107 protein-coding genes, 1 pseudogene and 1 riboswitch (2 of these 109 running past the window's edge) are annotated in these 112,386 nt (G+C 66.5%); of the genes and pseudogenes, 52 read left to right on the top strand and 56 right to left on the bottom strand.

Annotated elements, in window-relative coordinates:
• From A7V84_RS10245 to A7V84_RS10220, 6 genes are all read left to right on the top strand, one after another.
• Nucleotides 1–538, top strand: the end of a protein-coding gene (locus A7V84_RS10245) for a muconate/chloromuconate family cycloisomerase (RefSeq protein WP_025512959.1). 608 nt of this gene lie to the left of the window's left edge; the window shows 538 of its 1,146 coding nt (coding positions 609–1,146); its start codon lies beyond the left edge, outside the window; it ends in the stop codon at nt 536–538.
• A gap of 41 nt (nt 539–579) precedes the next feature.
• Entirely contained in the window at nt 580–1,515 is a 936-nt protein-coding gene (gene catA, locus A7V84_RS10240) for a catechol 1,2-dioxygenase (RefSeq protein ID WP_025512960.1), read from the top strand.
• Nucleotides 1,516–1,663: 148 nt separating this feature from the next.
• Nucleotides 1,664–2,989 (top strand): MFS transporter, encoded by a 1,326-nt coding sequence (locus A7V84_RS10235; RefSeq protein ID WP_025512961.1) that lies wholly within the window; start codon nt 1,664–1,666, stop codon nt 2,987–2,989.
• A 17-nt stretch (nt 2,990–3,006) separates the two neighbouring features.
• Nucleotides 3,007–3,786, top strand: coding sequence for a 1,6-dihydroxycyclohexa-2,4-diene-1-carboxylate dehydrogenase (locus A7V84_RS10230; protein ID WP_025512962.1), 780 nt, complete (start codon nt 3,007–3,009; stop codon nt 3,784–3,786).
• A 77-nt stretch (nt 3,787–3,863) separates the two neighbouring features.
• Complete coding sequence (locus A7V84_RS10225) at nt 3,864–5,132, top strand: GTPase (RefSeq protein WP_063491860.1); 1,269 nt, start codon at nt 3,864–3,866, stop codon at nt 5,130–5,132.
• The gene (locus A7V84_RS10220; RefSeq protein ID WP_063491859.1) at nt 5,117–6,649 is read left to right on the top strand and encodes a dynamin family protein; all 1,533 of its coding nucleotides are present in this window, start codon (nt 5,117–5,119) and stop codon (nt 6,647–6,649) included. The genes A7V84_RS10225 and A7V84_RS10220 overlap by 16 nt, the downstream gene beginning before the upstream one ends.
• 80 nt (nt 6,650–6,729) lie before the next feature.
• Here A7V84_RS10220 and A7V84_RS10215 read toward each other — a convergent pair whose 3' ends face one another.
• The 6 genes from A7V84_RS10215 to A7V84_RS10190 all read right to left on the bottom strand — a co-directional run bounded on the left by A7V84_RS10215 (nt 6,730) and on the right by A7V84_RS10190 (nt 13,424).
• On the bottom strand, nt 6,730–7,074 hold the full coding sequence (locus A7V84_RS10215; RefSeq protein WP_033535596.1) for a cupin domain-containing protein: 345 nt from the start codon (nt 7,072–7,074) through the stop codon (nt 6,730–6,732).
• Nucleotides 7,075–7,121: 47 nt separating this feature from the next.
• Complete coding sequence (locus tag A7V84_RS10210) at nt 7,122–8,387, bottom strand: NAD(P)/FAD-dependent oxidoreductase (RefSeq protein ID WP_231886716.1); 1,266 nt, start codon at nt 8,385–8,387, stop codon at nt 7,122–7,124.
• Between the two features lie 34 nt (nt 8,388–8,421).
• On the bottom strand, nt 8,422–9,720 hold the full coding sequence (locus A7V84_RS10205) for an MFS transporter (RefSeq protein ID WP_231886718.1): 1,299 nt from the start codon (nt 9,718–9,720) through the stop codon (nt 8,422–8,424).
• 87 nt (nt 9,721–9,807) lie between these two features.
• A complete protein-coding gene (locus A7V84_RS10200) occupies nt 9,808–10,422 on the bottom strand; it encodes a helix-turn-helix domain-containing protein (protein WP_025512968.1) in 615 nt (204 codons plus the stop codon).
• A 267-nt stretch (nt 10,423–10,689) separates the two neighbouring features.
• The gene (locus A7V84_RS10195) at nt 10,690–12,366 is read right to left on the bottom strand and encodes a mechanosensitive ion channel family protein (RefSeq protein WP_033535454.1); all 1,677 of its coding nucleotides are present in this window, start codon (nt 12,364–12,366) and stop codon (nt 10,690–10,692) included.
• 8 nt (nt 12,367–12,374) lie between these two features.
• A complete protein-coding gene (locus tag A7V84_RS10190; RefSeq protein ID WP_063492571.1) occupies nt 12,375–13,424 on the bottom strand; it encodes a mechanosensitive ion channel family protein in 1,050 nt (349 codons plus the stop codon).
• 324 nt (nt 13,425–13,748) lie between these two features.
• Here A7V84_RS10190 and poxB point away from each other — a divergent pair, with 324 nt between their 5' ends.
• From poxB to A7V84_RS10170, 4 genes are all read left to right on the top strand, one after another.
• The gene (poxB, locus tag A7V84_RS10185; protein ID WP_063939110.1) at nt 13,749–15,482 is read left to right on the top strand and encodes a ubiquinone-dependent pyruvate dehydrogenase; all 1,734 of its coding nucleotides are present in this window, start codon (nt 13,749–13,751) and stop codon (nt 15,480–15,482) included.
• A gap of 58 nt (nt 15,483–15,540) precedes the next feature.
• Complete coding sequence (locus A7V84_RS10180) at nt 15,541–15,879, top strand: hypothetical protein (RefSeq protein ID WP_025512972.1); 339 nt, start codon at nt 15,541–15,543, stop codon at nt 15,877–15,879.
• Between the two features lie 115 nt (nt 15,880–15,994).
• Entirely contained in the window at nt 15,995–16,687 is a 693-nt protein-coding gene (locus tag A7V84_RS10175) for a PadR family transcriptional regulator (RefSeq protein ID WP_081977011.1), read from the top strand.
• Nucleotides 16,688–16,705: 18 nt separating this feature from the next.
• Nucleotides 16,706–17,512, top strand: a complete 807-nt coding sequence (locus tag A7V84_RS10170; protein ID WP_063491858.1) for a siderophore-interacting protein — start codon at nt 16,706–16,708, stop codon at nt 17,510–17,512.
• A gap of 15 nt (nt 17,513–17,527) precedes the next feature.
• Here the strand turns inward: A7V84_RS10170 and A7V84_RS10165 are convergent, their stop codons facing one another.
• Nucleotides 17,528–18,502, bottom strand: a complete 975-nt coding sequence (locus A7V84_RS10165) for an alpha/beta hydrolase family protein (RefSeq protein WP_063491857.1) — start codon at nt 18,500–18,502, stop codon at nt 17,528–17,530.
• Between the two features lie 19 nt (nt 18,503–18,521).
• Nucleotides 18,522–19,895 (bottom strand): MFS transporter, encoded by a 1,374-nt coding sequence (locus A7V84_RS10160; protein WP_025512976.1) that lies wholly within the window; start codon nt 19,893–19,895, stop codon nt 18,522–18,524.
• Nucleotides 19,896–20,031: 136 nt separating this feature from the next.
• On the opposite strand from A7V84_RS10160, the gene A7V84_RS10155 reads away from it, so the two are divergent.
• Nucleotides 20,032–20,691, top strand: a complete 660-nt coding sequence (locus tag A7V84_RS10155; RefSeq protein ID WP_025512977.1) for a GntR family transcriptional regulator — start codon at nt 20,032–20,034, stop codon at nt 20,689–20,691.
• A gap of 24 nt (nt 20,692–20,715) precedes the next feature.
• On the opposite strand, the gene A7V84_RS10150 is transcribed toward A7V84_RS10155, so the two are convergent.
• A complete protein-coding gene (locus A7V84_RS10150; RefSeq protein WP_063939992.1) occupies nt 20,716–22,764 on the bottom strand; it encodes a PIG-L family deacetylase in 2,049 nt (682 codons plus the stop codon).
• A gap of 91 nt (nt 22,765–22,855) precedes the next feature.
• Nucleotides 22,856–23,827, bottom strand: a complete 972-nt coding sequence (locus A7V84_RS10145; RefSeq protein ID WP_063491855.1) for a hypothetical protein — start codon at nt 23,825–23,827, stop codon at nt 22,856–22,858.
• Nucleotides 23,828–23,953: 126 nt separating this feature from the next.
• On the opposite strand from A7V84_RS10145, the gene A7V84_RS10140 reads away from it, so the two are divergent.
• The 3 genes from A7V84_RS10140 to A7V84_RS10130 all read left to right on the top strand — a co-directional run bounded on the left by A7V84_RS10140 (nt 23,954) and on the right by A7V84_RS10130 (nt 26,512).
• Entirely contained in the window at nt 23,954–24,610 is a 657-nt protein-coding gene (locus A7V84_RS10140; RefSeq protein ID WP_025512980.1) for a response regulator transcription factor, read from the top strand.
• 1 nt (nt 24,611) lies between these two features.
• Entirely contained in the window at nt 24,612–26,003 is a 1,392-nt protein-coding gene (locus A7V84_RS10135; RefSeq protein WP_063491854.1) for an ATP-binding protein, read from the top strand.
• An 80-nt stretch (nt 26,004–26,083) separates the two neighbouring features.
• The gene (locus tag A7V84_RS10130; protein ID WP_063491853.1) at nt 26,084–26,512 is read left to right on the top strand and encodes a YgiW/YdeI family stress tolerance OB fold protein; all 429 of its coding nucleotides are present in this window, start codon (nt 26,084–26,086) and stop codon (nt 26,510–26,512) included.
• 37 nt (nt 26,513–26,549) lie between these two features.
• Here the strand turns inward: A7V84_RS10130 and A7V84_RS10125 are convergent, their stop codons facing one another.
• From A7V84_RS10125 to A7V84_RS10115, 3 genes are all read right to left on the bottom strand, one after another.
• Complete coding sequence (locus tag A7V84_RS10125) at nt 26,550–27,797, bottom strand: cation:proton antiporter (protein ID WP_025512983.1); 1,248 nt, start codon at nt 27,795–27,797, stop codon at nt 26,550–26,552.
• A 154-nt stretch (nt 27,798–27,951) separates the two neighbouring features.
• Complete coding sequence (locus A7V84_RS10120; RefSeq protein WP_063491852.1) at nt 27,952–28,767, bottom strand: alpha/beta fold hydrolase; 816 nt, start codon at nt 28,765–28,767, stop codon at nt 27,952–27,954.
• Between the two features lie 63 nt (nt 28,768–28,830).
• Nucleotides 28,831–29,388 (bottom strand): LuxR family transcriptional regulator, encoded by a 558-nt coding sequence (locus A7V84_RS10115; RefSeq protein ID WP_033535460.1) that lies wholly within the window; start codon nt 29,386–29,388, stop codon nt 28,831–28,833.
• A 102-nt stretch (nt 29,389–29,490) separates the two neighbouring features.
• On the opposite strand from A7V84_RS10115, the gene A7V84_RS10110 reads away from it, so the two are divergent.
• From A7V84_RS10110 to A7V84_RS10080, 7 genes are all read left to right on the top strand, one after another.
• Nucleotides 29,491–30,672, top strand: a complete 1,182-nt coding sequence (locus tag A7V84_RS10110; protein WP_033535461.1) for an acetyl-CoA acetyltransferase — start codon at nt 29,491–29,493, stop codon at nt 30,670–30,672.
• Between the two features lies 1 nt (nt 30,673).
• Nucleotides 30,674–32,200 carry a class I adenylate-forming enzyme family protein gene (locus tag A7V84_RS10105; RefSeq protein ID WP_063491851.1) on the top strand — a complete coding sequence of 509 codons (1,527 nt, stop codon included), beginning with the start codon at nt 30,674–30,676 and terminating at the stop codon, nt 32,198–32,200.
• A gap of 93 nt (nt 32,201–32,293) precedes the next feature.
• Nucleotides 32,294–33,385: a C4-dicarboxylate TRAP transporter substrate-binding protein gene (locus A7V84_RS10100; RefSeq protein WP_025512988.1), complete on the top strand. Its 1,092-nt coding sequence runs from the start codon at nt 32,294–32,296 to the stop codon at nt 33,383–33,385.
• A 91-nt stretch (nt 33,386–33,476) separates the two neighbouring features.
• Nucleotides 33,477–34,001 (top strand): TRAP transporter small permease, encoded by a 525-nt coding sequence (locus A7V84_RS10095; RefSeq protein ID WP_033535464.1) that lies wholly within the window; start codon nt 33,477–33,479, stop codon nt 33,999–34,001.
• A 10-nt stretch (nt 34,002–34,011) separates the two neighbouring features.
• On the top strand, nt 34,012–35,331 hold the full coding sequence (locus A7V84_RS10090) for a TRAP transporter large permease (protein WP_033535465.1): 1,320 nt from the start codon (nt 34,012–34,014) through the stop codon (nt 35,329–35,331).
• 22 nt (nt 35,332–35,353) lie between these two features.
• Entirely contained in the window at nt 35,354–36,157 is an 804-nt protein-coding gene (locus tag A7V84_RS10085) for an SDR family NAD(P)-dependent oxidoreductase (RefSeq protein ID WP_025512991.1), read from the top strand.
• Nucleotides 36,158–36,233: 76 nt separating this feature from the next.
• A complete protein-coding gene (locus tag A7V84_RS10080) occupies nt 36,234–37,247 on the top strand; it encodes a GGDEF domain-containing protein (protein WP_063491850.1) in 1,014 nt (337 codons plus the stop codon).
• 15 nt (nt 37,248–37,262) lie between these two features.
• Here the strand turns inward: A7V84_RS10080 and A7V84_RS10075 are convergent, their stop codons facing one another.
• The 3 genes from A7V84_RS10075 to dbpA form a co-directional block, all read right to left on the bottom strand.
• Entirely contained in the window at nt 37,263–37,688 is a 426-nt protein-coding gene (locus A7V84_RS10075; RefSeq protein WP_025512993.1) for a bleomycin resistance protein, read from the bottom strand.
• Nucleotides 37,689–37,830: 142 nt separating this feature from the next.
• Entirely contained in the window at nt 37,831–38,403 is a 573-nt protein-coding gene (locus A7V84_RS10070; protein ID WP_063492570.1) for a YagU family protein, read from the bottom strand.
• A gap of 291 nt (nt 38,404–38,694) precedes the next feature.
• Nucleotides 38,695–40,083: an ATP-dependent RNA helicase DbpA gene (gene dbpA / locus A7V84_RS10065; RefSeq protein WP_025512995.1), complete on the bottom strand. Its 1,389-nt coding sequence runs from the start codon at nt 40,081–40,083 to the stop codon at nt 38,695–38,697.
• Between the two features lie 181 nt (nt 40,084–40,264).
• Here dbpA and A7V84_RS10060 point away from each other — a divergent pair, with 181 nt between their 5' ends.
• Complete coding sequence (locus A7V84_RS10060) at nt 40,265–41,779, top strand: amino acid permease (RefSeq protein WP_063491849.1); 1,515 nt, start codon at nt 40,265–40,267, stop codon at nt 41,777–41,779.
• Nucleotides 41,780–41,883: 104 nt separating this feature from the next.
• Nucleotides 41,884–43,350, top strand: coding sequence for an amino acid permease (locus A7V84_RS10055; RefSeq protein WP_063492569.1), 1,467 nt, complete (start codon nt 41,884–41,886; stop codon nt 43,348–43,350).
• Here the strand turns inward: A7V84_RS10055 and A7V84_RS10050 are convergent.
• On the bottom strand, nt 43,347–43,961 hold the full coding sequence (locus A7V84_RS10050) for an ABC transporter ATP-binding protein (protein WP_025512998.1): 615 nt from the start codon (nt 43,959–43,961) through the stop codon (nt 43,347–43,349). The genes A7V84_RS10055 and A7V84_RS10050 overlap by 4 nt on opposite strands.
• Nucleotides 43,962–44,042: 81 nt before the next feature.
• A riboswitch (TPP riboswitch) is annotated at nt 44,043–44,134 on the top strand.
• Between the two features lie 54 nt (nt 44,135–44,188).
• Here A7V84_RS10050 and A7V84_RS10045 point away from each other — a divergent pair.
• From A7V84_RS10045 to A7V84_RS10020, 6 genes and pseudogenes are all read left to right on the top strand, one after another.
• Nucleotides 44,189–45,268, top strand: a pseudogene (locus tag A7V84_RS10045) (LuxE/PaaK family acyltransferase); the annotation flags it as partial.
• Nucleotides 45,269–45,273: 5 nt separating this feature from the next.
• Nucleotides 45,274–46,731 carry an acyl-CoA reductase gene (locus A7V84_RS10040; RefSeq protein ID WP_063491848.1) on the top strand — a complete coding sequence of 486 codons (1,458 nt, stop codon included), beginning with the start codon at nt 45,274–45,276 and terminating at the stop codon, nt 46,729–46,731.
• Nucleotides 46,728–47,486 carry an ABC transporter ATP-binding protein gene (locus A7V84_RS10035; protein ID WP_025513001.1) on the top strand — a complete coding sequence of 253 codons (759 nt, stop codon included), beginning with the start codon at nt 46,728–46,730 and terminating at the stop codon, nt 47,484–47,486. The genes A7V84_RS10040 and A7V84_RS10035 overlap by 4 nt, the downstream gene beginning before the upstream one ends.
• On the top strand, nt 47,483–48,241 hold the full coding sequence (locus A7V84_RS10030; protein WP_025513002.1) for an ABC transporter permease: 759 nt from the start codon (nt 47,483–47,485) through the stop codon (nt 48,239–48,241). Before A7V84_RS10035 ends, A7V84_RS10030 begins: the two co-directional genes overlap by 4 nt.
• Entirely contained in the window at nt 48,238–49,278 is a 1,041-nt protein-coding gene (locus tag A7V84_RS10025) for an ABC transporter substrate-binding protein (RefSeq protein ID WP_063491847.1), read from the top strand. The genes A7V84_RS10030 and A7V84_RS10025 overlap by 4 nt, the downstream gene beginning before the upstream one ends.
• A complete protein-coding gene (locus A7V84_RS10020; RefSeq protein ID WP_025513004.1) occupies nt 49,275–50,042 on the top strand; it encodes a glucose 1-dehydrogenase in 768 nt (255 codons plus the stop codon). The genes A7V84_RS10025 and A7V84_RS10020 overlap by 4 nt, the downstream gene beginning before the upstream one ends.
• A gap of 48 nt (nt 50,043–50,090) precedes the next feature.
• Here A7V84_RS10020 and A7V84_RS10015 read toward each other — a convergent pair whose 3' ends face one another.
• From A7V84_RS10015 to A7V84_RS10000, 4 genes are read right to left on the bottom strand one after another with little or no spacing between them, the layout of a single operon-like run.
• Nucleotides 50,091–50,993 (bottom strand): GntR family transcriptional regulator, encoded by a 903-nt coding sequence (locus A7V84_RS10015; RefSeq protein ID WP_025513005.1) that lies wholly within the window; start codon nt 50,991–50,993, stop codon nt 50,091–50,093.
• A gap of 5 nt (nt 50,994–50,998) precedes the next feature.
• Nucleotides 50,999–52,051, bottom strand: a complete 1,053-nt coding sequence (pdxA, locus tag A7V84_RS10010; protein ID WP_063491846.1) for a 4-hydroxythreonine-4-phosphate dehydrogenase PdxA — start codon at nt 52,049–52,051, stop codon at nt 50,999–51,001.
• A complete protein-coding gene (locus A7V84_RS10005) occupies nt 52,048–53,268 on the bottom strand; it encodes a four-carbon acid sugar kinase family protein (RefSeq protein ID WP_025513007.1) in 1,221 nt (406 codons plus the stop codon). The genes pdxA and A7V84_RS10005 overlap by 4 nt, the downstream gene beginning before the upstream one ends.
• A complete protein-coding gene (locus A7V84_RS10000; protein ID WP_025513008.1) occupies nt 53,265–54,293 on the bottom strand; it encodes a 2-keto-3-deoxygluconate permease in 1,029 nt (342 codons plus the stop codon). The genes A7V84_RS10005 and A7V84_RS10000 overlap by 4 nt, the downstream gene beginning before the upstream one ends.
• Nucleotides 54,294–54,648: 355 nt before the next feature.
• Here A7V84_RS10000 and rpiB point away from each other — a divergent pair, with 355 nt between their 5' ends.
• Nucleotides 54,649–55,080, top strand: a complete 432-nt coding sequence (rpiB, locus tag A7V84_RS09995) for a ribose 5-phosphate isomerase B (protein ID WP_063491845.1) — start codon at nt 54,649–54,651, stop codon at nt 55,078–55,080.
• 22 nt (nt 55,081–55,102) lie between these two features.
• A complete protein-coding gene (locus A7V84_RS09990) occupies nt 55,103–55,402 on the top strand; it encodes a YdcA family protein (RefSeq protein ID WP_025513010.1) in 300 nt (99 codons plus the stop codon).
• On the opposite strand, the gene A7V84_RS09985 is transcribed toward A7V84_RS09990, so the two are convergent.
• The 5 genes from A7V84_RS09985 to A7V84_RS09965 all read right to left on the bottom strand — a co-directional run bounded on the left by A7V84_RS09985 (nt 55,365) and on the right by A7V84_RS09965 (nt 59,695).
• The gene (locus A7V84_RS09985) at nt 55,365–56,267 is read right to left on the bottom strand and encodes an arylamine N-acetyltransferase family protein (RefSeq protein ID WP_063491844.1); all 903 of its coding nucleotides are present in this window, start codon (nt 56,265–56,267) and stop codon (nt 55,365–55,367) included. The two genes, A7V84_RS09990 and A7V84_RS09985, sit on opposite strands and share 38 nt — an antisense overlap.
• A gap of 132 nt (nt 56,268–56,399) precedes the next feature.
• Nucleotides 56,400–56,750 carry a hypothetical protein gene (locus A7V84_RS09980; RefSeq protein ID WP_025513012.1) on the bottom strand — a complete coding sequence of 117 codons (351 nt, stop codon included), beginning with the start codon at nt 56,748–56,750 and terminating at the stop codon, nt 56,400–56,402.
• Nucleotides 56,751–56,799: 49 nt separating this feature from the next.
• A complete protein-coding gene (locus tag A7V84_RS09975; RefSeq protein WP_063491843.1) occupies nt 56,800–58,170 on the bottom strand; it encodes an HdeD family acid-resistance protein in 1,371 nt (456 codons plus the stop codon).
• Between the two features lie 108 nt (nt 58,171–58,278).
• Nucleotides 58,279–58,524 (bottom strand): hypothetical protein, encoded by a 246-nt coding sequence (locus tag A7V84_RS09970; RefSeq protein WP_063491842.1) that lies wholly within the window; start codon nt 58,522–58,524, stop codon nt 58,279–58,281.
• Nucleotides 58,525–58,708: 184 nt separating this feature from the next.
• Nucleotides 58,709–59,695, bottom strand: coding sequence for a Bug family tripartite tricarboxylate transporter substrate binding protein (locus tag A7V84_RS09965; protein ID WP_231886721.1), 987 nt, complete (start codon nt 59,693–59,695; stop codon nt 58,709–58,711).
• A 195-nt stretch (nt 59,696–59,890) separates the two neighbouring features.
• On the opposite strand from A7V84_RS09965, the gene A7V84_RS09960 reads away from it, so the two are divergent.
• Complete coding sequence (locus A7V84_RS09960) at nt 59,891–60,952, top strand: RNA methyltransferase (protein WP_033535480.1); 1,062 nt, start codon at nt 59,891–59,893, stop codon at nt 60,950–60,952.
• 59 nt (nt 60,953–61,011) lie between these two features.
• Here A7V84_RS09960 and A7V84_RS09955 read toward each other — a convergent pair whose 3' ends face one another.
• The 5 genes from A7V84_RS09955 to A7V84_RS09935 are packed head-to-tail and all read right to left on the bottom strand — an operon-like array spanning nt 61,012 to nt 65,054.
• Nucleotides 61,012–62,055: an Ldh family oxidoreductase gene (locus A7V84_RS09955; RefSeq protein ID WP_063491841.1), complete on the bottom strand. Its 1,044-nt coding sequence runs from the start codon at nt 62,053–62,055 to the stop codon at nt 61,012–61,014.
• Nucleotides 62,052–63,242, bottom strand: coding sequence for a UxaA family hydrolase (locus tag A7V84_RS09950; protein WP_063491840.1), 1,191 nt, complete (start codon nt 63,240–63,242; stop codon nt 62,052–62,054). Before A7V84_RS09950 ends, A7V84_RS09955 begins: the two co-directional genes overlap by 4 nt.
• The gene (locus A7V84_RS09945; RefSeq protein ID WP_197479181.1) at nt 63,239–63,535 is read right to left on the bottom strand and encodes a UxaA family hydrolase; all 297 of its coding nucleotides are present in this window, start codon (nt 63,533–63,535) and stop codon (nt 63,239–63,241) included. The genes A7V84_RS09950 and A7V84_RS09945 overlap by 4 nt, the downstream gene beginning before the upstream one ends.
• Nucleotides 63,532–64,527 carry a Bug family tripartite tricarboxylate transporter substrate binding protein gene (locus tag A7V84_RS09940; RefSeq protein ID WP_157988184.1) on the bottom strand — a complete coding sequence of 332 codons (996 nt, stop codon included), beginning with the start codon at nt 64,525–64,527 and terminating at the stop codon, nt 63,532–63,534. Before A7V84_RS09940 ends, A7V84_RS09945 begins: the two co-directional genes overlap by 4 nt.
• A 56-nt stretch (nt 64,528–64,583) precedes the next feature.
• A complete protein-coding gene (locus tag A7V84_RS09935) occupies nt 64,584–65,054 on the bottom strand; it encodes a nuclear transport factor 2 family protein (RefSeq protein WP_157988183.1) in 471 nt (156 codons plus the stop codon).
• 69 nt (nt 65,055–65,123) lie between these two features.
• On the opposite strand from A7V84_RS09935, the gene A7V84_RS09930 reads away from it, so the two are divergent.
• From A7V84_RS09930 to pyrF, 7 genes are all read left to right on the top strand, one after another.
• Nucleotides 65,124–66,041, top strand: coding sequence for a LysR substrate-binding domain-containing protein (locus tag A7V84_RS09930; RefSeq protein ID WP_127070767.1), 918 nt, complete (start codon nt 65,124–65,126; stop codon nt 66,039–66,041).
• 475 nt (nt 66,042–66,516) lie between these two features.
• On the top strand, nt 66,517–66,804 hold the full coding sequence (locus tag A7V84_RS09925) for a co-chaperone GroES (RefSeq protein ID WP_025513023.1): 288 nt from the start codon (nt 66,517–66,519) through the stop codon (nt 66,802–66,804).
• Nucleotides 66,805–66,837: 33 nt separating this feature from the next.
• The gene (gene groL / locus A7V84_RS09920; protein WP_025513024.1) at nt 66,838–68,478 is read left to right on the top strand and encodes a chaperonin GroEL; all 1,641 of its coding nucleotides are present in this window, start codon (nt 66,838–66,840) and stop codon (nt 68,476–68,478) included.
• Between the two features lie 169 nt (nt 68,479–68,647).
• Nucleotides 68,648–69,583, top strand: coding sequence for a YihY/virulence factor BrkB family protein (locus A7V84_RS09915; RefSeq protein WP_063491837.1), 936 nt, complete (start codon nt 68,648–68,650; stop codon nt 69,581–69,583).
• A 72-nt stretch (nt 69,584–69,655) separates the two neighbouring features.
• Complete coding sequence (locus A7V84_RS09910; protein ID WP_025513026.1) at nt 69,656–70,048, top strand: diacylglycerol kinase; 393 nt, start codon at nt 69,656–69,658, stop codon at nt 70,046–70,048.
• 65 nt (nt 70,049–70,113) lie between these two features.
• Nucleotides 70,114–71,427, top strand: coding sequence for an NAD(P)/FAD-dependent oxidoreductase (locus tag A7V84_RS09905; RefSeq protein WP_025513027.1), 1,314 nt, complete (start codon nt 70,114–70,116; stop codon nt 71,425–71,427).
• 5 nt (nt 71,428–71,432) lie between these two features.
• Nucleotides 71,433–72,251, top strand: coding sequence for an orotidine-5'-phosphate decarboxylase (gene pyrF / locus A7V84_RS09900; protein WP_033535481.1), 819 nt, complete (start codon nt 71,433–71,435; stop codon nt 72,249–72,251).
• An 18-nt stretch (nt 72,252–72,269) separates the two neighbouring features.
• On the opposite strand, the gene A7V84_RS09895 is transcribed toward pyrF, so the two are convergent.
• From A7V84_RS09895 to ribBA, 6 genes are all read right to left on the bottom strand, one after another.
• Nucleotides 72,270–72,827: a CinA family protein gene (locus A7V84_RS09895; RefSeq protein ID WP_025513029.1), complete on the bottom strand. Its 558-nt coding sequence runs from the start codon at nt 72,825–72,827 to the stop codon at nt 72,270–72,272.
• Entirely contained in the window at nt 72,824–73,327 is a 504-nt protein-coding gene (locus tag A7V84_RS09890; RefSeq protein ID WP_033535483.1) for a phosphatidylglycerophosphatase A family protein, read from the bottom strand. Before A7V84_RS09890 ends, A7V84_RS09895 begins: the two co-directional genes overlap by 4 nt.
• 106 nt (nt 73,328–73,433) lie before the next feature.
• Nucleotides 73,434–74,393: a thiamine-phosphate kinase gene (gene thiL / locus A7V84_RS09885; protein ID WP_025513031.1), complete on the bottom strand. Its 960-nt coding sequence runs from the start codon at nt 74,391–74,393 to the stop codon at nt 73,434–73,436.
• Between the two features lie 18 nt (nt 74,394–74,411).
• Nucleotides 74,412–74,882 carry a transcription antitermination factor NusB gene (gene nusB, locus A7V84_RS09880; protein ID WP_025513032.1) on the bottom strand — a complete coding sequence of 157 codons (471 nt, stop codon included), beginning with the start codon at nt 74,880–74,882 and terminating at the stop codon, nt 74,412–74,414.
• Between the two features lie 7 nt (nt 74,883–74,889).
• Entirely contained in the window at nt 74,890–75,408 is a 519-nt protein-coding gene (ribH, locus tag A7V84_RS09875; RefSeq protein WP_025513033.1) for a 6,7-dimethyl-8-ribityllumazine synthase, read from the bottom strand.
• Nucleotides 75,405–76,592 carry a bifunctional 3,4-dihydroxy-2-butanone-4-phosphate synthase/GTP cyclohydrolase II gene (ribBA, locus tag A7V84_RS09870; protein ID WP_033535485.1) on the bottom strand — a complete coding sequence of 396 codons (1,188 nt, stop codon included), beginning with the start codon at nt 76,590–76,592 and terminating at the stop codon, nt 75,405–75,407. The genes ribH and ribBA overlap by 4 nt, the downstream gene beginning before the upstream one ends.
• 153 nt (nt 76,593–76,745) lie before the next feature.
• Between ribBA and A7V84_RS09865 the strand changes: the two genes are divergently transcribed.
• Complete coding sequence (locus tag A7V84_RS09865; RefSeq protein ID WP_025513035.1) at nt 76,746–77,555, top strand: HAD-IIB family hydrolase; 810 nt, start codon at nt 76,746–76,748, stop codon at nt 77,553–77,555.
• Between the two features lie 4 nt (nt 77,556–77,559).
• Nucleotides 77,560–78,366 carry an IclR family transcriptional regulator gene (locus A7V84_RS09860; protein ID WP_025513036.1) on the top strand — a complete coding sequence of 269 codons (807 nt, stop codon included), beginning with the start codon at nt 77,560–77,562 and terminating at the stop codon, nt 78,364–78,366.
• Here the strand turns inward: A7V84_RS09860 and A7V84_RS09855 are convergent, their stop codons facing one another.
• On the bottom strand, nt 78,367–79,392 hold the full coding sequence (locus A7V84_RS09855; RefSeq protein ID WP_063492568.1) for a MerR family transcriptional regulator: 1,026 nt from the start codon (nt 79,390–79,392) through the stop codon (nt 78,367–78,369).
• Nucleotides 79,393–79,660: 268 nt separating this feature from the next.
• Here A7V84_RS09855 and phnD point away from each other — a divergent pair, with 268 nt between their 5' ends.
• The 5 genes from phnD to A7V84_RS09830 all read left to right on the top strand — a co-directional run bounded on the left by phnD (nt 79,661) and on the right by A7V84_RS09830 (nt 84,850).
• On the top strand, nt 79,661–80,659 hold the full coding sequence (phnD, locus tag A7V84_RS09850) for a phosphate/phosphite/phosphonate ABC transporter substrate-binding protein (RefSeq protein ID WP_025513038.1): 999 nt from the start codon (nt 79,661–79,663) through the stop codon (nt 80,657–80,659).
• A 15-nt stretch (nt 80,660–80,674) separates the two neighbouring features.
• Nucleotides 80,675–81,445, top strand: coding sequence for a phosphonate ABC transporter ATP-binding protein (phnC, locus tag A7V84_RS09845; protein ID WP_025513039.1), 771 nt, complete (start codon nt 80,675–80,677; stop codon nt 81,443–81,445).
• Nucleotides 81,433–82,296 (top strand): phosphonate ABC transporter, permease protein PhnE, encoded by an 864-nt coding sequence (gene phnE, locus A7V84_RS09840; protein WP_025513040.1) that lies wholly within the window; start codon nt 81,433–81,435, stop codon nt 82,294–82,296. The genes phnC and phnE (A7V84_RS09840) overlap by 13 nt, the downstream gene beginning before the upstream one ends.
• Nucleotides 82,297–82,301: 5 nt before the next feature.
• Nucleotides 82,302–83,108, top strand: a complete 807-nt coding sequence (phnE, locus tag A7V84_RS09835; protein ID WP_376765119.1) for a phosphonate ABC transporter, permease protein PhnE — start codon at nt 82,302–82,304, stop codon at nt 83,106–83,108.
• Nucleotides 83,109–83,272: 164 nt separating this feature from the next.
• Nucleotides 83,273–84,850: a CYTH and CHAD domain-containing protein gene (locus A7V84_RS09830; protein ID WP_063491836.1), complete on the top strand. Its 1,578-nt coding sequence runs from the start codon at nt 83,273–83,275 to the stop codon at nt 84,848–84,850.
• Here the strand turns inward: A7V84_RS09830 and A7V84_RS09825 are convergent.
• Entirely contained in the window at nt 84,847–85,614 is a 768-nt protein-coding gene (locus A7V84_RS09825) for an aldolase (protein ID WP_025513043.1), read from the bottom strand. The two genes, A7V84_RS09830 and A7V84_RS09825, sit on opposite strands and share 4 nt — an antisense overlap.
• Before the next feature lie 172 nt (nt 85,615–85,786).
• On the opposite strand from A7V84_RS09825, the gene A7V84_RS09820 reads away from it, so the two are divergent.
• On the top strand, nt 85,787–86,788 hold the full coding sequence (locus A7V84_RS09820; RefSeq protein WP_025513044.1) for an AraC family transcriptional regulator: 1,002 nt from the start codon (nt 85,787–85,789) through the stop codon (nt 86,786–86,788).
• Between the two features lie 17 nt (nt 86,789–86,805).
• Here A7V84_RS09820 and A7V84_RS09815 read toward each other — a convergent pair whose 3' ends face one another.
• The 3 genes from A7V84_RS09815 to ftsY form a co-directional block, all read right to left on the bottom strand.
• Nucleotides 86,806–88,119 (bottom strand): MFS transporter, encoded by a 1,314-nt coding sequence (locus A7V84_RS09815; RefSeq protein WP_025513045.1) that lies wholly within the window; start codon nt 88,117–88,119, stop codon nt 86,806–86,808.
• Between the two features lie 45 nt (nt 88,120–88,164).
• Nucleotides 88,165–88,791, bottom strand: a complete 627-nt coding sequence (locus A7V84_RS09810; protein WP_033535487.1) for a glutathione S-transferase family protein — start codon at nt 88,789–88,791, stop codon at nt 88,165–88,167.
• Between the two features lie 261 nt (nt 88,792–89,052).
• Entirely contained in the window at nt 89,053–90,297 is a 1,245-nt protein-coding gene (gene ftsY, locus A7V84_RS09805) for a signal recognition particle-docking protein FtsY (protein ID WP_063492567.1), read from the bottom strand.
• A gap of 72 nt (nt 90,298–90,369) precedes the next feature.
• Here ftsY and rsmD point away from each other — a divergent pair, with 72 nt between their 5' ends.
• The 4 genes from rsmD (at nt 90,370) to A7V84_RS09785 (ending at nt 93,031) form a co-directional block, all read left to right on the top strand.
• The gene (gene rsmD, locus A7V84_RS09800; protein WP_082832965.1) at nt 90,370–90,990 is read left to right on the top strand and encodes a 16S rRNA (guanine(966)-N(2))-methyltransferase RsmD; all 621 of its coding nucleotides are present in this window, start codon (nt 90,370–90,372) and stop codon (nt 90,988–90,990) included.
• 21 nt (nt 90,991–91,011) lie between these two features.
• Entirely contained in the window at nt 91,012–91,518 is a 507-nt protein-coding gene (coaD, locus tag A7V84_RS09795) for a pantetheine-phosphate adenylyltransferase (RefSeq protein WP_025513049.1), read from the top strand.
• A gap of 74 nt (nt 91,519–91,592) precedes the next feature.
• On the top strand, nt 91,593–91,844 hold the full coding sequence (locus A7V84_RS09790; RefSeq protein WP_033535489.1) for a YfhL family 4Fe-4S dicluster ferredoxin: 252 nt from the start codon (nt 91,593–91,595) through the stop codon (nt 91,842–91,844).
• The gene (locus A7V84_RS09785) at nt 91,841–93,031 is read left to right on the top strand and encodes a benzoate/H(+) symporter BenE family transporter (RefSeq protein ID WP_038854468.1); all 1,191 of its coding nucleotides are present in this window, start codon (nt 91,841–91,843) and stop codon (nt 93,029–93,031) included. Before A7V84_RS09790 ends, A7V84_RS09785 begins: the two co-directional genes overlap by 4 nt.
• 6 nt (nt 93,032–93,037) lie before the next feature.
• On the opposite strand, the gene A7V84_RS09780 is transcribed toward A7V84_RS09785, so the two are convergent.
• Both A7V84_RS09780 and A7V84_RS09775 read right to left on the bottom strand, forming a co-directional pair.
• Nucleotides 93,038–93,424, bottom strand: a complete 387-nt coding sequence (locus A7V84_RS09780; protein ID WP_025513051.1) for an MOSC N-terminal beta barrel domain-containing protein — start codon at nt 93,422–93,424, stop codon at nt 93,038–93,040.
• Nucleotides 93,421–95,883, bottom strand: coding sequence for an AsmA family protein (locus tag A7V84_RS09775; RefSeq protein WP_025513052.1), 2,463 nt, complete (start codon nt 95,881–95,883; stop codon nt 93,421–93,423). Before A7V84_RS09775 ends, A7V84_RS09780 begins: the two co-directional genes overlap by 4 nt.
• A gap of 456 nt (nt 95,884–96,339) precedes the next feature.
• Here A7V84_RS09775 and A7V84_RS09770 point away from each other — a divergent pair, with 456 nt between their 5' ends.
• Nucleotides 96,340–97,023: a response regulator gene (locus A7V84_RS09770; RefSeq protein ID WP_025513053.1), complete on the top strand. Its 684-nt coding sequence runs from the start codon at nt 96,340–96,342 to the stop codon at nt 97,021–97,023.
• Nucleotides 97,024–97,027: 4 nt separating this feature from the next.
• On the opposite strand, the gene A7V84_RS09765 is transcribed toward A7V84_RS09770, so the two are convergent.
• From A7V84_RS09765 to A7V84_RS09710, 12 genes are all read right to left on the bottom strand, one after another.
• Entirely contained in the window at nt 97,028–98,245 is a 1,218-nt protein-coding gene (locus A7V84_RS09765; RefSeq protein ID WP_025513054.1) for a beta-ketoacyl-[acyl-carrier-protein] synthase family protein, read from the bottom strand.
• Nucleotides 98,242–98,694: an acyl carrier protein gene (locus tag A7V84_RS09760; protein ID WP_025513055.1), complete on the bottom strand. Its 453-nt coding sequence runs from the start codon at nt 98,692–98,694 to the stop codon at nt 98,242–98,244. Before A7V84_RS09760 ends, A7V84_RS09765 begins: the two co-directional genes overlap by 4 nt.
• A 133-nt stretch (nt 98,695–98,827) precedes the next feature.
• Complete coding sequence (locus A7V84_RS09755; protein ID WP_033535491.1) at nt 98,828–100,012, bottom strand: fimbrial protein; 1,185 nt, start codon at nt 100,010–100,012, stop codon at nt 98,828–98,830.
• Nucleotides 100,000–102,558 carry a fimbria/pilus outer membrane usher protein gene (locus A7V84_RS09750; RefSeq protein ID WP_025513057.1) on the bottom strand — a complete coding sequence of 853 codons (2,559 nt, stop codon included), beginning with the start codon at nt 102,556–102,558 and terminating at the stop codon, nt 100,000–100,002. Before A7V84_RS09750 ends, A7V84_RS09755 begins: the two co-directional genes overlap by 13 nt.
• Nucleotides 102,558–103,298, bottom strand: a complete 741-nt coding sequence (locus tag A7V84_RS09745) for a fimbrial biogenesis chaperone (RefSeq protein WP_063491834.1) — start codon at nt 103,296–103,298, stop codon at nt 102,558–102,560. The genes A7V84_RS09750 and A7V84_RS09745 overlap by 1 nt, the downstream gene beginning before the upstream one ends.
• 67 nt (nt 103,299–103,365) lie before the next feature.
• Complete coding sequence (locus A7V84_RS09740; RefSeq protein WP_081694981.1) at nt 103,366–103,920, bottom strand: fimbrial protein; 555 nt, start codon at nt 103,918–103,920, stop codon at nt 103,366–103,368.
• A gap of 152 nt (nt 103,921–104,072) precedes the next feature.
• Nucleotides 104,073–104,603: a fimbrial protein gene (locus A7V84_RS09735; RefSeq protein ID WP_025513060.1), complete on the bottom strand. Its 531-nt coding sequence runs from the start codon at nt 104,601–104,603 to the stop codon at nt 104,073–104,075.
• Nucleotides 104,604–105,286: 683 nt separating this feature from the next.
• Nucleotides 105,287–106,624: an amino acid permease gene (locus A7V84_RS09730; RefSeq protein WP_063491833.1), complete on the bottom strand. Its 1,338-nt coding sequence runs from the start codon at nt 106,622–106,624 to the stop codon at nt 105,287–105,289.
• Between the two features lie 33 nt (nt 106,625–106,657).
• Nucleotides 106,658–107,338 carry a response regulator gene (locus A7V84_RS09725; RefSeq protein WP_063491832.1) on the bottom strand — a complete coding sequence of 227 codons (681 nt, stop codon included), beginning with the start codon at nt 107,336–107,338 and terminating at the stop codon, nt 106,658–106,660.
• Nucleotides 107,339–107,499: 161 nt separating this feature from the next.
• The gene (locus tag A7V84_RS09720; RefSeq protein WP_063491831.1) at nt 107,500–108,552 is read right to left on the bottom strand and encodes a response regulator; all 1,053 of its coding nucleotides are present in this window, start codon (nt 108,550–108,552) and stop codon (nt 107,500–107,502) included.
• Nucleotides 108,443–110,713 (bottom strand): sensor histidine kinase, encoded by a 2,271-nt coding sequence (locus A7V84_RS09715; RefSeq protein ID WP_063491830.1) that lies wholly within the window; start codon nt 110,711–110,713, stop codon nt 108,443–108,445. The genes A7V84_RS09720 and A7V84_RS09715 overlap by 110 nt, the downstream gene beginning before the upstream one ends.
• 1,621 nt (nt 110,714–112,334) lie before the next feature.
• On the bottom strand, nt 112,335–112,386 hold the 3' end of the coding sequence (locus A7V84_RS09710) for a DUF421 domain-containing protein (protein WP_063491828.1). It continues 473 nt past the right edge of the window; the window shows 52 of its 525 coding nt (coding positions 474–525); its start codon lies beyond the right edge, outside the window; it ends in the stop codon at nt 112,335–112,337.

The following is a 112,386-nucleotide window of genomic DNA, read 5'->3' as shown; positions in this document are numbered from 1 at the left end:
GAGCGAAACCCAGGCCGCCTGGGCCATCCCGGCGCTGGCCGAGGCCGGCTGCGAACTGGTCGAACAGCCGGTCGCCAGCGCCGCCGCGCTGGCGCGCCTGATGGGGCGCTTCCCGGTGGCCCTGATGGCCGACGAGGTGCTCCAGGGCCCCGACACCGCTTTCGAGATCGCGCGCGGCCATGGCGCCGACGTCTTCGCGATCAAGATTGAACAAAGCGGCGGCCTGTTCGCCGCCCAGCGCGTGGCGGCCATCGCCGACGCTGCCGGCATCGAACTGTACGGTGGCACCATGCTCGAAGGCGCGGTCAGCACCCTGGCTTCGGCCCACCTGTTCGCCAGCTTCGCCAACCTGCAATGGGGCACCGAGTTGTTCGGCCCCTTGCTGATCACCGAAGAGATCCTGACCAAGCCCCTGGACTACAGCGACTTCGAGCTGACCGTCCCCAACGGCCCCGGCCTGGGCATCGAACTGGATGAAGACAAGATCAAGCGCTTCACCCGGGCGGGCCTGACCAAGGTCACCCACACCTCGCACTGAAGACAAGTGCCCGTATTCCATTTCCCCCGGAGACAACGACCATGACCATCAAGGTTTTCGACACCCAGGAAGTCCAGGACCTGCTCAAGGCAGCCACCAATATCGAAGGCGCAGAAGGCAACCCGCGCGTCAAGCAGATCATCAACCGTCTGCTGGCCGACCTGTTCAAGGCCATCGACGACCTGGACATCACGCCCGATGAAATCTGGGCCGGCGTGAACTATCTGAACCAGCTGGGCCGCGACGGCGAAGCCGCGCTGCTGGCTGCCGGCCTGGGCCTGGAAAAGCTGCTCGACATCCGCATGGACGCCGAGGACAAGCAGGCCGGCATCGAGGGCGGCACCCCGCGCACCATCGAAGGCCCGCTCTACGTGGCCGGCGCGCCGGTCAAGGACGGCCTGTGCAAGATGGACCTGGATCCCGACGAAGATGCGGGCCCGCTGGTCATCCGCGGCACCGTGGCCGACCTGGACGGCAAGCCGGTGGCCAATGCCATCGTCGAATGCTGGCACGCCAACTCCAAGGGCTTTTACTCGCACTTCGACCCCACCGGCGCGCAGACCGACTTCAACCTGCGCGGCGCAGTCCGCACCGATGCCCAGGGCAAGTACGAATTCCGCACCCTGATGCCGGTCGGCTACGGCTGTCCGCCGCATGGCGCCACGCAGCAACTGCTCAACGGCCTGGGCCGCCACGGCAACCGCCCGGCCCACGTGCACTTCTTCGTGACCTCCGAGCAGCACCGCAAGCTGACGACCCAGTTCAATATCGAGGGCGATCCGCTGATCTGGGACGACTTCGCCTATGCCACGCGTGAAGACCTGATCCCGCCCGTCACCGAGAAGACCGGTGGCGCCGGACTGGGCCTGAAGGAAGACGCGTACAAGGAAATCGTGTTCGATTTCGTGCTGACCGGCCTGGTCCAGGGCCAGGACAACCAGCTGGTCAACCGTCTGCGCGCTTCGGCCAAGGCCTGATCACGCCCCAATCCCCTTCCCCGGCCTGCCGCGCGGAAACGCCCGGCAGGCCAGCCCCCCTGATTGCGAATTGCACCAATCGTCGCGCCACACGGCACGGCGGCCCCCTTATAAAGATCCGACTCCGCATCCGCGCGAGGAGACACTCATGGCAGCAGCACTCTCCATTCCGACCCTGATCGACAAAGAACGCATGGGCGCCTTTCAATGGCGCGTCCTCATCCTGTGCTTTCTGATCGCCCTGTTCGACGGTTTCGACACCCAGGCCATGGCCTTTACCGGCCCGGCCATTCTTGCCGCATTCCAGCTTGAGGCCAATGAGCTGGCCCCCATTCTTACCGCCGGCATCGTCGGCATGACCGTCGGCGCCATGCTGCTCGGCCTGATCGGCGACCGCCTGGGCCGCCGGCCCACGGCCATGATCGGCGTGGCCATCTTCGGCGTCGCCACCCTGGTGACCGCCGGCGCCACCGAAACCTGGCAGATCCTGGTGCTGCGCTTCATCGCCGGCCTGGGCATGGGCGGCTGCACGCCCATCGTGCTGGCGCTGGCAGCGGAATACTCGCCCTCGCGCCTGCGCGGCACGGTCATCACCGGCGTGCTGCTGGGTCTGCCGGCCGGCGCCATGCTCGGTGGCCTGCTGGCCGCGCGCATGCTTCCCGTGATCGGCTGGGAAGGCATCTTCGTGGTCGGCGGCGTCGCGCCCCTGGCCCTGCTGGTGGTACTGGCCTTCATCCTGCCCGAGTCGCTGCAATTCAAGGCCGTGCGCGGCGACGCCGGCGGCCAGCAGTACGTGGCCCGCATCCTGGCCAAGATCACCGGCCAGGCCCAGCCGGCCGGCACCGTCTTCACCGTGCCCGAAGAGGCCAAGGTGCGCGGCAGCGTCAAGGCGCTGTTCACCGGCGGCTACGCCCGCCAGACGCTGGCCATCTGGGCCGTGTACCTGCTGAACTGGGTCGCCTGGTTCATGCTGCTGTCGTGGCTGCCCACCGTACTCAAGGCCGCCGGACTGCCGGCCGAACAGGCGCCCATGGGCACCTTCACGGTCAACCTGGTGTTCATCATCTGCGCCTTCCCGCTGTCGTACCTGATGCCGCGCGTGCCCACCCGCACGCTGCTGATCGCCATGTTCGCGCTGGGCATCGTGGTCGCGCTGGGCCTGGGTTACGCCGGCACCGACTGGACCCTGGTCTTCATCCTGGTGGGTGCGGCCGGCCTGGGTATCGGCGGGCAGCAACTGGCCTTGAACTATCTCATCATCGACGCCTATCCGACGGCGCTGCGCGCCACGGCGACCGGCTGGTCGATCGGCATCGGCCGCGCCGGCGCTATCATCGGCTCGGCCATCGGCGGCAGCTTCCTGGCCTGGTTCGGTCCGTCGGGCTTCTTCATGGTGCTGGCCGTGCCGCTGATCGGCGCGCTGCTGGCCGTGCTGGCCGTCAATACCCGCTCCGCGACCTCGCGCAGCGCCTGAAAGAAGGAAGAGCAAGCATGAACCGATTCGACAAGCAGATCGCCCTGGTCACCGGCGCGGCGCAAGGCGTGGGGCGTGCAACCGCGCTGCGCCTGGCCCGGGAAGGCGCCACGCTGGTGCTGGTCGACCGCGCCGTGGAGCAAGGCCAGGCCGTGGCCCAGGAAATCCTGGCGCAGGGCGGCCGGGCCTCCTTCATCGACGCCGACCTGGAAACCCACGCCGGGGCGCAGCGCATGGTCGAGTACGCGCTCGATCAGCATGGCCGCATCGACGTGTCGGTCCACAACGTGGGCGGCACCATCTGGACCAGACCCTTCTGGGAGTACACCCCGGAGCAGATGGAACGCGAAGTGCGCCGCTCGCTGTGGCCCACCCTGTGGTCCTGCCGCGAAGTGGTGCCGGTCATGCGCCGCCAGGGCAGCGGCGCCATCGTCAACGTGGGCTCCAACGCCACCCGCGGCATCTACCGGGTGCCTTACTCGGCCTCCAAGGGCGGCGTGCACGCGGCCACCGTGTGCATGGCGCTCGAACTGGCCGACAGCGGCGTGCGGGTCAACTGCGTCTCGCCCGGAGCGCTGGACAATGGCGTGCGCGCCATTCCACGCAATACCGAAGCGCCGTCAGAGCAGGATCAGGCCTGGAACCGCGAGATGTATGCCGACTGCCTGGACACCACGCCCATGCATCGCATGGGCAGCACCGACGAAGTCGCCGCGGCCATCTGTTTCCTGGCCGCGCCCGAAGCCTCGTACATCACCGGCCAGGTGATGTTCGTGGCTGGCGGCCACAAGGGCTGACCCCCGCCGCCGCGTCAGCCGGCGCGGCCCGGCCCGCCCGCCCTGCCGGGGCCGGCGGGCCATTCAGGAGAAGACGCGTGACTCAGCAATCCCTCGCGCAGCCATCCTGCGCCATCACCGCCATCCTGCCCGATCGTCACGACGATCTGGCCCGCCTGCGCCAGCTGGCGCGGCACACCCCGCCCATCATTGCCGTGACCGGCAAGTACAACCACGGCAAGAGCCGCCTGCTCAACGAGTTGCTGGGCAAAGATGTCTTCGCCGTGGCCGACCGGCGCGAAACCGTCGCGCTGGCGCAGGCCGAGCATGCTCAGGCGCGCTGGCTCGACGCGCCGGGCCTGGACGCCGACGTGGCCCGCGCCGATGACGACCACGCCCATCAGGCAAGCTGGCTGCTGGCCGACATCCGGCTTTTCGTGCATGCCGCCAAGGCCGGGGAACTCGACGGCCAGGAGCGCGACCTGCTGCAGGCGCTGCTGGCCGACGCCCGGCTGACGCACCGTCAGACCGTATTCGCCCTCACCCAGATCGACCAGCTCGGCGATGAGGCCGAACGGCAGGCCATCGAGAGCGCCCTGCTGGCGCAAGTGCCGCAGCTCGTCATCCATGCCGTGTCGGCCACGCGCCATCGCCAGGGCATCGAAGGCGACAAACCCCTGCTGCAGGCCCGCAGCGGGCTGCCCGAACTGCGCCAGGCGCTTGAACAGGCGCTGGCTGGCGTGCCCCAGGCCCGCCGCCATGAGGTCGCGACGCGCTGCCATACGCTGCGCAGCGCGCTGCAGGACGCGCTGGCGCAGCATACGGCGCTGCAGTCGCATCTGCTGCACACCCAGGCGCAGCAACGGCAGGCCTTCTCCGCCGGCCTGCAGGCGGTCATCGAAAAAGCCGCCACCGGCATCGCCGAGCTGCTCGACAGCCTGGGCGCCGACCACGCCAGCGTGCCGGACCAGGCGCGCGACGCCTATGTGCTCACGGCGGGCAAGGCCGAACGCAATCGCATCCAGATCGCCTACTCGCGCGCCTGCATCGAGATCGACAGCTTCCTGGCCGGCCATGGAGTGCACGAACTGCCCGCGGCCCGGAAAACGTTTGCGCCCAGCCTGAACACCGTCATGATTGCGGTGCTGGGCGTGTCGGTCAAAGGCCGCCATCAGTTGCGCCGTATGTTCTGCGAGGCGGCCGGGCGCGAACGCCTGCACCGCGACTTCAGCGCCTACTTCCCCTTGAGCGACGATCAGCAGGCGCTGGCCGCGCGCATCGCGGCCGCCGGCGCAGCCATCGACACCGCCCGCCGCGCCCTGACCGAACTGGACCAGCTGGAGGCCGCGGCATGCCCGGCGATGTGAACCTGGAAACCGCGCTGCTGAGCGCGGTACAAAGCCGCGCCGGCGCCGGCCCCGAAGTCAATGCCGCCATCGACGCCCTGCAGACCTGGCGCCGGGACCGCCTGGCCCTCGCGGCCGCCCATCCCCTGCACGAGGCCGGCCTGGATGCCCAGGCCGGGCCCGCCCGGCTGGCGGCAGCCGTGGTGCGCTGCCTGCATGAACTGAGCACCCGGGAAGCCGGGCAGCTGGCCGCGCTCGATCCGGCCCGCCAGGTCGCCGCCCACTTCGACGAGCAGGTCATCCTGCTTCTCTTCGGCAAATTCAATGCCGGCAAGAGTTCGCTGTGCAACCTGCTGGCCGCCCGCCTGCAGGCCCACGGCCTGCCGGTGCGCTACTTCCGTTGCGACGCCCAGGGTGTGCACACCCTGTCCGCCCCCTTGCAGGAAGGCGCCACCGAAACCACCCAGCAACTGCAGGGCGTGCAACTGGGCGAACGCCTGGTGTTGCTGGACACGCCCGGCCTGCACTCGATGGACGCGGACAACGCCGCACTCACCCGCCGCTATCTGGACAGCGCCGACGGAGTGTTGTGGCTGACCAGCTCGGCCTCGCCCGGCCAGGTGCAGGAGCTCGACGAGCTCGGTCGCGAACTGCTGCGTGGCAAGCCCCTGCTGCCCATCATCACCCGCAGCGACCGCTACGAGGAAGACGAGCTCGACGGCGAGATCGTCAAGGTGCTGTGCAACAAGACACCCGCCAACCGCCAGGAGCAGGAACAGGATGTACGGCAACGCGCCGCCGACAAGCTGGCCACGCTCGGCGTGGATGCGACGCGCCTGCACCCCCCGCTGTCCGTCTCGGCCCGCATGGCCAATGAACACGAGCAGACGCCGGCAGCGCTGGCCGAAGCCGGCTTCGGTCGCCTGTACGCGGCGCTGCTCGCGCTGATGCAGCCGGTGCTGGCCTACAAGGCGCGCAAGCCCGCCGAAGTGCTGCTGCACCACGCCGAGGAAAACCTCAGCCACGCCCAGCGACAGGCTCTGCAACCGCAACTGCAGGCGCTGCTTGCGGCCTGCGACACGGCAAGCGCCGACCTTGAGACACTTGCGCCGGCTTTCGTCAAGGCAGGTCTGCGCGACCTGTTGCCCGGGCTGGCGGCACAGTTGCAGGCCCAGGCCGACCACCCGGATCCGCAGGCCCTGGCCAACGGCCTCAACGCCGCCCTGGAGCAGGCCTGCCGCCATGCCCGCGAGATCTTGCTGGGCGACTACCGGCTCACGCTGGCGGCCCCGGCACTGGCACTCGAAGATCTCGACGCCGCCGACGCCGCGGCGGACCCCCTGGCACATTACCGCCAGCTCGAACACGGCTTGCACAGGCAACTGACACAGTATGTCGAAGACGCCCTGGCGCAGGCCCGCGACGCCCTGGCACGACTGCGGCGTCAGGCCGAAGCGCTGCAGGCCGCGCTGGCGGACAGCGACGCCCGCCTGAGCGCGATCGGCCGGGCCCTGCGTCATCCCGGCCAGGCGCACTGAGCCCGGCTGCTTGCGGCACGCACCAGACGCAACGGCCTGCCGCGAGGCAGGCCGTTGCGCTTTCCACGCGGCGCGCGGACTTACTGCGTCATGCTGATGAAGAAGATCTTCTTTACGAACGCGTCGATCTCCCAGCGGCCGTTGTAACCCTCCGGCATGACGAAGGCATCGCCCACGGCCAGGGCGTGCACCGTGCCATCCGGGTCGACCAGGCGGCAGGCGCCTTCGACGATGTAGCCGAACTCGATGTAGCCGGCATTGTTGGCCTGAAACGTACCGGCCGTGCTTTCCCAGACGCCGGCGCGCCCGGCCGCACTCTCGAATGCCTTCTCGCTGAGAAAGGCGGCGTCGCCCGTCAGGGGATGCTTGGGCTTGCCGGCCGTGGGCTGGCGCATCGGACCGCCATTGAAACGGATCAATCGCATGTTGGTATCAGGCACTAAGGTCTCTCCAAAAAAACAGTGACAAAAAATCAGGCGAAACGCGAGAGCCGGAAGGGCGTCGCATCCACACTGGGCGGCTTGCCCTGGACCAGCTCGCTCATCAGTTCGCCGGCAGCCGGGCCGATGCCGAAGCCATGGCCCGAGAAGCCCGATGCCAGAAAGAAACCCGGCACGGCATCCACGGCCGACATCACGGGCAGGGCATCGGGCGTGACGTCGATCATGCCGGCCCAGGCGCCGGCGACCTGCGCCGCGCCGAAGGCGGGAAAGGCCGCCTTGAGTTTTTCCAGGGCAGTAGAAATCGCCGCCATGCCCGGCTGCGGGTCCAGGATGCGGTGCTGCTCGAAGGGCGTGGGCGCATCCAGCGCGAAGCGGCGCGGCATGCGCCACTCTTCGAGAAAACGCCGCCCCACACGCAACTTGAGATACTTGCGTTCGGCCATCCAGGCCGGCAGAAACTGGCGCATGAGGCGGATGCTGTCCGGCGTGAGGTCGGCCGTCGAGGCCCCCAGCTGCGAAACGCTGTAGCCGCCATCGGCACGTTTGCGGCAGGTAAAGTCGCCACCATTGATGGCCAGGTCCATGCCGCTTTCCAGCGGTGTGGTGCGCAGCACCGAGGCATGCACCTTGAGCTGCGGAAAGGACACCCCGCTATTGCCGCAGAACAGGCGCGACCATGCGCCGCCGGCCAGCACCACGGCCGCGGCGGCGACCACCCCGCTCTCGGTCACCACCCCGCGCACGCGCCCGGCGGCCACATCCAGGCCGCGCGCCGCGCAGTGCTCGAAGATCTGACAGCCCGCCTCGCGCGCCAGCCCGGCGATTGCGGCCGTGGCCAATTGCGGCTCGGCCACGCCATCCTCGGCGCTATAGAGCGCCCCCTGCCAATCGCGCGCGCTGGGTGCGCCGAGCAAGGCGGGCAGCGCCTGCGCCTCGACCAGACGCGCGCTGATGCCATAGGGACGCGCGGCTTGCAGCCATTTGGCATAACCCTCCATCTCGGCGGCGCTGGCGGCCAGGTAGGCCAGCCCCCGCTGGCGATAGCCCACGTCGACCTGCTGCTGCAGCGCCTGCCACAAGGCATTGGCGCGCAGGGCCAGCGGCAGCTCGCAGTGATCGCGCTTGACCGATCGGATCCAGCCCCAGTTGCGCGAGGACTGCTCCGCCCCGATCGCGCCCTTCTCGAATACGGCAACCCGCAGGCCTGCGCGGGCCAGCGCCCAGGCCGTGCTGATGCCGATGATGCCGGCGCCGATGATGGCGACATCGACGCTGTTGGGAAGTTGCTTTTGCATGCCTCGCATACCTTCTAGAACGATGGGCGGAAACTCAGCGCACCTTGGCGCGCACGCTGGCCAGCGCGCACAGCGCCACCAGGCCGATGATGATCAGGTAGTAGGCCGGCGACATGATGGTGCCGGTGCGCGTCACCAGGAAACCCACCACCACCGGCGTGACGCCGCCGAAGAAGGTTTGCGAGGCCACATAGGCGATGGACACCCCCGTGGTGCGGCAGGAGGTGGGAAACAGCTGGGCCAGCAGCGAACCGACCGGCGCGAAATAGAAGCTGAAGAACACCAGCGACATCAGGCACTGGAACACCACCAGCGAGGCGAACGAGGGCGCGCCGGTCAGCATCCGGAACGCCGGCACGATGATGATCAGGCCCACCACCAGGGCGGCGGCCATCGTCTTGACCGCTCCGAAGCGGTCGGCAGCCAGCCCGCCCAGCATGGGCAGAAAGGTGCACACCAGGCCGCTGCAGATCGAGGCCACGAAGGCGTCGTCGCGGGAGATGCCCAGATTGTTGATGGCAAACGTGGGCATGTAGATGTTCAGGTAGCTGGCCACATTGCCCGCCGCCACGATCAGCGCCCCCAGCAGCAGATAGCGTTTGTGCAGCCGGAAAGTCTCGCGCAGGGGCGCGGCGCGTTGCGCCTTTGCTTCGTCGAACTCGGGCGTTTCATCGATCTTGAAACGGATGTACAGCGCCACCGGCCCGATCAGGCAGCCGAACAGGAAAGGCAGGCGCCAGCCCCAGCTGTCGATCTGCGCATCGCTCAGATAATGGTTGATCAGATAGGCGAACAGGGCCGATACCACCAGCGCCAGGCCCGTGGTCGAGAACTGCAGGCTGGCCAGGAAGGACTTCAGGCGTGGATTCTGCTCCGTCAGATAGGAGTTGGCCGTGCCGAACTCCCCGCCGGCCGAAAAGCCCTGCAGCAGGCGGCCCGCCACCAGGGCCACGGGCGCCAGCGCGCCGATGCTGGCGTAAGTGGGAATCAGCGCCATCAAGGCCGTGCCGATCAGCATCAGCGTGGCCGTCAGCGACAGGGCCGCCTTGCGCCCCTTCTTGTCGGCATAGATGCCCAGCAGCACCGCGCCCACCGGGCGGATCAGATAGGAACTGGCAAAGGTCAGAAAGCTGAACAGCAGGGCCGTCTGGGGATCGTCGGAGGGAAAGAACAGACGCGCAATCGGCAGAGCGAACAACGCGTAGACCAACAGGTCATACCACTCGAAGAATGCGCCGATGTTGGCGGCCACGATATCGCGCAGCTTGCCTGTGCGCTGGGGGGCTGCGGCGCGCTCCCCGCGCATGCCTATCGAAGTGGAAGACGAGTTCATTGCGAGATGTCCCTTGCCGGGCCGTTGTGCGGCCCTTATCTGTTGGTGCTGGTTGGAATGAAGTGGTGAAACATGAAAACCCGGCCGTCAGACATAGAAGTGGTTGCTGTTGACGACCAGAAAAACGGTTTTTTCATCCCAGCCGTTCTGCCACCGGTAGGGATGGCTGCCGGAAAAACCATAGCTGTCGCCGGCCTCCAGCAGAAAGGACTTGTCATCCACGAAAACCTGCAGCTTGCCGCTGAGCACATAGCCGATCTTGTCGCTTGCCTGCACCAGAAACCCGGGGTCCGATGCCGCGCCGGGTTCAAGCTCCATCAGAAAGCCTTCCAGGGTGGCGCAGCTGGCGGGCGTGATCCGGTACTTGGTCACGCCGTTGTTGCCCAGTTTCAGCGGCGTGCGCGCCGCAACCCGAACGGTGAACTCGCTCTGCTCATCGCCGGGCGCAGCGCCCGGGGCCGGAGCCAGCAGACTGGCGCCGTCGATGCCCAACGCGCGGCAGATCGCACGCAGCGTGCGCATCGACGGCGAGCTGATGCCGCGCTCGACCTGGCTGATCAGGGCGATCGACATCTCCGTGCGCTCGGCGACGTCCTTGAGCTTGAGCCCCTGCTGCAGACGCGCTGCCCGCAGGCGCTCGCCCAGGGCCTTGTCGTGCTCATCAGCAGAGATCTGGCTGTCTTCGGGTTTAGCGTTTTTCATGAAATAGCCCTCCTGATTTCACTCAGGTTTAAAAAATAATAAGTAAATTTCACTTTCACCACAATATAGGGGCGGGAATACCCTAGTAAACGTGAAATCCAGCCGTTTGGTGAAAAAATGATTCCAGGCAGCCAGTCTACCGGGCAGGCGCACAGGGGCCTGGATCCCGGCGGGCGGGACAAGCAAGGCGGGATCGGTGGAGTGCGGGACGCGCCGGCCCGGCCGGGAGACACCCGGCCGGCGATAGCCGGCGCGGCCGCGCAGCGCTCAGCCCTGAGCGGCGGTCGGCAGCGGCACGGCCAGGCGCAGGCCCAGCTCATCCATGCGCTGCCTGGCCAGCAGGATCAGCCGGCTCTGGAAGGCCAGGAATTGCGCATTATCGGGCGTGAGCACCGTGGCGCTCAGGCGCAGGTCGATGCGCCCGGGCTGCATGGCCACCACATGGATGCGCGGCCAGCCTCTGTCCTGCTCGACCAGCGGCTCCTGCAGCAGGAACTCGCGCAGCGACGCCATCAGCAGCTCGACCGCGTCGGCCGGGCTGTCGCCATGCAAGGGCAGCACCTGATCGAGATAGCAATTGCTGCGCTCGCTCAGGTTGGTGATGTGCATCTTGAGCAGATCGGTATTGGGCACCGTGCACAAGGTGCCGGCGCGCATGCGCAGACGCGTGGAGCGCGGCCCGACCCGCTCCACGCGTGCGGCGCTGTCATCGAACTCGATCCAGTCGCCGACCCGGAATGGACGGTCGGCAAACAGGGAGACACCCGAGATCAGGTTCTCGATCGTGGCCTGCGACGCCAGCGCCAGTGCCACCCCCCCGACGCCCAGGCCGGCCAGCACGCCAACGGCGGGGATGCCGATATCGTTGGCGCCCAGCACCAACGTCGTGGCCACGGCGAAGATCGACAGCACCCTGGCCGACAACCTCAGCAAGTGCGCGTCGTAGCTGTTGGCCGGGATGCGTGGCGAACGAATCACCAGCTCGAACAGGAAATACACGCCGTACCAGGCCGTGCCCGCCACGCCCAGGTGATAGATGGCCGAGGCGAGCAGGTTCTCGCTGGCCGCGAAGATCCCGGAGGGATTGACCTGGGCCCGCACCAGCCACTCGCACACGGTCGAGATGAGCAGCAGGGCCAGCGGAATGCTGAGCCGCCACCCCAGCAGGGACAGCTCGGTGTGGCCGCGCGAACGCGCCCACGCAAAGCGGGCCCACAGCAGAAACACCAGCGTGCCAAGCAGGGCGACCGCCGCGACAGCCAGGATCTTCCAGAGCGGTGTGCTCAGATAGGGCTTGCGCAGGGATTGCGGCAAGGTGCTGACCCACTTTGCGGGGATCCACGGGCCGGCCACGTTGATCTGCTCGATGTGGAAGTCCGGATAGCGTCTGTCGGCCAGCACCGGCAACTTGCGCACGCTTTCGTAGTACTCCGGCAGATTCTTCACGCTCTCGGCCGAGATCAGATAGTCGCCCGCCTGCGGCCCTTCGGTCATGCGCTGCAACTGGATATCGGTGCCCGGGATCGACCAGCGCGCCGGCATGTCTGCCAACGAAGCGGCATCGTGGCCGGGCAGGCTGTCGGGCGCCACCGGCGGCAGGCGCGCCAGCACATCGTAGAGATAGCCGATGGCCGCGTTGCCCACCTTGGCGCGGCTGGCCGGCGGCACCTCGCTCAGGTCGAACAGCAGGCGCATGCGCGCCAGTTCGCGGCGCAGCGTGACGATGCGTTGCGGATCGAGATCGTGCAGATACTGGGTGTAGTCTTCTTCGAGCCGATGCGCGGCAGCCAGGAAAGACTGGTAGGTCTCGCTCGGGCTGGCCCGGTTGATCGGCTCGAGCAGGCCGGGAGCGCCGAGCGCCAGCCCTTGCCAGCCCAGCAGACAGGCCAGGCACAACAGCCGCCAGCCTTGCAGCAGGACGGACAGGGAACGGAGTGCAGCCATGGCGGACCTCATTGGGACAAGGGCGCGGCAGGGCGCGTTGCCGGCTCGCCCTCGACATAGAGCGTCTGCGAGGGAAAGGCGAAATCCGCGCCATGGCCATGCACGATCTCGATCAGCTTCAGATAGACCTCCTGTTGGGCTTGCAGCCAGGCCGCCCAGCCGGTGGTCTTGGTGAAGCAATAGACCATGATGTTCAGCGACGACTCGCCAAAGGCATTGAAATACACCAGCAGGTCCTGGGTCTGGTCGATCTTGTCGTTGCCTTGCAGCATCTTGCGCACGTCTTCGATGATAGGGCCGATCTTGTCGGCATCCTCGTAGCGCAAACCCAGCGTGGTGCTGATGCGGCGATTGGTCATGCGGCTGGGGTTCTCCACGCTGATCGAGGTGAACAGCGAGTTCGGCACGTACAGCGGCCGGTTGTCGAAGGTGATGATCTTGGTGATCCGCCAGCCGATCTCGGAAACCACGCCCTCGATCTTGCGATCCGGCGAGCGCACCCAGTCGCCGATATTGAAGGGCCGGTCGAAGTACAGCATCATGCCCGAGAAGAAATTGCTCAGGATGTTCTGCCCGGCCAGGCCGATGGCGATGCCGCCCAGCCCGCCGAAGGCCAGCAGGCCCGAGATCCCGATGCCGAAGTGCTCGCCGAACAGGAACAGAAAGGTCAGCGCGATGGCGACCTTCAGCACGCGCGACAATACCCGCGAAGACGTCGGGTCGCTCCCCTTCTGGATCTGTCGCCGCACCAGCCGGTTGATCAGTTCGAACAGCTGGTTGAGCACCAGGCAGATGATGGCAAAGGATGCCGTCAGGTTCAGCGCCCGCTCCGAGATGAAGCCCAGGTCGGCGGCTTCGTCATGCACCAGCAACAGTGCCAGATGCCGCAACGTCAGCACCAGCGTGCACAGCAGGGCAAGCTGGATGAGGTGCAGCGTGATGCTCATGTGCCATTTGCGGCCCCGCCGCTTGAACAGGGCCACCAGAATGGCGGCGCCCACCAGCAACGCGGCCACGCCGCCCAGGGAAAGATAGGTCGTGAAACGATCTTCGGTCATGGTCATGTCAATGGCCCGCCCGAGAGCGGCGCCCGTCGATACAGGAGCCCCGGTTGACGGCAACCCGCCCGGCGTTTCACTTGCAGTCGCCCGACAGCCCGTCCCGACGGCTTGCGCCCCGTCATAGTAAATCAGTCTGATGCGCTTCATAATAGGGCAAGCAAGCGCCAGCACCAGGCCGCCGGACGTTGCGGGTCAACCGCCACAACGTCTGAGCGCGCCGCCCACAGCATGACCCGTCCGAGGGCAATGGCCCAGGGCAGCGCCGGTTTTTCCGGCAATGTCTTTCCTGCACCGCCCATCTCCCGCACCCAAGAGGAATCTATGTCGCAAAACATCGCTGACCTGATGATCCAGACGCTTGACCAAGCCGGCGTTCAACGCATTTATGGCGTCGTCGGCGACAGCCTGAACGGTTTGACCGAAGCCCTGCGCACCAGTAAGACCATGCGCTGGGTGCATGTGCGCCACGAAGAGGCAGCCGCCTTCGCCGCCAGCGGCGAATCCCAGGTGACCGGCGAGCTGGCGGTCTGCGCCGGCTCCTGCGGCCCCGGCAACCTGCACCTGATCAATGGCCTGTTCGACGCGCAGCGCAGCCGTACGCCGGTGCTGGCCATCGCCGCGCAGATCCCGTCTTCCGAGATCGGCGGCGGCTATTTCCAGGAAACCCACCCCGAGAACCTGTTCCGCGAATGCAGCGTGTACTGCGAGATGGTCTCCGATCCGGCCCAGATGCCCTATGTGCTGGAGAATGCCATCCGCGCCGCCGTCGGCCGGCGCGGCGTGGCCGTCATCGTCATCCCGGGCGACATCCTGCTGGCCAAGGCGCCGGCGCGCGCGCCCTCGCCGCCGGCCGGGCTGCTGCCCAAGGCCCCGCGCGTGGTGCCGGCCGAGCCCGAACTGCAGGCGCTGGCCGACCTGCTCAATGCCGGCAAGCGCGTCACGCTGTTCTGCGGCCGGGGTTGCGCTGGCGCACACGACGCGCTGATGCAGGTGGCCCAGGCGCTGCAAAGCCCCATCGTGCATGCGCTGGGCGGCAAGGAATTCGTCGAGTACGACAACCCCTTTGACGTCGGCATGACCGGGCTGATCGGCTTTTCCTCCGGCTACGCCGCCATGCACGCCTGCGACGTGCTGCTGATGTTGGGCACCGACTTCCCCTACAAGCAGTTCCTGCCCACCGGGATCAAGATCGCGCAGGTCGACCTGCGCGCCGAGCAGCTCGGCCGCCGCGCCAAGCTGGATCTCGGCGTGGTGGGCGATGTCAACGCCACGTTGCAGGCCCTGTTGCCCAAGCTCGACGGCAAGAAGGACGGCAAGCATCTGGAAGACAGCCGCGCGCACTACCAACGCGCCCGCAAAACGCTCGATGACCTCGCCGTCGCCTCGCCCGGCAAGAAGCTCATTCATCCGCAGTATCTGGCGCGCACCATTTCCGAGGCCGCCGATGACGACGCCGTGTTCACCTTCGACGTGGGCACGCCCACCATCTGGGCGGCGCGCTACCTGAAGATGAACGGCAAGCGCCGCCTGGTGGGATCGCTGGTGCACGGCTCGATGGCCAACGCCATGCCGCAGGCGCTGGGCATCAAGACCGCCCAGCCGCAACGGCAGGTGATTTCGCTGTCGGGCGACGGCGGCTTCTCCATGCTGATGGGCGATCTCATCACCCTCAAGCAGGAGAACATCCCGGCCAAGATCGCCATCTTCAACAATGGCGTGCTGGGCTTCGTGGCGCTGGAAATGAAGGCCAGCGGCTTTGTCGAGGTCGGCACCGATCTGGACAACCCCGACTTCGCCGCCATGGCGCGTGCCATGGGCATCCACGGCATCCGTGTCGAGGATGCCGCCGACCTGCCGGCGGCCGTGGCCGAATGGCTGGCCCACCCGGGCCCGGCCGTGCTGGACGTGCTGACCGCCAAGCAGGAGCTGTCCATGCCGCCGACCGTCACGGCGGCCCAGGTCAAGGGCTTCGGCCTGTGGGCCTTGCGCGCCGTCATGAGCGGGCGCGGCGACGAGGTGCTGGACCTCGCCAAGGAAAACCTGCTGGGCCGCTAAGGCCCGGCGCCCGGCCGGCCGCCTGGCCGGCCGGGCGCGCCAGGATGTCGGCGCGCCCATGGCGGCCCGCGCCGAGGCGGTTTTGCCTGTTTCACAGGCAAACACCCTGCCTGTCGCCCCTGCCCAGGGTGCCGACCGGCTGAAAATGATGGCCGCCGCCCGCCCGGACGACGTGCGCGAGCCGTCGCGCTCTGGCGCGGGCGCCTTCGAGATCGCCGTCCACCCCATTTCCAATCGGCAAATCCCCGACATCGCACCGGTGTGGCAAGCCAGCTTTGCCGCGCTGCGCGCCGGCTTGCTGCTCGGGCATGTCCTGGCGGCATGGCCTCCCCGCCCGCGCTTCGGCCTTGAGCGTTTGCTGCCCACTTTCCTGGCAATCCACGTCCTCGGGCCTTGACGGACGGCAGACCAGCCTATATCGTACGATATATATCTTAAGATATATCCATCCGCCTCCTGCGGCGTCTGCCGCCGGGATGCGGCAGCCCGACCCGCTTGCCAGGAGGATCGCCATGCGCCCCCCTCAGTATCTCTCCGACCTTCCCCGCCGCCGTCTCGGCCGCCCCGCACAGGGCGGCCGCCATGCAGCGCGCCCGCTGTCCGGTCACCGCGGCCAGAGTGCCGGGGCCGAGTCCGGACATGGCCACGGCCACGACGGCGGGCGCGGCGGCGCCGAATGGACACGTGGCCGCAAAGTCGGCGCCGATGACCTGCAGCTCCTGCTGCTGAGCCTGCTTGAACAGCATCCCAGCCACGGCTACGAACTCATCAAGGCCCTGAGCACCTTGAGCAACGGTTACTACACCCCGAGCCCCGGCATGGTGTATCCGGCGCTGACCTATCTGGAAGAGCTCGGTCAGGCCACCGTCGAACGCGAAGGCAGCAAGAAGCGCTACCACCTTGCCCCCGACGGCCTAGCGCGCCTGCAGGCCCACCGTGAACACGTCGATCTGCTGCTTGAAAAGCTGCGCCACATCGGACGCAAGATGGAGTGGATGCGCCAGGCCTGGAGCGGAGAACCCCGCCAGACCGGATCACAGGGCGAAGATCTCGCCACCGGCTGGGTCCAGGAATACGTGGATGCGCACAAGGCCCTGCGTCAGGCCCTGCTCAAGACCAGCAGCGCTGCTCCGGCCGAGCAACGCCGCGTGGCCGACATTCTGCGCCAGGCGGTTCAGGCCATCACCGATCCGGCCTGTCCCTGAACCCCAATCGGAGTGCCTATGAATACCCCTGATCTGCGCGTCGAACGCGTGCGCCACCCCCTGAAGCTGCGTCAGCTCACCGTCACCCGGGTCGAGCCCCTGGCCGGCGGCCTGCTGGCCCGCATCACCGTCCAGGGCGATGACCTGCAGGACTTCGTGACCGCCTCGTTCGACGATCACGTCAAGATTTTCTTCGCCCCCGAACCCGGACAGCCCGTGGCGCTGCCCGAGATCGGCCCCGACGGCGCCCGCTTTCGCGAAGACGCCCCACGCCCGGCTGCGCGCGACTACACCCCGCGCCTCTACGACGCCGGCAGGCGTGAACTGGTGCTGGATTTCGTGCTGCACGGCGACGGGCCGGCCGGCGCCTGGGCCGCCCAGGCGCAACCAGGCCAGCCGCTCGCCATCGCCGGCCCGCGCGGCTCTTTCGTGGTGCCGGCGGCGTTCGACTGGCATGTGCTGATCGGCGATGAAACGGCCCTGCCCGCCATTGCACGCCGGCTGGAAGAACTGCCGGCCGGCGCCCGGGCGCTGGTAGTGATCGAAGTTCCGTCGGCCATCAACCAGATGCCGCTGACCACCCGCGCCAACGCCAGCATCCGCTGGCTGGCGCGCGATGCCGGCGACCCCAGCCTGGCCGAAGCCGCCGCCGCGCTGCAACTGCCGCAAGGCGAGGGCTATGTGTGGGTGGCTGCCGAATCGGCTGACGCCAAAGCTGTGCGCGCAGTCATGGTGGAGCAGCACAAGATCGACAAAAGCCGCATCCGCGCCTCCAGTTACTGGAAGCGCGGCGCCGACGGCGTGCACGAAGCGCTCGAAGACTGAAGCGGCACGCCCCGTTCAACCGCGCGCCAGCCCCGGCAGGCCCAGCAGCCAGTCGCGCGCCAGCGCAGCGATGCAATCGCTGTTGGCGTCCATGTGCAGCATATGGCTGTTGCCCCGGATGCCCCGTTCGGGCAATTCGATAAAGCTCACCGGCACGTCGCGTGCGGCCAGCTCCTCGCAATACGCCATGGCGTTGTGCAGGAAAGGCTCCCAGGTGGCGTGACGCTGGCGGATATGGTCGCCGAAGATCAGGCAGTGCGGCGGCAACGGGCCCGGCGGCGCGCTCTTCAGCCGCTGCAGGCAGGCCTGGCTGACCGGCGGCTCCAGCGCCACCACCGCCGCCACGCGGCGCGGTTCTGCCAGGGCCGCATCCAGCGCATACGCTGCGCCCTGGCTGTGGCCGATCACGGCACACGCCTCCAGGCGCTGCAGCAAGGCGCCATAGGCGGCCCGCGCACAATCATCGGAGTTGGTGAAACGCGGCACGAACTGGCGGGCGAAGTGGGCCAGCTGTTCCACCGGAAACTGCTGGCCCGCGTAGGCGGCTGCGCGGGGAGCCGCCAGCGGCAGCCCCGCCCCAGCCGGCGGCCCGAAACGGAAGTGATGCCAGACGGCGTCCAGCGCCCGATACTCCGGCACGCCATCAAAGGCCTGCGGCCACGCCGGCAACGAAGCCCGGCCGCGCTCGAAACCGTCACACAGCACCACGCTGAAGGACTCACGCAGGAAGAAAGACAGCCAGCCTGGCCGGCCATCGGGGGTGGTTTCCCAGGTGGCGCCACTCATGCCGCCGCCATGCCACAGCGCCAGCGGCACCGACAGCCGCGGCTGCGCCACGTGAAAACACTGGGCGTACATCTGCCCCACCATATGCCAGCCATTGCCCTCGAAAGACAGGCCGGTGCTGGCATGCGCCTGGCTTGAAAACCCCTCCAGGCGGCGCAATTCGCCGCCCACATGCCAGCCTTCGATACGATCCAGACAGATCATGGTTTGCGCGCCTCCCGCCTCATCGCGACACCAGGCGGTTGGTCTTGGGACCGAAGCGCCACAAGGTCAACACGATCAACAACATGCTGCCGGTGATGAACGCGAATACGCCCGCGTTGCCGTATCGCGCCAGTAGATAGGAAATGACATAGGCGCAGAACACCGCCGAAAAACGGCTCCACGAATAAACAAAACCCACCGCCTGGGCGCGGATGGCGACCGGGAACAGTTCGGCCTGATAGGTGTGATAGCTGGAGGACATCCAGCCGTTGTTCAGCGTCAGCAGAAAGCCCAGCACGATCACCACGGCCGGCACGCTCTGGGCAGCAAAGGCCAGCCCCAGCACGGCGCAGAAGGTGCAGCTGAGCATGACCTGCAACTTGCGCTCGATGCGATCGGCCACCAGCATGGACAGCAGGGGCGCCAACGGCGCGGCCACGGCCATCAACAGGCTGTACTCCAGCGATTTCACGGTGGTGATGCCCTTGGAGACGAGCAGGGTCGGCACCCAGGAGGCGAAGCCGTAATAGCCCACCGTGATGCAGACATTGACCACCACCATCATCAACACCAGCCGGCGCACCCCCGGGCCGAACAGGGCCGCCCAGCGCCTGCCCTCCAATGGCGCCGGCGGTGCGCCCGCTGCATCCCGCGGCACGGCCGCGGGCGGCGGCGAACGGTCGCCATACACCTGACTTTCTAGCCGGTCCAGCACCTCGCTGGCCTCGGCATGGCGGCCCTTGCTCTCCAGCCACAGGGCGGACTCGGGCAACGCACGACGCAGCACCCAGATGAACACCGCCCCCAGGGCGCCCAGGATCACCACCCAGCGCCAGCCCTCCAGGCCCAGAAAGGCATGCGGGATCAACAGCCACGACACGGTGGCAACCACCGGCATGGCCACGAAGGAAATGGTCTGCGTCAGGGCGATGGCGCGGCCGCGATAACGGCTGGCCACCAGCTCCGAGGTATAGGTCACGATGGTGACCTGCTCCAGCCCGATCCCGACAGCCGCCAGAAAGCGCCAGACGTTGATCCACAGAGCCTCGGTCTGGAAGGCCATCACCAGGGTGCAGACGCTGTAGCCGATCAGGGCGTAGGTAAAGACCGCCTTGCGCCCGAAGCGGTCGGGCAGCCGCCCCAGCAGGCCCGCCCCGACGAACATCCCCAGAAAGAGCGCCGCCACGAAACTGGCCACCGCATGCATGTCGAAAACATTGGCGGTCTTCAGGCTATAGATGCCGTCCTTAAGCAGGGTCGGCACGATATAGGTCGTCAGGAACAGATCGTAGAGCTCGAAAAAACCGCCGAGCGCAATGATCAGCACCAGCCTCAGAACCGGGCCGCGAAACGGCAGCCGCTCCAGGCGGGCTGAGGCGTCCAGGGTAGCCATGATCTCCTCTCCTTTTCTAATAGTGTGTGCACTTTAATATAAATACACCCATAAATCCGCGTAATACCGGAATTACCCTGACAATATGTCGACACTTTAACGAGTGGGTACTATGCTCGGAAAAAGGAGGCCAGCCGTGAAAGCGCTTGAGAACAAGGAAGACATTGCCGTGCAGACCATTGTCGATGCCGTGCGCAGCGACATCATCGCCGGGCGCATCCCGGCCGACAGCGTGATCAACTCGGTTGAACTGGCCGCACGCTTCGGCACCAGCCGCACCCCCGTGCGCGAAGCGCTGCTGGTGCTGGCACATCATGGTCTGGTGATTCTGGAGACGCACAAGCGTCCGCGCGTGGCGCCCGTCTCCGTGCAGGCCATCCGTGATCTGTATGGTTTGCGCATGGCCTTGCACGCGCACCTGTCCGACATCATCGTGCACCAGGCAAGCGACGCCGACCTGGCGGATCTGCACGCCCAGGCGCAATGGCTCGCCCAACACGGCGCACAGCTCGCGCTCGAGGATCACTTGCGCGGCATCGAGCGCTACCTGGATACCGAATACCGCCTGGGCGGCAACGCGCTCATCCTGCAGGTGCTGGCATCGCTGCAATGGCGCATCGCGTGGTTCCGGCGCCTGGGCTGGCTGAGCCCGGCGCAACTGGCCGAGATGGGTCGCGACCGCCTGCGCGTCGTGGAGGCCTATCAGGAACGCGATGCCGTTCTGGCCGGCGCGCTCAATCAGGCCATGCTGCGCAAAAGCGCCCGCTATACCGAGCGCAATTTCCTGGCGCGCTAGGGCCGGCCAGGGGCAAGCCGGAGCTCAGGGCGCCGCCGGGCGCGTGGTCTGCGCCGGCAGGCGCTCCAACGTCAAGGAGCCAGGCTGGCTGGCCGACGGTCGCACGACCCGCGCCGGCTCGCCCGCGCCGCTGCCCAGTCTGGGCACGTCCTGCGGCCGGGCGGCCAGCGCTGCAAACGGCCCGCCCCCGCCCGCAGGCAGGTCATCGAGCGTCAGCGGCGCGTTCCATTGCCCCCGGGTGCGCGAGAGCACCTGATAGCGCTGCACACGCCCGGGGCTGCGCGCCACCAGATACAGGCTGTCGTCGACCCGGAGCATGGCGGGCGGCGACGCCGCCTCGGCCGGCAGCCTGGCCGCCTTCCCCTGTTCCACCAGCCACAGCGCCCCGCCCGGACGCTCCAGCACCGCCAGCATCGGCCAGCCCTGCGCGTCCGCATCGATCGCGGCCTGGCCGACATAAGGCAGGCCCAGATCCTCAGGCTCGCCCCAGCTCATGTCCAGGTCAGCGGTGTCGCCGCTTTCGAGCAACCGAGTCAGGTGGTTGTTGCCGCGCTGGCGGAAGTACAGCTCGACCTGCTGCCTGGGGTTGCGGATGGCGGGCAGGCCTCCTGCCGCTGACGGCGCCGGGATGCGCCGCCACGCCTGCCAGCCCGCCTGACCAGGCAGCTGGCGGGTGTAGAAAATCTCGCCGGCGCGGGTGCTCGCAAACACCACGTAGCGGCTATCGGCGCCCCGCGCCACGGCGGGCGTGCCAGCCGCCCGGGCCAGGACGGGCAAGGCCTGCCAAGGGCCCCAGCTGCCGTCGATCCCGGTAGGCGCCACCCAATGCAGCCGGCCGTCATATCCCAGCGCCACGGCCGCCGCCTCGCCCAGCGGCGCCACTACCGGCGTTTGCAGCACCCGCGTGCCGGCCAGGGCCTGCCAGCCTTGCCAACTGCCGTCATGGCGCTGTTTGTTGGCCCACACCCCGCCCAGCGGATCGCGCGCCATCAGCCCGGCAGTGCCGTCCGCATAGGCAAAGGACACCAGCGGCTCGCCCGTCCTGCCGCCCAGACTTTGCCAGCGATGCTGGTTGAGATCCCAGTGGTTGGCTGCGCCATTGGTTTCTCCGGTCGCAAAGACCACCAGCCCGCCACGTCCGTCGGCATACAGCTGCGGCGCAATGTCCTGCCGCGACACGTAATAGGCACGCTGCACCCAGGCAGCCGCCGGCCCGGCCGGCTCGCGACAGCCGCTGGGGCCGGCGCAATAGTGGTAGTCGTTCCAGGCGTAATGCTGAAAGACCAGCGACTTGCCGGCCATCTCTGCCTCGCCCAGGTTGCTGGCGCGCTCCTGGCTGGGGTAATCGATATAGCCCATCTCGGCATAATTGCCCGGCGCCTGGCGCATGGCTTCGCGCACCAGGCGCGCGCTGGCGATATGGTCGGGATGACCATGGCCGGCGCATCGCCAGCACAACTGGGTATAGGGCACGCTGATGGTGTCATCCAGATGACGCACCGTGCTCGGATGGTACTGCTGTATCAGTCCGGCCAGCGCCCGGACCAGGCCGTCGCGCGTATACGTCTCGCGCTGGGAGCCAAGCGTGTCGACATCCTGCCCGGCCTCGGATTCGGCACGGCTCAGTGGCGTCAGGCTGCCCCAGCCCGGCCCCAGCCAGGGATCCTTCAGACGCATATGCCACAGCTCCACGCGGGGATTGCCGCGCAACACGAAACGGGTGATGCGGCGCTCCTGGACCAGGCCGATACCCTCGTCCCAGATATCGGGCTGGCGCGCCATGAAAGCATAGGCCTGGCGCACGCCCCGCTCCCGCCCCAGCATATATGCCTCGCCCTCGCCGGCGTCGCTGGCCGTCAGGTAGACCACCCGGACACAACCGCCGGCCTCGATGTTGGCGTTGACATCCGGATTCATGAACAGCAGGTCATCATCCAGATGCGCCACGAACACCAGATCGCGGATGCCATGGCAGTCGGGCGCGCCGGCCTGCGCGATGGCGCCGGCCAGCATCGCGCACACGCAAAACAGCGCCCTGGCCAAGGGGCGCAACAAGGACGGGAGAAAGCGCATGGTTCAAGGCCGCGGACGGAACGTCCCGGCGCGGAAAAGCGACGAAAAAGTATAACGCCGCCCGCCAACCGGGCCGGCGGCGGATGCAGGGTCAGGGTGCAGCAGCCGCAGTCCCGGACGCCGACGGCAGCCGCAGAGCGACGGGCAGTCTGAAACGGATCGCCTTGACTCCGGGCAGACACTGCATGCGCTCGCCGATACCGAAGGCGATCCGGTCGACCGAGGCCACGCCGGAAGTCTGCCGCACATGCAACTGCGGCAGCGTGGCCGCATCGGTGCCCATCTGGAACTCCAGCAGGGTGTCACCCTCTTCTGACAGGCGGCGTGGAGGCGGGGGATCGGGCAGGATGCAGTCCATCGTCCCCTCGTTGCGATAACGGCGCGCTTCGCCGGAAGCGACCATCTGCTCCAAAAGCGCCCAGCGCCGGCGCAGCCACTCAACCTCGGCCTTGCCCGCCTGTTGCTGCGCCTGGCGGATGCGCGTCAGCCACAGCTCGCTGGCGGCTTTCGCCATGCCTGCCGGCAAGCTGCCGTCCGGGCCGGCCTCGCCCTCCAGGACGGCAATCGCCTGCCCGATCTGCTGGTTGCGCTCGTAGAGCGCCGCCAGCAGGTGGACGGCGCGCGCGCGCTGCGCGGCCGGCAAGCCCGGATAGGTCAGGCCCTGCGCCAGCGCCGCGCGGGCCGCCATCGGGTCGCCGGCGAGATTCTCGGCATGCCCGAGCCGCAGATACCGTTCGCCCAGCTCAGGCGAGCCGGACGGATGGATAGACCGCGCCCGCGCCAGGTCGTGGCGCAGCGCGGACGGGCTCTCCATCAGGGCGCCCAGTTCGATCTGCAGGTCGAGCGCTTGCGCCTTGCCTTCGGCGCTGGCGGCCAGCACGGCCACGGCCTGCTGACACACCGGCCTGACGTTGTCGAAATCATGCGCCGCCATGAGGGCATGACATTGCGCCACCACGCTCTCCCCGGCAACGTGATCGGCCGGGCTGCGTGGCTTGGCCTGCACACTGGCGGGCATCGGCAAAGCCATGCCGGCGATCAGCAGGCAACGGAACAACATCATCGAAGGGGTCATGGTCCGAGAGGGCGGGCGTGACGCCGGGCAGCGTCCCGGCAGTGAGCCGCATTCTATCCCCAGCCGCCCGCATGCATTAAGCTTGCCTTCATCTCCTCCCCCTATCGTCGCGACATGCGCATCCTCTTGGCCGAAGACGACGTCTCGCTGGGCGAGTCCATCGAAGCCTGGCTCACCCTGGACGGCTATACCGTGGACCGCGTCACCCGCGGCGACCTGGCCCAGACCGCCCTGGATACCCACGACTACCAATGCCTGCTGCTCGATCGCGGCCTGCCCGGACTGAGCGGCGATGCGCTGCTGCGCACGCTGCGGGCCCGCCGGGCGGCCCTGCCGGTCATCTTCATCACCGCGCGCGACGCGGTACGCGACCGCATCGAAGGCCTGGACCTGGGCGCCGACGACTATCTGGTCAAACCCTTCGATCTGGAAGAACTGTCAGCCCGCATCCGCGCCGCCCTGCGTCGCCATGACGGCCAGCCCGAACCGGTGCTGCGCCATGGCGCGCTGATGCTCGACCCGGCCGCCAAGCACGTGACCTTCCACGACCAGGCGGTCGATCTCACCGCGCACGAATTCGCCTTGCTGCATGCGCTTATGCGCCGTCCCGGCGGCGTGCTGTCGCGCGCCCAGCTCGAAGACGCGCTCTACGGCTGGGGCGACGAAGTCGAAAGCAACACCATCGAAGTCCACATCTACCACCTGCGCCGCAAGCTCGCCCCCGGCGTCATCAAGACCATTCGACGCCAGGGCTACCGGCTGGCGGATTGACATGCCCACCTCTGCTCACCGCTCGCGCCCCAAAAGCTATTCGCTGCGCAACCGCCTCATCTGGACCACGCTGGGCTCCAGCATCGCCGTCGGCCTGATCAGCACCGCCATCGTGCTGGCGCTGGCCTGGAAAGAGGTCAACGATACGTTCGACGACCTCCTCGAAGAAGGCGCCCGCCTGGTGCTGGCGCTCGGCGAGGGCGCCACCGGCCAGGATCCGCAGGCCGACCCGCGTGCGTCCTCCTCGGCGCTGCGCCTGGACTACCAGATCCTGTCGCCCGACGGCCGCATCCTCGCCCGCGGACACGACGCTCCGCGCAAACCCTTCGTGTCCGAAGGCGCGCGCCACGACCGTTTCTACGATGTGAGCGTCAAGGGCGAACGCTGGCGCGTCTACGTGCGCGTGCACGACAAGCTGGGCTTTTCGGTGCAGATCGGCCAGGAATGGGAAGACCGCAACGACCTCATCTTCGACACGCTGGGATCGCTCGCCTGGCCCCTGGCCGGGCTGTGGCTGCTGCTGGCCCTGGTCAATGGCTGGCTGGTGCACCGGCTGGTGGCGCCCCTGGGCCGCATGGCGAGCCATCTTCAGGCGCGCTCTGCCGGCGATCTCTCCCCGCTTGCCTACGACGGCCGCGCCCGCGAGATCCAGACCGTGGTCTCGGCGCTGAACCAGTTGCTGGATCGCGTCACGCATACCCTGGAGGGCGAGCGGCGCTTCACCGCCGACGCCGCGCACGAACTGCGTACGCCCCTGGCGGCGCTGGCCTCGCGCATCCAGTTGCTGCAACGCAGCCTGCCGCCCGAATGCGCCCAGGCTGCCGCCCCCCATCTGCGCCGCCTGCGCAGCGACGTGGCGCGCAGCACCGCCCTGGTCCACAGCTTGCTGCAACTGGCCCGCCTGGACCCGCAGTCGGCCGAGGCGCTGCTGACCGACCGCATCGACGTGGCCGAGCTGATGCGCGAAGCCATGCGGGCCTATGCCGCCGACGCCGAGGCCCGGGGCGTGACCATCACCCTCGATTGCCGGGTCGACAGCATGGTGGGCAACCGCGAGGCCCTGCTGACCGCGCTGCGCAATCTGCTGCACAACGCCATTGTCTATGGCCGTGCGGCCGGCCGGGTGGAACTGTCCGCCACCCGCCAGGGCGAGGCCATCGTGCTGGCCGTCAGGGACGACGGCGACGGCGTGGCGCCGCCCGACCTCGAACGCCTGGGGCAGCGCTTCTTCCGCGTGCTGGGCAACGAGGCGCCGGGCAGCGGCCTGGGTCTGTCCATCGTGGCGCGTGTGGCCGAGCTGCATCGCGGCGCCCTGCAGTTCACCTGCGGCCTGGATGGCCTGGGCCTGGGCGCACAACTGATCCTGCCCGGCCAGCCCGAAGCCGGACCCTGACTTCAGACTCCCTTCATCTTCACCCGCTGTAATGACGCCGTGTTCAACCTGATGCGCCTCGCGGCGCAAGGAGCCCCACCATGACCCGCTTCATTTCACGCATGACCCGCCAACGCACCCTGCTCGGGGCCGCCGCCTTGAGCGCCACCCTGCTGGCCGCAGGCGCGCAAGCCCAGGCCCCCTCCTACACCGGGCCGAGCCAGGCCCCCAGCAGCGCCCAACAGGGTTACGCCGGCCCCAGCAGCGTGCCGGTCATGACCGTGCAGGAAGTGCTGAAGAACGGCCGTGACGACCAGAAGGCCATTCTGCGCGGACGCATCGTCTCTCACGATGGCGGCAAGCACTACACCTTCGATGACGGCACCGGCCGCATCCGTGCCGACATCGACGCCAAGCGCTTCCCCACCGGGGTCGCCATCGACGACAAAACCCAGGTCGAACTGCAGGGCGAAATCGATCGCGACCGCAACGGCGTCGAATTCGATGTCGACACCGTGCGCGTGATGTAACCCCCGGGCGGCGGCGTGACGCCGCCGCCGCGCCGCGCTAGAGCTCGTCCTTGCGCTTGAGGAAGGCCATGAAGCGGCCCAGGGTCGTCGCCTGCACCAGCAGGCTGAAGATCACCACCACATAGGTGATGCCCACGATCATGTCGCGCCCTTCCATCGTCATCGGCAACGACAGGGCCAGTGCAATCGAGATGCCCCCGCGCAGCCCGCCCCAGGTCATGATCTCGACCGTATGCGGACTGGTGCGCTTGCGGAAGTTGTGCAGCACGAAGAACGGAATCCCCACGCTGACCGCGCGCGCCACCAGCACCACCGGCACCGTCAGCAGGCCGACCCAGATCACGCCCCAATCCATCGTCAGGGCGATCACCTCCAGACCGATCAGCCCGAACAACACCAGGTTGAGCAACTCGTCGAGCAGCTCCCAGAAAGAAAACAGATGCTCCTGCGTCTTGGTGGACATCGACTGACGGCCCAGGTTGCCGATCACCAGTCCCATCACCACGACCGCCAGCGGCGCCGACACATGCAGCTGCTCGGCCAGGCTGAAGCCGGCCGTCGCCAACGACAGCGTGATCAGGATCTCGACCGCATAGCTGTCGAGCTGGCGCAGCATCAGCGTCGCCAGATACCCGGCGATCAAACCCAGCACGCCGGCCCCGATGACCTCGGTCGCCAGCGACAGTGCGATGGCCTCGGCACTCAGCGTAGCCGTCCCCATGGCCAGCCCCAGCAGCGTCATGAACGCCACCACGGCGGTGCCGTCGTTGAACAGCGCCTCGCCCGCGATCTTGGACTCCAGCACCGGATTGACCTTGGCCTTCTTCAGCACGCTCAGCACCGCAATCGGGTCGGTCGGCGAAATCAAGGCCCCGAACATCAGGCACACCAGCAGACTGATCGGCATCCCGATGGCCGCCAGCAGGTAATACAGGCCCGCCCCCACGGCCGCAGTGGAAATCAGCACCCCCACCGTGGCCAACAGGAAAATCGAGACCCGCTGCTCCTTCAGGCGGCTCAGGTCCACGTGCAGCGCGCCGGCGAACAGCAGCAGGCTCAGCAGGCCATGGAACACCACATCGGTGAAATCGATCTGCTGGATAAGCGCCCGCGCGCCCTCGGTCATGCCCGGATTCGTGACCCCGATCGCAGTCACGATGGCCGACAACGCCAGCCCCACCGCCGTGATGCCCAAGGTATCCGGCAGCTTGATCCACTTGTAATTGATGAAGCCGCACAGCGCGACGATCGTAAATAAAACCCCGATACCCTGGAATACGGTCATGGTGTGACTGAAGATGATGTTGGAAAGCAGCGCCGCACCGTCCTGCCGCCCCACGCGACAGCCCCCCGGACGCTCTGACCGCCAACTGTAGCAGGGCTGCCCCGTCGGCGGCGTACGTCTTTCGGAAGCCTTGCCCCCTCGCCCCGGGGCGCGCTCAGCCCGCCAGGCCGGCCAGGAAATCACGGATGCGGTCTGCCGTGGCCTCGGGCTGGTCCAGGCCGGGCAAGTGTGCGGCCTGGGGCAGGCACTGCCCGCGGACCTGGGGCAGACGCCGCGCCAGCAACTCGGTGCGCGCCTGGATGTGCGGGAAGTCCAAGGCGCCCCACAGCGCCAGCGCGGGACATTGCAGCGTCTCCAGACGCGCGAAGGCATCGGTGGCATCCGTGCTGGCGCCCGGTGCGGGCAAGGCCAGCGCCTGCGCGTTCATTGTTTCAAACAAGCCTCGGGCAGCCCCGGCGACCCGGCCTTCGGCGGCCAGCGGGCCGTCCAGCCAGAGCCGCGCGCGCAGCCGTATAAGCCGCTGCGCATCGCCTGAGGCGGCCGCCTCGGCCTGCTGCTGCAGGAGGTCCAGGCCTGGCGCGCCGGGCTCGGGCGCAGGCGCCCCGTCAATGGTCGCCGAAGCCAGCACCAGCGCGTGGACGCGCTGGGGATGCATCAACGCGGCATCGAGGGCGATTCTGGCGCCCTGCGAGCACCCCACCAGCACCGCCGGCTGCGCGCCACAGGTCGCATCCAGTACGGCCATCAGATCGGCCACCGCCGAGTGCGCCTGAAGCGCCGCGCGACTCTGGCCGAAGCCGCGCCGGTCATAGGCAATCACCTGATGCGCCGCCGCCAGACGCTCAAAGGGCGTCTGCCACATGCGGCGGTCCGCGACATTGGCATGCAGAAACACCACCGGCAGACCATGGCCTGCGGTCTCCAGGGCGAGACGGGCCTGGCCGCTGACAACGTGATGGACTCTGGACACGACAGGCCTCCCCTGAGCAGACAAGGCCTCAGTATCGCTCAGCCCGCAACTTGCCGCCGTCCACTACTCGCCGTGCGTGACCAGGATGATGCGCGACACCAGTTCGGCGGTGTTCTTGGCATTGAGCTTTCGCATCAGGCGTCCGCGATGCACCTCGACCGTGCGATAGGAAATCCCCAGTTCGGCGGCGGTTTCCTTGCAGGTCAGGCCGTTGACGATGAAGCCGGCGATCTCCTGTTCGCGCGGCGTGAGCGTGGCGGTCTTGCTGGGACGGTGCTGGATGCGCTCGAAATTCCAGATCATCAGTGCAAACGGATCCTGAGGCGTGAGCGTCACCCCGCGCGCCCGGGCCCAGAAGATCTCCTTGCTGCGGTGCTGCATGAAGCGCTCGTCTTCGTAGGTGGTGTTGTGCCGCAGCGCATTGAGGCAGCGCTCGCCGATCTCGTAGTAGTCGGCGCTGCAGGGATAGAGCTTCAGGATGAGCTCGCCGGTGAGCTCATCCACGGCATAGCCGAACAGCGAGGCAAACGCCTTGTTGCAGCGCAGGATGCTGCGGTGTTCGGTCATGATCTGCGGCGAGGGCGATTCGCGGAAGGCAAGTTCTTCGAGTTGTGTGTTCATGATATGCGTAGAACTACGTACATGAGTACGTGGGTGCACTTATAGACGTACGTATTCCTAGTGACGATCATATGCCAAAAGAACCTATCCGAGGAGGAGCAAATGCACACACAACCGGTTTCGCTGGTCGGCAGCGGCCATACCAAGTTCGGGCGCCTGGACGCCCTCAGCCTGGAAGACCTGATCGTCAGCGCGGCGCGCGAAGCGCTCGATGACGCCGGCCTGCCCGCCAGCGATGTCGACGCGGTGTTTCTCGGCCACTTCAATTCCGGCATGGTGAGCGATGGCTTTGCCTCCTCGCTGATCCACCAGGCTTCGCCCGAGCTGCGCTTCACGCCGGCCACGCGCTGCGAGAACGCCTGCGCCTCTGGCGCGGCTGCGCTGGCGGCCGGCGTGGCCGCGATCCAGTCCGGCCAGGCCGAGGTCGTGCTGGTGGTGGGCGCCGAAAAAATGACCCACAACAGCACCGCCGACGTCACCCGCGCATTGGCGGGCGCCGGCTACCAGAACGACGCAGCCGAGGCTGCCCTGAGCTTTCCGCAGGTTTTCGGCCTGGCCGCCCAGGAGTACACCCGCCGCTACCAGGATCCCCTGCCCGCCATGGCCGCCATCGCCGCCAAGAACCACGCCAACGCCCTGCGCAACCCGCTGGCGCAGATGCAGCGTGCGCTGGACGTCGAGGCCTGCAACACCGTTTCCGAACGCAACCCGCTGATCGCCCCGCCGCTGCGCCTGACCGACTGCTCGCTGGTCTCCGATGGCGCGGCCGCCGTGATCCTCACCAGCGCGGCCCGCGCGCGCGAGTTCCAACGCGAGGTGGTTCTGCGCAGCCTGGCCCATGTCAGCGACTTCCTGCCCATGTCCAAGCGCGATTTTCTGGCCTTTGAAGGCCCGCGCCTGGCCATTGCGCGCGCGCTCGAACACGCCGGCATCGGCCTGCAGGACCTGGACTTCGCCGAGGTGCACGATTGCTTCACTATCGCCGAACTGCTCATCTATGAAGCCATGGGCCTGGCCCCCGCCGGCCAGGGCCACCGGGCGCTCGAGGCCGGCACCGTGATGCGCGGCGGCGCACTGCCGGTCAACCTGTCGGGCGGCCTGAAGGCCAAGGGCCACCCCGTCGGCGCCACCGGCGTATCCATGCACGCGCTGTCATTCCGCCAGCTCACGGGCCGCGCCGGCGACATGCAGATCGAGCAGGCCCCGACCTTCGGCCTGGTATTCAACATGGGCGGCGCGGCCGTGGCCAACTACGCCTCCGTACTCGAGGCCAAGCGAGCCTAAGATGAACGTCGCCAACTGGCTCCACGCGCGGGCCCTGCAGACCCCCACCGCGCCGGCCCTGTTCCAGGGCGTGCGCTGCCAAGCCGATTACCATCAGTTCGCCTGCGCCGCGGCGGCGCTGGGCGCCGCCCTGCGCGATGATTACGGCGTGCAGCCGGGCGGACGCATCGCGCTCTACATGCCCAACCGCATCGAATACCTGACCGCCATGTACGCGGCCTGGTGGATAGGCGCGGTGGTGGTGCCCATCAACTACAAACTGCACGCCAAGGAGGCAGCCTGGATCGCGCGCGACGCGCAGGCCTGCCTCATCCTTACCGACGGCGCCGAGCCGCTGGACCGCGAGCTGTTGCCGCCCGACTGCCGCGAGCTGGGCGTCGATAGCGCGCCCTTTGCCCGCGCCACCCAGGCCGGCGGCGTCCTGAGCGCCCCCTGTCTTGCCGAGACCGGCCAGCTGGCCTGGCTGTTCTATACCTCGGGCACGACCGGGCGTCCCAAGGGCGTCATGCTCAGCCACGGCAACCTGGCCGCCATGACGCTGTGCTACCCCTACGACGTGGACAGCGTCAGCGAACGCGACGCCTGGATCTACGCCGCCCCCATGTCGCACGGCGCCGGCCTCTACAACCTCATTGCCGTGCGCAGCGGCGCGCGCCACGTGGTGCCGCTGTCGCGCGGCTTCGACAGCGCCGAGATCTTCCAGCTGGCGCGCGAGCTCGACAACGTCTGCCTGTTCGCCGCCCCCACCATGGTCAAGCGCATGGTGCGCGAGGCCCCGCCCCGGGTCACCGGCCTGCGCACCGTGATTTGCGGCGGCGCCCCCATGTATGCGGCCGACATGATCCAGGCCCTGGACGCGCTGGGCCCGGTCATCGCGCAGATCTACGGCCAGGGGGAAAGCCCCATGACCATCACGGCCATGCGCAAGGAGGCCATTGCCGATCGCAGCCATCCCCGCTGGGAGGCCCGCATCGCCTCGGTGGGCAGCGCGCAATCCTGCATGGACCTGCGCGTGGTGGATGCCGGCTTCAATGACCTGCCCGCCGGCCAGTGCGGCGAGGTGGTCGCGCGCGGGCCGGCCGTGATGCACGGTTACTGGGGCAATCCCCAGGCCTCCGGGCAGACCCTGGTCAACGGCTGGCTGCGCACCGGCGACATCGGCTTTCTGAGCGAAGACGGCTTTCTCACCCTCACGGACCGCTCCAAGGACGTGATCATTTCCGGCGGCAGCAACATCTATCCGCGCGAAGTCGAAGAGGTCGTGGCCAGCCACCCCGGTGTCTTCGAGGTCGCGGTGGTAGGCGCGCCGCACCCTGAGTGGGGCGAAGAAGTGGTCGCCTTCGTGGTGCCGCGCAACGACGCCCAGGCGCTGGATGCCGGCCTGCTGGAAGCCTGGTGCCGGGCCGAAATGGCGTCATTCAAAAAACCACGGCGCTATGTGTTCTGCGCCGACCTTCCCAAGAACAGCTACGGAAAGATACTCAAGACCGAACTGCGCGCGCGCGCGGCTGCCGCTGCCGGCAACTGAACACGCGCAACGCCGGGCGCCTTCGGCCCCGGCGGAACACCGGCCTGCCACAGGCCGCATATAAGGCGCCACGCGCCCATAAAAGGAGGAGTCATGAAACGTCGTGAATTCATCAAGGTCAGCGGCATGCTGGCCGGCGCGGGCGCCCTGGGCGGCCTGCCGGGCACGCTTTTTGCCAAAGACAAGGTTTCATTCAAGTTCGACAGCTATGTCTCGGAGACCGCCGGACCGTCCTGGCTGGACCGCTGGTTTCTGAGCGAACTGGAAAAACGTTCGGGCGGCGTGGTCAAGGCCCGCCGCTACTGGTCGGCTTCGCTCAACAAGGTCGGTGAACACCTGCCAGCCGTGCGCGACAACACTTCGGAAATGAGCCTGATCTCCCCGGGCTATTACCAGGCCGATCTGCCGGTCACGCGCGGACTGGAATGGTACTTCCGCATGAACCGCGCCGATGCGTTGCTGCAAGTCTGCCGCGACGTCTACGCCGAGTTCGAGCCGCTGCGCACCGAGTGGGAAAAGCGCCATCGCGCCAAGGTCATGTACTGGACCAACTGGAACTACGCGCCGCTCATCACGCGCAAGCCGATCCAGTCGCTGGAAGACATCAAGGGCAAGCGCATCCGCGGCTATGGCGTGGCCACCGACGTCATCGAGCGCCTGGGCGGCACCGCCGTGCCGATGGCGGCCCCCGAGGTCTACACCGCCCTGGAGCGCGGTGTGCTGGACGGCGTCTACGGCTTCGACTTCATCACCGCCGTGTCGTACAAGCTGCATGAAATCGCGCCGCACTTCACCGACATCGGCGACGGCCCCCATGGCCCGGCCGCCACCGTGATCAACGTCGATGCCTGGGAAGCCTTCCCGGAAAGCGTCAAGGCGAACTGCAACGAGATCGTCGAAGAGATCTACGGCGGCCAGTACTCGGCCATCATGAATCAGGCCCTGCAGGATTACGTCAAGAAAGCCACCGCCGAGGGCGTGAAGTTCCATGTGCTGGACGACGCCCAGAAACAGGCGGCCAAGACGCTCATCCAGCCGGCCCAGGTCAACAGCTGGGTGGACAAGGTCGCCAAGCCGGCCGGAATCGACGGCGCGCGCATGCAGGCGCTGATCGACCAGGCCATCGCCCGGCACGATCCCAAGGGCACGCTGCTGCGGCCGTCCGAAATCGCCAACAAGACCTGACCCCGGCGTTCGCGCCGAGGTCGTTGGCCGTCGCGCCCCACCCGGGCGCGGCGGCCGTCCCGGGCGCACGCAACCTTGATGGGAGAGCCGCATGCGGCCAATCGAAACTTTCTTCCGCAGCGTGTCCAACGTATTCGGCGCGGTGGCACTGATTTTCCTCATGTTCCTGATGCTCGGCACTACGGTCGACGCCGCCGCTCGCGGCCTCTGGGGCCGCCCCATTTCCGGCGTGTTCGAACTGGCAGAACTGAGCATGGTGATGGTGGTGTTCCTCGGCCTGGGCTGGACCATGCTGGACAACGCCCATATCCGCGTGACCCTGCTGGTCGAGCGCATGCCTGCCGGGCTCGCGCGCGTCGCCGAGACACTGTCCTGGCTGTTTGCCGCCCTGTTCCTGCTGATCCTGGCCATGCCCGCCAGCCAGGACGCGGTGCACTCCTTCGCCATCCGCGAATTCCGCTGGGGGCACATCGAATTCCCGATCTGGTGGGCCAAGATCGCGCTGGCCATCGGCCTGTGGTTCGGCTGCCTGCAACTGGCCTTTCACGCCGTGTACGTAGCCCTGCGCGGCGCCCCGCGCCACACGCCCGAGCGCGACCTGCGCATCGAGCCCTGAAGGAAAAACCATGGATGACTACGTCGTCGCGACCACCGTCGCCACCTGCCTGATCTTCGTCCTGATGGCGATCGGCACCCCGGTCTTCGCCGCACTCGGCCTGGCCGGCGTGACCGGCATCGTCATGATCGAAGACCTCAACTTCGTCCTGAACCGCCTGAAAGCGTTTTCTTATCACCAATCGGCCTCCTACCTGCTGACCGTGGTCCCGCTCTTCATCCTGATGGGCGCCTTCGCTCACCATGCCGGGGTGGGGCAGCGCCTGTTCAGCGTGGCGCGCAAATGGGTCGGGCACCGTCCCGGCGGTCTCGCCATGGCCAGCATCCTGACCTGCGCCGGCTTTGCCGCCACCTCGGGCTCCAGCGTGGCCACCGCCGCCACCGTCGGCTCGGTCGCCATCCCGGAGATGCGGCGCGCCGGCTATGACCCCCGCCTGTCCGCCGGCGCCGTGGCCGCCGGCGGCGTATTGGGCGTGCTGATCCCGCCCAGCGTGCTGCTGATCTTCTACGCCGCGCTGACCGAAGTCTCGGCCGGCAAGATGCTGGTGGCCGGCGTGATCCCGGGGATTCTGTCGACGATCATTTTCATGGCCGGCATCTGGGTGATCAGCCGCGCCACCCCCACGGCGGGCGCAACGCTGCCGCCCGAACCCTGGGGCCGGCGCATCGCCTCGCTGGCCGATGCCTGGCAGGTGTTGCTGCTGTTCCTGGTGGTATTGGGCGGCATCTATCTGGGCTTCGTCACGCCCACCGAGGCCGGCGCAGTCGGCGCATTCGTGGCCTTCGTGATGCTGCTGGCCTCGCGTCAGGCGCGCCCGGATCTCAGGGCCAAGCTGATCGAAAGCTGCCGCTCGTCGATCACCACCACGGTCATGATCCTCTTCACCATGATCGGAGCGGGAATCTTCAGCTACTTCCTGAGCCTGGCGCAGATCCCGCAGATGATCGCCAGCTCGGTGGTCGAGGCCGACGTCCCGCCGCTGGCGGTGATCTTCCTGCTGCTGGCCATCTACTTCCCGCTGGGCATGTTTCTCGACGCCTTCTCCATGCTGGTCATCACCCTGCCCATCATGTTTCCCACCGTGGTGTCACTGGGCTACGACCCGATCTGGTTCGGCATCCTGGCGGTGAAGATGTGCGAGATCGGGCTGATCACACCGCCCATGGGCCTGAATGTCTACGTCATCGCCGGCATCGACAGGAAGACTCCGCTCACGCAGATCTTCCGGGGCGCCTGGTGGTTCGTGATCATGGAAATCGTCACCACGCTGATCCTGTTTTTCTTTCCCATCATCGTGACCTGGCTGCCCGACAACATGCTCGGGAAATAAAGCCCCGGCAAGGAGATCAAACATGAGCGCAAGACTGCAAGGCAAGACCGCCGTGGTCATGGGGGCCGGCTCCAGCGGCCCAGGCTGGGGCAACGGCAAGGCGGCCGCCGTGCTGTTCGCCCGCGAGGGCGCCCGCGTCGTGTGCGTGGACATCCACCTTGAGGCGGCGCAGGAAACCGCCCGCCTCATCCAGGCCGAAGGCGGCCAGGCCCTGGCGCTGCAGGCCGACGTCACGCGGCAGGCCGACATTGCCGCCGTGCAGCACGCCGCTCAGGCTGCCTTCGGGCGCGTCGATATCCTCAACAACAACGTCGGCATCGTCAGTGTGGGCGGCGTGCTCGACATCGACGAACAGGAATGGGACCGCGTCTACGCGATCAATCTGAAAAGCGCCTTCCTCGCCATGAAGCAGTTCATCCCCGCGATGCGCGAACAGGGCGGCGGCTCCATCATCAATATTTCCTCGGTGGCGTCGCTGCGTTACACCGGCGTGCCCTATGTCACCTACTCGACCACCAAGGCCGCGCTCAACCACCTGACCCGGGTGACGGCGGCGCAGTATGCTCCCGACCACTTGCGGGTCAACGCCATCATTCCCGGCCTGATGAAAACCCCCATGGTCGAGCAAGCCGCCAACCTTGCCCAGGAGTATGGCGAGGGAGACGTGCAGCGCATGTGGCGCGAGCGCGATGCCCAGGTGCCGATGGGCCACATGGGCGACGCCTGGGATGTCGCCCATGCCGCACTCTTTCTGGCCAGCGACGAGGCGCGCTACGTAACCGGCATCGAACTGGTCGTCGACGGCGGCCTGACGCTCAAGTTCTGAGCGTCTCGGGCCGGCACTTGCCGGCCCGAGAATCCCCAGGCTAGGATCGGAGTTCGCCCAACGACGAGACCCGAGCATGGACCCTCTCATCTCCCGGCTGGCCGCCTCGTTGCCGGCCGCCAAATCGCTCGAACAACTGACCCGCCCCCTGCTCGACATGCTGGGCGCGGTCACCGGCATGGAGTCCACCTACCTGACCACCATCGACCTGGAACGCGACGTGCAGCGCGTGTGCTACGCCCGCAACGACGGCGACATGGTGATACCGGAAGGGCTGGAAGTCACCTGGTCGGACACCCTGTGCAAACGCGCCCTGGATGAAAACTGTACCTACACCCAGGATGTCGCGACCCGCTGGGCAGACTCCGATGCGGCTCGTGCGCTGGGTCTGCAGACCTACTTCAGCGCACCCGTGCGCTCCGAAGACGGCCATCTGCTGGGCACCCTCTGCGCGGCCAGCGGCCGCCGCCTGCCCCTGCCCCAGGACGCGCCGGCCATCATGGCCCTGTTCTCCAGCCTGGTGGCCGGTTTCATCGAACGCGAAATGCTGATGCGGGCGCTGCAGGCGGCCAACACCCAGCTGCTGGATGCCGCCCTGCGAGATCCCCTGACCGGCCTGCCCAACCGCCGTGCCCTCTACGAACAGCTCGTGCGCCTGCTGCAGCACGCGCCGCTGGACGGCAACGCCGTGCTGGTCGGCATGCTGGATCTGGACGGCTTCAAACAGATCAACGACCAGTATGGGCACCAGGCCGGCGATGCCCTGCTCTGCGCCGTCGGCGCCCGCATCGCCGCCATCCTGCGCGCGGGCGACATGGCCGGACGGCTTGGCGGCGATGAATTCCTCGTTCTGGCCACCGGCTCGCAAGGCAACGCAGCCCAGGCGGCGGCCATCTTGCAGCAGCGCATCCTGGAGGCCACCTGCGGCGACTACACCCTGCCCGGGGTGACACTGCGCTACGCCGGGGCCAGCACGGGCGTGATCGCCATCCTGCCCGACACCGGGCTCGATGCGGACGCGGCCCTGCGCCTGGCCGACATGCGCATGTACGACGTCAAGCGCGAGCGCCGCAGCCAGCCCCGCCCCTGACGCCGCACGCCTGCCTCAGATGGGCCGGTTTCCCTGCCAGGCAGAAAAGCGCAGCAGATAGCCATCGGGGTCCTGCACCAGGAATTGATGCACCCCGATCTCGATATCATTGCTGCGATACCAGCGCTCCTGGCGGGCACGGTACAGAGGCCAGCCTGCTGCCTGCAACCGCGCCAGCAGCGCATCGATGGACGCCACCTTGATTTCGAAGTTGATGCCCCGCCCACGCGGCGCCTCCAGCGGGCCGGTGATCCAGTTTTCCCCGCCGCGCACCTCTTCGAGCATGAACTGCGCGCCCTCCAGATCGAGAAAGACGAAGCCTTCCTCCTCGCGCTGATAGACGACCCCGAAACCACACAGATCCCGCCAGAACGCCAGACTGCGCGGCAGGTCGCTCACCAGCAGCTCGGGCACCATGCGGGCGCGTTGCGTTTCCCCCATTTTTTTCTCCTTGCTTAACGGAAAAGCATCATGCCACAGTGTCACGAACGCCTGCGGCAGGCCTACATCCCTCTCTGGCGGGAATAAAAAAACCCGCAGACGGCCGTCTGCGGGTTCTCGGGCAGGCTGCGCCCGGATGCACTCACGAGGCTGGCGCCTCGCCGGGCTTGAGCAGCCAGCGCCCGGCGATGGGGCGCCCGAAATACGCCAGCACCGCGATCATCGACACCTCGATCGACACCGACCAGTAGATATGGCCCAGGAACTCGCTCCAGAGCTCATAGCCGTTGAGATTCCAGAGCCAGCCGACCGCGCCATTGGCATAGACCGGATTGCGGAAGCCGAACAGAGGGATGAGCAAGCCGTGCATGACCACGGTGATCAGGATCCCGTACCACGCGCCATACCAGAGCCGGATGCGGGGCCAGTAGATCGAGCCGACCACATACACGAAGGCGAACACGAAGCTGAACAGCCAGTGATACAGCGTCACGGCGCCGGGGATGGTCGCTCCCTGGTAGACATAGTCCAGGGAGTGGGAGTTGAATCCGAGCCAGCCCAGCCAGGCATCGATATTGGCGCCCGGCGGCGACACCTCGCCCGGCACCCGGGGCGGCATATTGACCTCGGACCCCCACTTGACGAGCGAACTCATGAAGCCCCCCACCAACGTCGTCCACAGCACGACCTTGCCATTGACTTTCGAGCCGAACATAGCCATCCCCCTATCCAGAAACCAGGAACAAACACTGTCTGTCGGTCCCGCCCCGGGCCGGGCGCGGAACCCTTGATGCAGTGTAGTGAGGGTTCGCTGCCCGGCGGCCCCGGCGTGACGACAATTCGTACTAAGACAATGTAGGCCTGCTCCCAGGCCAGGTATTTCCCCAGGGCAAAGCCGCGGCACCAGCGTCACCTCCCGCGCCCCGGGAATCAGCCGGATCCGTCATGAGCAACGGGAACCCCGGCAGCACCGCCCACCAGGTCTGAAGCCGCGCCTTCGACAGGCCTATACGTCTTCCAGGAAGCGCATGCGAAAGCGCCGACCCTTGATGTTGCTGTTGGACAGGCGCTCGAAGGCCGCCCGGGCGACCTGGCGGTCCAGGGCCACGTAGGAGGTGAACTCGGTGATGTTGATCTTGCCCACCTGCTCGAAGGTCAGGCCGCCATCGCCGGTCAGCGCGCCCAGCAGGTCGCCGGGGCGCAGTTTGTCTTTTTTGCCGCCCTGGATGCTCAGGGTGATCATGGGCGCACGCAGCGGACGATCCGCCTTGGGCTTGAGCGCCTTGATGTCGGCCCACTTCAGCGGCCGGCCCTGATACTCCTCGATCAGATTGGCCCAGCGCATTTCCTCGGGCGAACACAGGCTCAACGCCAGGCCTTTCTGCTCGCCCCGGCCGCTGCGGCCGATGCGATGCACATGCACCTCGGTGTCCTTGGTGACATCCACGTTGATCACCGCGCCCAGGTTCTGGATATCCAGCCCACGCGCGGCCACGTCGGTGGCCACCAGCACGGCGCAGCTCTGGTTGGCGAACTGGATCAGGATCTCGTCGCGCTCGCGCTGTTCCAGGTCGCCATTGAGCGCCTGCGCGCTGATGCCCCCGGCCTGCAGGCGCTCGACCAGATCGTGGCTGCGCACCTTGGTATTGCAGAAAGCCAGCGTGGAGACGGGGCGGTAATGCGCCAGCAGCGTTGCCACGGCGTCAAGGCGCTGCTCTTCTTCGATCTCGTAGAACACCTGCTCGATGCGGCTGGCGTCATGCTGGGCCTCGACCTTGACCTCGGCCGGGTTGCGCAGAAAGCGCGCCGACAATTTGCGGATGTTGTCCGGATAGGTGGCCGAAAACAGCAGCGTCTGGCGCTTGACGGGGCAATGCGAGGCAATCGCCACGATGTCATCGTAGAAGCCCATGTCGACCATGCGGTCGGCCTCATCGAGCACCAGGGTATTGAGTGCCGACAGGTCCAGGCTGCCGCGCGCCAGATGATCCTGCAGTCGTCCGGGCGTGCCCACCACCAGATGCGCCCCCCGGGCCAGGGACTCGGCCTGCGGACGCGCGGCCGCCCCGCCGCACAGCGTCAGCACTTTCACGTTCGGGATCAGCCGGGCCAGGCGACGCAGCTCCTGGGCCACCTGATCGGCCAGCTCGCGGGTCGGGCAGACCAGCAAGGCCTGCGGCGCCAGCCGCGCGACATCCAGACGCTGCAGCACGCCCAGGCCGAAGGCTGCCGTCTTGCCGCTGCCGGTCTTAGCCTGCGCGATCAGATCGCGCCCCTCCAGGATCAGGGGCAGGCTTTGCGCCTGGATCGGCGTCATGCGTTCAAAGCCCAGGCTTTGCAGATTCTCCAGCAAGGCTGGCAACAGGGGCAGGGAAGAAAAAGACGTATCAGTCACGATGGGGCAGGCCCGGAAAACAGTGTCGGCCCACAGTGTATGCGCTGGCATGGATTTACTGTGGCCCGAGAGGGCGCGCATGGTTTTCAGACAATGGGGACAGAGCCGGCCGACGCCCGCGCGATACACTTTCGCCTCTTTTCCGCCTGCGGCGGAATCAGTACGCAAAGGAATCACCGATATGTCCGCCTCCCACTCGCCCGGGCCGCAGCCCTTCGAGGCCGAGGCCCCGCATCTGCGGCGGGTGCTCAAACCGCGCCATCTCACCATGATCGCCATCGGCGGGGCCATCGGCACGGGGCTGTTCGTGGCCTCCGGCGCCACCATCGCCCAGGCCGGCCCCGGCGGCGCGCTGCTTACCTACCTCGTGCTCGGCCTGATGGTCTACTTCATCATGACCAGCCTGGGCGAACTGGCCGCCTTCATGCCAGTGCCCGGCTCCTTTGCCACCTATGCCGCGCGCTATGTCGATGAAGGCCTGGGCTTTGCCCTGGGCTGGAACTTCTGGTTCAGCTGGGCGGTCGTGGTGGCGGTGGATCTGGTGGCGGCCCAGCTCGTCATGGCCTACTGGCTGCCGGACGTGCCCGGCATTCTCTGGAGCTGCCTGTTCCTGCTGCTGATGCTGGGCCTGAATGCCTTTTCGGCGCGCGGTTTCGGCGAAAGCGAATACTGGTTCGCGCTGATCAAGGTAATCGCCGTGGTGTGCTTCCTGATCACCGGGGTGGCCATGCTCTCGGGCATCGTGCACGATGTGCCCTCGCCGGGCCTGTCCAACTGGAGTGTGGGCGAGGCGCCCTTCGTCGGCAACTTCGCCACGCTGGTAGGCGTGGCCATGGTGGTGGCCTATTCCTTCCAGGGCACCGAGCTGGTCGGCGTGGCTGCCGGCGAGTCCGAGAATCCGCGCCGCAACGTGCCGCTGGCCATCAAGCGGGTGTTCTGGCGCATCCTGCTGTTCTACGTGCTGTCGATCGCCGTGATCGGCCTGCTGCTGCCTTATACCGACCCGCAGCTGCTGCGCAGCGATGTCAGCGACATCGCGGTCAGCCCCTTCACCCTGGTGTTCGAGAAGGCCGGCCTGCTCTCGGCGGCCACCGTGATGAACGCCGTCATCCTGACCTCGGTGCTGTCGGCCGGCAACTCGGGCATGTACGCGGCCACCCGCATGCTGTTCAACATGGCCCGCGAAGGCATGGCGCCGCGCCGTTTTGCGCGCCTGTCGCGCTCGGGCGTGCCGGTCCATGCCCTGGCCGGCACCACCGCCCTGGCCAGCCTTTGCCTGTTCAGCGCCATCTACAGCCCGCAGGCGGTCTATATCTGGCTGCTCAATCTGGCCGGCATGACCGAGTTCATCATCTGGCTGAGCATCGCCGTCAGCCACTATCGCTTCCGCAAGGGTTACCTGCTGCACGGCCACGATCCGGCCGCCCTGCCCTATCGCGCCGGCCTCTTTCCCTGCGGGCCGCTGCTGGCCTTCGTGCTGTGCCTGGTGATCACATTGGGCCAGAACTACGAGGCCTTCCTGCAGGATCGCATCGACTGGGGCGGGGCGCTGTCCACCTACCTCGGCATCGTGCTGTTCCTGGCAACCTGGGCAGGCTACCGGCTGATGCGCCGATCACGCTGGATCCGCTACCAGGATATGCGTTTCGACTACCAGGACGAGCCCCGCCCCGGCGACGATGCGGCGCGCCCTTGAGGCCCAGCCCATGCGTTATGCTCCCCCGTTTTACGCCAACAGGCCCATCCGGCCCGCCCCCTGAAGGAAGCACGATCTTGGCTGATCCCAATCGCGCCACCCCCATGCCCGCCCGCGACGTCTCGACGCCGGAGGGCCTGCGCCGCACCCTGTCGGCCCGCCACCTGTCCATGATTGCCGTCGGCGGCTCGATCGGTACGGGGCTGTTCGTGGCCTCCGGCAACACCATCGCCCAGGCAGGCCCGGGCGGCGCGCTGCTGGGCTACGCCCTGATCGGCCTGATGGTCTATTTCCTGATGACCAGCCTGGGCGAACTGGCCGCCGCCATGCCCGTGGCCGGCTCGTTCTCGACCTACGGCGCGCGCTATGTCGAGCCCGGCTTCGGTTTCGCCCTGGGCTGGAACTACTGGTACAACTGGGCCGTCACGGTCGCCGTCGATCTGGTGGCCGCCCAGCTGGTCATGGCCTACTGGTTTCCCGACGTGCCCGGGGTCTATTGGAGCGCGCTGTTCCTGGCCATCACCTTCGGCCTGAACGCGCTGTCGGCGCGCGGTTTCGGCGAGGCCGAGTTCTGGTTCGCCCTGATCAAGGTGATTGCCGTGATCGCCTTCATTGCCATGGGCGTGCTGATGCTGCTGGGCATCATCCGCGGCGGCGAAACCGGCGGCTGGCACAACCTCACCATCGGCGATGCGCCCTTTGCCGGCGGTTTCGCCGCCCTGATCGGCGTGGCCATGGTGGTCGGCTTCTCGTTCCAGGGCACCGAGCTGATCGGCATTGCAGCCGGAGAATCCAAGGATCCGGCGCGCAACCTGCCACGCGCCGTGCGCCAGGTGTTCTGGCGCATCCTGCTTTTCTATGTGCTGGCCATTGCCGTGATCGGTCTGCTGATCCCCTACACCGACCCGCATCTGCTGCGCGACGGCGTGGGCGACATCAGCGTCAGCCCCTTTGCCCTCATCTTCGAGCGCGCCGGCCTGCTGGCGGCGGCCTCCATCATGAACGCGGTGGTCCTCACGTCGGTGCTGTCGGCCGGCAACTCCGGCATGTATGCCGCCACCCGCATGCTGTACGCACTGGCGCGCGAAGGCAAGGCGCCGGCCTGGTTTGCGCGCGTCACGGCCCACGGCGTGCCGCTGCGCGCACTGCTGGCCACCACGGCGATCGCCGCGCTGTGCTTTCTGTCTTTCGTGTTCAGCCCCAACGAGGTCTACATCTGGCTGCTGAACACGTCTGGCATGACGGGCTTCATCGCCTGGCTGGGCATCGCGCTGAGTCACTATCGCTTCCGGCGCGGCTATCTCAAGCAGGGAGGCAGGCTGGCTGATCTGCCCTATGTCTCGCCCTTCTTTCCCTTCGGGCCGCTGTTTGCGTTCACGCTCTGCCTGATCATCACTTTGGGCCAGAACTACGAAGCCTTCCTGCAGGACCGCATCGACTGGGTCGGCGCGGCCGCCACCTACATCGGCATCCCCTTGTTTCTGCTGATCTGGGCGGGCTACCGCCTGATGCGCGGCTCGCGCTTCGTGCGCTACCAGGATATGCAGTTCCCGATCGGAAAACTGGATTAACGCAACGCGCCGACCTCGATGCGACGCGCGCCGCAGGCCTCGACCAGCGCCTCGTCGTGGCTGGCGAAGATCACCACACGATCGCGCCCCCAGGCCCGGAACACGTCGGCCAGCACGCCGCGGGCAGCCGCATCCAGCCCGTTGCTGGGGCCATCGGCGACCACCAGCGCCGGCGCGCCCAGCTGCGCGGCCGTCAGGTAGACCTTGCGGCGCGTCCCGGTCGACATCTGCTCGAGGCGCTTGTCCAGATGCGGCATCAGGCCCAGCGCCGCGGCCAGCTCGAAGACGGCCGCATCCAGCGCCACGCCCTTGTCCTGCGCGGCCTGTTCGAGCAGGCCGCGGCCGGTCTGCTGCGGTTCGGTCAGGCAGTTATCCGGCACATAGGCCAGGCGGCGACGCGCGCCTTCGGCAGCCCCGTGCAACGCCCGCCCCTCAATCCAGACCTCGCCCGCATCCGGGGCGATCGCGCCCGCCAGAATGCCCAGCAGCGTGGATTTGCCGGTGCTGTCTTCTTCGCACAGCGCCAGACAGCCGGGCGCAAACCTGTGCGTCAGGCCTTCAAAGACGATGTGGTCGCCGTAGCGCTTGCCGAGTTGGTCGATGCGTAGCATGGCGCCAGTTTACGCAGGATGCCTGCGCGCGGCCAGATCCGGTCCGCGCCGGGGCCGGCCGGCGCATTGCGGGTTAACATGAGGCCTGCTCCGGGGTGCACGCCAGTGCTGAGATCCACACCCGCGAACTTGACCCGGTTCATGCCGGCGTAAGAAGAGCACTGATCTCGACAGGGCCAGGCCACCCGGGCTTCGGAGCATCCATCAACCGGCCTCCCAGAATGCTCATGACCCACGTCGAACCGCCGCTTGCGGATCTACTCGAATTCATTGCCCAGGACGGCTGCAGCGACACCCAGTTCGACCAGCTCGCCTTGCGACTGTTCGCCTACCAGTATGGTGCCAATCCCGCCTATCGCAGTTTCTGCCAGCGGCGCGGCGCCACGCCACGGCGCGTGACCACCTGGAGCGACATCCCGCCCGTGCCGATCGACGCCTTCAAGGCCATGGAGCTGCGCTGCGAGCCGCCGCGCCCCGATGAGCGCGTCTTCATGACCAGCGGCACCACCCGCGCCGACATGCGCGGGCGGCATTTTCATCCCCACCTTGAGGTCTACGACCTCTCGATGACGCGCCATTTCGCGCAACGCTTCATGCAGGGTGTGCAACGGCTGCCGATGGGGATTCTCTTCCCCGACGAGACGGCCATGCCCAACTCTTCGCTGGCGCACTATCTGGCGCTGGCCAAGTCGACCTTCGGCACCGCCAACAGCCGCTATTTCATGACGCCGCAAGGCATGGACCTGCAGGCGCTGTGGCAGACGCTGGAGCAGGCCGAAGGCGAAGGCCGCCCCTATGCCCTGCTGGGCGCGAGCTTCAGCTTTGTGCACGTCATCGATGCCTTGCGTCGCGAGGGCCGCCGCTTCCGCCTGCCCGCAGGCAGCCGCATTCTCGACACCGGCGGCTACAAGAAACAATCCCGCGAGCTGCCGCTGGAGGCGTTCTACGCCGAGCTGAGCGAGCTGCTGGGCGTGCCGCGCACGCTGTGCATCAATATGTACGGCATGACCGAACTGAGCACCCAGTTCTACGACGACGGCAACGCCACGCTGCCGTCCGTCAAATCCGGGCCCCACTGGATCCGCTCGCGCCTGGTCGATCCGGTCACCGGCCAAAACGTGCCACAGGGCGAGCGTGGCATCCTGGCGCATTGCGATCTGGGGAATTTCAATTCCGTCACCACCATCCTGACCGAAGATGTCGGGGCGCCGGCCGAGGGCGGCTTTCTGCTGCTGGGCCGCGCCGAAGGCGCCCAGGCCAAGGGCTGCTCGCTGGCGGTCGAGGAATTCCTGCGGTCCAGCGCGCCACGAACGTGCGCCGGATCGAAGCCGGCTACCTGCCCGGCCTGGCCTCGCACGAGGTCGGCTGGCACACGGCATCCTTCGCGCGCGACGGCCAGCAACTGGAGGTCGCGCTGCCCATCCTGTCGCCGGCGCAGATGCAGGCGCTGGCGCAGCGCGTGCGCGCCGCCAGCGCCATCCATCTGAAAACGCTGGGCGTCGACGAGATCATCACCATCGTCGATCGGGCCGTCGCACGTCTGCTGGACCCGGCCGAACCGCTGCGCCAGCAGGCCGATGCCCTGCTGCCCCTGGTCACCGGCTATGACGCCGACATGCTTCGCCTGGGCCTGACCGGCCTGCTCAAGACCTTCCGCGCGCCGCAACTGCGCCGCTTCGTGGCCGAAGATTTCGCCAACCCCAAGGTGCTGGACGGCTTTCAGCCGGCCGCCAAGGGCGGCGCGGTGCGCGCCTATGGCCCCGACCTGCTGGCGCACAGCTGGGCCGGCAATGTGCCGGCCCTGGCGCTCTGGAGCCTGGTATGCGGCCTGCTGGTCAAGGCAGGCAACATCGGCAAGCTGCCCAGCGCCGAGCCGCTGTTCGCAGGTTGGTTCGCGCGCGTGCTGGCCGACGTCCACCCGCCCCTGGCGGACTGCCTGGCCGTGGTCTGGTGGCGCGGCGCCGGTGGCGATGAGGCCAGCGCCCTCTACGCGCAGGCCGACGCCGTCGTGGCCTATGGCGGCAACTCCGCCCTGCAGGCCATCCGGCAGCGTCTGCCGGTCAGCACGCGCTTCATCGCCCACGGGCACAAGCTGGGTTTCGGCGTAGTCAGCGCCCGCGCGCTCGACACCCTCAAGGGGCCGGCGCTGGCGCGCCGCGCCGCCTGGGACGTCATGCGCTACGACCAACAGGGCTGCTACTCGCCCCACCTTTTTTATGTCCAGCGCGGCGCAGCCATCTCGCCGCGCGAATTCGCCGCCTATCTTGCCGCCGAGCTCGCACGGCTGCAGACCCGCTATCCGCGCCGCGCGCTCGATCTGGAGGAAGCCGCCGCCTTCGCCAAATGGCGTCAGGCCATCGAATGGCGCCAGCTTCCCGGCCGCCCCGCCGACCTGCTCCTGGGGCAAGCCGATGACGCCTGGAGCGTCGTGTATAGCGACGCGCCCGCCGCCCTGACGCCCACCGCCCTGCAACGCAGCATCGTGGTGGCCGCCATCGACGCGCTCGATACCGTGGCGGACCTCGTGGCGCCACAGGCCGCCTATCTGCAGACCGCCGGCGTGGCCGCCTCTCCCGAAGAGCTGCATCGCCTGGCCGGATCCCTGGGCGCCGCCGGCGTGACCCGCATCAGCGCCCTGGGCGCGATGAGCCAGCCCGAAGCCGGCTGGCACAACGACGGCCGCTTCAACCTGCTCGATCTGGTGCGCATGACGGAAATCGAACTCTCGGCCGAAATGGCGGCCGAACCTTACGCCTCCTACGAACCATGAGCGCCGCCCAGCCCTTTCTCGACTTTCGGCAGGTCAGCTACGCCTACCCGGGACGCGCGCCCGTGGTCGACGGGGTGGACTGGCCTTTGCGGCGCGGCGGGTTTCACTGCCTGCTCGGGCGCAGCGGCTGCGGCAAGACCACCTTGCTCAAGCTGGCCGCCGGCCTGCTCCAGCCGCAGCAGGGAGAAATACGGCGCGCCGATGATGTCCCCGCCCTGCCCGGCCCCGGCCTGGGCTACGTGTTCCAGGCGCCCACGCTGCTGGCGTGGCAGCGCGTGATCGACAACGTGCTGCTGCCGGTGTCGCTGCAAGGCCGCGTGCAAGCCGCCGACCAGGCGCGCGCGCGGGAACTGCTGGCGCTGCTGGGCCTGGCCGATCATGCCCAGCACTATCCGCGCCAGCTGTCCGGCGGGCAACAAAGCCGCGTGGCGCTGGCGCGCGCCCTCATCCTGGAACCGGCGCTGCTGCTGCTGGACGAACCCTTTGCCGCGCTGGACGCCATCACGCGGGCCGAACTACAGGACGACCTGCTGGCCATGTGCCGCGCACGCCGCAGCACCGTACTGTTCATCACGCACGACATCGGCGAGGCCGTCTATCTGGGCGAACGGGTGGCTGTCATGCAGCAAGGCCGCCTGAGCCTGGACATCGACATCGCGCTGGATGTGCCACGCACCCAGGCCATGCGACATGGCGCAGCCTTCAACCAGTACTGCTCGGAGATCTACCAGGCCATGACCGGAGGCCGCCCATGAGCCATCATCCCCGACTGCTGGCGCTGGCGCTGCTGTGCCTCCTGCTGGGCGCCTGGGAGCTGACCGTGCGTCAGGCCGGCATCTCGACCCTGGTGCTGCCAGCCCCCTCCGTCGTGGCCCGCACCCTCTGGAGCAGCCTGGCCACCGGCTATCTCTGGCCGCACATCGGCGTCACGCTGGCCGAGATGCTGCTGGGTCTGGTCCTGGGCGGCGCCGCCGGCCTGCTGATCGGCGTGGCGCTGGCCGAGTCCCCGTTGCTCGACCGGGTGCTCAAGCCCTATGTCATCCTCAGCCAGGTGGTGCCCAAGCTCGCCCTCGCGCCGCTTTTCGTGCTGTGGTTCGGTTTCGGCATGCTGCCCACCATCATCATGACGGCGCTGATCTGTTTCTTCCCGCTGATGGAGAACACGTTCACCAGCCTGCGCCAGGTCGACCCGCAACGCTTGCAGCTGTTCTCCCTGCTGGGGGCCTCGCGCCGACAGACCCTGCTGCGCCTGAAGCTGCCCGCCGGGCTGCCCGGCATCCTGGCCGGCCTGCGCGTAGCGCTGGTTCTGGCCCTGGTGGGCGCGGTGGTCGGCGAATTCATCGGGGCCAGCCGTGGCCTGGGCGCGGTCATCATCGCGGCCCAGGGCATGATGGACACCCCGCTCATGTTTGCCGCGCTGGCGGCCATCGCGGCCATCGGCCTGCTCTGCTATCAGGCGACCCTGATGCTTGAGCGCCGCCTGCTGCGCCCTTACACCGATTCCCCATGACTGCCACACGCCGCCTTCCCCTGCTTGTTTCACCTTCCCGCCGCGCCTGGCTGGCTGCGGCTGCCAGCCTCGGCGCGCTCGCGCTGGGCGCGCCGTTTGCGCACGCCAGCGCCGCGCGCAAGCTCACCCTGGCGGGCTGGAGCAAGCCCATCTCGGAAATCACCAATCTGCTGGCCGAGCCCGACAAGGGCTTCTTCAAGGCCCAAGGCGTGGACCTGGCCTATATCCCGGGCGCCGGCGGTGGCGATGCCATCCGCAACCTGCTGAGCGGCCAGGCCGATGTGGCCTTCACCGACCCCGGCTCCTTCTTCATGGCGCTCGACAAAGGCGAGCGGCTGCGCGGCATCTACGACATCTACCCGCAGAATGTCTTTAACGTCGTGTCGCTCAAGTCCGCCAACATCAAGCGTCCGGCCGACCTCAAGGGCAAACGCATCGGCGTCTACAGCCTGTCCAGCGGTACGCGCCAGAACCTGCTGGTGCTCTTGCATCAAGCCGGGCTGAGCGAGAGCGATGTCGAAATCGTGGTCACTGGCGTGCTCAACTTCGCGCCCCTGCTGCAAGGACAGGTCGACGCCACCGCCGCCACCGACACGGGCCTGCTGGTAGGGCGTCGTCGCGGCCTGGGCGAGGTGGACGTGATGGAAGTGCGCGACTACATCAATCTTTCCAGCGATCTGTTCGTGCTGCGTGAAACCGACGACCCGCAACAGATCGCCCTGATGCGCGACTTCCTGCGCGCCTACCGCGACAGCGCGGCCTGGATGATCGCCGAACCCGACGAAGCCGCCGCCGTGGCCTCGCGCCGCGCCATCGATGGCACCGACCGCGCCATCAACCGCGAGATCATCGGCCTGCGCAATGCCGCCGCGCTCGCGCCTGCCGGCGCCGATGGCATCGCGCCGCCCCTGGGCGCCTTCGACATGGCGCTCTGGCAGCAAGGCGCCGACGCCTATCGCGACCTCGGCCTGATCCAACGCTCCATCAATGTGCGCGACGTGCTCGACGCCAGCCTGCTGCCAGGAGCAAGCCGATGAAATTCAGCGACAAGGTGGTGCTGGTCACCGGCGCCAGCCGCGGCATCGGCGCCGAAATCGCGCTGGCCTTCGCCCGCGAAGGCGCCACCGTCATCATCAACTACCTGCAGAACGCCGCCGCCGCCCACAGCGTGGTGGCGCGCTGCCAGCAAGCCGGTGGCGACGCCTGGGCGCTGCAGGCCGATGTCAGTTCGGCCGCGGCCGTGCAGGCCATGATGGACGCCATCGTGCTCGAAACCGGCCGCCTGGATGTGCTGGTCAACAATGCCCTGCGTCACTACACCTTCGATCCCCGCCAGCGCCAGACCTTCGACACCCAGGCCTGGCAGGACTACCAAGACCAGTTCGAGGCCGCAGTCGGCGGCGCCTACCATTGCAGCCGGGCCGCGCTGCCGCATTTCAAGCAGCGCGCCCGGGGCAGCATCATCAATATCGCCAGCAACCTCGTGGAACATCCGGTCGTGCCCTATCACGACTACAACACCGCCAAGGCCGCGCTGATCGGCTTCAGCCGCAACCTGGCTGCCGAGCTCGGGCCTTACGGCATACGGGTCAACTGCGTGGCGCCCGGGCTGGTCTACCCCACGGCCAGCAGCCATCTCACGCAGGAGTCGTTTCGCGACGGGCTGATCGCCGCCACGCCGCTGCGACGCATCGCCCGGCCCGAGGACATTGCCGGCCCGGTGCTGTTTCTGGCGTCTGACTGGAGCGGTTTCATGACCGGCCAGGTGCTGTTCGTCGACGGCGGGCTGGTCATGCGCTAGGGGCGGCAGCCCCGCCTGGCCACGGGCACGCAGCCGGGTCGGGCCACGTCAGCGCGAAGACGCGCTGCGCAGCCGCGCGAGTTCGGCGGACAGCTCGGCCACCAGCGCCAGGGCATGCGCATAGGGGTCAGCGGCATCCTGCGCAGCAGGCGCCGGACCAGCGACGCTGCCATGCAGCTGTGGCTGGACCATTTCCTGGCTTCTGCCGACATCGACATCGAACACCAGTTGCTCGGCCCGATGCCAGGTGCTGAACCACTCCAGCGGCAGGCCGCGCTGATCCCGGCTCTGGCCTTCGAGCATCAGCAAGGGCGCCCCCGCCTCCGTTTGCAGCAGGCCCGCCAGCTCGGCATCGGCCGCCACCGCGCGGATCTGATTGCGCCCGGCGCCAGGATGCAGGCCATAACGACGGATCAGCACGCCATGCAGAGAGGTGTCGGTCAGGTCTTCGGCGCGCAGGCAAGGCACGGCCGACGCAGGCAGCCAGGTGCGCACATAGGCCAGCGGCGCCTCGGCCACGTGCCGCAGGCGCTCCAGCAACAGCAGCTCGGCCGTGCCGAAAAATTCAGCCACCGCGCGGGGCGGGTCGGCCGGCGCCAGACTCAGCACCCGCGTCTTGAGCGCCACGCCGGATTGCGCCAACTGCTCATGCAGGCCGGTGGAGCGTTGCACCAGCCGGCGGTGCTCGGAGGGCGCCGCCACCACTGCAGGACGCCCAGCCTCCCGCTGGATCAGGCCTTCGGCGGCCAGCGCCGACAAGGCCTGCCGCACCACGCTGCGCGCCACGCCGAAGCGTTCGCAGAGCGCCGCCTCGCTGGGCAACTGCGTGCCCGCGCTGAGCTTGCGGGTACGGATGTAGCCACGCAGCCGCGCCGTCACCTGCATGTGCAACGGAACATCGGCCGAACGGTCCAGAACGGGTAAATCTCCAGCGTTGGTGGGCGCTGCCATGCAAATCAACCTTCAGTTTGGGCCTGCGCAGTTTCCCATACATGGCCCCAACCGGGAACCAGCGCCGCGGCGCGCTCGGCAGCCAGCACCAGACTGTCTTCGCGCGCGATGCCCTGGCCGACGATATCGAAGGCCGTGCCATGATCGACCGACACCCGCACCACCGGCAGTCCCACCGTAATGTTCACGCCGTCATCGCCATAGACCGCCTTGAACGGCGCGTGCCCCTGGTCGTGATAGCAGGCGATGACGAACTGCCACTTGCCGCGCACGGCTTGCGGAAAAAGCGCATCGGCCGGAATCGGCCCTGCCGCCAGGATGCCGTTGGCATTGGCCTCGGCCACCGCCGGCGCCAGGATGTCGGCATCCTCGCTGCCGAAGATGCCGTTCTCGCCGGCATGGGGATTGAGTCCCGACACCGCCACCGGCTGATCGCCACGGCCCAGCGCCTTGGCGAAAGACCCGGCCAGACGCAGCACTGCGCGCGTGCGTGCCGGCGTGAGATCCTCGATGGCCTGACGCAGCGACACGTGGGTGGTGGCATGGAAAATGTACAGATCGCCGGCCGACAGCACCAGCGAAAAGGTCTTGACGCCGAACTCATGCGCCAGCAGCTCGGTGTGCCCCGGCCATTTGTGCCCGGCAGCATGGATCGCGGCCTTGTTCAGCGGCGCAGTCACAATGCCGTCCACCTCGCCGGCGCGCGCCAGCGCACATGCCGTGGTCACGAAACGCACCGCGCCGTCGCCGGCCTCGGCGCTGATCTCGCCCTGCTTCACGCCTGCCAGCGACGGGCCGGCCTGCAGCACCTCGATGGTGCCCGGGGCGTTGGTGACGTCGGCCGCACGTTCGACGCGGCGCACGATGGCAGGGTCGCCACCCAGGCTGCGCACAGCCTGGACCATCACATCGACATCGCCAATAACCACCAGGCGCGCCTTGTCGCGCAGCGCATCATGCTTCATCAGCATCTTGGCGGTGATTTCAGGCCCGATGCCCGCCACGTCTCCGAGGGTTACGGCCAAAAGGGGAGTCTTCGGGGTAGGGGCTTGCGTCATCGTTTGAATCTCCTGTCGCGGATCGCGCGCACCGCGCGAACCAGTACGTCTTCGGCGCCAAAGCCACCGGCCTTGGTCACCACGGGCAGGCCGGCCGAACGGCCGCCGATCAGGGTGCCCAGCGGCACGCCACCCATTACTTCATCCACCAGGGCAATGCCGTTGGCCCCCAGGGCCGTCAGCACCTGGCGTGCGCCATCGCCGCCGGTGGCCACCACGCCGGCCGCTCCGGCCGTGCCGATGGCCTGCGCGGCAAGCGCGCCCAACCGTTGCGCCACGAGGTCCGGATCCACCGCCGCGTGCTGTCCGGCAGGCGCAAGGAGCAGCAGTGTACTGGCCGCCGGCAGCCCGTCCCGGGCCAAGGCCTGCAGCAAGGGCGCGCTCCAGGCCTGCCAGCGTGCGTCATCGGCCATGCTGTCCAGGGGCGGCGCCCAGGTCTGCGCGCCCGCCGCCTGCAGGGCGGCAATCTGCGCCCGCGCCGTGCTGTGCTGCGAGGTCACGACCACCACCACCGGCGCGACCTGGTCGGCGCCGGCCCAGACCCGCGCCAGCGGGGCTGCCAGCCCCCCTGCGCCCACCGGCAGCGCGCGCTCGCCCAACAGGCCGATGGCGCGCGCCAGCCGCTCCAGGTCGGCCTCCTCGCGGGCATCGACCACCACGGTATCGCCGGCCTGCGCAATGCGCGCAGCCAGCGAGGCCGGGCTTTCATCCGCCACCGCCGCCACGTGGGCACAGCCCAGCAGGGTCGGGATATGGCTTTGCGTGACCGGCGTGACCGGATCGGTCGCCGCCGACGTGGCCGTCACCGGCTCGCCGTTGACCTTGAGCACGCCGTCCTCGACAGTGCGTCCCGTGGCCGGGAACGCCGGGCAGACCACCGCAATGGCATTGTCGCGCCAGGCGCTGCGGGCCGCATCGATCTCGGCCTTGAACGCGCCGCGCAGGGTCGAGTCCACCTTCTTGTACAAGCGGGACACCCCGGCTGCACGCAGCCGCTCGATATTGCGCCGCACCGTGGCGCCGGCCTCCGGGCCGGGACGGGCGCGGCTGTGCGTGGTCACCGCCAGCACTTCGACATCGTCGGCCGTCGGCGCATCCAGCGCTTCGTGCGCGCCATCGATCGACAGGCGGGTGCGCCAGCCGGCGCGCACGAACTGCACGGCGCTGTCGCCCGCGCCGGTCAGGTCATCGGCAACAATCGCGATGATGGGCCTCAAAGCGCCTCCCCGCGCGCCATCCGTTGGTCGCCTGCGCTGTCCTCATCGACATCCGCGGCCGGCTTCAGCTCGCCCGCCCGCTTGAGGAAGAACGACGCCAGCACCGGCGCCAGAATGGAACTGATCAGCACGCAGGCGGCCACCTGGGCGGTCGCCGTGGACACATACTGCTGGAAACTCGGATCGGCCGCGGCCACGACGGCCGGCGTGGCAATGGCGTTGCCGGCCGTGGTGCCCGCCGCAAACCCCAGCCCGCTCTTGCCGCCACGGCGCAGGATCAGGCGATAGCCCAGGTACACCAGGCCCCCCGTCAGCGGGCTGATCAGCAGGCCCAGAATCAGGCCGGAGATTCCGCCGCTGACCACGGCGCCCAGATTGATGCCGGTCCCCAGCGCGAACGCGAAGAACGGGATCACGATGTTCGGCACCGGCTTGAGCACGTCGCGCCACTTCGGGTCCAGGTTGCCCACCAGAACGCCCAGCAGGAACGGCACCAGCGCCGCCACCATGGCGATCACCGGAATGTCGGCCAGACCCGAGGCGCCCAGAAACAGCAGGCTGAAGAACGGACCGTCATTCAGGGCGCTGGCGACATAGGCGCCGCGATCGCGCGCATCGCCATACTGCCCGGTATAGGCCAGCCACAGACCGCCGTTGCTGTTGTCGAACGCCGCCAGCATGGCCAGGATGGACACGCCCAGCACGCCGTTCAGGCCCACATAGCTGCCCAGGATGATGATCAGCGTGGCAGGCACCAACGTTTTCATCAGCAGGATCGTCCCGGCCGTAGCCAGGATGGGGCCGCCGGTGCGCGCATTCACGTGGGTGCCGGTGGCGAAGATCAGCAGTGCGATCAGCGGCAGCGCGCTGTTCTTGAACAGTGCCGTCGTAAAGCCGCCGATGGCCAGCGCGTCAGGCGCGAACGTGCCGAACAGCGAGCCCAGGATCAGCGGCACCAGCATCAGGCCGCCGGGGATCTTCTGCATCGTGCCAAAGAATGGCGAACGTATTTTTTCGGTCTTCATTGAGGGAGTCTCCAGGGGGATTTTCTAATGATGCTGGCATTCATGACAGTGGTTTATCTGACGTTGAGACGCCGGCATTTTATACCTATCCGTACAAGCTGTACGTACAGGCCTGAATGTAGTCCCGCCACAAGATTTGCTCAAGCTCCGGATTTACCCTGCCCCATCCCCACTGGAGCGCGGTTTTTCCAGGGCCGCCCGGACCGGCGCGACCCTGCAAGGCATCCTGGCCAAGACCTGGCGGCACCTGAAACAGCAACGCGCCTGAAGCGGCGCGCCCGCGCCCGCCCTACAATGGCGGACAGACTGCCCGGCCCTGCCCGCGCGCCCACTTTCGCACCACGGAAACTCACGCATGAAAATCGCCATCGCTGCCGACCACGCCGGATTCGAGCTCAAGGAACAACTCAAGCAAGCCTTTCCCGACATCGACTGGCTGGATCTGGGCACTCACAGCAACGCCTCGGTGGATTATCCCCAGTTCGGTTTCGCCATGGGCCAGGCCATCACCGAAGGCCAGGCCGCTCAGGGCATCCTGATCTGCGGCTCGGGCATTGGCATCTCCATCGCCGCCAACCGTTACCCTGCCGTGCGCGCCGCGCTTTGCGCCAATGCCACCATGGCCCGCCTGAGCCGTCAGCACAACGATGCCAACGTGCTCGCCCTGGGCAGCCGCATCATCGGCCTGGACCTCGCCCGCGACTGCGTCAGCGCCTTCCTCGACACCCCCTTCGAAGGCGGCCGCCACCAGCGCCGCGCCGACATGCTCGACACCCGCCGGGGCTGAGCCCGGCAGCGCTGTCCGCCCCATGCTGCGCCTGGCCTTGCTCCTGCTGGCGGCCTGCCTGGCAAGCGCCGCGCACGCCGCCAACACGCCCTGCTCGGGCAAGAAAGGCGGCGTGCAGCGCTGCGTCGGCGACCGCTTCCTGTGCCGCGACGGCTCCATCAGCGCGTCCAAGCGCCAATGCACGGCGCCCGAGCCGGCCGCCGCCCCGCCCGCGCGCGCCACCGGCCCTTGCCCCTGTAGCGGCCGGCAGTACTGCACCGGCCCGCGCGGCGGCACCTATTGCCTCACCCCGAGCGGCAAGAAGTCGTATCTGCGGCCCTAGGCCGGGCCGCGCCCGGGCTCCCGTCCAGCGTGCTGGCGCCCGCGGCCTGACTGCGCCGCAAGGCGCGATCAAACAAGGCCGCAGCCTCCTGCGCCGGCAGATCCAGCCCGAAACGCCCCCGCAGGCAATCCGCCCAGGCGGCCGCCTCCGTATAGCAGAACCGCTCCAGCCCCCCCTCATTGCCACGCCGGGTATACACCGCGTTCAACATCGACTCGCGGGCGCCCGGCAGCGTCCGGCTGACCAGCAGGTCCAGGCGGAATACCGACTGCGGATGGGTCGCGGTAAACCAGTTCCCGATCTCCCTATCCACGCTTGCCGCCGGCGTCAGTCCGAAGCAATACACCGGCTGCCACCCGACGGCCGTCTCGAACTCCAGGCGCCAGTGCGCCGCCTCCGGCATCAAGCGAAAGCGTCCATGCGGCGTGGACTGCGGCACCTGCGGCAAGGCCGCCAGCGGCGCCGTCTGCGTCGTCGAGCCGAAGGCCACGTCGGCAAACCAGCCACGCCCCTGCAGGTCCACCTGCAGCAGCATGTGAGTCAGGCCGGTCTGCACCATCTGCGGCACCTGCCAGCGCACCCGCGCCAGCAGCGGCGTCACCGCAAACCCCAGCCGCGTGAGCACCTCCATGAACAAGGCGTTGTGCTCAAAGCAATAGCCCCCGCGTCGTCGTCGCAGCAGTTTGTCCACCAGATCGTCGAGCGCCAGTGATACCGGCTGCCCCGAATAAGGCGCCAGATTCTCGAATGGAATCGCCTGCGGGTGCAGCGCATGCAACTGCCGCAGCACCGCCAGCGTCGGGGCCATCGGCCCCCGGAAACCAATGCGATCGAAATACAGGTCCAGCCAGTCCGTCTGCGGCATGAAATCTCCTCAACCGGCCCCGGCATCGCCACCCGACACCCCAAGGACCGGCAGCAACGCGCATCGCCACACCAGGGCAGAATAAAAGCTCAGGCAGACTTGAGGTCAAGCGAAACAGGCTCGAACCCGCGCTCAGGGCAGGCGCGACACGATGAAGGCGGCCTCGTGCTGGTGGTGGGGATAGCGGCTGTTGATCCAGGCGGCAAACTCCTGCCGGGTCACGCGCTGACGATAGGCGTCGTGCATCCACACCAGGAACTCGTCGCGCTGCGCAGCGGTATCCAGCGGGATGCGTGAGTACGAAGGGTCGCTCCTGATCTGCGTGACCAGGCCCTGGCTCCAGTCCATGAACGGCTGGTCCATTTCGGCCGCAACCACCCGGGGATCGGCCGCGGCGTCCGTCGCGCAGCCTTGCAGCAAAGGGGTGGCCAGAGAAAGCGCCATGGCCGCGGCGGCAGCAGATCGGCGGAAACGAAAACGCATGATCGGGCTCCTTGAGTGACGCTGAAGAGATCGGATGGGCCGCAAGCGCCTACTGCGGCCGGCGTTCCACGGCGGCCCGATCCTGGCTGCGCCAACCCGCCCGCAGCGAAGCGATCTGCCTGAGCGCCTTCTGGCTCATGCTCCACCAGGCAAACGGCCGCGGATCGGCCAGCATGCTCAAGGCGCGGGCGTAATCCAGCGTCAGCCCCGGCGTCCAGGCCATGGTCAGGGCGCGCTTGCGAAGCTGGGCCGCCACCCATAGCTCCGGCGTGGCCAACAGGCGCAACATGACGCGCCAGCCGGCACCCGGCCCGTACAGCCGCCCCACCACGCCGTCCAGCGCCGCCTCCAGGGCGGCCGACACCGAGCTGGAGCAATTGCGGTGGGTCAGGTTGTAGGTGCTCGTCTGGCGATAGGTTTCCCAGAAAGCCTGCAACTTGGCCGCATCGTAGTTGCGGATGCGCACCTGAACCGTCGATGGGCACCAGGCACGGGATTCGGTGGCGTAGTCGGGCTGGAACACGCCCGGCACATCGTTGTCGGCCGTGGCGCGCAGCAAGCTGCTGAACTGCTCCGGCGAGTAGTCGATCAGTTGCGCCGGATACAGGCTGATGTAGACCCCCTCGGCCGACTCCAGCGCCGCGTGGCCGGTGGACACCGCCCCGTTCACATCGACGGCCGCGATGTAGCGGTCCACCACAGGATAATGGCGCGTATCGCCTTTGGCCGAGCCGCTCGGCGTCCAGACATGCACGGTCAGGGCGTGCTCGGTATCGGCGGGCGGGCCGTCGAACAGTCGCCGTCCGCCTGGCGCGAACACACTGGGCGCAAATTCCGGGCTGGGGTTGTCAAGCAGCCCGGGGTTCAGCTCCAGCCCCTGCACGCGGCGCGCCAGCGCCAACAGCTTCAGCCCCGAGAAGGCCAGGAACAGGCCCAGGAAGTACGGCACCGTGCCCACGTAATGGGTGGGATAGGGTTGGAAGAAGAAGATGGCCAGCGCGATCTCGGCCAACCCGGAGGCGAACACCAGCCGCCAGCGCCGGTAACGCACCACGCAGGCAGCAATGCACTGCAGCAGGCCGTCGGCGAGAAAAAGCAGGCCGAAAATCAGGGAAAGCACGAAGTGCCCATGATGATGTCCGGCCAGGATCAATAGGCCGGCCAGAAGCGTGAACGCCCCCTTGGCATAACGCAGCACCCGCTGCCCGCCGACTCCCGAATGCGCCACCAGCAGGGTCGCCACCCCATCCAGCAGAAACAGCACGGCAAACAGCTGCACCGGGAAATACAGCGCGTCGTCCAGCGCATCGAGAAACACCAGCGCGCCGCAGGCCAGGAAAACCCATCCCAGCACCACCAACGTCCGGGCGCGTTTTTTCAGATAGTCCAGACCCAGCAGGATCAGGATCAGGCTTGCCATGGCTCGCTCCCCCTCCGTCTTGCGGCCCCTGCGAAGCTGCATCCCCCGTCTTCAGACCGTTTCTCGAGAAACTACAAGGCTGCGGTGGCGGGCGTCAACCCGCCCGCCTCATTGGCGATTGATCCAATGCTGGGTATCGCGGATGAACCAGGGCAGGTTGAGGGTTTCGCCCTCTCCTGCCTGGATGCTCAGGCGCTGCCCCCCTGAAGAAACGGCCTCGCCCTGTGCGCCGGGCCCAGAGCGACTGCGGTAGCCCGGCTCGGGCTGGCGGGACGATGCGGGCGCGCAGGCGGCCAACACAGTGCCCGCCATCAAAACGAGCGCGGTGAAAAGACAGTGGCGATAACGGTTCATGGCAATCGTGGCTCCGGAAATGGCGCGACATGGCAGGCCGGCCCCATACCTTACTCCCTCACCGTTCCCGGAAACAGGCTCCCCGCCCGCTCACCCTGGGCGCGCCGGCAAATCCCCGGGCTCACTGGCCACAAGGTGGGCGAAAAGGCCGGGAACATCGCTCAAGGCGCGGTTCAGGACAGTGTCATTCATCGCCTTTGATGCCAAGCCTGCGGATCAGGCCGCCCCATCGCTCGTACTCGCTGCGGAAAAACTCGTCGAACTGCTGTGGCGTGCCGGGCTGCGCATGCAGGTTGACGCCTTTGAGGCCCGCCCGGACGTCCCTCAGGGCCAGCATATCGTTCAGGTCGTGGTTGATCTTCTGCACAAGGTCCTCAGGCAAGCCAGCCGGGGCGAACAATCCATACCAGGCTTCCAGCCGAAGCTCCGGCAGACCGGCTTCGGCGGCCGTCGGCACCTCGGGCAAGGCCTCCAGCCGCTGCGGCGACGCCACGGCGTAGGCTCTGAGCCTGCCGCGCTTGACGTGGTTAATCACATTACCCGAAGCGAACTGCACCAACAGATCGACCTCGCCGTTGATCGCCGCCAGGGATGCTTCCCGCCCCCCCTCATAGGGCACATGCGTTAGGTCGACCTTGGCCTCACGCTTGAATATCTCGGTGAAAAGCTGCAATGACGCCCCCGCCCCGTTGGACGCGTACCTGTACTGCCCTGGGCTAGCGCGAAAGCGCTCGATCAAGGCCTGCAGGTTGGCGGCGTCGACGCTTGGGTGGGCCAGCACCAGGACGGGCATGCTGCCAATCCTGGCCACGCGGGTCAGGCCGTTCTCAACGTCCAGCTCGATGCGGGGATTCAGCGCAGAAAGCGTGACCACCTCGTTAAACGTCAGCATCAGCGTGTGGCCATCCGGCCTGGCGCGGGCCACATAATCGGAGGCGGTAAACGTGCCGGCGCCCGGTTTGTTCTCGACCACGACGGCCTGATCCCAGCGCTGCGCGAGCCGCGCGCCGATCAGGCGCGCCAGGACGTCGGCGGTGCCGCCTGGCGTGGTCGGCACCACAATGCTCACCGGACGCCGCGAACAATCGCCCGCTGCAGCAGGCCAGGCCAGGAACGGGGCGAACCACAGCGCCACCATCCCAATCAATCGAACCCTCTTGGCAAAAGACATGCCCCCCCTCTTCTTGTCACCGCTATTGACCTCATGACTCGCGGCCGCGGCATCTTGCGCCACATCCGGCATCCCTCAAACGGCATCGTTGGGGAAAATTTAACTTACTGCCAAGCCAGAGTCCGCGTGCGCAGCCAGCGCTGCCTATGGATCGCCAGCCCTGGTCTGCGGGGCGGCGGAGTAGAATTCGCCCCCATGCGCTTCTCCGACTTCGACCAACGCCTCGCCGCCCTCGGCGCCCTGCCCCTGCATCGCGGCCGGGTCATGCGCGTCTGGCTTCAGGGGCAAGCGCTCGACCAGGGCACGCGGCGTCGCAGCACCGAGAACTTCCTGCCGCTCGCGCTGCGCCACGCCATCCCCGCGCTGACCGCCGAACTCGATGGCTTGGCCCGCGTCCACGCCGAACATGCCGGCCAGGACGGCTCGCGCCTGTTGGTCGAGCTGGCCGACGGACAGATGGTGGAAAGCGTGCTGCTGCCGCGCGACGGGCTCTGCGTCTCCACCCAGGTCGGCTGTGCGGTCGGCTGCCGCTTCTGCATGACCGGCAAAAGCGGCCTGCTGCGCCAGGTCAGCAGCATGGAAATCCTGGCCCAGGTCGTGCTGGCGCGCCGCCAGCGCGCCGTGAAAAAAGTCGTTTTCATGGGCATGGGCGAGCCGGCGCACAACCTGGACAACGTGCTCGAAGCCATCAACCTGCTGGGCACCGAAGGCAACATCGGCCACAAGAATCTCGTGTTCTCCACGGTGGGCGACCTGCGCGTCTTCGACGCCCTGCCCCGGCAACGCGTCAAACCCGCCCTGGCCCTGTCGCTGCACACAACCAAAGCCGACCTGCGCCAGCACCTCCTGCCCCGCGCCCCGAGAATCACGCCGCAAGCCCTGATCGAACACGGCGAAAAATACGCCCGCGACACCGACTACCCAATCCAGTACCAATGGACGCTGCTCAAGGGCATCAACGACGGCGACGACGAACTCGACGCCCTGGCGCGCCTGCTCAAAGGCAAGTATGGCGTGCTCAACGTGATCCCCTTCAACAGCCTCGAAGGCGATGACTACCAACGGCCCGACGCCGGCCGCATCCAGGAGATCGTCCGTTCCCTGCACCGCCGGGGCGTGCTGACCAAGGTCAGGAACAGCGCCGGCCAGGACGTCGACGCCGGCTGCGGCCAGCTCCGCGCCCGCGCCGTGGGCGCGGAACAGGTCGTTCAGCTACGCCGCTGCGGGACGGTGACATTGGAGGTCGCCCGGGCGTAGGCGGCCCGCCCCCGATGCCGGCATTCATCCCGCCCGGCAATGCCTTCTGGCGCGGCGGCTCAATCGACGGCCCATGGCGGCGGGCATCCCGTAGCCTGACCGACGGCCTCCAGTTCACGCGCCAGGGCCGCGGGAATACGCAGCCCATCGGCAAGAGCCGCCTGCTCGCAGGCGGCAGCCCGCGCCCCCGGCAGACGGGCTTGCGCGCCGCCGCGCAGCTGGAAGCCCGCGGCCCATTCGTGCATGTAGTCGGCAAACGACGACTGGCCCGCGCATTGCGGGTTCACCAGCCAGATCAGGGTGCTTTGTCCGCCCGCTGCGCCGCTGCGCGGCGTGTGCTGCATCTTCTGGCGCGACTCGGGTGCGGCGCCGGCCAGCGCGCCAGCCAGGCACTCGGCCATGATGGCCAGCCCCATTCCCTTGTGGGCCGCCATAGGCAACAAGGCGCCTTCCAGGGCGGCGTCGGCCGCAGTGGTCGGCTGGCCGGCGGCATCCAGGGCCCAGTCGGCAGGAATGTCGCGCCCTTCCCGGGCCGCCAGCAGGATGTGGCCGCGTGCGGCCACACTGCAGGCCATGTCGAAAACCAGAGGCGCCGCGCCAGGGACAGGGCAGCCAAAAGCGATCGGGTTGTTGCCCACCGCCCGACCCGCATAGCCCGGCAAGGCCATGAGCGGCGGCGTGCGCTGGAACACCAGGGCGATGTGGCCGCGCTCGGCCGCCAGCAGGGCATAGTGGCCCAGGGCGCCCAGGTGGCCGCAGTCGCGGATGCGGCATATCACGGAAACCTCTGTTTCCAGCATCGCCAGGCCTTCGTGCATGGCTGTCAGAGCGGCCACCTGGCCCAGGGCGCCATCGGCGTCAATGGTGCAGATGCCCGGACTGCGCTGCACGCGGATGTCGGGCGCGGGATTCACTTCACCGCAACGCAGCTTGTCCAGGTAGGAAGCCAGACGCGTCAGGCCGTGAGTCGCCACGCCTCGCAGTTCCGTGCGCACCATGACTTCGGCGGCCAGCGACGCATGTCTGGGGGCGACGCCCGCGTGCTGCAAGACGGCTGCAACCCATTCTGTCAGCCGCGCGGCGGTGGCGGTCGGGGCGCTCATGCCAGCAGCTCCGGCGCATGCTGACGCAAGTGGCGCATGAAGCCCAGTTCGATGCGGGAGATGGAAACCTCCGTGTCGCCCAGCACTTCGCTTTGCGTCATCCGGCCGTCAACCACGCGCAGCATGGCGTCCCTCAGCCTTTCGGCCGCTTGCTCAAGCGTCTGCCCGTCCGTCAGGATGCCGCTGACGTCCACATCGATGTTGTCGGCAAAGCGCTGTGCGGTGGCGGGGTTTCCGGTCAGCTTGATGGTGGGCGAAAGCGAATGCCCCACCGGATTGCCCACGCCGGTGTTGAACAGGATCAGGTGCGCTCCCCCGGCCGCCAGGGCGGCGATGTTCTCCACGCCTGGCGCGGGAGCATCCATGAAGACCAGTCCTTTGCGCTGTGGCTTTTCGCCGTAGCCGATTACCTCGCGCAGCGGGGACGTGCCGCCCTTGCGCACTGCTCCCAGCGATTTCTCCTCCACCGTGGTCAGGCCGCCCGCGATGTTGTCCTCGCCCAGCGGCCACAGCTGCAGCCCCTGAAAGGCGGACAAGGCCTCCAGGCGCGCCACGGCTGCCAGCAATCGCGCCGCGACCTCCGGGTCGCAGGCGCGCTCCGCAAGGCTGGCTTCGGCGCCCACGATCTCGTCGATCTCCGACAGGATCACCACGCCTCCGGCTTGTACCACCCAGTCCGCCACCAGCCCGGTGGTGGCGTTGGCGGTCAAGCCCGAGGTAGCGTCGGAAGCGCCGCATTCGACGCCGATCACCAGCTCGCTCAAGGGCATAGGCGTACGCATGATGCCGGAGCTCTCGACCACCAGCGCGGCGGCCTCGCGGATCCCTTGCGCGACCGCTTCAATGGTGCCGCCGGCGCTCTGCACGTCCAGCGCCCGCACGGGCCGGCCGGCGGCCGCCACGGCGGTGGCCAGGCGCTGTGTGGTGACGGGCTCCAGGCCGATGATCAGCACGGCGGCCACATTGGGATGGGTGGCATAGTTCAGCAGTACGCGGTCATGCTGGGCCAGATCGTCTGCAAACTGACCTCGCCCATAGGCAACGCAAACAGGCACCGTGCCCTTGACGGACTCGCAGATGCGGCGCGCCACCGGGTTGACGTTATCCATCGCCGCGATGACGGCGACATGGTTGCGGATGCCGAAGCTGCCATCGCCGCGCGGGTATCCCCAGACAGATGCGTTCATGAGCGATCCCCCCTGCCACGCTGGCTTTCCAGATTGTGGAGATGGATATGATCGCCCGCGGATATCGGTCGCGTGGCGCGTCCGATGGGCGCGCCGTACTTGCGCACTTCGCTGCCCTCGTCGATGTCGGTCAGGGCGAATTTGTGTCCGCAGGGGATGGCGTCGCGCAACGTGACACGGTACGCGGCCGGTCCGGCCTGCACCGCAACATTGCTGCCGGCAGGCAGGGCCACGAAGGCAGTGGCCACGTGGTCGCTCGGGTCGATCATCAGGGCGAGATTGGCTTTCATCATTGAACCTTGTATTGAAGAATGGCATCGCGGTAGTAGCGGGATTCGGCCTCCAGCGCCTGGGCGAATGCGGACTCCCCCAGGCCGGTGACCTGGATGCCCAGCTCTCGCAAGCGGGCCTGCACGGGCGCCTGGCCCAGCAGCCGCTCAAAGGCAGCGGAGATCTTGCGCACCTCGTCCTCGGCCGTCTTGCCCGGCATGAAAAAGCCGTACCAGACTTGCGGCAGGCCTTGCTCGAACAGGGTCTGCTCGGCCATGGCAGGCACCTGGGGAAGCAGCGGGGAGCGCTGTTGCGCCAACACGGCCACCGTGACGAGGCTGCCCCCGTCCAGCATGCTCTTGGCGGCCGAATAACCGACGGCGCCATATCGGGTGGATCCCGACAACACCCCCGTCAGCACGTCTGGCGCTCCCTTGTACGGCACCGCCAGGAATTGCCCGCCAGCCTGGTGAGCGACGTCTTCCAGGGCGATATGCATGGGCGTGCCGCGTCCGGGTATGCCGATGGACAAGTCGCGCCGCTCCTTCAGGCCTTGCAGCAAGGCGTCGGGTCCGGCGTCGGTTCCAGCCTTGGCGACCACGACCGACGGCACCACGCCGACTTGCAGCACCGGCACCAGGGACTCCAGCGGCCGGTAGTGCGCATCTTTGAGCAGATGCGGCGCAATGGTGATTTCCTGGTTCCCCCCCGCCAGCAGGGTCGTCTGACCCTCCGGCGCATTCATGACCGCGCGAGCGGCGATCGTCCCGCTGCCGCCGGGGCGGTTCTCCACCACCACGGAACGTTGCAGCTCCTTTCCCAGTTGCTGGGCCAGATAGCGCGCCATGACATCCACGCCGCCGCCAGCCGGCAGCGACACCACGATGCGGATGGCCGGGTCCTCGGCCCGGGCGGCGCCAGCCAGCGACAGCGCGCCAAGGGCGATCAAGACTGCGCATTGCAGACGGGACAGCCCCTTGCGCATCGCGCCTGGCCGCCTGTGCATTTCAGACATCACGTTCTCCTTCAGCATCCGGCCTCAGGTTCGGCCGTGCCGGAAAAAGCCTTGCCCTAGGGCGTGTCGAACACAGGGCGCACCGTGCGGCGCCGAAGCAGCCATTGACCGTCGTGCAGGCACAGCTCATCGCTGTACTCCGCGATGGTCTCCGGCGGCCGGGCGGCCACCGGCAGCTCGGGCCGCACAGGTTCCTGGCCCAGATGACGATAGACCGAGACATAGCTGAAGGCGCGAATCCGGCCGGGGCCGGCGGGTTCCAGCAGCACGTTGGTGAGAATGTGGCGCGTCAGGCGTTGGACTGGCCGGGCCTTGAAGGACGACAGCAACGCCGCACGGCCTTCGATACGTTCATTGGGGCGCTGCAGCACGCCATCGACGGCGAACAGTTCGGCGGCCTCGTCGTACCTTGCCGCGTCCACCAGCATGGCAAATCGTTGAATGGCATCGACGCAGGCCATGTGAACCTGCGGCGTAATGGTTTCCATCGTCATGTTCTTGAATGTCTCCTTTGGCGTAGCCTTCATTTTTGCCGCCTTTTTTCTAAGCATGATGCCAATCATCGTTAGAATTTCTAATGTCACCCATGGAATTGCTTGATAGCCAACATCACGATGAGCCGCAGACTTCCTCCTTTGAAGGCGCTTCAGGTATTCGAGGCGACCGCGCGCCTGCGCAGCTTCGCGCAGGCCGCGCAGGACCTGCATGTCACGCCGGCGGCGGTCAGCCAGCAGATCAAAAGCCTGGAGGAATGGTTCGGCTTTGCGGTGTTTCGCCGCACGCGGGGGGGGCTGGAGCTGACAGAGCGGGGCGAGAGCCTGGCCCCCTCGCTCAAAAGCGCATTCGACTTGATCCAGGCGGCCACGGAGGACGTGACCGGCCCGCAAGCCGCCTCCACGCTGACCCTGAGCGTGCTGCCCAATTTCGCGATGCGTTGGCTGATTCCCAGGCTGCCTGACTTCACGCGGCGCCACCCCTGGATCCAGATCAAGCTGCTATCGGTGACCCATGCGCTGACGGATTTTTACGACACCTGTGACCTGGCCATTCGGGCGTATGAGCATGACCCGCAGTTCTGCTTCGAACCACTGGTCAGTCCGGACATGGTGCCCATGCTGTCTCCGCAGCTGTACCGGCGCAGTACGCTGCTGCAACCCGATGAACTGCTGCGTTTTCCGCTGCTGCATATCACGACGTCGCCGGAGGATTGGCCGCGATGGTTCCGGGAAACGCGCCAGGGTGCGGAGCGCCTGCCCGATCCCGCCCTGCTCGCCAAGGGGCACCAGTTCGACTCCTATGTCGTTGCGGTCGAAGCCGCGCTCGCAGGCATGGGCGTCGTGCTCGGCCGACCTTCGTTCGCCACGGAAATGCTCCGGCGCAAGGAACTGCTGATCCCCTTCGAGCGCCCCATCACGAGCAACAAGAGCTGGTACCTGGTGTATCCGCGCGCCGAGCTGCCGCGCAAATGCAGAGTGTTCCGCGAGTGGCTATTGAGCATATGCGCCGCCAGATAACATCACCCTTCCCGCCGCGGATCCGGCAGGGCACGGCGTACAGACCTCGCCCGGCCCGCATCCGGCAAGGCTGCGACCGGAAAGCCTCATAGCGCATAGAGCGAGCAATGCAGATTCACGATGTCTGAACTTTCCCCAAGTCGAGGAAAAATCGGATAAATCATTATTTTTCAATGCGTTGCACCAAGCCGGCACAGAGTGCATCCGGCCATGCGGCCGCCAGCGACGCTACGACTGCGGTCAGCGCCCATCACGAGCGGCGCCGTCAGTGCCAGACGGGATGACGAAAATTCCAGACTCAATGGAATCCAACACCCGTCCCCAATTATTTCCCCACCAATATGTAACAGCACGCCCCCTCCCCCTTGAAGCCTGCGAAGTCATCCCTATAATTAGCACTCGTCGCCGGTGAGTGCTAACAAGCCTCCCGCGCCAAAACCGATCAATCTTCTAGTTATCGAAACAGGAGTTCTTCATGGCCCTGCGTCCCCTGCACGATCGCGTGATCGTCAAACGCCTGGACAACGAGCGTAAGACCGCTTCCGGCATCGTCATCCCCGACAGCGCCGCTGAAAAGCCCGATCAAGGCGAAGTGCTGGCTGTCGGCCCCGGCAAGAAGACGGAAGACGGCAAGGTTCTGCCGGTCGACCTGAAGGTCGGCGACAAGGTGCTGTTCGGCAAGTATGCCGGTCAAAGCGTCAAGGTCGATGGCGAAGAGCTGCTCGTCATCCGCGAGGAAGAAATCCTCGCCGTGATCCAGTAATTGCGAACCCCATTCTCGGAAGGAAGCTGAAAAATGGCTGCCAAACAAGTACTGTTTGCTGAAGACGCCCGCGTGCGCATCGTGCGCGGCGTGAACACCCTGGCCAACGCGGTCAAGACCACCCTGGGTCCCAAGGGCCGCAACGTCGTGCTGGAGCGCTCCTTCGGCGCCCCGACCGTGACCAAGGACGGCGTGTCGGTTGCCAAGGAAATCGAACTGAAGGACAAGTTCGAGAACATCGGCGCCCAGCTGGTCAAGGACGTTGCCGCCAAGACCTCGGACAACGCCGGTGACGGCACCACCACCGCCACCGTGCTGGCTCAGGCCATCGTTCAGGAAGGCCTGAAGTACGTTGCCGCCGGTTTCAACCCGATCGACCTCAAGCGCGGCATCGACAAGGCCGTGGCCGCCGCCGTGGTTGAGCTGCAGAAGATCTCCAAGCCGGTGACCACCAGCAAGGAAATCGCCCAGGTTGGCTCGATCTCGGCCAACAGCGACAGCTCCATCGGCCAGATCATCGCTGACGCGATGGACAAGGTCGGCAAGGAAGGCGTCATCACCGTCGAAGACGGCAAGTCGCTGGAAAACGAGCTGGACGTCGTCGAAGGCATGCAATTCGACCGCGGCTACCTGTCGCCCTACTTCATCAACAACCCGGACAAGCAAGTTGCCGCTCTGGACGATCCGTACGTTCTGATCTTCGACAAGAAGATCAGCAACATCCGTGATCTGCTGCCGGTGCTGGAGCAAGTTGCCAAGTCCAGCCGTCCGCTGCTGATCATCGCCGAAGACGTCGAAGGCGAAGCCCTGGCGACCCTGGTGGTGAACAACATCCGTGGCATCCTGAAGACCACCGCCGTCAAGGCCCCGGGCTTCGGCGATCGTCGCAAGGCCATGCTGGAAGACATCGCCATCCTGACGGGCGGCACGGTGATCTCCGAAGAAACCGGCATGTCGCTGGAAAAGGCCACCCTGCAGGACCTGGGCCAAGCCAAGCGCATCGAAGTTGCCAAGGAAAACACCACGATCATCGACGGCGCCGGCGACGGCAAGTCGATCGAGGCCCGCGTCAAGCAGATCCGCGCCCAGATCGAAGAAGCGACCTCGGACTACGACCGTGAAAAGCTGCAAGAGCGCGTGGCCAAGCTGGCCGGCGGCGTTGCCGTGATCCGCGTCGGTGCTGCCACCGAAGTCGAAATGAAGGAAAAGAAGGCCCGCGTCGAAGACGCCCTGCACGCAACCCGTGCCGCGGTGGAAGAAGGCGTGGTGGCTGGTGGCGGCGTGGCCCTGCTGCGTGCCAAGCAAGCCATCGCCGAACTGCAAGGCGCCACTGCCGACCAGAACGCCGGTATCAAGCTGATCCTGCGCGCTGTCGAAGAGCCGCTGCGCACCATCGTGACCAACGCCGGCGAAGAAGCCAGCGTGGTGGTGAACAACGTCCTGAACGGCAAGGGTAACTTCGGTTACAACGCCGCCACCGGCGAGTACACCGACCTGGTCGCCCAGGGCGTGCTGGATCCCACCAAGGTGACCCGCACCGCGCTGCAGAACGCCGCTTCGGTGGCCAGCCTGCTGCTGACGGCCGAGGCCGCCGTGGTCGAACTGGCTGAAGACAAGCCCGCTGCCCCGGCCATGCCGGGCGGCATGGGCGGCATGGGCGGCATGGACTTCTAAGTCCCGCCATCCGGCCTTCGGGAGCGCCGCGTACCTTCGCCACGCGGCTCTCTCTTGCGATCAAGACCCCCTCGGGCCTGCCCGCGGGGGTTTTGTTTTGTGCGGCCGGTTTGCCTGGCCGGGGCCGGGCATGCCTACAATGAGGTTGATCCGTTTTCTGTGAGCCCCCATGCGCTTTCCGACGCTGCTGCGTATCTGCCACCCCAGGCCGCTGGCCGGCCTGCTGATGGACGCCGCGCGCCAGTGGTCCAGCCATCGTGCCTCCAGCAAGGGGGCCGCGCTGGCCCTGTACATGGTGTTCTCGCTGGCCCCCATGCTGATCCTGGTAATCGCCGTGGCGGGTACCTTCTTTGGCGAGGACACGGTGCGCTCGGAGCTGTTCGAGCAGGTGCGCGACCTGATGGGCGAGCGCGGCGCCGATGTCGTGGCCACGGTGCTGGCCAGTGCGCACGAGTCGGGCAAGGGCTGGCTCGCGGCGCTGGTGTCGATCGGCGTGCTGGTGTTCAGCGCCACCACCGCCTTTGCCGAGCTCAAGGCCAGCCTGGACGAACTGTGGGACTGCAAGCCCAGCACCTCCGGGGTGCGCGGCATGGTACGCAGCCGGCTGCTGTCTTTCGGGCTGGTGCTGGTGCTGGCCTGCTTCCTGCTGTTTTCCCTGCTGGTCAATGCGGCCATGGGCCTGGCGCGCAGCCTATATGGCGAGCTGTGGACCTACTCGGGCGTGGCGCTGGCCGGCGAATGGATCGCCAGCCTGTTTTCCTTCTCGGTGGTCACGGCGCTGTTTGCGGTGATCTTCAAGCTGCTGCCCAGCGTATCGCTGCCCTGGCGCCACGTGATTCCCGGCGCCGTCGTGACCGCGGCGCTGTTCCTGCTGGGCAAGTGGGGCATCGGCCTGTACCTGAGCCGCGGCAGCGTGGCCTCGGCCTATGGCGCGGCAGGCTCGCTGATCGCGGTGCTGCTGTGGGTGTATTACTCGGCGCAGATTTTCTTCTTTGGCGCGGTCGTCACCCAGCAATACGCGCTGCGGGCGCAGGCCATCGAAGGCGGCGGAGTGCTGCCCGACACCCGTAAGGCGCCGGACACGCCGGCCATGGATCCGCCGTAGGCACGCAGGCGGCGCTTACGCGCGCCATGCTTATCTGGTAAAAAGCGGCCACCTCCACTGCCTTCTCGCGCCATGACCTCACACCCTTCGCCTTTCAAAAGCACCGGCGGTCTGCGCCGCATCTTCAATGCGTTGCGCTATTCCTGGCAGGGCCTGAAAGCGGCGATCAAGTACGAGGCGGCGTTTCGCCAGGAACTGGCGCTGGCCGTGCTGATGATTCCGGCGGCATTTTTCCTGGGGCGCAATACCACCGAGGTGTTCCTGCTGATCGCGACGGTGGTGCTGGTGCTGGTGGTCGAGCTGCTGAATTCGGCCATCGAGGCGCTGGCCGACGCCCTCTCGGTCGAACGCCACCCGCTGCTTGGCCGCGCCAAGGACCTGGGCAGCGCCGCCGTGATGCTGATGCTGATTTTCACGGGCGTGGTGTGGGCCGGCGTGGCAATCAGCCGTTACGCCTGGAGCTGAAGCGCCGTTTGCGTCTGACCGGGCTGCTTCTATACTGGGTGTTCCAGACTCATCGGTCGGCCCCCATGACACACGCCAGCAGCTCTTCGCAACAGATCATCATTGTCGGCGGTGGCGCCGGCGGCCTGGAACTGGCTTGCCGCCTGGGCCGCGCGCTGGGCCCGGAACACGTCTTGCTGGTGGACAGCCGGCCGTTCCATATCTGGAAGCCGTCGCTGCATGAGGTCGCGGCAGGCACTCTGGATATCCACCAGGAAGGCTTGTCGTACCTGATGCTGGCCCGCCTGGCGGGCTTTCGTTTCGCCCAGGGCGAGCTGCTGGCAGTGGATCGCCCGCAACAGCGCATCCGCATCGGCCCGGTACGCGACCCGCGCGGCGACGAGGTGCTGGGTGAACGCGAGTTCGACTACGGCACCCTGGTGCTGGCGCTGGGCAGTGCTTCCAATTTCTTCAATACCCCGGGCGCGGCCGAGCATGCCGTGACGCTGGACAACATCGAAAACGCCGAGAGCTTCCGGCTCACCATCCTGCGCGCCATGGCGCTGGTGGACCAGGAAAAGCGCCGCAACCCGGGCGCACGGCTGGATCTGGTCATCGTCGGCGGCGGCGCCACCGGCGTGGAGCTGGCCGTCGAACTGACCGAGGCCAGCCAGGTGGTCAGCGCCTACGGCCTGCCGGACTTCCAGGTCGAGCGCGACATGGCGATCACCCTGGTCGAAGGCGCGCCGCGTATCCTGGCCGCCCTGCCGGAAAAAATTTCCCAGGCCGCCACCCGGCGCCTCCTGGAACTCGGCATCCGGGTCGAAACCGACTGCCGGGTCGCCGAAGTGCATCCGGACCATGTCCAGACGGCCGACGGGCGCAGCATGCCCGCCTCGCTCTGCCTGTGGGCGGCCGGCATCCGCGGCCCCGAGGTGCTGGCCCAGCTGGGCATGCCGCTGAACAAGAGCGGCCAGCTGCTGGTCAACGAACGCCTGGAGACGGAAGACCCCCATGTGATGGCATTGGGCGATTGCTGCGCGGCGCCGTGGACCGACGGCCGCACTGTGCCGGCGCGCGCCCAGGCCGCCCATCAGCAGGCCAGCTATCTGGCCGAGCGCCTGAAGGCGCGCGTGCGCGGCAAACCCGAGCCGGTCGGGCCCTATGTCTACAAGGACCACGGCTCGCTGGTATCGCTGGGCCAGGACGCGGGCGTCGGCAGCCTGATGGGCAAGCTCAGCGGACGGGGTCTGTTCGTAAGCGGTACACTGGCACGCCTGATGTATATGAGCCTGCACCTGATGCACCACCGCGCGGTGCTGGGTACCTCGCGCATGGTCACCATGGCCCTGGCGCGCCTGCTGATGCGACGCACCCACCCCAGGGTCAAACTGCACTGATTCCCATGACTTTTCTACAAAAACTCGAACACGCCTGGACGTCCCGGAACACCCTGCTGCAAGTCGGCCTGGACCCGGACCCCGCCCGTTTCCCGCGTGAGTTGCAGGGCAAGCCCGACGCCATCCTGACCTTCTGCCGCGGCATCGTGGATGCCACCGCGCCCTATGCCTGCAGCTTCAAGCCGCAGATCGCCTACTTTGCCGCGCACCGCGCCGAAGATCAGCTTGAAGCGCTGTGCGCCCATATCCGCGAGCACCATCCGGACCTGCCCATCGTGCTGGACGCCAAGCGCGGCGACATCGGCTCGACGGCCGAGAATTATGCGCGCGAAGCCTATGAGCGCTACCAGGCGCATGCACTGACGGTCAGCCCCTATATGGGCCTGGATTCGGTCGAGCCCTACCTCGCCTGGCGCGACCGGGGTGTGATCGTGCTGTGCCGCACCTCCAATGCGGGCGGTTCGGATCTGCAGTTCCTGTCGGTGAACCAGGGTGAGCCGCTGTATCTGCACGTGGCCGGCCTGGTGGCCGACAAATGGAATGCCCATGGCCAGTGCGGCCTGGTGGTCGGCGCAACCTTTCCGAATGAACTGGCCGCCGTGCGCCAGCGCATCGGCGACAGCATGCCCCTGCTGGTGCCCGGCATCGGCGCACAGGGCGGCGACATCACGGCCACCGTGCAGGCCGGCGCCACCTCGGCACGCACCGGCATGATGATCAACTCGTCGCGCGCCATCATCTACGCCAGCAGCGGCGATGATTGGCGCGAAGCAGCCGGCCAGGCCGCGCAGCAACTGCGCGACGCCATCAACGCGGTGCGCTGAAGCGGCTGTCCGGCGCGCTCAGCGCCGGTTCAGGCCCGCGCCCAGCAGCTCCAGCATGCCGCGCAGCGCGAACTCCACCGCCGCCTGACGCACCTGCTCGCGCCCGCCCTCGAAGACGTGGGTGACCGCGCGCGAACTGATGCCTTCCTGGGTACGCATGGCAAAGGCAAAACACACCATGCCCACCGGCTTGCCCGGCGTGGCCCCGCCCGGGCCGGCGATGCCGGTGGTCGAGATGGCCGCATGGGCCCGTGGCGCGGCCAGCAGCACGCCCTGCGCCATTTCCAGGGCCACCTCTTCGCTCACGGCGCCAAAGTGCTCCAGCGTCTCGGTCGAGACCTGCAACAGGTCGACCTTGGCCGCGTTGCTGTAGGTGATGAAGCCGCGCTCGAACCAGCCACTGGCGCCCGCCACGCTGGTGAGCGCCGCGCCCAGCAGGCCGCCGGTGCACGACTCGGCCGTGCCCAGCATCCAGTCACGGGCAAGCAGCACCTCGCCCACGCGTTCGGCCAGCCCCGCCTGTGTGGCTGCGCTCAGGTTGGCGGGCGCCAGCCCCGCTGTCTTGTGCACATTCATCCCAGCACTCCCATGCGAACTGCCGCCGCCATGACCAGCAGGGCATAGACGGCAGCCAATATATCGTCCCACATCACACCCAGGCCGCCCTGGAGACGGGCGTCGAAAGCCTTGATGGGCGGGGGTTTGACGATGTCGAAAAAACGGAACAGCACAAAGGCCACGCTTTGCGCCAGCCAGCCCGCAGGCGTGAGCCACAGCACCAGCCAGAAGGCCACCATTTCGTCCCACACCATGCCGACGTGATCGTGTACGCCCAGCTCTCGCCCGGCACGCCCGCAGGCCCAGCAACCATAGAGGAAAGCGACCGCAAGCAGCGCGCCTGTCAGGGGCGCGGACATGGCCGGCAGCAACAACCAGATGATCCAGGCGGCCAGCGTGCCCCAGGTGCCCGAGGCCGGGCGGATGAGGCCGCTGCCGAAGCCGAAGGCGATCAGGCGCGCCGGACGGGCCAGCACCCAGGACAGGGCGGGGTAATCGACGCGCGAGCGTTCGCGCATGGAAGGAGAAGCAGAGGGGTTCATGGGCGGGGCCAGACGGGCCGGACTAAGGTGTTCCGCATGGTAGCAGGCCAGGGCCCCGGCAGCCGGCACTTTCGCGCGGCGCTCAGGCGAAGTGGTCGAAGCCGCCCGGCAATTGTTCGATGGCCTGACCCTGTGCATCGCGCAACACCAGCCCCTGGCCGGCCTGGATGCGCCCGATACGGGTGAGCGGCACGCCGCAGGCCGCGCCCGCGGCCTCGATTTCCGCCCGCCGCGCGGGCGAGGCGGTGAAGCAGAGTTCGTAGACGTCCCCGCCGCCCAGCAGCGCCTGGCGCAGCACGGCCGGCGGCAGGCCGTCCAGCCCGGCAGCGCGCGGCAGGCTTTCGAAAAGCAGTTCGGCAGCCACGCCACTGGCAGTCAGAATATGGCCCAGATCCTGGCCCAGCCCATCGGAGAGATCGATGGCGGCGTGCGCCAGGCCGCGCAGCGCCAGGCCCAGCGCCACGCGCGGCTGCGGCCACTCCAGCGCGCGCCGGGTCAGGGCCAGGCGCGCCGCATCGGCGGGCAGTTGCCCATCAAGCAGACGGTAGGCGACGTCGGCCGCCCCCAGCGCGCCCGACACCCAGATATCGTCATCCACGCAGGCGCCGTCGCGGCGCAAGGCGGTGTCTGCGGGCACCGCGCCGAACACCGTCACGCTGAGCGTCAGGTCATGCGGGCTGCGGGTAGTGTCGCCGCCGATGAGGGGGCAGCCATGCGCCCGGGCCAGGGCATGGAAACCCTCGGCGAAAGCGGCCAGCCAGGCATCGTCGCGCGCCGGCAGCGCCAGCCCCAGCAGGCAGCCCAGCGGCTGCGCGCCCATGGCGGCAAGATCGGAAAGATTGACGGCCAGGGCCTTGTGGCCCACGGCCCTGGGATCGGCATCGGGGTAGAAGTGGCGCCCGGCGATCAGCAAGTCCTTGCTGACCGCCACGCGCATGCCCTCGGGCACCGGAAAGAGCGCGCAATCATCGCCCACGCCCAGGATGTCCCCGGGCGCGGTCCGCGTGAAATGGCGGGCGATGAGGTCGAACTCGGAAGCCACGGCCCGGGAGACGGCGCCTTAGCGCCGCTGTTGAGCCGCGGCCTGAACCTCGGCGGTGCGCACGTCGGCAGCCAGTTTGTCGAGCACGCCGTTGACGAATTTGAACCCGTCGGTGCCGCCGAACGACTTGGCCAGTTCAACGGCCTCGTTGATGGCGACCTTGTACGGCACCTCGACATGGTGCACCAGCTCATAGCTGCCGATCAGCAGTATGCCGTGCTCGACCGGCGAAAGTTCGGCCAGCGGGCGATCCACGTAGGGCGAGAACTGCTCACGCAGCGTCGGGGCCTCGCGGAAGACGCCGTGCAGCAGCGTCTTGAACCACTGGGCGTCGGCTTCCGAGAAATCTTCGGCATCGCGCAGATGCGCGTCGATCTCACCGGCATCCTGATTGCCCTGGCCGCCACGCAGCAGCCAGGCGTAAACGCCCTGCAGTGCAAATTCGCGCGCCCGGCGGCGTGCGCTGCGCGCATTGGCGCGCGCAGCCACCGCGCTATCAGCGCTGGTCGTCGTCTTCTTCGTCGTCAAAATCTTCGTCCTCGTCGTCATCTTCCTCGGGCTCGAGCGCCGCGCACAGATTGGCCATTTCAACAGCCACCTGGGCGCAATCGCGACCCTTGCCTTCGGCCCGGGCGACGGCCTGCTCGTCGGTGTCGACGGTCAGGACGCCATTGGCGACCGGAATGCCGGTCTCCAGGGAAATACGGGAAATCGCCGTGGCCATTTCATTGCTGACCACTTCGAAGTGGTAGGTCTCGCCACGGATGACCGAGCCCAGCGCGATCAGGGCGTCGAACTCATAGGACTCGGCCATGCGGGCCAGCGCCACGCCCAGCTCCAGGGCGCCGGGCACGGACACGACCATCACGTCGCGCTCGTCGACGCCCAGCTTGGCCAGCTCGTCCAGGCAGGCAGCCAGTTCGGTCTGGCCGATTTCTTCGTTGAAACGGGCACGCACGATACCGATGTGCAGCCCTTCGCCGTTCAGGTCAGGGGTAAGGATATAGGGGTTCATTCGTGGGCCTTGTGGGAGAGAGTTGCGGGCGGGGGGCAATCGTAACCTGTAATGGTAAGGGAAAACCCGGCCATGCTCGGCATCTTGCGCGGGCGCGCAAGCAAACGCATCTGGCCGACCTGCAAATCACGCAGAATCTGGGCGCCGATCCCGTAGGTGCGCAAGCCGAAGCGCTCGCCGTCGCTGGGAGTGGCGGGTTCCTGGGCCTGCCCGCTCCAGTGGGCGATCTGGCCAAAGACGTGTTCGGTCGAAGCCTGACAGTTCATCAGAACCACCACACCGGCAGGCGCCTGGGAAATAGCGGTCAGCGCCTGGCCCAGGCCCCAGCTGTGCGGGGTGGCGCCGGTATCCAGGGCATCCAGCAGCGAAGCCGGCTCGTGCACGCGCACCAGGGTTTCGCGGCTGGGGTCGATCTTACCGTGGACCAGGGCCAAGTGGGGCGATCCGGTCGCGTCGTCGCGGTAGGCGATGGCCTGAAACTCGCCCCAGGGAGTCTGCATGCGACGCTCGCCCATGCGCTGGATGATGGACTCGTGCTGGCTGCGGTACTGGATGAGGTCGGCGATGGTGCCGATCTTCAGGTCGTGCTCGCGCGCAAAGCGCACCAGATCGGGCAGGCGCGCCATCGAGCCATCGGGCTTGAGGATTTCACAGATCACGGCCGCCGGCGTCAGGCCGGCCATGGCGGTCAGGTCGCAGCCCGCCTCCGTGTGGCCGGCACGCACCAGCACGCCACCGGGCACCGCCCGCACCGGGAAGATATGGCCAGGCTGCACCAGATCGCTGGGCTTGGCGTCACGCGCCACCGCCACCTGGATGGTGCGGGCACGGTCGGCCGCCGAAATGCCGGTTTCCACGCCTTCGGCGGCCTCGATGGACTGGGTGAAGTTGGTGCCGTAGCGGGTACCGTTGCGGCTGGCCATCAGCGGCAGATCCAGCTGGCGGCAACGCTCTTCGGTGAGGGTCAGGCAGACCAGCCCACGGCCGTGGGTCACCATGAAGTTGATCGCCTCGGGCGTGACGAATTCGGCCGCCATGACGAGGTCGCCCTCGTTTTCGCGATCTTCTTCATCAACCAGGATGACGATGCGGCCCGCGCGCAACTCGGCGATGATCTCGGGGACGGAAGCGATGCCGAACTCCGAGTCGGCGTCGGGGGCTACGGAATGATGCGGGTCAGACATGGAAGCGCTCAGACTATGAAGACGTTGACATGCGGAAGCAGGGATTTTAGCGCCCTTGGCGTATGCCCGTCCCCGAGGCACAATGCCGCCCGTCCCGCACGGGTACACTGCTCTGGCTTTCTGTTTCGCCTGCCTTACGGATAAAGGATTCTCATGCAGCCTCTTGCCGCCCTCGCCCCGTCGATTGCCGCTTCGGTGCGCACGGTGCTCACCGACATCGATGACACGCTCACCACCGACGGCCGCCTGCCCGCAGCCGCCTATGCGGCGATGGAGCGCCTGGAGCAGGCCGGCATCCGCGTCATCCCGATCACGGGCCGGCCGGCCGGCTGGTGCGACCACATCGTGCGCATGTGGCCGGTGCGTGCCGTGGTCGGCGAGAACGGCGCCTTCTATTACGCCTATGATCGCAGCGCCCACCGCATGAAGACCCACTACTGGGCCGATGAGGCCGAGCGCCGCGCCAACCGCGAGAAGCTGGCTGCCATCCAGACGCGCGTGCTCAGCGAGGTGAAGGGCTCGGCACTGGCCAGCGACCAGGCGTTCCGCGTGGCCGACCTGGCCATCGACTTCTGCGAGGACGTCCCGCCCCTGGCCGAGAACGACGTCACCCGCATCGTGAAGATCTTCGAGCAAGCCGGCGCCCAGGCCAAGGTCAGTTCGATCCACGTCAACGGCTGGTACGGCGACTATGACAAGCTCAGCATGACGCGCCGCCTGTTCGAGCGCGAGCTGGGCCAGGACATCATGGGCGCGCTCGCCACCACGCTGTTCATCGGCGATTCGCCCAACGATGAACCCATGTTCGAGTTCTTCCCGCTGTCGGTCGGCGTGGCCAACATCCAGTCGCAATTGCACCGCATCCGCCACCAGCCGGCCTTCGTGACGCCGTCGCGCGGCGGCGAGGGCTTTGTCGAGATGGCTGACCGCCTGCTGGCCGCGCGCCGCAGCCACGGGGCCTGATCCCATGGCAACCGCCAACGACGGGCGCCGCAGCATCCAGTCGGTCGAGGTCGGCTTTCCCCTGCTGGCCGCGCTGGTCGAGGCCGCCCGCCCGCTGACGCTGCGCGATCTGGCCGGCGCCGCGGGCATGACCTCGGCCAAGGCCCATCCCTATCTGGTGAGTTTCATCCGCGTCGGGCTGGTGCAGCAGGACAGCGTCAGCGGTCACTATGAACTGGGCCCTTTCGCATTGCAGATGGGGCTGGTCAGCCTGCAACGGCTGGACCCCGTGCGCATCGCCCTGCCCGAGGTGGCGCAGCTGCAGGCCGGCATCGGCCACACCGTGGGCCTGGCCGTGCTGGGCTCGCACGGGCCAACCATGGTGCACATCACCGAAGCCAGCTATCCGGTGCACGTCAACATGCGCCAGGGTACCGTCATGTCGATGCTCAACACCGCCACCGGGCTGGTGTTCGCGGCCTGGCTGCCCGCCAAGGTGGCGGCGCACTACATCGCCCGCGAAGAGAACGACACGGCGGTCACCTCGACGCTGGCGCAGCCGCTCAAATCCGCCAGCCCGGCCCATCTGCAGGCCATCCTGGCCGACATCAGGGTGCAGGGCATGACACGCGCCGTAGGCAACCCGCTGCCCGGCGTGGACGCCCTGTCGGTGCCAGTCTTCGATCATGCCGGCAAGCTGGTGCTGGCCATCACGGCCATCGGCCCCAGCGGCCTGTTCGATGTTTCCAGCAACGGCAGCATCGCCCAGCCGTTGCAGGCCTGCGCCCGGGAAATCTCGCGCAAGCTCGGCTGGCGCCCCGGCGCAGCCTGATCAGGCCTGCGTCAGCGCAGCCGCGCTCTGACGCAGGAATCCCAGCACCGTCTCGTCGAGCCAGCTGCTTTCGCGAAGCGCCGGCTCCTGCGCCATGGCCAGGCGAAAGCGCGCATGCGTGGCGGGATCATCGCCGGCATAACCTCGAAACAGCGCCATCCAGCGCCGCGCCAGGGCCAGGCCGACCGGCGACTCCGGCTCATGCCCGGCCTCGATGGCATCGCGCACCTCCCCCACCAGGGCAGGCCACCGGGCAGCGTGTGTGGCATAGTTGGCCCGCAGATACGCACCCTCTGCCGGCGTCAGGTACGGCTCGAACAGGCGCACGCGGGTCTCATTGAAGGCGGCCAGCACATAATCGCGCAACGCCGGCTCGATACCGATGCTGGCCTGCATGGCCGGTTCGCCGGCGTGCATGCGGTCCAGCTTGAGCAGCAGCCTCGGGTCGCCGCCGGTATCCTGCTGCAGCTGCGCCATCCAGCGCCGCGCCACCTCGCCGGCGCGCGCATCGTCGGCCGGCACGCCGGCCTGCCGCAAGGCCCGCACCGCCTCGACCAGCGCGCGCCAGGGGGCATCGCTGGCCGGGCCGCGCAGATACATGGGCAGGCGCTGCAGCTCCTGCTGCGAAAAATAACGCTCGTACATACTCATCAACTCCAAAGTGGTAAGCCAGTCGCCCAACTCCGGCTCGACCCCGTCGAGCAGTTGCGCCTGCAGCTGCGACAGCCGCTGTCGCAGGCGGTCTGCCTGGGCGATCTGTCGGGTCAGCTGGGCGATCTGCCGTGCGACAAGGCCGGCCAGGGGCATGTCGGGCGCGTCCAGGTAGGCGCCGATGTCGGCCAACGGCAACCCAAAGCGGCGCAACGCCTGGATCCGGTGCAGACGCGCGATGTCGTCGCGGCCGTAGAGCCGATAGCCGTTGTCGGCGCGCGCCGAAGGCACGAGCAGGCCGATGGCATGGTAGTGATGCAGTGTGCGGACCGTCAGGCCGCTGCGTCGAGCCAGTTCACCGATTCTCAATTGCACGTTTTCCTCCTTTGCGTGGCGCGGATACCACTGTCCGGCCTGACGTCGCGTCAGGGTCAAGCGGGGTCATGAATCTGCCATGCGCGAAAGCGAAAATCGAAAGGCGACAGAATTGCTCGAATCTGCTAAAACGAAAAAAAAGAGATCAAAACGAACTTTACTCGCAAATAAAAACAGGGAACCCCCTTAGTTTCGCGCGCGTTTTTTTGTGTTTGAATCAACAACCACTACAATTTGCCGTCAACTCGGACGCACAGAGGAGAAATACATGCACGCCAAGCACTTGCTGCACACTGCCATTGCCCTTGCCCTGGGTGCCGGCGCTCAGGTTGCCTTCGCCGACGAATGCCCCAACCGGGGCGATCTGGACACGATGTACTGCGACGCCAACAACGATCTGGTGGCCGATACGCCGACCGATCCCGCCAAGCAGAAAACGCCGTCCACCCTGGTCTTCACCTACACCCCCGTGGAAGACCCGGCCGTCTACGAAGACATCTTCAAGCCGTTCACCAAGCATTTGTCGGAGTGCACCGGCAAGCGCGTGGTGTTCTACCAGGTGCAAAGCAACGCCGCCGAAATCGAAGCCATGCGCTCGGGCCGTCTGCATGTGGGCGGTTTCTCGACCGGCCCGACCGCCTTCGCCGTCAACATCGCCGGCGCCGTGCCGTTCGCGGTCAAGGGCTATGCCGACGACTTCCAGGGCTACAACCTGATCGTCATCGTCAAGAAAGACAGCCCCTTCGAGAAACTGACCGACCTCAAGGGCAAGAAGCTGGCGCACACCGCCCCCTCGTCGAACTCCGGCCACATGGCCCCGGTGGCGCTCTTCCCCAAGGAAGGCCTGACCCCCGACAAGGACTACAAGGTGGTGTTCTCGGGCAAGCATGACCAGTCGGTCATGGGCGTGAACTCGGGCGACTACGACGCCGCTGCCGTGGCCTCCGACGTGTTCAAGCGCATGGTCGAACGCGGCCAGGTCAAGGAAGAGGATTTCCGCGTGATCTATCGCAGCGAGAAGTTCCCGACCTCCTCGTTCGCCTACGCGCATGACCTGGAGCCGAAGTTCCGCGACAAGATGCTGCAGTGCTTCTACGACTACCGCTTCCCCGAAGAAATGAAGAAAGCCTTCGATGGCGCGGACCGTTTCTACCCGGTGACCTTCAAGAAAGACTGGGCCATCGTGCGTGAAGTGGCCGAGTCCGGCGGCGAGAAGTTCAACCGTGCCGCCTACGACCGCGAAAGCGCCAAGAGCAAAGGCAAATAAGCAGCAATCCTCACTATGACAACGTCTTTACGTATTTCCGGCCTGGTCAAGGAGTACCGGGCCGGCCAGCCGGTGCTCAAGGGCATCGATCTCGAAGTGGCCGGCCAGGGCCTGACGGCCATCATCGGGCCGTCGGGCACGGGCAAAAGCACGCTGCTGCGCTGCGTTAACCGCCTGATCGAACCGACCCGTGGCGAAATCGTGCTCAACGCCGACGGCGCCTCCGTGGACCTGGCGCGCGTGCGCGGCACGGCGCTGCGGCATGCGCGCCGGCGCATCGGCATGGTGTTCCAGGAATACAACCTGGTCGAACGCCTGACGGTGATGGAAAACCTGCTCACCGGCCGCCTGGGCTACACCTCGGTGTTCAATGCCTGGATGCGCCGCTTCGAGCCGGCGGACATCGAACGCGCCTACGCCTTGCTCGACACCGTCGGGCTGGCCGGCTTTGCCGACCAGCGCGCCGATGCGCTGTCCGGCGGCCAGCGCCAGCGCGTGGGCATTGCCCGCGCGCTGATGCAGCGCCCGCAACTGCTGCTGGCCGACGAACCGACCTCCTCGCTGGACCCCAAGACCTCGGTGGAGATCATGGAACTGCTGACCGAACAGGGCAACGCCAACGGCATCCCGGTGCTGGTCAACATCCACGACGTCGAGCTCGCCCGCCGCTACGCCACCCGCATCATCGGCATGTCCGGCGGGCACGTCGTCTATGACGGCAATGGCGAAGGCCTGCATGCCGACAAGCTCAAAGCCATCTACGGAGGCGAGTCGTGGCTGCAGTGAACCGCGGACGGCGCCCATTCGCCCTGTCTTGGCAAAGCCGCGCGTTCGCCCTGCTGCTGGTGGTCTACGCGGTCTATGCCGCCTCCCAGCTGGACTTCAACTGGAACCGCATCAGCGACGGCATGGGGCACGCCTCGACCTTCCTGGCGCGCATGTTCCCGCCCAGCTTCCAGAAGCCGGATACGCTCTGGAAAGGCATCGCCGAGAGTCTTGAGATCGCCGTGCTGGCCTCCCTGCTGGGCATCGTGCTGTCGCTGCCCATCGGCCTGATGGGCGCGCGCAACATGATGCCGGCGTGGATCTCCTGGCCCGCGCGCGCCGTGGTGGCCCTTTGCCGTTCGCTGCACCCGGTGATCGTGGCCATCCTGTTCGTCAAGGCGGTGGGCTTTGGCGCCCTGGCCGGCATTCTGGCCCTGACGGTGGCATCGGTCGGCTTCATCGGCAAGCTGTTTACCGAGTCCATCGAGGAAATCTCGCTCAAGCAGGTCGAAGCCGTGCGCGCCACCGGCGCCTCGTTCGGCAACGTGATCATCTTCGGCGTGCTGCCGCAGGTGTTCGCCCGCTTCGTGGGCTTCTCCACCTACCAGTTCGACTCCAACCTGCGCAATTCGACCATGGTCGGCATCGTGGGCGCCGGCGGTATCGGCGGCACGCTGTTCTCGGCCTTCCAGCGCTTTGACTACGACTTCGTGTCTGCCATCCTGATCACGCTGATCGCCATCATCATGCTGGGCGAACTGCTGGCCGGCATGGTGCGGGCCATCTTCCTGGACGGCTGGAGCTTCGACCGCGTGCTGCAGAAACGCTTTAACGCCGCGCGCGGGCTGGGCAACTCGGGAGCCAAACAATGACCACCATGGCTTCCTCTTCCCTGGACCGCAGCCACTGGCAACGCTACACCATGGGCCAGCGGCTGCTGCGCTTTGCGCTCTATCTGCTGGGCGTGGCCGCAGTGGTGCAGGCCGTGCGCAGCGTCGAGGTCATCCCGGAGTTTCTCTACGATGCGCCGGAACAGATGGCCGACCTGCTGCAACGCATGTGGCCGATCGACTGGGGCTACTACGGCGAAGGCGTCAACGACGCGCTGATCGAGACGCTGCACATCGCCACCCTGGGCACCATGCTGTCGGTGGTGCTCGCGGTGCCGGTGGGCCTGCTGGCCGCCAACAACCTCACCCCCAGCCGGCTGCTCAACCAGCTGGCGCGACTGATCCTGGTGTCCAGCCGCTCGGTCAACTCGCTGGTGTGGGCGCTGCTGTTCATCGCGATCTTCGGGCCCGGCCCCCTGGCCGGCACGCTGGCCATCGCCTTTCGCTCCATCGGTTTTGTCGGCAAGCTGGTCGGCGAGGCGATCGAACAGGCCCATCGCGGCCCGATCGAAGCCCTGACGGCCACCGGCGCACGCAAGGGCGCGGTGCTCTGGTACGGCTACTGGCCCCAGATCCGGCCGGCGTTCTGGTCCATCGTGCTGCTGCGCTGGGACATCAACGTGCGCGAATCCGCGGTGCTGGGCCTGGTGGGCGCCGGCGGTATCGGCATGGCGCTGGATACGGCCCTGAACCTGTTCCAATGGGACCGGGTGGCGCTGGTGCTGGCGTCGATCTTCGCGGTCGTGATCCTGGCCGAGGTCATCATCACGCAAGCCCGCAAGCGCATCCTCTGAGCGGGTTTCCCGCCTCTGGCTGGCTGATGCAACAGGCGCCTTCGGGCGCCTGTTGCATTGTTGTCGTCCGCCCCCGTGGACGCGGGCATTTCAAGATTACGACAAGTCATCAATAATGGCGGCTCCCCTGAGTACGATCGTCCTTTTTTGTGGGCCCTGCCGTCATGTCAGAACAAGAATTGAAGCTGCACGTCCCGGCCGCCTCGGCCGACGCGGTCGCCGAGGAGCTGGGCCGCCATCAGGCGGCAGGTCTGGCCCTGCGCGCCATGTACTTCGACACCCCCCAGCGTGAACTGGTGCAGGCCCGCATTGCCCTGCGGCTGCGCCAGGAGGGCGAGGACTGGGTGCAGACCGTCAAGATGCCGGGCGCCAACGCCATCAGCCGCATCGAACTGAACCACCCGCGCCCCGGGCCGGTGCTGGATCTGTCGGTCTATGCAGGCAGCGAGGTGGGCGACGCCCTGGCGCGCATCCGCGGCCCCCTGGGCGTGTATTACGAAACCGATGTGCAGCGCCTGCGCTGCGAGCTGAGCGTGCCGGGCGGCACGGTCGAGGCGGCGCTGGACCGCGGGGTGCTGCGCGCCGCAGGCCTGGAGCTGCCGGTTTGTGAGATCGAATTCGAACTGCTGCATGGCCGGCCCGAAACGATTTTCGTCATCGGCCAGGATTGGCAGCAACGCCACGCCCTGGTGCTGGACGTGCGCAGCAAGGCCGAGCGCGGCGATCAACTGGCGCTGCTGGCCGCCGAGTTGTCGGCGACACGCGACCAGAAAGATGCGCAATCGCGCGTGGCGCGCTTCTGGGCGCCCCGCATGGCGGCGGCAACGCCCTTGCAAGACACCATGAGCCCGGCCCAGGCCATGACGCACATCGCCGGCGAATGCCTGGAACAGATCATCCGCAATGCTGCCGTCCTGGCCGAGGTGGACACCGCGGGCGTCTATCCGGCCGGCACCCCTGAGCACGTGCACCAGATGCGGGTCGGCATGCGTCGCCTGCGCACCGCATGGCGGCTGTTCGACGGCGCCATCGAAGCGCCCGCCCCCGAACTGGTCGACGGCATGCGCACCTACTTCGCCGCCTTGGGAGCCAGCCGCGACCGCGACGTGATGGCCGACGGCATCGCCCCCGAGCTGGCTCGCGCCGGCATGCCCGCGATCGCGCAGGAACCGGCCGGCGAGCCGGTGGACGCCGCCGCGCTTTGCCGTAGCGCAGCCTTGCAAGCCTGGCTGCTGGCCCTTTATGCCTGGAGCCTGGAGGTGCGCCCGGCTCCCGCGCCGCAGCTGACGCTGCCGGCAGGCGATGCCCAGACCCCGGCCATCATCCCGCTCGATGCCGCGCCGCCCCGCCCGTCCTTGCGCCCCTTCCTGCTGCGCCGCCTGCGCCGATGGCATCGTCAGGTAATCGAAGACGGACGCCGCTTCGGCGAGCTGGACCTGCCGGCCCGCCACGAGCTGCGCAAGCGCGCCAAGCGGCTGCGCTATGGCCTGAGTTTCGCTGACAGCCTGCTGCCGCGCGCGCGGCTGCGCGGCTACCGCAAGCAACTGGCCCTGCTGCAGGACCTGCTGGGCCAGATCAACGATCTGGCGGTGGCTGCCGAGCACTATCGCGCCCTGACCGAACGACACCCCCAGGCCTGGTTCGCACTGGGCTGGATCGCCGCGCGCCTGCAGGCGCCGGTGGCGCGCGCCCAGCCCGCCTTCGACAAGCTGGCGCGCTACCGGGGGTTGTGGCGCGCTTAAGCGGGCAGCGGGCGGTCGCGCTCGACACGGCGCGCAAACATGGCGAAGCTGGCCCGCACGATGCTGGGCTTGAGCAGGAAGTCATGCGACTCCGCAGCCAGCGCATCATTGACCGGCTTGACTTCGCCATACGCGGCCGCAGCCATCAACTGGTTGCGCGCCGCGCGCTCGATCAGCACCGACAGGTACAGGGACTCTTCGACCGAGGCGGTCGCGGCCAGGAAACCGTGATTGGCCAGCAGAATGCAGCGTTTGTCACCCAGAGCCCCCGAGATGATCTCGCCTTCCTGGTCGGCGATGGGCAGGCCCGGCCACTCTTTCAGGTGAGCGCAGTCATTGTGAAACGGCGTGGCGTCCATGTGCGACACCACCAGCGGACGGCCGGTCATGGCCAGCGTCGAGACGTGCGGCGGGTGGGTGTGGATGATGCAACGCACCTCGGGGCGATGACGATAGACCCAGAAATGAAAGCGAACCGCCGGATTGGGCGTGCCCTCGCCTTCCAGCACCTCCATGTCTTCATTGATGCGAATCAGGGCCTCGGGGCGGATCTCATCAAAGGCCTGCGCCAGTGCGGTGGTGTAATAGCTGCCATCGTCGTTGCGCACAGTGATCTGGCCGGCCAGGGTCTCCGAATGCCCCTCGCTGGCCAGGATGCGACAGCTGAGCGCGATCTTCTCGCGAATGGTCCAGTTGCCGAAATCCAGTTTGTTGGCCGAACGTTTGAAAAACGCGTCCGATTGCATCTGCTTGTCGTCCACCATGGCCTCCTGATTGGGGTTCAGCTGCGATTACACCGCGCCACGCGCACCCGGCGCTTGACCGCAGGCGCACTGCGCTTGTCCATGCCTGCCACCTCCCGGCGCGGTGGCGGCGGCCCGATACAATGGCCGGGCGGGCAGCCTGCCCGCCCTTGCAAGTCTGAGGGTTTTCGTGATGCACGCTTCCGCCCCCGCGCCCGGTCCGGCAGAACCGGACCTGAACTTCGCGCCGCGCTTTCGCCCCTTCTATGAAACCGAACTCTCCGGCTACCAGGCCCAGCTCGACAAGCTGGTGCTGCCGGGCGATTTCCGGGCGCTGACGGCGCAACCGCGCCTGCGGCTGCAGGCATGCCGGTTGCGCGCCGGCGGCCTGGCGGTCAACCTGGAGTCCACCCCGATCGCGGTGCACCACCGGGCCGAACATGCCGCCGACGCCCTGCAGGCCGAATTTCTCGCCAGCTTCGTGATCGCCGGACATGGCGTGATCAGCCAGAACGGCGCCAGCCTGCCGGTCGAGACCGGCGACATCATCTTTCGCACTACGGCCCTGCCCTCGGAAGTGCGCATGCTGACCGACTCTCACCTGGTGGTGATCAAGGGCTCGCTGCTGCGCCTGCTGGGCATGCACTTGCACGACAGCTCGCAGTTCACCGCCCAGCGTGCTAGCGCCGCGCTGCCCATGGTGCGCACCGCGCACCGCTGTCTGGCGCATGTGTTCTTCGACCAGGACGAGAGCAGCCCGGCCTCGGGCATGTTTGCCGAACAGGCTCTGATTTCCCTGCTGGCGGCCATCTACACCAGCCAGGCGCTGGAACAGATACCCGGACCGCAACGCGGCCCGGCCGAGAGTTGGCAGGCCCTGACCGGCTATCTGGACGCCCATATCACCGATGCCGACCTGTCGGTGGCCGCTGTCGCCCGGGCCCTGCGGGTCTCCAGCCGCTGGGTGCACCGGCTGTTTCAGATGCAGGGCACGCAATACAACCAGTATGTGCGCGAACGCCGCCTGCAACTGGCGCGGGCGGCGCTGGAAGATCCTCGCAAACAACATCTGCCGGTCAAGGATATTGCGCTGTCCTGCGGCTTTCAGGATGCGAGCCATTTCAGCCGCCGCTTCCAGCAGCGCTTCGGCAGCCCGCCAAGCCAGTATCGCGAAAGCCTGCGGCCGGCCTCCTGAGAGGCCGGCCGCAGGCCTCAGGCGGCGCGGCGCTCCTGCCCGGCCGGCCGCATCAGGAAAGCCGACGTGCCGGCGATCAGGCCCAGCACCGCCAGATAGGCGCCCACCGGCACGATGCTGTCAAAGCGCGCTACCAGCATGGCCGACACCATGGGCGCCAGGCCGCCGCCGATGGCCGCCGAAAACTGCACGCCGATCGACAGGCCCGAGTAACGCAGCTCGGGCGGAAACTGGGCGGCATAGAGGCTGGACTGCGGCGCGATCATCATTGCGTAGTTCAACGCCATCGCGATGAAGACCGCAATCCCGTAGGCCATGAGCGAACCGCTGCCGACCGCCATGAAAATGGGGATGGCCATCACGGCCAGCAGTATTCCGCCCCAGCCGCAGACTCGTCGCGCCCCGTAACGATCGCCCAGCAGGCCGAACAGGGGGATCGTGAAGGTCAGCACGGCTGCGCCGTACAACAGTGCATGCAAGGCGTCGCTGCGGCTGAACCCGAGATTGGAGACGGCATACGACACCGAGAACACCAGGAAGGTGTAGATCAACGTCACTTCGGCCAGCTTGCAGCCGATGCACAGCAGCAACGCGCGGCCATGGCGGCGCAACAGCTCGACGATGGGCAGCTTGACCTGGGTGCGTTCGGCCTTGACGCGCGCAAAGTCCGGCGACTCGTCGATACCCCGGCGGATCAGCACGCCCACCACGATGAGCACCGCACTGGCCAGGAAGGGCAGGCGCCACCCCCAGGACAGGAAGTCTTCTTCCGGCAGGCGTGTCACCAGTGCAAAGGCGCCCACCGACATCAGGATGCCCAGCGGCGCCCCCACCAGCGGCAGGCTGCCGAACAGCGCCTTCCAGCGCGGCGGCGCATGCTCGACGGCCATCAGCATGGCGCCGCCCATCTCGCCGCCGAAAGACAGGCCCTGGCCGATGCGCAATGCCACCAGCAGGATGGGGGCCCAGACGCCGATCTGCTCATAAGTGGGCAACAGACCGATGAGCACCGTACAGATGCCCATCATCAGCAGGCTGAAGGTCAGCATGGACTTGCGCCCGACCCGGTCGCCGAAATGGCCGAACAGGATGCCGCCGACGGGGCGCGCCAGCATGCCGCTGGCAAAGGCGGCAAAGGCCGCCAGCGTTCCCGTCAACGGATCGAACTGGGGAAAGAACAGTTTGTTGAACACCAGCGCGGCGGCAGTGCCATACGCCAGGAAATCAAAGGCCTCCACGGCCGTACCCACGACCGTGGCCACCGACACGCGCAACAGATTGGGCTTTTTGCCTGGGGCAGCAGCGGCCCCCGATGAATGGACGGCGTCCATGCTGTCTCCTCGAAGTGATTTTTTATAGGTATGAATGGCCCGGCTTCAGGCGTCCTGCCCCGGCGGGACGTAACCGGGCAACTGCTCGATACGCCGGCGCCAGGCCGCCAGCGCCGGATAGGCGGCCATGTCGATGCCGGCCTCCTCGGCCAGCGAAAGGTAGCCATAGCAATCGATATCGGCCACCGTCGGGCCGCCGGCCAGCCAGTCCCGGCCGGTCAGGCGCCTTTCCATCAGGCCGAGCACACGCGCCGTGCGGCGCTGCAACCCCTCCAGGTCCAGCAGCGCCTCGCTCACGCCCAGGTGATGGGCGGCCTCGGCGTTGCTGACCACCCGGGTCAGGCGCAGCGGCTGCAGGCTGTTGGCGATTTCATTGGTCGAGACGGAAATCCAGGCATACATCTGCCCGCAGTCGGCCAGCGGCGCCAGCCACTGCGGCGCGTACTTCTGCGCCAGATAAAGCAGAATGGCGTGGCTGTCCCAGATGGCCAGGCCATCCTCCTCGATGGCCGGTACCTGCCGGAACGCACTGACGCGCTCGAACTCCTCGGTCTGGTTCTTGCGCGCCAGCACATCGATGAACTCGCGCCGACAGGGCTGCCCGATCAGCGACAGGAACAGGCGCACCTTGTAGCAATTGCCGGAACGGGGGTGGTCGTAGAGCGTGATCATGGCGGGCTCGGGCAGTACGGCCCGGCATGGCGGACCTATGGAACAAGTAGCGGCCAATGTTAGGGGCCGGCGTGCGCGCCGGGCTTGCCAGTGCGCGCACCGGCCTTGCCTGTAAGGGAAGTCGGCGCGTAGGCCCGCCCTCGCAGGCAGCGCCCGCAGACGGGCCCGCAGCACATCATGCGCCGGCCGGTGCGGGGCGCAAAAAAGCCGCCGCGTGCAGGCACGGGGCGGCTTGTCGGGAGATCGGCCCGGGGCGCAGGGTCAGTCGGACAGCAGCGCGGCGGCGAACTCTTCGGCGACAAAGGGCTGCAGGTCTTCCAGGCCCTCGCCCACGCCGATCCAGTAGACCGGGATGGGCCGCACCCCCTGGCTGCCCGCGGCGACGGCCGCCAGCGTGCCACCCTTGGCGGTGCCATCGAGCTTGGTCACCACCAGCCCGGTGAGCTGGATCGCGGCGTCGAAGGCGCGGATCTGGGCCAGGGCGTTCTGGCCGGTGTTGCCATCGACCACCAGCAGCACCTCGTGCGGCGCCTTGGCGTCGGCCTTGCCGATCACGCGGCGGATCTTCTTGAGCTCTTCCATCAGGTGCAGCTGGGTAGGCAGGCGGCCGGCCGTGTCCACCATGACCACGCCCGCCTCACGCGCCCTGCCGGCGTTGACCGCGTCAAAGGCGACAGCGGCCGGGTCGCCGCCCTCCTGGGCAATGACGGTGACATTGTTGCGGCTGCCCCACTCGATCAGCTGCTCGCGCGCCGCCGCGCGGAAGGTATCGCCCGCGGCCAGCAGCACGCTGGCGCCCTGGCGCTGGAAGGTATGCGCCAGCTTGCCGATGGAAGTCGTCTTGCCGGCGCCGTTCACGCCCGCAATCATGACCACCAGCGGTTGGGCGCGGCCCAGCTCGAAGCGGCGCTCAAGCGGTTTGAGATGCTCGGCCAGCAGCTGGCGCAAGGCCACCTTGACCTGGGCGGCATCCTCGATGCGTTCTTTCTTGACGCGTGCGCGCAAAGCGGTCAGCAGACTTTCGGTGGCCTCGATGCCCGCGTCGGCCATGATGAGGGCCGACTCCAGCTCCTCGAACAGATTCTCGTCGACCTTGACGCCGACGAAGATGCTGCCGATGCTCTGGCCGGTACGAGCCAGCCCCTGCTTGAGGCGGCTGAGCCAGGAGGCTTTCTTGGGTGCGGCCGCCGCTTGCGGCTCCGCCGCCGGCTCGGCGGCTGCGGCGGCAGGCGTCACGGGCGCGGTCGGCGCCGCCGCGGGCGCCGGTACCGGCGAAGGCGGCGCTACGGGCGAAGGCGCCGGGACCGGGGCAGGCTCCGGGACCGGGGCAGGCGGCGGCGTGGACGGCGGCTGAGCGGCCGGGGCCTCGGGCGCCGCAACAGGCGCAGCCGCAGGCGCGGCCTCGGGCGTCGGCGCCGGGCTCGCGATGGTTTCTTCCTGCGGCGGCGGGGCCGGCGTAGCCGGCGCGGCGGGCGCAGGGGTTTTTTTCTTGAAGAAGCGGAACATAGGCAAAAGTATATTCGGGATCGCCCCCATCCGCCCCGAGGCGCTACTATTCGCGCCAGGAGGTTCCCAGCTTTGAAGCAATCCGCTAGTGGCCCGCGCGCCATCCGCATCGTCGGCGGCCAGTTCCGCCGCACCCCGATCAGTGTGCCTGACGTCCCCGGGCTGCGCCCCACGCCTGATCGTGTGCGCGAAACCCTGTTCAACTGGCTGAGCCATCTCTGGCATGGCGATTTCAGCGACAAACGGGTGCTCGACCTGTTCGCCGGCAGCGGCGCACTGGGCCTGGAAGCCGCCTCGCGCGGCGCGGCCCAGGTACAGATGGTCGAAAGCGACCGCCAGGCCATCACCGCCCTGCGCCGGCTGCGCGACAAGCTGCAGGCCGACCAGGTGCGCATTCATGCGGGCGACGCCCTGCAGGCGCTGGCGCGCATGGATGCCTCGCGCTTTGATCTGGTGCTGCTGGATCCGCCCTTCGGCCAGGACTGGCTCAGCCGGGTCTGGCCCGGCCTGCCAGCGGTGCTGGCAGAGGGCGCGCTGGTCTATGTGGAATCCGAATCCCCCATCCTCCACCCCGAGGCGTATACCCGTCTGCGCGAAGGCAAGGCCGGCGCGGTCCACTACGTGTTGCTAACGTTTGCTGCATTGCAGGAAACGGACAATAATCCGGGTTTGGAGGATGGTGTAACACCATAAACATACCGGTTTGGAGCCAGCATGATCATCGCCGTATACCCAGGGACGTTCGACCCGCTCACGCGCGGTCACGAAGACCTCGTCCGTCGCGCCGCCGCGCTGTTCGATAAAGTGGTGGTCGGCGTGGCCTACAGCCCCAACAAAAGGCCGTTCTTTGGCGTCCAGGAACGGGTCGAAATCGCCCGCGAAGTCCTGGGCCACTACCCCAACGTCGAAGTCCAGAGCTTCGGCGGCCTGCTCAAGGACTTCGTGCGCGAGCAGAACGGGCGCGTCATCGTACGCGGCCTGCGCGCCGTGTCCGACTTCGAATACGAGTTCCAGATGGCCGGCATGAATCGCCACCTGCTGCCCGATGTCGAAACCCTGTTCATGACCCCGTCGGACCAGTATCAGTTCATCTCCGGCACGATCGTGCGCGAAATCGCCCTGCTGGGCGGCGACGTCAGCAAATTCGTCTTTCCTTCCGTGGAACGTTGGCTGCAAGAGAAAGCCCGCCAGCGCCGCGAGCAGGCTCCCGAAGCCGGCTGATCCGCTGCCTGCCGGCCCCCTGGACCGGCGGCGCTACAATCAGCGGCAGACCCCGTCTTAAGCGCTGTCCCGTCATGGCCCTACTCATCACCGACGAATGCATCAATTGCGACGTATGCGAGCCGCAATGCCCCAACGATGCCATTTCCATGGGCGAGGACTACTACGTCATCGACCCGCTGCGCTGCACCGAATGCGTCGGCCACCACGATGAGCCGCAATGCCAGGTCGTTTGCCCGGTCGAGTGCATCGAACTGCACCCCCAATGGCAGGAAAACCAACAGGCCCTGATGGCCAAATACCACCGCCTGACCGAACAGAAATGAGCCCTGCGGCGCAGCCTCGCCTGAACGATGTTTCGGTCTCGGCCATCGTGGCCGGGCTGGTGGCCGTGCTGGTCAGCTTCGGCGGCACCGCCGTGCTGATGGTGCAGGCAGGCCATAGCGCCGGCCTGGATGCGATCCACATCGGCTCCTGGCTGGGCTCGATCTGCCTGGCCCTGGGCGTGGGAGGCGCCCTGGTGAGCCTGCGCACCGGCCTGCCCGTGGTCTTCGCCTGGTCCACCCCCGGCGCGGCGTTGCTGGTCACCGGGCTGGCCGGCGTGCCGTTCGATCAGGCCGTCGGCGCTTTCGTGCTGGCGGCCGCACTGACCCTGGCCTGCGGCATATTCGGCTGGATCGACCCCATCGTCCGGCGCATTCCTGCCGAGATCGCAGGCGCCATGCTGGCCGGCGTGCTGCTGGATTTCGGCCTGGGCGTGTTTCGCAGCATTGCCGGCGCTCCCTGGCTGGTGCTGGCCATGTGCGCCGCCTACCTGCTGTGCAAACGCTGGCTGCCGCGTTTCGCGGTGCTGGCCGTGCTGGCCGCAGGCCTGGCAGTTGCTGCCGGGCAAGGCGGCCTGCACCTGGAAAATGTGCGTTGGGCCTGGACCGATTTTGTCTGGACTACCCCGACCTTCACGCTGCAGGCCGCCATCAGCCTGGGCATCCCGCTTTTCGTGGTGGCCATGGCCTCTCAGAACCTGCCGGGCCTGGCCATCCTGCAAGCTAACGGCTATCGGCCGCCAGCCTCGCGTCTGGTCGCCCTGACCGGCCTGGTGGGCCTGCTAGCCGCCCCCTTCGGGGCCCACAGCGTGACGCTGGGCGCGATCATTGCCGCCATCTGCGCCGGCCCCGAAGCGCACCCCGATCCGGCGCGCCGCTATGTGGCCGCGGCCACCTACGGGCTCAGTTATGTCTTGCTGAGCGTGGCTGCCGGCACCGTGGCCGTGTTCTTCCAGGCCCTGCCTGCCGCGCTCATCGCCACGCTGGCCGGTCTGGCGCTGCTGGGCGCCATCATGGGCGGCATGGCCAGCGCGATGTCCAACCCGGCACAGCGCGAGGCCGCGCTGGTGACCCTGCTGGCCACCGCGTCGGGCATGTCCTTCTGGGGAATCGGTTCGGCCTTCTGGGGCCTTGCAGCCGGCCTGCTGACCCATATCGTGGTCAACTGGCGGCGCCGGCAACAGGCCTGAAAGAATTCAGGCCGCGGGCCAGTCCACCGACGTCATGTCGGGATGAACCTTGAGCAGCCGCGCCGGAATGCCGAGATGGTTGGACAGCCAGGCGGCAGCCAGCTCCCCCTCGTCGACCACATCCACCACCTGCCCGCCGATCAGGATCTGATAGCGCACGCTGTCATCATCCTCGATGACATCGAGCGGCACATCCAGGCGCAGCATGTCCGGGGCGCGCAGCACCAGGTAGCCCATGCGCAGTTCGACGCTGACCTCGGCCAGCCGCGGGCACAGATCGCGCGTGAGCCACTGCCCGGCGTCATTGCTGACCAGCCAGCGCCGCACGTAGCCCTTGGCCTCGGGCTGTCCGCTGCGGCCGCAAGCGACCACCGGCTCGAAGGTATCGCTCATCGGCCCAGCAACCCCTTGCGCACCGCGCCACCCAGCGCATCCTTGATCTTGCTTTCGACGCCGCGCTTGAGCAGGGACGTGGCGATCTGCGCCCACTGCACCGTATAAACCGGTTGCTCGAAGCTGCCGGTGATGCGCAGCGGCACCGGCACATTGCGCAGATCGGCCAGCTCGCGATCCTGATTGGCGGTGCTGACCACGCGCAGCTGCACCACCACGTCGAGGCTGCGATCCAGCAGATTGACTACCGCCGGGCTGCCCTGCGTGACGCGCAGCAGCGGGGTGCTGAGATCCAGGCGCTTGATCGTGGCCAGGCCCTTGGCCAGCGTCAGGTCGCCATCGAGCGAGGCGAAGTCGGTCTGCCGCGAGGCATCGACCCCGAACGAGGCGTCCTCGGCCGGGCCGCTCAGGGCGGCCCGCAATTCGCGCAGCGTCTGGGCCACGTTGATGCCTTTGATGGCGCCTTCGCGCAACCTCAACTGCACCGAACCGGCCAGGTTCGCGATCATGGCGTCGGGCTCGACGCCGGCCGTGTTCAGGTCCAGGGCCAGGTTGCCCGTGCCCGACAGGGTGTCGCGCTTGGCCACGTCGACCAGCAAGGGTTGGACCTTGATGCCGGTCAGGTTGAGCTTGGCCCGCATCTGATTGTTGTCGGCCGCGTTGAGCGAGGCCGACCCGGCCAGCTTGCCGTCGTAGAGTTCGGCGGCCAGGCCGCTGATGTCCAGCTTGCCTTTGTCCAGCTTGATGCTGGCGGCGACCTGACTGGCCTTCAGGCCGCGCACGACCAGCTGCCCCACCTTGATGCTGCCGTCGGCCTTGGGGCCGACCAGGCCCGACAGATCGATACGCTCGTCGGCGGGCTTGGCTGCGGCCGCCGGCTTGGCGGCGGGCTTGCTCTCGCCCTTGCCCTCTTCGGCCTTGGCCTTGGGATCGGCAGCTGCGACCGTGGCCGGCGCCAGCTTGTCCAGATCCAGGATGTCGACAGCCAGCGCAAAGCTGATCTGCGGCTGCGCCGACAACTGGGCCATGTCGGCCGTCAGGTCAAACTTGCCGCCTTCGAGCACGGCGTTGATCTTGGCGCTGGCCTGATCCTTGCGCAGGTCCGCCGCCACGCTGCCGATCACCGGAATCTGCAGGCTGCCCTTGGGCAAGGCCGGATCGGTGATGTCCACATCGCCCTTCAAGGCCGACAGGCCCAGGGTGCGCTGGCTCAGGTTGATGACGACCGGCGAGGTCAGCACCGTCTTGATCAGGCGCGCCTCCTGTTTGTAGCCGCCATCGACCTTGGCTTCCTTGATGTCGAGCTCGGTGGCATTGCCGCTGATGCCCTTGAGGCCGAACGAGGCATCCAGGGCGCCGCTGCGGATGCGTCCGCTCAAGGCGTCGCCCTTGGCGGAGGTGGGAGAGATATGCAGGCTGGGCGTGTCCATGGCCAGCTCGAAGGGGCCGTCCGTGGCATTGCCCTTGGCGCGCACGCTCAGTTTTTCCACCTGCAGCTGGGCTTCGTGGGGATCGACCGACAGCTTGGGCACGGCCACGCTGGCCTCCACGCCGGTCAGTGCCGGCTCGGCCACGTCACCCTGGAACACCAGCTCCAGGCCGGCGACGTCGAGCGAAGAGGTCGCCCCATTGAAGGCGAGGTTGCCGCGCAGCGCCAGGCTCTTGGCCTGCGCGCCGGGCAACAGGCCCTCCATGCGCAGGTCCATTTTCTGTGCCGAATAACGCTTGCCGGCGGGATTCAGGCGCAGCAGCGCCTGGCCCGTCAGGCCGGCGTCAACCGCCGGCTCGGTGCCTTTCAGGCGGGCGCTGAGGCTGACGTCAAAGGGCTGATCGAAGGTCACCCGACCGGTATTGGCATTGAGCTGAATCAAGGACACGCCCATCCCGCTCATGGCGTCTTCGAGTTGCACTTCGCCGTCTTTCAGGTCCAGCCCGGCGATGTCGATCTGCATGCTGCGCGGCGCACTGGCCGTGCCGCTGGTCAGGGCCTGGGTAGCCCCGGCAATCACGCCCACGGCGCCCTCGGCCGCATTGGCCGGCACAGCCGTGCTTTGCACGGGCCCGCCCACCAGATTCTCGAAATTGAAATGGCCGTTCTTCTCGCGCACGATGCGCGCCTTGAAGCCATTGATGGCGACATGATCCACCACCAGATTGTTCGACAGCAGCGGCCAGACCGCCACGGCCAGGCGCAGGCTGTCGATGGAGGCAAAAGCCTGGTCGCTATCGACCTCGGACAGCGAGACCCCCTGGGCCGACAGGCCCAGGCGCGGGAACAGCGACATCTCGATGGGCCCATCGATGCTCAGCGTGCGCTGATAGCGCTCCTGGACCAGCTCCTCCAGCTTGTACTTATAAGCATTGGGATCGAATGTCAGCAAGAAGATGGCCAGACCCACGATGGCCACCAGCACCAACACCACCAGGCCTATCAAAATACGTTTGAACCACGTTTTCATTGCCGCCCCGTCGAGACCTCGACTTGGAAATCTTTGTCATGTCAGCCGGCCCGAACGGGCCGGCGCTGTCTGCGCCGCACTCTCTCCTGCCGGCGGCGCTGGCCGCGCCATGCCAGCCCGGGATCACGACCCGTCGACGCCGGGCGATGAGAGATGGACAACCTGATCCGCTCGCCAAGGCGGCAGATACCGCTATCGTAGCAAATCAAAGGGCCGAAACCGCCTTCCCGCCTGCCGCCGCCTCTTGCGCGCCTTGCATCATGGGTCTTGCGAGGCCAGGCCTGCCCTGGCGCCCGGCCGGGCAGTCTGTCGCCACCCGTGACACATATCATTCAAATACTAGGCCGAAATAGATGACAGTTAGCTACGAAATGGGCAAGAATCCCTTCACGTACCGTCGCGCATGGATTTTCTCGCACGCCGAACGACCCCCTATAAGTCCTCAGTGAAAATGCCATGAAGATCCGCATCGCCCTGGCCGACGACCACCCCGCAGTCCTGGCCGGCATCCACCACGAGCTGAATGCCCTGGCTCACCTCGACATCATTGGCCTGGCGCGCGACTCCGGTGAACTGGTGCGCCTGCTGCAGCGGCAGCCCTGCGACGTGCTCGTGACCGACTATGCCATGCCTGGCGGCGAGTTCGGCGACGGCATCGCCCTGATCGCCTATCTGCGCGAAAACCATCCCGATCTGAAGATCATCGTCTTCACGACCCTGGACAATCCGGCGCTGGGCATTACCCTGGCCGACCTGGGCGTGCAGGCCGTGCTCAACAAAGGCAGCGACATCAGCTTGCTGGCCGCGGCCATCCAGGCGGCCCATCAGGGCACGGCCCTGCCCCGCTCCAGCCGCGACAACGGCACGCTGCTCGCAGAAGAGCGCAGCACTCACGTTGCCCTGTCCAAGCGCGAAGAAGAGGTCATCCGGCTGTATGTCTCCGGTTTTTCGATCAATGAAATCGCCGAGCGCCTGAACCGCACCAAACAGACCATCAGCTCCCAGAAATCCAACGCCATGCGCAAGCTGGGCACCACGCGCGATGCGGATCTGTTCCGTTTCGCGCTGGAAACCGGGCTGGTGCGCGACGACGCACCGCAGGACGAGCCCCCAGGCGCGGCCGCCGCCCCCGGCGCCTGAACGCTCAGGACGCGGCGCGAAACGCCAGCACCGCGTTGTTGCCACCCATGCCGAAAGAATTGCTCAGGGCCGCGCGCAGTTCAGGCAAGGCGCGGGCCGTATCCGGCACATAATCGAGATCGCACTGCTCGTCGCCCGCCTCCCAGAACAGCGTAGGCGGCACCATACGGCGCTGCAGCGCCAACGCCGTCACCACCGCCTCGGCCGCCCCCGCCGCGCCGATCATGTGACCCACCGCCGCCTTGATGCTGCTGATCGGCAGCCTGGCCGCGTGCTCGCCAAACACCTGCTTGATGGCCTCGGTTTCGATACGGTCGCCGACCAGCGTGCCGGTGGCATGGGCGTTGATATAGCCGACCTCCTCGGGCGCCATCTGGGCATCGGCCAGACAGCGCGCCATGGCCAGCGCCTGACCGCGCGAGTCCGGGCGCAGGGGGTGCGTGCCGTCGTTGCTGGGGCCATAGCCGGACAACTCGGCGATGACCGTCGCGCCGCGCGCCTGGGCATGCTCGGCGGACTCCAGCATCAGCATGGCGCCCCCTTCGGAAAGGGCAAAACCGCTGCGCCGGTGGCTGAAAGGACGACAACCGCCAGCCCCGCCCTCGGTCCGGTCCACGCACAGCACATGCAACTGTTTCCAGGCGGCCATCACCGCCGGCGTCATCATGGTTTCGACACCGCCCGCGATGGCGACATCCAGATAGCCATCGCGAATGCGGCGAAAAGCCTCTCCGATGGCCACCGCCCCGGCCGAGCAGGCGGTGGAGTAAGTCTGTGCTTCAGCCAGGGAACGCATCTGTTGCGCAATATGCGCGGCCGGCGCATTGGCCATCACCGCCGGCACCACCAGCATGGGTCGTTTGGGAATGATGCCGTGATAGGCCTCGACCGCTTCGCACAGCGTGCCCACGCCGCCAATGCCGGTGCCCAGGAAAACGCCGCAACGGCTTTGCTGCGTTTCATCCAGCTGGGCCGCCTGCAATACCTGCGTACCCACGAACTGCGCCAACACCGTCACCCGGTCCATCATGCGGACCTGGGCCGGATGCATGCCGGCGGCGATATCCCCTTTGAGCAAACCGACCTGTCGATCGATCTTGCCGGTCGGATCCGGCCCCAGGCCGCATTGGCCAGCGAGCAAGGCCTCGAATGTCTCCCCGGCCGTATCGCCCACCGGCGTAGCCATGCCGACAGCGGTGATCACGACGCGGCGGCGGCTCACGGCTTAGGCTCCGTCGTCCCGGCCTCAGATCCGACCGGGTCTTTTGCCGGCTCTGGCTGCGCGGCCTGCGGCTCTGTCGCCGCCCGTCCTTGCGCCTTTTCCAGCCGCGCCCGCATCTCCGCCTCACGCTGAGGACGCCGTGCGACGACCTCGTGCATGTACACAATCAGTTCGCTCAGGTTCTTGGGGAAGATGTTGGTTATTTCCTGGGCGCCCATCTCCTGGTCGACGGGCAGCATCTCGTCGGTTTCAATGCCGTATTCGGTTTCGACTTCCAACAGGATTTCCAAAACCGCCAACGAGTCAAACTGAGTCACCACTGCGGAAAACTCCTGGTCTTCCAGCAAAGGCTCCGGCTCGCAACGGCAAACCCGCGCAATGATTTCGGCAAGTTTCTGACGCAGCTCCGGCTCGTCGGGCAAAACAATTTCTTTAGGCAATGTCTGCATTCAAGGACTCGGCAAAGTTAATCAACCAACGTTATTGCTGCACGACTTCGCCGCCAAATTGAAAATGCGGCACCTTATTTTGCTCTCCCGTATCCTACATCAGGAGAAGCACCGTAAGGGGCCGCATTCATGATTAGTTATAAGTAAACGTCAGCGTAGCGGTGGAGCGTACCGGACCCGGGCGAACCTGATTGGCCAACCCCAACTGTTTCAGTTTTGCGCCGATTATGAAGTCCCACGATGAGGTGGGCGTGGTGCCGGCGGGTATCCCATGGTTCGGTGCAGCCAGACCAAAGGTGGGTCGCGTATAAGTGCCGCTCTGGCTGCCGATCCAGACCTCGACGCCCACGCCCTCGGCCTTGTCGGTTGCCGAGGAAATATTCGTCAGGGCATTGGTTGTGCCCGGCGCCAGATAGGCAGACGAAATGGTCATCGACGGCGAGTTCTGGCTCGACGCGGTGCAATTCACGCGGATCGTGGTGTCCGTCATGGGGCCTTCGCCGTTAGCCAGCAGCGTGGTGGTCGATACATCCGGCAAGGTCATGGTCAGGCCGGACTGGGCCGGCGCGGTGCAGGTCGGAACACTGATCGTGACGTTACTCTGCAGCGACACGCTGTACAGCGTCTGAGCGGGCGCATTGCCGCCCGCGCTGAGATAGGAGCGCGCCAGAACCGAGCCCGCCTGGATCACGCCGGGGCTGATCGGATCCCCCGTGGCGACCAGTTCAATCTGCGCCCTGGCGGCTGAGCCAATGTCGACGCCCGCGAAGGGGAAGATCATTACCCCGCTGTTATAGCTGTTGACGAACGTCTGCGGCGCATAACGGGCTGTGCCATAACTCCCGGTTCCGCCAGCGAAGTACGCCACACGAAAGCCGATGCCCGGCACAGTCGTGTAGTACACATCCGCCATGCCTGGAATCAGCACGCCCGCAGGCGGGCGGAACTCTTCGATGGCGCCAGGGGGGCAACGATAATAGGGCGCCGCCTGCCCCTGCCCGCCACCCGTCAAGTACGGCAGAGGCGAAGACATCTGCATCAGCACCGTACCTCTGACCGGATTGCTAGGCACGGGAATCGTAGACTGCGCCGGCGGGATGACCTTCTGGAAGGCCGCGGAGTTGTATGCCTGGTAAACAGTGCCTGAAGGCGCAGATCCCCCCGGATTGGCATAGCAGTTGGTCTCCACAGCCCGGGCATCCATCGGACCCGCTAAGACCTGCGGCGCCCAGGCCAGCACGCCGAACGCTCCCGCGATCGCCACTCTGATCATTGCTATCCCGGCATGGCCGGGCGCCTGCTTTTTCAACCACCGCATGTCATCTCCCTTTGGCCCATGTCGGCCTTGCCTTCTGCCTCCGACAGGTCGATATTGAATGAGCACTGATACTCCTGGCGCTCACCCCATTTCACGTCGAAGCGCGCTTCACCATGCAGGCCGGTCAGCCAGACCCGACCCACCGGGCCGACAATGCCGCGCTGTTCGCCTTCCTGGTCATAGACCGTGGCGCCGAACGGCAATACCTGTCCATTCTTGTCCTTCAGCACAACCAGCATGACCCGCCCGATCACCGTATCGAACTTGGCCACCACGATGGCGCCGCGCGTGGGCACGACAGTCTTGACGTTGTCCTCCAGGGTTGCGTCGACGTCATCCGACATCGGCGTCAGGGAAACACGGTTCTCGCGATACGGCGTGGCGTAGGGAACCAGGGCGCGTCCCTGCGAGTTGGTCCGCACACCGGGGTGGTTGTTGACCGCGACCCCGCTGGCCCCCGGCGCATCGACGATGACCGCGGTTTCACCGAGGTTCTGGCCCAGCAACGGGCCGCGCGAATCCACCACGATGGCGCCGCTCACATCGATATTGGTGTTGGAGCTGTGCCGTGCGTAGCCATGGCTGACGTTGAGCGTGCCGATCGGCGACTGGTAGCCCAGGGATCCATAACCGTAGTTGCCGTTGTTGTCGCCGTTGCCGCTGGTGATACCGGTCTGCACCGAGTAGGTCAGCGCATAATCGTCGGTCAGCGGACCACTGAGCGAAACATCGTTGGTGGTGCCGTAGTTATTGGTGGTATTCATCGAGTAGCTGGCCGTCTGGCGAGCACCCAGAGGAATGCTCAGCGTCAGCATGAATGAACGGTCTTTCTGACTCCAGGGGCTGCGGTTGATGCTGTAGTTGAGCGAGTAACCCACATTGCCGACGAAGCTGGAGAAACCCAGGTTGGCATAGGTGGCATTGCGCGGCGCATTGCGATAGGCAATGCCAAAATAGTTGAACGACAACGAGGCCCGGTTGCCCAGACGCTGCGACAGCGACAGCTGATACTCGTGCTGGCGGCCATACTCGTATGCGTAGCGATTGTCGTAGGCGCGGTCACGCACCGCATCGTCCAGGCTGCGGAAGCCTTCCGAGCTGTAGCGATAACCGGCCAGCGTGAAGTCCGTGCCTGACCCCGGAAACGACTTGGCATACTGGATGTGCGCGGCATGCCCGGTTTTTTTCTTGCCGCGCTTGTCCTCGGCACGCGACCCAATGATGTCGGCGGAAATGGCGCCCAGGTATTCCAGGTTCCAGCCCAGGCCGATGGCCGCAGACTGGTAATTGTGCTGCGCCACCATACCGCCGCCATAGGCGGTCAGGCCCCAGGGAAGACCATAGGCGGCCGTCGCCTGCCCCAACCACGGTTTGGACACGCCGCTGTAATTGTGGCGATGCTCGCCGACCGCAAAGTTGTACTTCCAGATCCCCTCTCGCATCAGCATGGGCAGCGAGGCGAAGGGCTGGAGAAAGCGGGTGGTGCGTCCGCCCATTTCCTCGACTTCGACCTCGAGGTCCCCCGCCCCTGGCGTGGAATAGAGATCGTCGATCACGAAAGGCCCGGCCGGCACGAAGGTCGAGTAGATGACGTTGCCCTGCTGGCGAACCGTCACCTTGGCGTATCCGGAGGCGATGCCCCGGATCACCGGCGCGTAGCCGCGCTGGCTGTCGGGCAACATGCCCTCGTCCGAACGCAGCTGCAAGCCGCGGAAGCGGAAACCCATGAAAATGTCGCCAGACGTGTAGCTGTCGCCCAGGCGCAGCACGCCGCGCCAGGGATTGATCGTGCGCTCGATGTAGCGATCATCCCAATCCCATTTCGAACGGCTGCCCGAGTCGTAATAGGTGCCATTGGCGCGCAGCCGCCAGGCGCCGACGTTCAGGCCATTTCGCAGGCTGATGAAAGTCGTGTTGTTGTGCTGATTTGAATCACCGCCCGTATAGCGGCTGCGGTTGAAGGACGCCCGATACGACGTCCAGAACGTGGTGGCGCCGTCATCCCACATATCCGGAGGAATATAGCCACGCGCCCGGTTGTCGAGTGCAGCCTGGGGGATGGAAATATTCAGGATGTTCTTGCTCTGGTCATAGCGAGTGAACGCATCGGGGAGAACCTTGAGCGCCGCTGCGCAGTCTTTCTCATCTACGCTCAGCAACGCCGGGAAGGCCTCCACCTTCACGCCCAGCTCTTTCAGGAACGGCACGGTCAGACACGGCTGAGCGTCGACCTTGCCCTCCTCGGGAACGAAATCGATGTCACGCATGCCGATCGTCTGCTCATTCAGACGCAACAGCACCGTGTGCATGCCTGGCAGCACCCGGTTGGACTGCGCGAATACCGACAGATCGACCTGGGGTTGGCCATCGATATGATGCAGAAAGCTGTTGTCAAATCGGACTTCGGGCTGTTGCGGCGCGGCAGCGGGCTGACCGGAGGCAGCGGCAGGCGCCGGCTCCTGAGCGCGTACGCCCAGGCTCGCACTCAACAGCAGCAGGAGCGTGACGCTCAGGCGCGCGCGGGGAAAGGACGGGGCATTGTGCATCACGGCTGCCTCACCGCGGCAGGCGTAGCGGGGCCGCCGGACTGCAGCGAGACCGCCGGCCAGGGTTCGATCGCGCCGTACTCGTTGACGACATAAGGCGTCAAGGAAGCGCCGGACGCCGGACATCCCTTCAGCTCAACCCTCGTCGTGTCGAGCGGCATGGCCACGATGCCGGTGCCGAAACCCTTCACCTGCCCCGGCAACTCCATGCGGGCGAAGTTCACGGTGAAGGGCGAGGCGTTCGCGATGGCCAAGGAGCATTTGGCGCCTTCACGCGAGACCGACCACGTCAGTTGTTCCGGCCCCTGCGGCGCCTTCAGAATCGCCGTGGGCCGGTAGAACAGTTTGATGCGGGTGCGGGTCGCGAACGTCAGGGTGTTGGCCTGTCCCTCGACCTTCTGCGGAATCTCCAGCACGTTGACCCAGTAATAGCTTTCGCGGTCGCCAGACACGTCCTGCCCAACACGCGAGATCGTCAGGCTGCGCTCGGTATCGCCATCGAAACGGCTCAAGGGCGGCGTGATGAAGAACGGCGTCTCCATTTTCTCGCCCACGCCCTCGATCCAGGCCTGCACGACCACGGGCTCGCCGCTGTTCTTGGCGTAGACCGAAGCACTGCGGCTGCCTTCGTTGAGAACGACACGGGTATTCGACAGCTGGATCCCTGCCTGCGCACTAGCGCCAACCAGGGTCGCGAACAGGACAGCAGCGGGAAGAAGATGTACGAAAGGCTTTTTCATAGGGCATCCGGATCGTTCAAGCGAAAAGAAAGTCGGAGCAGGAACTACCATGCTCAACGACGGAGAATCAGGAGTACGTCAACGTCACCAGCACCGACGAATCGGCCGGGCCGGGCTTGAGCGGCACGCCCGGCACGCGTACATAGGCCGCCTTGAATTCATAGGTGTTCTTTCCGCTCGATACGTTGAGCGCGTAGGTCTCGGTACCATCGAAGCGGATGGCCTGCCCCAGCGTGCCGTGCACGGCATCGTTGTTGGTCAAGGTGATGGCGAGGCCTTCGGCGCCGTCTGCCACGGGCGTCAACGCCAGGCCGGTGCCATTGGGGATCTGGGAAACTGTGATGCCGGTGAACTTCAGGCTGGCCGAACGCAGCGTTGCCACCTCGCAGCCGCCGATCGTCAGCGCCACATTGCGTTCAAAGTTGGTGCCCATGCCACCGCCGGGCTTGAACTCGTTCGTCGGCACTTCGCCGAAGATCACGGTTTCGGTCGACACCGTGCAAGGCACCGTGGTCAGGTTGGCATTGATCGTCAGGGTCGCCTGGGACCAGGCAGCGCCAGACACCATCGACAGCGCCATCACGAGAAACGGCTTTCCGGCTTTAGCTATACATCTGCGCATAATCTGGATTCCTGGCCTGGTATGGCTGACAGCAGGCAACACTCATGCTTTCCCCGGGCGCCACAGGCGCAGGGAAGCGGGAAGTGATTGTTTTTGGAAAAACGGGCCGGATGACTCACCCGGCCCCAGGGCGCTTACGCGCCCTTCACGCCTTACGAGTAGGTAACCTCGAAGATGGCGCGGGCGTTGGCCGAACCGGCCACCACGTTCGCGTCGGTGGCTTCGTAGAAGGCCTTGAAGTAGAAGTTGTTGTCGCCGTTCACCAGGCCATACTGGACGGCCGGGCCGCCAACGATGACGTCAGCGCCTTGGCTGTCGACCAGGCCGACGGCCACGTTCTGCGCGCCGCCGCCGTTTTCCAGGCTCAGCAAACGGTTGCCCACCACGCTGCCGGCACCCGGCTTGAACGAGATGCTGGCGGTCTGGGCGACGGTCGTGTCGCAGCCCAGCAGCGCAATCGTGAAGTCGGTCATGGTGCTGCGATCGCCAACAGCGCTGAACTGGTTGGTCGAGATCGAGCCCATCGACACGATCATGTCGGAGCCTTGCTGGCCGCCGCCGATCGAGCAAGCCGATTCGGTGATCACGCCTTGGAAATTGATCTTACCGGTGTCGGCGGAAGCGCCGCCGGCCAGCAGGGCGAACGAGGCGGCAACCAGGGAGGTGATGAGAGTCTTCTTCATGATGCAAGATCCTTTTAAGGACAGGGGGGGTCGATTAACAAGAAAAACGGCGGTATGGATTAACGCTGTACAAACGATTCGCGAGCACGGAGGGTCGATACGCTGATATCCGAACGCAAAAGAGTCATGGCACTACCGAGCAGCCAGTTTCCCGGCCAAAACAGCGCTTGGCGGACTACACGCCCCATCAAATGAGACTGGCTGCTCAAACCCTTCTGGTACCTGATATCGGCAACCATCCAACGAACCACAGTGGCAACTCGGCGCGCAAACCAGGGTGATTTGCACACCAGCCGCCGACACGGTGTGGCCCAGAGGCAATACCCCTGGTAGGTAATTGGCGAGAATCGTGCTGCGCAGTCGCTTGCGTCGTGAATCCAATCCGAAACGGAAAGGAGCTCCTGACGCCGCAGCTCATTGCAGACGATCTTCGTTTCGAAATCTCCCCAAAAACCTAGCTTGCTCATTGCAGCCACTCCGCGAGTCAACGCATACACAAGGAAATCCTGCTTTCGCCGGTCACCACTAAGGGCGTGATTAGGAAGTTACGCGCCCCCAGCAACAGGGACCATAGAACTAGGTCGAATCGCGTTAAAACATCTAAAAGAACGGGGTTTGATCAATAAAAAAGGTGCACCTGAGTGCACCTTGAAAACCATAAAAACAACACTTCACGAAGCGACTCACCGCAGCCTGAAAAACAGCATGTAAACGAGACACAAAACGAGGAGGAAGGGTCCCCCGATCATGAGAGTCAGCTCGAACGGCTCCAGACGCCAGGTGGACAGCGCCACGCCCACCACCAGCACCACGCCGCCCCAGGCTGGCCAGGAGGCCAGCGCCCGGTCGGACTGTCGCAAGGGCGCCGCCTGCTGACGAAAGCGCAGATAGGAAAAAAACACCATCAACCACACCAATAGCAAGCACGATGAGGCAATCGTCGTGGCCGCGATGAAGGTCTGGAACATGTACAGTTTGAAAAAGGCGAAAACCAGCAGCGAGACCACGCCCACCGCCAGCACCGCGTTGCGCGGCGAACCGCCACGCAGCTCTCCCAGCCAGTGCAGACGCCGCTCGGCACGCCCCAGGCTGAACAGCATGCGCGAGGCGCCATACAGCTGGCTATTGAGCACCGACAGCACCGCCACCGCGATGGCTATGTTCATCCAGCCGGCCGGCACTCCACTCTGGCGCAAGATAAAAGCCATGGGCGGCCCCGACAACGGCAGGATGCCCAGCATGCTTACCGCCACCGACACAACCACCACGGCCAGCGCCAGACCGACCAAGAGCCACGCTGTCGTGTGGATGACGCGCCGGATGATTCCCGGCGAGGCCGTCGTTTCACCAGCTGCAACTGCCAGGGACTCCATGCCGGCATAGCCCAGCACGGCCAGGACGAAGGCCTCGAGAATCCCCTTCCAATAGAGCATCTCGCCGGCGGCTTGCAGACTCTGCGGCGCAGGCAAGGTTGCCTCGCTCTGGAAAAAAACACGCCAGGCGCAGCCCACGAAAAAAAGCAGGGCGGCGACCTTCACCGCCGATAGCGAAAACTCCAGGCGCGCGAACCACTGCGCAGGCAGCAGATTCACGCCCATGATCGCGATCAGGCCAAGGACAGACAGGAGCGTCGCAGACAGCCCCGGCAGCATGGGCGTCAGGGCGCTGCCCAACAGTTCCATTTCCGTGCCGATGATGCACAGCAGGCCGACGACATAGGCGCTGCGCACGACGAACCCGCTACCCGCGCCCAGATAGGCTTCGGCATAGGATCCGAACGCTCCGGGCATGGGATGCCGGGCCGCCATCTCCGCAAGACAATAGGCCATCAGCAGCACCACCACACTGGCGGCAAGATAGCTGACCACCACCCCCGGTCCGGCCAGGCTCAATGGGAATCCGGCCCCCGTCATCAGGCCATAACTGATGATCGCGCCCACCGCGACCATGGCCATCTGATGCCGTCCGAACACCTTGGGCAGCCCAGCCTCCCGCTGCCCGATTTGCTTGATGTCACTCATGCTTCGGTATCCTCTCGGGCTGTGCCCGCGAAGTCAGTTCAAGACACATGCGGCAGAACCGCGCACGGCCAGGGCATCGCTGCCCTGCACCATCCCGTTCTGGTAGGCGAAACGGAATAGATCGACATCGCGCTGCAGGCCCAGCTTCTGCATGGCGCTGGACTTCTGCGTGCTGACCGTCTGCTTGGTGCGGTTGAGCTGGCGGGCGATCTGCGTGACCGAAGCGCCGCTGACATACAGCCGCAGCACCTCGACTTCGCGGCGCGAAAGCGCCGGCAGGCCATTGCTTTCCGCATGCGCCTGGGCCTCGCGGGCCAGCAACGGCGGCGCATAGACGCCGCCGGTATGCACGGCCTGGATCGCGGCGACCACCTGCCGCATGCTTTCGCTCTTATTGAGCACCGACTTCACACCCAGGCGCATCATTTCGAACACGATGGCATCGTTGTCGATCACGGTAAAGACGATGATCTTGATCTTCGGGTAGCGCCGGCGCACATAAGACAGCATCCCCATGCCATCGCCAAAGCTACCGCCAGGCATGCTGTAGTCGCTGAAGAGAATATCGCACTGCTGGGTTGCAAGCAGGGCGAGCAGCTCGGTGGAATTCCTGGCCTTGCCGACAACACGCAAGCCCGGCACCTCTGACAGCCCGAGCTCCATGCCGCTCAGCAAAGCAGGATGATCATCGGCAAGTATCAAGTTGATTGTCACGCAGCCCCCCTATCGCGTCTGAAATGCAAGCCAGGATTGTTCGAATCTGGAACCCGGCCCTGGTTTACTGTAGGCCATGCCAACGGGCATGTATCTCGTACTAGTTCGTGTCTGAGCCCTGGCTTGATCTATGCCAAACCTCAGCACACCGTCTCGGCAGCTCATCCCACGGCCGCCCTCCCTGGCCTGTCTGCGCGCGCCTCGGGTGCTGACTGCACCGAGAAGGTCCGCTGCAGATCGAAGCAGAAACGGGCGAAACGGGTTTGATGGCTTTGCATATCCCCCTGTTTCAGGGCTTGCGAGAGTTCGGCACTTTGCTTGGCCAGCCACTCCATGCCGAAAACATTGAGCGCACCGCGCAAGGCATGCAGCTCGGCCAGCAGGCGCGGCACATCATTCTTCTCCCAGGCCTCGCGCATCGCTTCCAGACTCGCCTCATTGGCCGTCTGAAAAGTCTGCCGGAGCTCTTCGGGCAAGGGCTTTCCGCCCAGCAGGTCATCGCTGAGCTGCGGCTCTCCCACCACGGGCTGCACCCCCGAGATCTGCGACAGGGCACGCCCCAGCGCCTCCAGCGCCAATGGCTTGCCCAGTACCTTGATGCGGGTATCGTGGGCAAATCTGCGTGTCTGCTGGGGGGTGACATCCGCCGTCACGACCAGGATCGGCAGCCAGGGATGCTGCTGACGCACCCGGCGCACCAGTTCATACCCGTCCATGCCCGGCATGGAGAGGTCGGTCATGAAAACCTCGCAGCCTTCGCGCTCCAGTTGCTGCAAGGCCTGTTGCCCATCCGGGACAGCGTGGACCTGGCAACCCAGCAGGGTCAGCTGCTCTTCCAGCAAACGGCGCGTCACGGGATGGTCCTCGACCACCAGCACCTTCAGGGCCTGCCCCAGGCGATAGCGCGGACGGGCCTGCATGGCGAGCTCCCGGCGCTGCAGGGCGAACTCCAGCGACAGCATCAGCCCGCGCAGGCCAAAGATGGAAATGCTGATCAGACGGCCCACCGCGACCGGACGGCTCGGCCCCTCGGCGGCGCAATCGATGACCCATTTGGAATCTTCCACCAGCCGGTTCTCGTGCTCGGTCTGGCTGGCTTCGCGTTCACCCCAGAAAATGGTGGCCGCCGCGGCCTCCAGCGTATCGGCGCTGACTTGCGAGGCATCGCTGAATACCTGCGGGCGCAAGCCCCAGGCCGACAGCGCGCGCCACATAGGCGCCGCCCTGCTCGGCCACGAGCACGATCTGCTCGCCGGCGAAGATCGGCATGGTGCCGGTGGGCACCCCTTCTCCCAACCCCAGGCGCAGGGTGAAGCAGCTGCCCCGGCCCGGCTCGCTGGTCACCGAGATATGCCCGCCCATGGCGCGCGTGAGGCGGGCGCACAGGGCCAGGCCCAATCCGGTGCCGCCGAAACGGCGATTGATCGTGGCGTCTGCCTGGCTGAAGGCACGGAACAGGCCGGCGATCTGCTCGGGAGACAAGCCGATGCCGGTATCCTCGACCGACACCACCAGCTGCCGGCTGGCCGCCTCCAGCGCCAGGCGCAGCGTTACCTTGCCATTGGCGGTGAACTTCAGGGCATTGGACAAGAGGTTGTTCAGAACCTGCGCCAGGCGCGTCGGATCGCCACGCATGGGCTGGGCCGGCCGCCAGCCGAACTCGCCCTCCAGCACCAGCCCCTTGGCTTTGGCCAGCGGCGCAAACATGATCAGGGAGCGTGCCGCCACCTCATGAACATCAAAGACCACCTGTTCCAGATGCAACTCGCCGGCCTCGATCTTAGAGAAATCGAGCACGTCGCTCACGGTGCTCAAGAGGTCTTCCGAAGCACTGCGTATGGTGGCCAGCCGATCCCGTTGCACCGGATCCAGCGTGGAATGAGACAGCAGCTCAAGATTGCCCTGGATGGCATTGAGCGGGGTACGGATCTCATGACTCATGGCCGCCAGAAACGCCGACTTGGCGGCATTGGCGGAATCCGCCGCCTGCCTGGCCTCGTGCAGCGCGCGCTCGACCTGCTTTTGCGCCGTCACGTCGGTGAACGCCGCGACCAGTACGTCCTCGCCCTTGTAGCGGGCCCGCGCCAGGCTGACCGACAGATCCATGGGCGGGCCGGCGCGCGTGGCCAGGCTCAGCTCCAGATTGAGTGCGGCCTCCGTATCCTGCCCCGCGCGCATCTCGTGGTGCAGGAACTGCGCGCAGAGTTCGGCCGACAGATTTCCGCCCGGCACCAGCGCTCGTGCTTCGACCTCTTCCATCGCGGTGCTGCGCAATAAGGGCTGGCCTGTATTGATTGCAATCAGCCCCAGCCCGACCGGCGCCGTGTCGACCAGCGCGCGGCTCAGCTGTTCGCTTTCAAACACCAGTTGCGATTGCGCCACTGCCGGCAGGAAGACCTTGCGCTTGAGCATCATCAGCAACAACCACGCCACTGCGATGATCAGCACCCCGGTGAGTATCGAGGCCACGGCCGGCGCCGCCACGCCCGCCACGATATCCTGTCGCGACAGCGCGTAGACCAGACGCCAGGGCGTGGGTTCGAGCATCCAGCTCGACAGCAGATAGCCGTCCGCATAAACGCTCTGACGCTCCCTGCCCAGGCCCAGGCCATTACCCTGCGCGACGTGCGCCAGCGCCAGCGTATCGGGATGCTCGTTGCCCATGCTGGGCAAGACCAGCTCGCCATCCGGACTCAGGACCAGATACTGGCCGCGTTTGGCATCCCAGGCCACCGTGGCCGCCAAGGTGCTCAAGGGAAGCTCGAACACCAGGGTGCCCAGCACCCGCCCCTCGAATCCTGTCACCGTGGTAATCGCGCTGATGACACGCTGCCCGGTGACCGGGCTGGTATGAGGGATGACCCACGCGATCGGCGGCCCCCCCAGCATGAAAGGAATATCCTCAGGCGCCGGCAGATAGGGCACGACGCTGTCGCGCAATGCGCGCGCCGCCTGGGCACGATCCGGCATCGCCACGTCGTTCCAGCGCAAACCTTGGCCCAGGGCCGTCGACACCACGATAGGTCGCAAGTCGCCATCCAGCAGATACACCGACAGCTCGGTTGCGCTGCGTACGCTGGCGACCGCCTCGGCCAGATCCCGGTCTATCGGCGCGCCCGTCATCTGCTGTTCTGCGGCCAATACCGCCCAGCTGCTGGCAATACTGCGCACGTCGCCGCGCATGGCAACGGCCAGGCGCAGAATCCCATCCTCGGCGCGATGCGCCGAAGCCGTCATCTCATCCCTGGTCGCTGCGACATAGCTGCTAACCGTTGTCCATATCTGCAGGACACAGGCCAACACCACAAACATCGTGATCAGCGCGCCGCCACCCACCAGCAACAGATGCTGATAGCGCCGCAAACGGATCAACATATCGTCCCGCAAGGCGTTCCTCCATCTGCGCTTCAACTTATCTCGCGTGGCAATATCCACGCACAGGCCCCCGCGGCAGTCACTGCTGCACGCAGGAAACATTCGTCAAAGTTTTGATTGGCGCTTTAAGGTGCCAGTTGAAAACAAACCGCCGAAGGCTGCTTTATTTTCTCTGACGGCGCCATCGGCTCCCCGCAGCGCAATTGCGCGGCAAAGTAGACATGCATTAGTTCGGGCCAGTTATCCCGATCCTTCCGCTTTCGCCCGCCCCTCAGACGCGGAAAATAGCCTTGCAAGACTTTCTGCATATAGTCGATCGTTCTCAGACAGGGTTGTCCGGACGCATGGCTTACAGGAGTTCCGCAACATGCAATGACCACCGCTGGCACATGCAACGAAAAACACAGTTGATACAGATAATACACAAGCCTCAGGGCGCCAACACAATTTGCCACTCTATTTAACTTAAATGTCTCACAACCATCCGCCGAGCTTAATCCAGATGAATAAACTCCACCGTAAACAAGCAATATTTTATTTTTCATACAAATTCTATTTCCGGTGCCCGGCAGGCACGCTTCCAAACCCGGAACCTACTTGAGACACCCACCCGTAAATAACCACTTTTATATCAGTGTTATATTGACGGGCGCATTAATAAACAAAAATAACCAATATAAAACAGATGCTTGCATATCAACGCAGATCTTGACTGAGACGATCAATATCGTCAGCTCTGCATTTTCAGCGGGCGACATCGGCCTGCATTGAAACCGTTACTTCGGGGCGCCCGTGCCACAGGCACCGCCCTAATCAGCACCTGGAAATTCGAAAATCAAGGCCTCGCGCCATGCAAGCAGTAAAACTCGATTAAATCAGGTACTAATTTCAAAAATTGAATAATGAAACCGGATGTTTTTTAATCTGCCGACGATGTTGCATTGCAATACGATATTGCATATGCCGTCAGATAGTTTCACATCCCCGACAAATGCATCGGTAACTTCAAGCAATTTATGGAATTTAATTTCTGCTTGTTTCTATTTAATTCCGTAAGAACCTTGTAACAGCCGTCGGTAGAGACTCTGTCCTCCCCTTCCGGAACAAGGCGGCACACGGGCACTTTCCTGTGAGAAATCTGCAACACGACCGGCACGCTTTCGCCGCTTAGCAACCTTCGCCCTGAGGTCCGGCCATCACCCCGGGACAAGCGCACTGCTCAGGAAAGACCAGCTCCCCCATCCGGACCACCTGTCGCAAGCAGCTCGGTCCGGCCCGGCAATCCTCGTTAACAATTGGGAGCACGACGCACACCGATCAGAAGTCGTCCTGATATAGAGTGGGTATTGATCGGCGCTACGAAATGGCTGCGGCAGGCCGCGCATACCGCGAATGATCAGAAGCCATGGCGTAGCGCAGGCTCCGATACGCTACAACGAGTCCATGCTGGATCGTTTCATCCAAGGAGGCGCAATTGAGAAACAGGAAATTCTTGTATTGGCTGGCGGGCGCCATTGTGATCATCGGGCTTATCCTCATGATCCCCCCCTGGTGATCACGCCCGCCGCCTTCGCCCAGGCGCCACACCGCCGCGTGCCGGAACACAGCGCCAGCACCGCGCTCAAGGCTCCGATCGCGTGGAGTCCTCACCCGGCGCCTCGGGCTCCGAGCAA

It is taken from the genome of Bordetella trematum, assembly GCF_900078335.1.
GTDB lineage: Bacteria > Pseudomonadota > Gammaproteobacteria > Burkholderiales > Burkholderiaceae_B > Bordetella > Bordetella trematum.
The sequence above is the reverse complement of the archived record's forward strand: the minus strand, read 5'-3'. Positions and strand labels throughout refer to the sequence as shown.

What these genes read in the sequence shown, in the direction of transcription:
- A7V84_RS10165 (WP_063491857.1), bottom strand. Translation starts at nt 18,502, where the DNA reads ATGATCTGTCTGGATCGTATCGAAGGCTGGCATGTGGGCGGCGAATTG.
- A7V84_RS10030 (WP_025513002.1), top strand. Translation starts at nt 47,483, where the DNA reads ATGAGCCATCATCCCCGACTGCTGGCGCTGGCGCTGCTGTGCCTCCTG.
- A7V84_RS09770 (WP_025513053.1), top strand. Translation starts at nt 96,340, where the DNA reads ATGAAGATCCGCATCGCCCTGGCCGACGACCACCCCGCAGTCCTGGCC.
- A7V84_RS10000 (WP_025513008.1), bottom strand. Translation starts at nt 54,293, where the DNA reads ATGAAGACCGAAAAAATACGTTCGCCATTCTTTGGCACGATGCAGAAG.
- A7V84_RS09810 (WP_033535487.1), bottom strand. Translation starts at nt 88,791, where the DNA reads ATGATCACGCTCTACGACCACCCCCGTTCCGGCAATTGCTACAAGGTG.
- A7V84_RS09960 (WP_033535480.1), top strand. Translation starts at nt 59,891, where the DNA reads ATGCGCTTCTCCGACTTCGACCAACGCCTCGCCGCCCTCGGCGCCCTG.
- A7V84_RS10230 (WP_025512962.1), top strand. Translation starts at nt 3,007, where the DNA reads ATGAACCGATTCGACAAGCAGATCGCCCTGGTCACCGGCGCGGCGCAA.
- A7V84_RS09990 (WP_025513010.1), top strand. Translation starts at nt 55,103, where the DNA reads ATGCTGCGCCTGGCCTTGCTCCTGCTGGCGGCCTGCCTGGCAAGCGCC.
- A7V84_RS09965 (WP_231886721.1), bottom strand. Translation starts at nt 59,695, where the DNA reads ATGTCTTTTGCCAAGAGGGTTCGATTGATTGGGATGGTGGCGCTGTGG.
- A7V84_RS09715 (WP_063491830.1), bottom strand. Translation starts at nt 110,713, where the DNA reads ATGTTGATCCGTTTGCGGCGCTATCAGCATCTGTTGCTGGTGGGTGGC.
- A7V84_RS09925 (WP_025513023.1), top strand. Translation starts at nt 66,517, where the DNA reads ATGGCCCTGCGTCCCCTGCACGATCGCGTGATCGTCAAACGCCTGGAC.
- phnD (WP_025513038.1), top strand. Translation starts at nt 79,661, where the DNA reads ATGCACGCCAAGCACTTGCTGCACACTGCCATTGCCCTTGCCCTGGGT.
- coaD (WP_025513049.1), top strand. Translation starts at nt 91,012, where the DNA reads ATGATCATCGCCGTATACCCAGGGACGTTCGACCCGCTCACGCGCGGT.
- A7V84_RS09890 (WP_033535483.1), bottom strand. Translation starts at nt 73,327, where the DNA reads ATGCGCGAACGCTCGCGCGTCGATTACCCCGCCCTGTCCTGGGTGCTG.
- A7V84_RS10180 (WP_025512972.1), top strand. Translation starts at nt 15,541, where the DNA reads ATGGCGGCCCGCGCCGAGGCGGTTTTGCCTGTTTCACAGGCAAACACC.
- A7V84_RS10220 (WP_063491859.1), top strand. Translation starts at nt 5,117, where the DNA reads ATGCCCGGCGATGTGAACCTGGAAACCGCGCTGCTGAGCGCGGTACAA.
- A7V84_RS09860 (WP_025513036.1), top strand. Translation starts at nt 77,560, where the DNA reads ATGGCAACCGCCAACGACGGGCGCCGCAGCATCCAGTCGGTCGAGGTC.
- A7V84_RS10135 (WP_063491854.1), top strand. Translation starts at nt 24,612, where the DNA reads ATGCCCACCTCTGCTCACCGCTCGCGCCCCAAAAGCTATTCGCTGCGC.
- A7V84_RS09780 (WP_025513051.1), bottom strand. Translation starts at nt 93,424, where the DNA reads ATGAGCGATACCTTCGAGCCGGTGGTCGCTTGCGGCCGCAGCGGACAG.
- A7V84_RS09820 (WP_025513044.1), top strand. Translation starts at nt 85,787, where the DNA reads ATGCACGCTTCCGCCCCCGCGCCCGGTCCGGCAGAACCGGACCTGAAC.
- A7V84_RS10070 (WP_063492570.1), bottom strand. Translation starts at nt 38,403, where the DNA reads ATGTTCGGCTCGAAAGTCAATGGCAAGGTCGTGCTGTGGACGACGTTG.
- A7V84_RS10195 (WP_033535454.1), bottom strand. Translation starts at nt 12,366, where the DNA reads ATGGCTGCACTCCGTTCCCTGTCCGTCCTGCTGCAAGGCTGGCGGCTG.
- A7V84_RS10090 (WP_033535465.1), top strand. Translation starts at nt 34,012, where the DNA reads ATGGATGACTACGTCGTCGCGACCACCGTCGCCACCTGCCTGATCTTC.
- A7V84_RS10085 (WP_025512991.1), top strand. Translation starts at nt 35,354, where the DNA reads ATGAGCGCAAGACTGCAAGGCAAGACCGCCGTGGTCATGGGGGCCGGC.
- A7V84_RS09815 (WP_025513045.1), bottom strand. Translation starts at nt 88,119, where the DNA reads ATGGACGCCGTCCATTCATCGGGGGCCGCTGCTGCCCCAGGCAAAAAG.
- A7V84_RS10130 (WP_063491853.1), top strand. Translation starts at nt 26,084, where the DNA reads ATGACCCGCTTCATTTCACGCATGACCCGCCAACGCACCCTGCTCGGG.
- A7V84_RS09950 (WP_063491840.1), bottom strand. Translation starts at nt 63,242, where the DNA reads ATGAACGCATCTGTCTGGGGATACCCGCGCGGCGATGGCAGCTTCGGC.
- ftsY (WP_063492567.1), bottom strand. Translation starts at nt 90,297, where the DNA reads ATGTTCCGCTTCTTCAAGAAAAAAACCCCTGCGCCCGCCGCGCCGGCT.
- A7V84_RS09980 (WP_025513012.1), bottom strand. Translation starts at nt 56,750, where the DNA reads ATGCGTTTTCGTTTCCGCCGATCTGCTGCCGCCGCGGCCATGGCGCTT.
- A7V84_RS10140 (WP_025512980.1), top strand. Translation starts at nt 23,954, where the DNA reads ATGCGCATCCTCTTGGCCGAAGACGACGTCTCGCTGGGCGAGTCCATC.
- A7V84_RS10015 (WP_025513005.1), bottom strand. Translation starts at nt 50,993, where the DNA reads ATGGCAGCGCCCACCAACGCTGGAGATTTACCCGTTCTGGACCGTTCG.
- A7V84_RS10145 (WP_063491855.1), bottom strand. Translation starts at nt 23,827, where the DNA reads ATGATGTTGTTCCGTTGCCTGCTGATCGCCGGCATGGCTTTGCCGATG.
- A7V84_RS10080 (WP_063491850.1), top strand. Translation starts at nt 36,234, where the DNA reads ATGGACCCTCTCATCTCCCGGCTGGCCGCCTCGTTGCCGGCCGCCAAA.
- A7V84_RS09775 (WP_025513052.1), bottom strand. Translation starts at nt 95,883, where the DNA reads ATGAAAACGTGGTTCAAACGTATTTTGATAGGCCTGGTGGTGTTGGTG.
- catA (WP_025512960.1), top strand. Translation starts at nt 580, where the DNA reads ATGACCATCAAGGTTTTCGACACCCAGGAAGTCCAGGACCTGCTCAAG.
- A7V84_RS10190 (WP_063492571.1), bottom strand. Translation starts at nt 13,424, where the DNA reads ATGACCGAAGATCGTTTCACGACCTATCTTTCCCTGGGCGGCGTGGCC.
- phnE (WP_376765119.1), top strand. Translation starts at nt 82,302, where the DNA reads ATGGCTTCCTCTTCCCTGGACCGCAGCCACTGGCAACGCTACACCATG.
- A7V84_RS09755 (WP_033535491.1), bottom strand. Translation starts at nt 100,012, where the DNA reads ATGCGGTGGTTGAAAAAGCAGGCGCCCGGCCATGCCGGGATAGCAATG.
- A7V84_RS10025 (WP_063491847.1), top strand. Translation starts at nt 48,238, where the DNA reads ATGACTGCCACACGCCGCCTTCCCCTGCTTGTTTCACCTTCCCGCCGC.
- A7V84_RS10115 (WP_033535460.1), bottom strand. Translation starts at nt 29,388, where the DNA reads ATGAACACACAACTCGAAGAACTTGCCTTCCGCGAATCGCCCTCGCCG.
- A7V84_RS10095 (WP_033535464.1), top strand. Translation starts at nt 33,477, where the DNA reads ATGCGGCCAATCGAAACTTTCTTCCGCAGCGTGTCCAACGTATTCGGC.
- groL (WP_025513024.1), top strand. Translation starts at nt 66,838, where the DNA reads ATGGCTGCCAAACAAGTACTGTTTGCTGAAGACGCCCGCGTGCGCATC.
- A7V84_RS09865 (WP_025513035.1), top strand. Translation starts at nt 76,746, where the DNA reads ATGCAGCCTCTTGCCGCCCTCGCCCCGTCGATTGCCGCTTCGGTGCGC.
- A7V84_RS10215 (WP_033535596.1), bottom strand. Translation starts at nt 7,074, where the DNA reads ATGCGATTGATCCGTTTCAATGGCGGTCCGATGCGCCAGCCCACGGCC.
- A7V84_RS09915 (WP_063491837.1), top strand. Translation starts at nt 68,648, where the DNA reads ATGCGCTTTCCGACGCTGCTGCGTATCTGCCACCCCAGGCCGCTGGCC.
- A7V84_RS10050 (WP_025512998.1), bottom strand. Translation starts at nt 43,961, where the DNA reads ATGCTACGCATCGACCAACTCGGCAAGCGCTACGGCGACCACATCGTC.
- A7V84_RS09940 (WP_157988184.1), bottom strand. Translation starts at nt 64,527, where the DNA reads ATGTCTGAAATGCACAGGCGGCCAGGCGCGATGCGCAAGGGGCTGTCC.
- A7V84_RS10200 (WP_025512968.1), bottom strand. Translation starts at nt 10,422, where the DNA reads ATGAAAAACGCTAAACCCGAAGACAGCCAGATCTCTGCTGATGAGCAC.
- A7V84_RS10035 (WP_025513001.1), top strand. Translation starts at nt 46,728, where the DNA reads ATGAGCGCCGCCCAGCCCTTTCTCGACTTTCGGCAGGTCAGCTACGCC.
- A7V84_RS10075 (WP_025512993.1), bottom strand. Translation starts at nt 37,688, where the DNA reads ATGGGGGAAACGCAACGCGCCCGCATGGTGCCCGAGCTGCTGGTGAGC.
- A7V84_RS10125 (WP_025512983.1), bottom strand. Translation starts at nt 27,797, where the DNA reads ATGACCGTATTCCAGGGTATCGGGGTTTTATTTACGATCGTCGCGCTG.
- A7V84_RS09745 (WP_063491834.1), bottom strand. Translation starts at nt 103,298, where the DNA reads ATGAAAAAGCCTTTCGTACATCTTCTTCCCGCTGCTGTCCTGTTCGCG.
- A7V84_RS10020 (WP_025513004.1), top strand. Translation starts at nt 49,275, where the DNA reads ATGAAATTCAGCGACAAGGTGGTGCTGGTCACCGGCGCCAGCCGCGGC.
- A7V84_RS10100 (WP_025512988.1), top strand. Translation starts at nt 32,294, where the DNA reads ATGAAACGTCGTGAATTCATCAAGGTCAGCGGCATGCTGGCCGGCGCG.
- A7V84_RS10160 (WP_025512976.1), bottom strand. Translation starts at nt 19,895, where the DNA reads ATGGCTACCCTGGACGCCTCAGCCCGCCTGGAGCGGCTGCCGTTTCGC.
- A7V84_RS09970 (WP_063491842.1), bottom strand. Translation starts at nt 58,524, where the DNA reads ATGAACCGTTATCGCCACTGTCTTTTCACCGCGCTCGTTTTGATGGCG.
- A7V84_RS09730 (WP_063491833.1), bottom strand. Translation starts at nt 106,624, where the DNA reads ATGAGTGACATCAAGCAAATCGGGCAGCGGGAGGCTGGGCTGCCCAAG.
- ribBA (WP_033535485.1), bottom strand. Translation starts at nt 76,592, where the DNA reads ATGTCTGACCCGCATCATTCCGTAGCCCCCGACGCCGACTCGGAGTTC.
- A7V84_RS10175 (WP_081977011.1), top strand. Translation starts at nt 15,995, where the DNA reads ATGCGCCCCCCTCAGTATCTCTCCGACCTTCCCCGCCGCCGTCTCGGC.
- A7V84_RS09910 (WP_025513026.1), top strand. Translation starts at nt 69,656, where the DNA reads ATGACCTCACACCCTTCGCCTTTCAAAAGCACCGGCGGTCTGCGCCGC.
- A7V84_RS09975 (WP_063491843.1), bottom strand. Translation starts at nt 58,170, where the DNA reads ATGGCAAGCCTGATCCTGATCCTGCTGGGTCTGGACTATCTGAAAAAA.
- rpiB (WP_063491845.1), top strand. Translation starts at nt 54,649, where the DNA reads ATGAAAATCGCCATCGCTGCCGACCACGCCGGATTCGAGCTCAAGGAA.
- ribH (WP_025513033.1), bottom strand. Translation starts at nt 75,408, where the DNA reads ATGAACCCCTATATCCTTACCCCTGACCTGAACGGCGAAGGGCTGCAC.
- A7V84_RS10150 (WP_063939992.1), bottom strand. Translation starts at nt 22,764, where the DNA reads ATGCGCTTTCTCCCGTCCTTGTTGCGCCCCTTGGCCAGGGCGCTGTTT.
- A7V84_RS10105 (WP_063491851.1), top strand. Translation starts at nt 30,674, where the DNA reads ATGAACGTCGCCAACTGGCTCCACGCGCGGGCCCTGCAGACCCCCACC.
- A7V84_RS09985 (WP_063491844.1), bottom strand. Translation starts at nt 56,267, where the DNA reads ATGCCGCAGACGGACTGGCTGGACCTGTATTTCGATCGCATTGGTTTC.
- A7V84_RS09735 (WP_025513060.1), bottom strand. Translation starts at nt 104,603, where the DNA reads ATGAAGAAGACTCTCATCACCTCCCTGGTTGCCGCCTCGTTCGCCCTG.
- A7V84_RS10205 (WP_231886718.1), bottom strand. Translation starts at nt 9,720, where the DNA reads ATGAACTCGTCTTCCACTTCGATAGGCATGCGCGGGGAGCGCGCCGCA.
- phnC (WP_025513039.1), top strand. Translation starts at nt 80,675, where the DNA reads ATGACAACGTCTTTACGTATTTCCGGCCTGGTCAAGGAGTACCGGGCC.
- A7V84_RS10110 (WP_033535461.1), top strand. Translation starts at nt 29,491, where the DNA reads ATGCACACACAACCGGTTTCGCTGGTCGGCAGCGGCCATACCAAGTTC.
- pyrF (WP_033535481.1), top strand. Translation starts at nt 71,433, where the DNA reads ATGACTTTTCTACAAAAACTCGAACACGCCTGGACGTCCCGGAACACC.
- A7V84_RS09955 (WP_063491841.1), bottom strand. Translation starts at nt 62,055, where the DNA reads ATGAGCGCCCCGACCGCCACCGCCGCGCGGCTGACAGAATGGGTTGCA.
- A7V84_RS10170 (WP_063491858.1), top strand. Translation starts at nt 16,706, where the DNA reads ATGAATACCCCTGATCTGCGCGTCGAACGCGTGCGCCACCCCCTGAAG.
- pdxA (WP_063491846.1), bottom strand. Translation starts at nt 52,051, where the DNA reads ATGACGCAAGCCCCTACCCCGAAGACTCCCCTTTTGGCCGTAACCCTC.
- A7V84_RS10060 (WP_063491849.1), top strand. Translation starts at nt 40,265, where the DNA reads ATGTCCGCCTCCCACTCGCCCGGGCCGCAGCCCTTCGAGGCCGAGGCC.
- A7V84_RS09905 (WP_025513027.1), top strand. Translation starts at nt 70,114, where the DNA reads ATGACACACGCCAGCAGCTCTTCGCAACAGATCATCATTGTCGGCGGT.
- poxB (WP_063939110.1), top strand. Translation starts at nt 13,749, where the DNA reads ATGTCGCAAAACATCGCTGACCTGATGATCCAGACGCTTGACCAAGCC.
- A7V84_RS09945 (WP_197479181.1), bottom strand. Translation starts at nt 63,535, where the DNA reads ATGATGAAAGCCAATCTCGCCCTGATGATCGACCCGAGCGACCACGTG.
- A7V84_RS09785 (WP_038854468.1), top strand. Translation starts at nt 91,841, where the DNA reads ATGAGCCCTGCGGCGCAGCCTCGCCTGAACGATGTTTCGGTCTCGGCC.
- A7V84_RS09790 (WP_033535489.1), top strand. Translation starts at nt 91,593, where the DNA reads ATGGCCCTACTCATCACCGACGAATGCATCAATTGCGACGTATGCGAG.
- A7V84_RS09720 (WP_063491831.1), bottom strand. Translation starts at nt 108,552, where the DNA reads ATGTGGCGCGCGCTGTCGGCCTGGGGCTTGCGCCCGCAGGTATTCAGC.
- A7V84_RS10055 (WP_063492569.1), top strand. Translation starts at nt 41,884, where the DNA reads ATGCCCGCCCGCGACGTCTCGACGCCGGAGGGCCTGCGCCGCACCCTG.
- A7V84_RS09935 (WP_157988183.1), bottom strand. Translation starts at nt 65,054, where the DNA reads ATGAAGGCTACGCCAAAGGAGACATTCAAGAACATGACGATGGAAACC.
- A7V84_RS10235 (WP_025512961.1), top strand. Translation starts at nt 1,664, where the DNA reads ATGGCAGCAGCACTCTCCATTCCGACCCTGATCGACAAAGAACGCATG.
- A7V84_RS09895 (WP_025513029.1), bottom strand. Translation starts at nt 72,827, where the DNA reads ATGAATGTGCACAAGACAGCGGGGCTGGCGCCCGCCAACCTGAGCGCA.
- A7V84_RS09830 (WP_063491836.1), top strand. Translation starts at nt 83,273, where the DNA reads ATGTCAGAACAAGAATTGAAGCTGCACGTCCCGGCCGCCTCGGCCGAC.
- A7V84_RS09750 (WP_025513057.1), bottom strand. Translation starts at nt 102,558, where the DNA reads ATGCACAATGCCCCGTCCTTTCCCCGCGCGCGCCTGAGCGTCACGCTC.
- A7V84_RS09740 (WP_081694981.1), bottom strand. Translation starts at nt 103,920, where the DNA reads ATGCGCAGATGTATAGCTAAAGCCGGAAAGCCGTTTCTCGTGATGGCG.
- A7V84_RS09760 (WP_025513055.1), bottom strand. Translation starts at nt 98,694, where the DNA reads ATGCAGACATTGCCTAAAGAAATTGTTTTGCCCGACGAGCCGGAGCTG.
- A7V84_RS09825 (WP_025513043.1), bottom strand. Translation starts at nt 85,614, where the DNA reads ATGGTGGACGACAAGCAGATGCAATCGGACGCGTTTTTCAAACGTTCG.
- A7V84_RS10210 (WP_231886716.1), bottom strand. Translation starts at nt 8,387, where the DNA reads ATGCAAAAGCAACTTCCCAACAGCGTCGATGTCGCCATCATCGGCGCC.